113 protein-coding genes and 5 tRNA genes (2 of these 118 running past the window's edge) are annotated in these 111,226 nt (G+C 59.1%); 65 read left to right on the forward strand and 53 right to left on the reverse strand.

The annotated features are described in order from the left end of the window. Positions 1-3: the 5' portion of a DUF1203 domain-containing protein gene (locus HQN82_RS04130; protein WP_173614573.1), read on the reverse strand. It extends 465 nt beyond the left edge of the window; the window shows 3 of its 468 coding nt (coding positions 1-3); it begins with the start codon at positions 1-3; its stop codon lies beyond the left edge, outside the window. Positions 4-165: 162 nt separating this feature from the next. On the opposite strand from HQN82_RS04130, the gene HQN82_RS04135 reads away from it, so the two are divergent. Then, positions 166-1,053, forward strand: coding sequence for a DUF4344 domain-containing metallopeptidase (locus HQN82_RS04135; protein WP_112555038.1), 888 nt, complete (start codon positions 166-168; stop codon positions 1,051-1,053). 54 nt (positions 1,054-1,107) lie between these two features. Next, positions 1,108-1,752, forward strand: coding sequence for a dihydrofolate reductase family protein (locus HQN82_RS04140; RefSeq protein WP_045534286.1), 645 nt, complete (start codon positions 1,108-1,110; stop codon positions 1,750-1,752). Positions 1,753-1,822: 70 nt separating this feature from the next. Here the strand turns inward: HQN82_RS04140 and sseA are convergent, their stop codons facing one another. The 4 genes from sseA to HQN82_RS04160 form a co-directional block, all read right to left on the reverse strand. Further along, complete coding sequence (gene sseA / locus HQN82_RS04145) at positions 1,823-3,244, reverse strand: 3-mercaptopyruvate sulfurtransferase (protein ID WP_173614574.1); 1,422 nt, start codon at positions 3,242-3,244, stop codon at positions 1,823-1,825. A 16-nt stretch (positions 3,245-3,260) separates the two neighbouring features. Beyond that, positions 3,261-3,998: an alanyl-tRNA editing protein gene (locus tag HQN82_RS04150; protein ID WP_004441230.1), complete on the reverse strand. Its 738-nt coding sequence runs from the start codon at positions 3,996-3,998 to the stop codon at positions 3,261-3,263. Between the two features lie 12 nt (positions 3,999-4,010). Then, complete coding sequence (locus HQN82_RS04155; protein WP_006697960.1) at positions 4,011-5,048, reverse strand: cysteine synthase A; 1,038 nt, start codon at positions 5,046-5,048, stop codon at positions 4,011-4,013. A gap of 122 nt (positions 5,049-5,170) precedes the next feature. Continuing rightward, the gene (locus HQN82_RS04160) at positions 5,171-6,610 is read right to left on the reverse strand and encodes a cryptochrome/photolyase family protein (protein ID WP_112765726.1); all 1,440 of its coding nucleotides are present in this window, start codon (positions 6,608-6,610) and stop codon (positions 5,171-5,173) included. Positions 6,611-6,798: 188 nt separating this feature from the next. Here HQN82_RS04160 and HQN82_RS04165 point away from each other — a divergent pair, with 188 nt between their 5' ends. The 3 genes from HQN82_RS04165 to HQN82_RS04175 all read left to right on the forward strand — a co-directional run bounded on the left by HQN82_RS04165 (position 6,799) and on the right by HQN82_RS04175 (position 8,316). Continuing rightward, on the forward strand, positions 6,799-7,068 hold the full coding sequence (locus HQN82_RS04165; RefSeq protein WP_006697962.1) for a DUF982 domain-containing protein: 270 nt from the start codon (positions 6,799-6,801) through the stop codon (positions 7,066-7,068). Between the two features lie 133 nt (positions 7,069-7,201). Further along, complete coding sequence (locus HQN82_RS04170) at positions 7,202-7,759, forward strand: methylated-DNA--[protein]-cysteine S-methyltransferase (protein ID WP_004441238.1); 558 nt, start codon at positions 7,202-7,204, stop codon at positions 7,757-7,759. Positions 7,760-7,872: 113 nt separating this feature from the next. Next, positions 7,873-8,316 (forward strand): TIGR02594 family protein, encoded by a 444-nt coding sequence (locus HQN82_RS04175; protein WP_004441240.1) that lies wholly within the window; start codon positions 7,873-7,875, stop codon positions 8,314-8,316. Between the two features lie 49 nt (positions 8,317-8,365). Here the strand turns inward: HQN82_RS04175 and HQN82_RS04180 are convergent, their stop codons facing one another. Next, positions 8,366-8,605 carry a hypothetical protein gene (locus HQN82_RS04180; RefSeq protein WP_004441242.1) on the reverse strand — a complete coding sequence of 80 codons (240 nt, stop codon included), beginning with the start codon at positions 8,603-8,605 and terminating at the stop codon, positions 8,366-8,368. A 170-nt stretch (positions 8,606-8,775) separates the two neighbouring features. Between HQN82_RS04180 and HQN82_RS04185 the strand changes: the two genes are divergently transcribed. Continuing rightward, a complete protein-coding gene (locus tag HQN82_RS04185) occupies positions 8,776-9,180 on the forward strand; it encodes a DUF2934 domain-containing protein (RefSeq protein WP_112765727.1) in 405 nt (134 codons plus the stop codon). Between the two features lie 99 nt (positions 9,181-9,279). Here the strand turns inward: HQN82_RS04185 and HQN82_RS04190 are convergent. Then, positions 9,280-9,354, reverse strand: a tRNA-Asn gene (locus HQN82_RS04190). Between the two features lie 176 nt (positions 9,355-9,530). Here HQN82_RS04190 and HQN82_RS04195 point away from each other — a divergent pair. After that, positions 9,531-9,803 (forward strand): hypothetical protein, encoded by a 273-nt coding sequence (locus HQN82_RS04195; RefSeq protein WP_035207820.1) that lies wholly within the window; start codon positions 9,531-9,533, stop codon positions 9,801-9,803. A gap of 5 nt (positions 9,804-9,808) precedes the next feature. Here the strand turns inward: HQN82_RS04195 and HQN82_RS04200 are convergent, their stop codons facing one another. After that, a complete protein-coding gene (locus tag HQN82_RS04200) occupies positions 9,809-10,453 on the reverse strand; it encodes an exopolysaccharide biosynthesis protein (protein WP_112765730.1) in 645 nt (214 codons plus the stop codon). Positions 10,454-10,965: 512 nt separating this feature from the next. On the opposite strand from HQN82_RS04200, the gene HQN82_RS04205 reads away from it, so the two are divergent. Next, positions 10,966-11,553, forward strand: a complete 588-nt coding sequence (locus tag HQN82_RS04205) for a YqaA family protein (RefSeq protein ID WP_004441250.1) — start codon at positions 10,966-10,968, stop codon at positions 11,551-11,553. 138 nt (positions 11,554-11,691) lie between these two features. After that, positions 11,692-12,246, forward strand: coding sequence for a dual specificity protein phosphatase family protein (locus tag HQN82_RS04210; protein ID WP_006697968.1), 555 nt, complete (start codon positions 11,692-11,694; stop codon positions 12,244-12,246). 192 nt (positions 12,247-12,438) lie between these two features. Here the strand turns inward: HQN82_RS04210 and HQN82_RS04215 are convergent, their stop codons facing one another. The 3 genes from HQN82_RS04215 to HQN82_RS04225 form a co-directional block, all read right to left on the reverse strand. Continuing rightward, positions 12,439-12,642, reverse strand: a complete 204-nt coding sequence (locus HQN82_RS04215) for a hypothetical protein (RefSeq protein ID WP_006697969.1) — start codon at positions 12,640-12,642, stop codon at positions 12,439-12,441. Between the two features lie 210 nt (positions 12,643-12,852). Further along, positions 12,853-13,113 carry a hypothetical protein gene (locus HQN82_RS04220; RefSeq protein WP_004441257.1) on the reverse strand — a complete coding sequence of 87 codons (261 nt, stop codon included), beginning with the start codon at positions 13,111-13,113 and terminating at the stop codon, positions 12,853-12,855. A gap of 138 nt (positions 13,114-13,251) precedes the next feature. Next, a tRNA-Pro gene (locus HQN82_RS04225) sits at positions 13,252-13,328 on the reverse strand. 230 nt (positions 13,329-13,558) lie between these two features. On the opposite strand from HQN82_RS04225, the gene HQN82_RS04230 reads away from it, so the two are divergent. Then, the gene (locus HQN82_RS04230) at positions 13,559-14,095 is read left to right on the forward strand and encodes a DUF1269 domain-containing protein (protein ID WP_173614575.1); all 537 of its coding nucleotides are present in this window, start codon (positions 13,559-13,561) and stop codon (positions 14,093-14,095) included. A 63-nt stretch (positions 14,096-14,158) separates the two neighbouring features. On the opposite strand, the gene HQN82_RS04235 is transcribed toward HQN82_RS04230, so the two are convergent. The 6 genes from HQN82_RS04235 to uppC form a co-directional block, all read right to left on the reverse strand. After that, positions 14,159-14,803: a hypothetical protein gene (locus tag HQN82_RS04235; protein ID WP_112765732.1), complete on the reverse strand. Its 645-nt coding sequence runs from the start codon at positions 14,801-14,803 to the stop codon at positions 14,159-14,161. Positions 14,804-14,978: 175 nt separating this feature from the next. Further along, on the reverse strand, positions 14,979-15,128 hold the full coding sequence (locus HQN82_RS04240; RefSeq protein WP_003521552.1) for a hypothetical protein: 150 nt from the start codon (positions 15,126-15,128) through the stop codon (positions 14,979-14,981). Between the two features lie 77 nt (positions 15,129-15,205). After that, positions 15,206-16,447: a polysaccharide biosynthesis O-antigen ligase family protein UppF gene (gene uppF, locus HQN82_RS04245; RefSeq protein ID WP_173614576.1), complete on the reverse strand. Its 1,242-nt coding sequence runs from the start codon at positions 16,445-16,447 to the stop codon at positions 15,206-15,208. Continuing rightward, positions 16,444-17,997 (reverse strand): polysaccharide biosynthesis glycosyltransferase UppE, encoded by a 1,554-nt coding sequence (gene uppE / locus HQN82_RS04250; RefSeq protein WP_004441267.1) that lies wholly within the window; start codon positions 17,995-17,997, stop codon positions 16,444-16,446. The genes uppF and uppE overlap by 4 nt, the downstream gene beginning before the upstream one ends. A 220-nt stretch (positions 17,998-18,217) precedes the next feature. Then, positions 18,218-19,360, reverse strand: coding sequence for a polysaccharide biosynthesis type 4 glycosyltransferase UppD (gene uppD, locus HQN82_RS04255; protein ID WP_035207901.1), 1,143 nt, complete (start codon positions 19,358-19,360; stop codon positions 18,218-18,220). 16 nt (positions 19,361-19,376) lie between these two features. Next, positions 19,377-19,949, reverse strand: a complete 573-nt coding sequence (gene uppC / locus HQN82_RS04260; RefSeq protein WP_004441270.1) for a polysaccharide export protein UppC — start codon at positions 19,947-19,949, stop codon at positions 19,377-19,379. A 210-nt stretch (positions 19,950-20,159) separates the two neighbouring features. Between uppC and uppB the strand changes: the two genes are divergently transcribed. Beyond that, positions 20,160-22,427: a polysaccharide biosynthesis protein UppB gene (gene uppB / locus HQN82_RS04265; protein WP_173614577.1), complete on the forward strand. Its 2,268-nt coding sequence runs from the start codon at positions 20,160-20,162 to the stop codon at positions 22,425-22,427. 8 nt (positions 22,428-22,435) lie between these two features. Here uppB and uppA read toward each other — a convergent pair whose 3' ends face one another. Beyond that, the gene (uppA, locus tag HQN82_RS04270) at positions 22,436-23,668 is read right to left on the reverse strand and encodes a polysaccharide biosynthesis GNAT family N-acetyltransferase UppA (RefSeq protein ID WP_173614578.1); all 1,233 of its coding nucleotides are present in this window, start codon (positions 23,666-23,668) and stop codon (positions 22,436-22,438) included. A 97-nt stretch (positions 23,669-23,765) separates the two neighbouring features. After that, a complete protein-coding gene (locus tag HQN82_RS04275; protein ID WP_004441278.1) occupies positions 23,766-23,978 on the reverse strand; it encodes a DUF2842 domain-containing protein in 213 nt (70 codons plus the stop codon). A gap of 140 nt (positions 23,979-24,118) precedes the next feature. Here HQN82_RS04275 and HQN82_RS04280 point away from each other — a divergent pair, with 140 nt between their 5' ends. Next, positions 24,119-25,222: a COX15/CtaA family protein gene (locus HQN82_RS04280; RefSeq protein WP_168183784.1), complete on the forward strand. Its 1,104-nt coding sequence runs from the start codon at positions 24,119-24,121 to the stop codon at positions 25,220-25,222. Positions 25,223-25,228: 6 nt separating this feature from the next. On the opposite strand, the gene HQN82_RS04285 is transcribed toward HQN82_RS04280, so the two are convergent. The 6 genes from HQN82_RS04285 to HQN82_RS04310 all read right to left on the reverse strand — a co-directional run bounded on the left by HQN82_RS04285 (position 25,229) and on the right by HQN82_RS04310 (position 30,194). After that, positions 25,229-26,074, reverse strand: a complete 846-nt coding sequence (locus tag HQN82_RS04285; RefSeq protein WP_173614579.1) for an aminoglycoside phosphotransferase family protein — start codon at positions 26,072-26,074, stop codon at positions 25,229-25,231. A 10-nt stretch (positions 26,075-26,084) separates the two neighbouring features. Beyond that, on the reverse strand, positions 26,085-27,017 hold the full coding sequence (gene argC, locus HQN82_RS04290) for an N-acetyl-gamma-glutamyl-phosphate reductase (protein ID WP_004441284.1): 933 nt from the start codon (positions 27,015-27,017) through the stop codon (positions 26,085-26,087). Positions 27,018-27,087: 70 nt separating this feature from the next. Then, positions 27,088-28,041, reverse strand: coding sequence for an agmatinase (gene speB, locus HQN82_RS04295; protein ID WP_173614580.1), 954 nt, complete (start codon positions 28,039-28,041; stop codon positions 27,088-27,090). A gap of 130 nt (positions 28,042-28,171) precedes the next feature. After that, positions 28,172-28,639, reverse strand: coding sequence for a 30S ribosomal protein S9 (gene rpsI / locus HQN82_RS04300; protein WP_003521540.1), 468 nt, complete (start codon positions 28,637-28,639; stop codon positions 28,172-28,174). A 2-nt stretch (positions 28,640-28,641) separates the two neighbouring features. Next, positions 28,642-29,106, reverse strand: a complete 465-nt coding sequence (gene rplM, locus HQN82_RS04305; RefSeq protein ID WP_004441288.1) for a 50S ribosomal protein L13 — start codon at positions 29,104-29,106, stop codon at positions 28,642-28,644. Positions 29,107-29,357: 251 nt separating this feature from the next. Further along, positions 29,358-30,194: an EamA family transporter gene (locus HQN82_RS04310; RefSeq protein ID WP_004441289.1), complete on the reverse strand. Its 837-nt coding sequence runs from the start codon at positions 30,192-30,194 to the stop codon at positions 29,358-29,360. Positions 30,195-31,088: 894 nt separating this feature from the next. Here HQN82_RS04310 and HQN82_RS04315 point away from each other — a divergent pair. The 3 genes from HQN82_RS04315 to HQN82_RS04325 all read left to right on the forward strand — a co-directional run bounded on the left by HQN82_RS04315 (position 31,089) and on the right by HQN82_RS04325 (position 33,240). After that, positions 31,089-31,523, forward strand: coding sequence for a CoA-binding protein (locus HQN82_RS04315; RefSeq protein WP_022556028.1), 435 nt, complete (start codon positions 31,089-31,091; stop codon positions 31,521-31,523). A 73-nt stretch (positions 31,524-31,596) separates the two neighbouring features. Then, the gene (locus HQN82_RS04320; protein WP_112765739.1) at positions 31,597-32,880 is read left to right on the forward strand and encodes an O-acetylhomoserine aminocarboxypropyltransferase; all 1,284 of its coding nucleotides are present in this window, start codon (positions 31,597-31,599) and stop codon (positions 32,878-32,880) included. A 15-nt stretch (positions 32,881-32,895) separates the two neighbouring features. After that, entirely contained in the window at positions 32,896-33,240 is a 345-nt protein-coding gene (locus HQN82_RS04325; RefSeq protein ID WP_112765740.1) for a cupin domain-containing protein, read from the forward strand. 23 nt (positions 33,241-33,263) lie between these two features. On the opposite strand, the gene HQN82_RS04330 is transcribed toward HQN82_RS04325, so the two are convergent. Next, positions 33,264-33,578 carry an ArsR/SmtB family transcription factor gene (locus tag HQN82_RS04330; protein WP_006697985.1) on the reverse strand — a complete coding sequence of 105 codons (315 nt, stop codon included), beginning with the start codon at positions 33,576-33,578 and terminating at the stop codon, positions 33,264-33,266. An 89-nt stretch (positions 33,579-33,667) separates the two neighbouring features. Between HQN82_RS04330 and HQN82_RS04335 the strand changes: the two genes are divergently transcribed. Next, positions 33,668-34,438 (forward strand): SDR family NAD(P)-dependent oxidoreductase, encoded by a 771-nt coding sequence (locus tag HQN82_RS04335; protein ID WP_173614581.1) that lies wholly within the window; start codon positions 33,668-33,670, stop codon positions 34,436-34,438. A 12-nt stretch (positions 34,439-34,450) separates the two neighbouring features. Here the strand turns inward: HQN82_RS04335 and HQN82_RS04340 are convergent, their stop codons facing one another. Together HQN82_RS04340 and HQN82_RS04345 are read right to left on the reverse strand one after the other, a co-directional pair. Beyond that, positions 34,451-35,698, reverse strand: a complete 1,248-nt coding sequence (locus HQN82_RS04340; RefSeq protein WP_173614582.1) for a cytochrome P450 — start codon at positions 35,696-35,698, stop codon at positions 34,451-34,453. Positions 35,699-35,776: 78 nt separating this feature from the next. Continuing rightward, complete coding sequence (locus HQN82_RS04345) at positions 35,777-37,024, reverse strand: GGDEF domain-containing protein (RefSeq protein ID WP_004441298.1); 1,248 nt, start codon at positions 37,022-37,024, stop codon at positions 35,777-35,779. A gap of 447 nt (positions 37,025-37,471) precedes the next feature. On the opposite strand from HQN82_RS04345, the gene clpP reads away from it, so the two are divergent. The 5 genes from clpP (at position 37,472) to HQN82_RS04370 (ending at position 45,608) form a co-directional block, all read left to right on the forward strand. Next, positions 37,472-38,104, forward strand: coding sequence for an ATP-dependent Clp endopeptidase proteolytic subunit ClpP (gene clpP, locus HQN82_RS04350; RefSeq protein WP_004441299.1), 633 nt, complete (start codon positions 37,472-37,474; stop codon positions 38,102-38,104). A 292-nt stretch (positions 38,105-38,396) separates the two neighbouring features. Continuing rightward, a complete protein-coding gene (gene clpX / locus HQN82_RS04355) occupies positions 38,397-39,674 on the forward strand; it encodes an ATP-dependent Clp protease ATP-binding subunit ClpX (protein ID WP_003521528.1) in 1,278 nt (425 codons plus the stop codon). Positions 39,675-40,089: 415 nt separating this feature from the next. Continuing rightward, positions 40,090-42,507 (forward strand): endopeptidase La, encoded by a 2,418-nt coding sequence (gene lon, locus HQN82_RS04360; protein WP_004441301.1) that lies wholly within the window; start codon positions 40,090-40,092, stop codon positions 42,505-42,507. A gap of 285 nt (positions 42,508-42,792) precedes the next feature. Then, positions 42,793-43,068, forward strand: coding sequence for a DNA-binding protein HupB (gene hupB / locus HQN82_RS04365; RefSeq protein WP_003502360.1), 276 nt, complete (start codon positions 42,793-42,795; stop codon positions 43,066-43,068). A 341-nt stretch (positions 43,069-43,409) separates the two neighbouring features. Then, entirely contained in the window at positions 43,410-45,608 is a 2,199-nt protein-coding gene (locus HQN82_RS04370) for an esterase-like activity of phytase family protein (RefSeq protein ID WP_173614583.1), read from the forward strand. Positions 45,609-45,799: 191 nt separating this feature from the next. On the opposite strand, the gene HQN82_RS04375 is transcribed toward HQN82_RS04370, so the two are convergent. Both HQN82_RS04375 and HQN82_RS04380 read right to left on the reverse strand, forming a co-directional pair. Further along, positions 45,800-45,937 carry a hypothetical protein gene (locus HQN82_RS04375; protein ID WP_006697989.1) on the reverse strand — a complete coding sequence of 46 codons (138 nt, stop codon included), beginning with the start codon at positions 45,935-45,937 and terminating at the stop codon, positions 45,800-45,802. A 322-nt stretch (positions 45,938-46,259) separates the two neighbouring features. Next, positions 46,260-46,335 (reverse strand) — tRNA-Val (locus tag HQN82_RS04380). Between the two features lie 447 nt (positions 46,336-46,782). On the opposite strand from HQN82_RS04380, the gene HQN82_RS04385 reads away from it, so the two are divergent. From HQN82_RS04385 to dnaE, 25 genes are all read left to right on the forward strand, one after another. Then, positions 46,783-46,859: transfer RNA gene (locus HQN82_RS04385), tRNA-Asp, on the forward strand. A gap of 41 nt (positions 46,860-46,900) precedes the next feature. Then, positions 46,901-46,977: transfer RNA gene (locus tag HQN82_RS04390), tRNA-Asp, on the forward strand. A 435-nt stretch (positions 46,978-47,412) separates the two neighbouring features. Further along, complete coding sequence (locus HQN82_RS04395) at positions 47,413-47,778, forward strand: NADH-quinone oxidoreductase subunit A (RefSeq protein WP_003496469.1); 366 nt, start codon at positions 47,413-47,415, stop codon at positions 47,776-47,778. Beyond that, positions 47,769-48,353 (forward strand): NuoB/complex I 20 kDa subunit family protein, encoded by a 585-nt coding sequence (locus HQN82_RS04400; protein ID WP_003496467.1) that lies wholly within the window; start codon positions 47,769-47,771, stop codon positions 48,351-48,353. The genes HQN82_RS04395 and HQN82_RS04400 overlap by 10 nt, the downstream gene beginning before the upstream one ends. A gap of 20 nt (positions 48,354-48,373) precedes the next feature. Then, entirely contained in the window at positions 48,374-48,976 is a 603-nt protein-coding gene (locus HQN82_RS04405; RefSeq protein WP_004441311.1) for an NADH-quinone oxidoreductase subunit C, read from the forward strand. Further along, complete coding sequence (locus tag HQN82_RS04410) at positions 48,973-49,401, forward strand: GFA family protein (RefSeq protein WP_004441314.1); 429 nt, start codon at positions 48,973-48,975, stop codon at positions 49,399-49,401. The genes HQN82_RS04405 and HQN82_RS04410 overlap by 4 nt, the downstream gene beginning before the upstream one ends. 1 nt (position 49,402) lies before the next feature. Beyond that, positions 49,403-50,593 (forward strand): NADH-quinone oxidoreductase subunit D, encoded by a 1,191-nt coding sequence (locus HQN82_RS04415; RefSeq protein WP_004441317.1) that lies wholly within the window; start codon positions 49,403-49,405, stop codon positions 50,591-50,593. Then, the gene (locus HQN82_RS25695) at positions 50,532-50,855 is read left to right on the forward strand and encodes a hypothetical protein (RefSeq protein ID WP_427832743.1); all 324 of its coding nucleotides are present in this window, start codon (positions 50,532-50,534) and stop codon (positions 50,853-50,855) included. The genes HQN82_RS04415 and HQN82_RS25695 overlap by 62 nt, the downstream gene beginning before the upstream one ends. 16 nt (positions 50,856-50,871) lie before the next feature. Further along, a complete protein-coding gene (locus tag HQN82_RS04420) occupies positions 50,872-51,981 on the forward strand; it encodes an NADH-quinone oxidoreductase subunit E (protein WP_004441319.1) in 1,110 nt (369 codons plus the stop codon). Between the two features lie 10 nt (positions 51,982-51,991). Continuing rightward, positions 51,992-53,296, forward strand: a complete 1,305-nt coding sequence (gene nuoF / locus HQN82_RS04425) for an NADH-quinone oxidoreductase subunit NuoF (RefSeq protein ID WP_004441321.1) — start codon at positions 51,992-51,994, stop codon at positions 53,294-53,296. A 149-nt stretch (positions 53,297-53,445) separates the two neighbouring features. Continuing rightward, positions 53,446-55,527 (forward strand): NADH-quinone oxidoreductase subunit NuoG, encoded by a 2,082-nt coding sequence (gene nuoG, locus HQN82_RS04430; protein ID WP_173614584.1) that lies wholly within the window; start codon positions 53,446-53,448, stop codon positions 55,525-55,527. Between the two features lie 12 nt (positions 55,528-55,539). Further along, positions 55,540-56,586 carry an NADH-quinone oxidoreductase subunit NuoH gene (gene nuoH, locus HQN82_RS04435; RefSeq protein ID WP_004441324.1) on the forward strand — a complete coding sequence of 349 codons (1,047 nt, stop codon included), beginning with the start codon at positions 55,540-55,542 and terminating at the stop codon, positions 56,584-56,586. 36 nt (positions 56,587-56,622) lie between these two features. After that, positions 56,623-57,114: an NADH-quinone oxidoreductase subunit NuoI gene (nuoI, locus tag HQN82_RS04440; protein WP_004441327.1), complete on the forward strand. Its 492-nt coding sequence runs from the start codon at positions 56,623-56,625 to the stop codon at positions 57,112-57,114. 136 nt (positions 57,115-57,250) lie between these two features. Then, positions 57,251-57,865 (forward strand): NADH-quinone oxidoreductase subunit J, encoded by a 615-nt coding sequence (locus HQN82_RS04445; protein WP_004441329.1) that lies wholly within the window; start codon positions 57,251-57,253, stop codon positions 57,863-57,865. A gap of 28 nt (positions 57,866-57,893) precedes the next feature. Beyond that, positions 57,894-58,202, forward strand: a complete 309-nt coding sequence (gene nuoK, locus HQN82_RS04450) for an NADH-quinone oxidoreductase subunit NuoK (protein ID WP_003521516.1) — start codon at positions 57,894-57,896, stop codon at positions 58,200-58,202. A gap of 7 nt (positions 58,203-58,209) precedes the next feature. Then, a complete protein-coding gene (gene nuoL, locus HQN82_RS04455; RefSeq protein ID WP_004441331.1) occupies positions 58,210-60,207 on the forward strand; it encodes an NADH-quinone oxidoreductase subunit L in 1,998 nt (665 codons plus the stop codon). Further along, complete coding sequence (locus HQN82_RS04460) at positions 60,207-61,718, forward strand: NADH-quinone oxidoreductase subunit M (protein WP_004441333.1); 1,512 nt, start codon at positions 60,207-60,209, stop codon at positions 61,716-61,718. Before nuoL ends, HQN82_RS04460 begins: the two co-directional genes overlap by 1 nt. Before the next feature lie 18 nt (positions 61,719-61,736). Continuing rightward, entirely contained in the window at positions 61,737-63,179 is a 1,443-nt protein-coding gene (gene nuoN / locus HQN82_RS04465) for an NADH-quinone oxidoreductase subunit NuoN (protein WP_045534140.1), read from the forward strand. A 26-nt stretch (positions 63,180-63,205) separates the two neighbouring features. Further along, positions 63,206-63,946: a biotin--[acetyl-CoA-carboxylase] ligase gene (locus HQN82_RS04470; RefSeq protein ID WP_037089081.1), complete on the forward strand. Its 741-nt coding sequence runs from the start codon at positions 63,206-63,208 to the stop codon at positions 63,944-63,946. 202 nt (positions 63,947-64,148) lie between these two features. Further along, positions 64,149-65,816, forward strand: coding sequence for a ribonuclease J (locus HQN82_RS04475; protein ID WP_004441339.1), 1,668 nt, complete (start codon positions 64,149-64,151; stop codon positions 65,814-65,816). Between the two features lie 131 nt (positions 65,817-65,947). Then, positions 65,948-66,253 carry a DUF1467 family protein gene (locus tag HQN82_RS04480; RefSeq protein WP_045534073.1) on the forward strand — a complete coding sequence of 102 codons (306 nt, stop codon included), beginning with the start codon at positions 65,948-65,950 and terminating at the stop codon, positions 66,251-66,253. A 659-nt stretch (positions 66,254-66,912) separates the two neighbouring features. Then, positions 66,913-68,235: a proline--tRNA ligase gene (gene proS / locus HQN82_RS04485; protein ID WP_112765903.1), complete on the forward strand. Its 1,323-nt coding sequence runs from the start codon at positions 66,913-66,915 to the stop codon at positions 68,233-68,235. 124 nt (positions 68,236-68,359) lie between these two features. Then, positions 68,360-69,667, forward strand: coding sequence for a lipoprotein-releasing ABC transporter permease subunit (locus HQN82_RS04490; protein WP_112765744.1), 1,308 nt, complete (start codon positions 68,360-68,362; stop codon positions 69,665-69,667). A gap of 15 nt (positions 69,668-69,682) precedes the next feature. Then, the gene (locus HQN82_RS04495) at positions 69,683-70,366 is read left to right on the forward strand and encodes an ABC transporter ATP-binding protein (protein WP_004441345.1); all 684 of its coding nucleotides are present in this window, start codon (positions 69,683-69,685) and stop codon (positions 70,364-70,366) included. A gap of 492 nt (positions 70,367-70,858) precedes the next feature. After that, positions 70,859-74,359, forward strand: coding sequence for a DNA polymerase III subunit alpha (gene dnaE, locus HQN82_RS04500; RefSeq protein WP_004441347.1), 3,501 nt, complete (start codon positions 70,859-70,861; stop codon positions 74,357-74,359). Between the two features lie 23 nt (positions 74,360-74,382). On the opposite strand, the gene HQN82_RS04505 is transcribed toward dnaE, so the two are convergent. The 3 genes from HQN82_RS04505 to HQN82_RS04515 all read right to left on the reverse strand — a co-directional run bounded on the left by HQN82_RS04505 (position 74,383) and on the right by HQN82_RS04515 (position 77,449). Beyond that, the gene (locus tag HQN82_RS04505) at positions 74,383-75,621 is read right to left on the reverse strand and encodes a L,D-transpeptidase family protein (protein ID WP_173614585.1); all 1,239 of its coding nucleotides are present in this window, start codon (positions 75,619-75,621) and stop codon (positions 74,383-74,385) included. 166 nt (positions 75,622-75,787) lie between these two features. Then, positions 75,788-77,071 (reverse strand): DNA polymerase IV, encoded by a 1,284-nt coding sequence (locus HQN82_RS04510; protein ID WP_173614586.1) that lies wholly within the window; start codon positions 77,069-77,071, stop codon positions 75,788-75,790. A 69-nt stretch (positions 77,072-77,140) separates the two neighbouring features. Next, positions 77,141-77,449, reverse strand: coding sequence for a DUF3572 domain-containing protein (locus tag HQN82_RS04515; protein ID WP_173614587.1), 309 nt, complete (start codon positions 77,447-77,449; stop codon positions 77,141-77,143). Positions 77,450-77,580: 131 nt separating this feature from the next. Here HQN82_RS04515 and HQN82_RS04520 point away from each other — a divergent pair, with 131 nt between their 5' ends. Beyond that, positions 77,581-77,952, forward strand: coding sequence for a response regulator (locus HQN82_RS04520; protein WP_003521498.1), 372 nt, complete (start codon positions 77,581-77,583; stop codon positions 77,950-77,952). 18 nt (positions 77,953-77,970) lie between these two features. After that, positions 77,971-79,341 (forward strand): PleD family two-component system response regulator, encoded by a 1,371-nt coding sequence (locus HQN82_RS04525; RefSeq protein WP_004441356.1) that lies wholly within the window; start codon positions 77,971-77,973, stop codon positions 79,339-79,341. 888 nt (positions 79,342-80,229) lie between these two features. Here the strand turns inward: HQN82_RS04525 and rpmG are convergent. The 6 genes from rpmG to topA all read right to left on the reverse strand — a co-directional run bounded on the left by rpmG (position 80,230) and on the right by topA (position 87,879). Then, positions 80,230-80,397: a 50S ribosomal protein L33 gene (gene rpmG, locus HQN82_RS04530; RefSeq protein ID WP_003496403.1), complete on the reverse strand. Its 168-nt coding sequence runs from the start codon at positions 80,395-80,397 to the stop codon at positions 80,230-80,232. An 89-nt stretch (positions 80,398-80,486) separates the two neighbouring features. Further along, positions 80,487-81,653, reverse strand: coding sequence for an MFS transporter (locus HQN82_RS04535; protein WP_006698003.1), 1,167 nt, complete (start codon positions 81,651-81,653; stop codon positions 80,487-80,489). 17 nt (positions 81,654-81,670) lie between these two features. Beyond that, positions 81,671-82,339, reverse strand: coding sequence for an NUDIX hydrolase (locus HQN82_RS04540; protein ID WP_112765748.1), 669 nt, complete (start codon positions 82,337-82,339; stop codon positions 81,671-81,673). Positions 82,340-82,357: 18 nt separating this feature from the next. Continuing rightward, a complete protein-coding gene (locus HQN82_RS04545; protein WP_004441365.1) occupies positions 82,358-82,801 on the reverse strand; it encodes a DUF983 domain-containing protein in 444 nt (147 codons plus the stop codon). Positions 82,802-82,843: 42 nt separating this feature from the next. Next, complete coding sequence (gene rnr, locus HQN82_RS04550) at positions 82,844-85,198, reverse strand: ribonuclease R (RefSeq protein ID WP_034495749.1); 2,355 nt, start codon at positions 85,196-85,198, stop codon at positions 82,844-82,846. Continuing rightward, positions 85,195-87,879, reverse strand: a complete 2,685-nt coding sequence (topA, locus tag HQN82_RS04555; protein WP_034495748.1) for a type I DNA topoisomerase — start codon at positions 87,877-87,879, stop codon at positions 85,195-85,197. Before topA ends, rnr begins: the two co-directional genes overlap by 4 nt. 260 nt (positions 87,880-88,139) lie before the next feature. On the opposite strand from topA, the gene HQN82_RS04560 reads away from it, so the two are divergent. Continuing rightward, positions 88,140-88,373, forward strand: a complete 234-nt coding sequence (locus HQN82_RS04560) for a hypothetical protein (RefSeq protein ID WP_004441372.1) — start codon at positions 88,140-88,142, stop codon at positions 88,371-88,373. Here the strand turns inward: HQN82_RS04560 and dprA are convergent. Genes dprA through HQN82_RS04580 form a run of 4 tightly spaced genes read right to left on the reverse strand, consistent with a single transcriptional unit; the run spans position 88,326 to position 92,382 of the window. Then, on the reverse strand, positions 88,326-89,468 hold the full coding sequence (gene dprA / locus HQN82_RS04565) for a DNA-processing protein DprA (RefSeq protein WP_112765750.1): 1,143 nt from the start codon (positions 89,466-89,468) through the stop codon (positions 88,326-88,328). The two genes, HQN82_RS04560 and dprA, sit on opposite strands and share 48 nt — an antisense overlap. Positions 89,469-89,488: 20 nt before the next feature. Next, the gene (gene plsY, locus HQN82_RS04570; RefSeq protein ID WP_004441376.1) at positions 89,489-90,106 is read right to left on the reverse strand and encodes a glycerol-3-phosphate 1-O-acyltransferase PlsY; all 618 of its coding nucleotides are present in this window, start codon (positions 90,104-90,106) and stop codon (positions 89,489-89,491) included. Between the two features lie 45 nt (positions 90,107-90,151). Continuing rightward, complete coding sequence (locus HQN82_RS04575) at positions 90,152-91,444, reverse strand: dihydroorotase (RefSeq protein WP_107339739.1); 1,293 nt, start codon at positions 91,442-91,444, stop codon at positions 90,152-90,154. Then, the gene (locus HQN82_RS04580; protein ID WP_003502441.1) at positions 91,441-92,382 is read right to left on the reverse strand and encodes an aspartate carbamoyltransferase catalytic subunit; all 942 of its coding nucleotides are present in this window, start codon (positions 92,380-92,382) and stop codon (positions 91,441-91,443) included. The genes HQN82_RS04575 and HQN82_RS04580 overlap by 4 nt, the downstream gene beginning before the upstream one ends. A 129-nt stretch (positions 92,383-92,511) precedes the next feature. Here HQN82_RS04580 and HQN82_RS04585 point away from each other — a divergent pair, with 129 nt between their 5' ends. From HQN82_RS04585 to HQN82_RS04605, 5 genes are all read left to right on the forward strand, one after another. Beyond that, positions 92,512-94,164, forward strand: a complete 1,653-nt coding sequence (locus HQN82_RS04585) for an acyl-CoA dehydrogenase family protein (protein WP_004441382.1) — start codon at positions 92,512-92,514, stop codon at positions 94,162-94,164. A gap of 137 nt (positions 94,165-94,301) precedes the next feature. After that, entirely contained in the window at positions 94,302-94,913 is a 612-nt protein-coding gene (locus HQN82_RS04590) for a GNAT family N-acetyltransferase (protein WP_173614588.1), read from the forward strand. Positions 94,914-95,061: 148 nt separating this feature from the next. Then, the gene (locus tag HQN82_RS04595; RefSeq protein ID WP_004441386.1) at positions 95,062-95,706 is read left to right on the forward strand and encodes a TetR/AcrR family transcriptional regulator; all 645 of its coding nucleotides are present in this window, start codon (positions 95,062-95,064) and stop codon (positions 95,704-95,706) included. 250 nt (positions 95,707-95,956) lie between these two features. Further along, positions 95,957-96,118 carry a hypothetical protein gene (locus HQN82_RS04600; protein WP_004441388.1) on the forward strand — a complete coding sequence of 54 codons (162 nt, stop codon included), beginning with the start codon at positions 95,957-95,959 and terminating at the stop codon, positions 96,116-96,118. Continuing rightward, positions 96,115-96,432 (forward strand): DUF6105 family protein, encoded by a 318-nt coding sequence (locus HQN82_RS04605; RefSeq protein ID WP_173614589.1) that lies wholly within the window; start codon positions 96,115-96,117, stop codon positions 96,430-96,432. The genes HQN82_RS04600 and HQN82_RS04605 overlap by 4 nt, the downstream gene beginning before the upstream one ends. On the opposite strand, the gene ruvX is transcribed toward HQN82_RS04605, so the two are convergent. Then, positions 96,384-96,863, reverse strand: coding sequence for a Holliday junction resolvase RuvX (gene ruvX / locus HQN82_RS04610; RefSeq protein WP_006698011.1), 480 nt, complete (start codon positions 96,861-96,863; stop codon positions 96,384-96,386). The genes HQN82_RS04605 and ruvX overlap by 49 nt on opposite strands. Before the next feature lie 14 nt (positions 96,864-96,877). Then, the gene (locus tag HQN82_RS04615) at positions 96,878-97,180 is read right to left on the reverse strand and encodes a zinc ribbon domain-containing protein YjdM (protein ID WP_022556051.1); all 303 of its coding nucleotides are present in this window, start codon (positions 97,178-97,180) and stop codon (positions 96,878-96,880) included. An 84-nt stretch (positions 97,181-97,264) separates the two neighbouring features. Between HQN82_RS04615 and HQN82_RS04620 the strand changes: the two genes are divergently transcribed. The 4 genes from HQN82_RS04620 to HQN82_RS04635 all read left to right on the forward strand — a co-directional run bounded on the left by HQN82_RS04620 (position 97,265) and on the right by HQN82_RS04635 (position 100,411). Then, positions 97,265-97,969, forward strand: coding sequence for a metal-dependent hydrolase (locus HQN82_RS04620; protein ID WP_112765751.1), 705 nt, complete (start codon positions 97,265-97,267; stop codon positions 97,967-97,969). Positions 97,970-98,093: 124 nt separating this feature from the next. After that, positions 98,094-98,381 carry an Asp-tRNA(Asn)/Glu-tRNA(Gln) amidotransferase subunit GatC gene (gene gatC / locus HQN82_RS04625; protein WP_004441400.1) on the forward strand — a complete coding sequence of 96 codons (288 nt, stop codon included), beginning with the start codon at positions 98,094-98,096 and terminating at the stop codon, positions 98,379-98,381. Between the two features lie 54 nt (positions 98,382-98,435). Further along, positions 98,436-99,917 carry an Asp-tRNA(Asn)/Glu-tRNA(Gln) amidotransferase subunit GatA gene (gene gatA / locus HQN82_RS04630; RefSeq protein WP_112765752.1) on the forward strand — a complete coding sequence of 494 codons (1,482 nt, stop codon included), beginning with the start codon at positions 98,436-98,438 and terminating at the stop codon, positions 99,915-99,917. A 20-nt stretch (positions 99,918-99,937) separates the two neighbouring features. Further along, positions 99,938-100,411 carry a GNAT family N-acetyltransferase gene (locus tag HQN82_RS04635; protein ID WP_112765753.1) on the forward strand — a complete coding sequence of 158 codons (474 nt, stop codon included), beginning with the start codon at positions 99,938-99,940 and terminating at the stop codon, positions 100,409-100,411. Positions 100,412-100,467: 56 nt separating this feature from the next. Here HQN82_RS04635 and HQN82_RS04640 read toward each other — a convergent pair whose 3' ends face one another. Further along, positions 100,468-100,725 (reverse strand): YjhX family toxin, encoded by a 258-nt coding sequence (locus HQN82_RS04640; protein ID WP_006698014.1) that lies wholly within the window; start codon positions 100,723-100,725, stop codon positions 100,468-100,470. 273 nt (positions 100,726-100,998) lie between these two features. Between HQN82_RS04640 and HQN82_RS04645 the strand changes: the two genes are divergently transcribed. Next, positions 100,999-101,508 (forward strand): GNAT family N-acetyltransferase, encoded by a 510-nt coding sequence (locus tag HQN82_RS04645; RefSeq protein WP_112765754.1) that lies wholly within the window; start codon positions 100,999-101,001, stop codon positions 101,506-101,508. On the opposite strand, the gene HQN82_RS04650 is transcribed toward HQN82_RS04645, so the two are convergent. Further along, entirely contained in the window at positions 101,490-101,822 is a 333-nt protein-coding gene (locus HQN82_RS04650) for a DUF1294 domain-containing protein (RefSeq protein ID WP_034496217.1), read from the reverse strand. The two genes, HQN82_RS04645 and HQN82_RS04650, sit on opposite strands and share 19 nt — an antisense overlap. Before the next feature lie 151 nt (positions 101,823-101,973). Between HQN82_RS04650 and gatB the strand changes: the two genes are divergently transcribed. From gatB to HQN82_RS04675, 5 genes are all read left to right on the forward strand, one after another. Further along, on the forward strand, positions 101,974-103,479 hold the full coding sequence (gene gatB, locus HQN82_RS04655) for an Asp-tRNA(Asn)/Glu-tRNA(Gln) amidotransferase subunit GatB (RefSeq protein WP_006698017.1): 1,506 nt from the start codon (positions 101,974-101,976) through the stop codon (positions 103,477-103,479). Positions 103,480-103,791: 312 nt separating this feature from the next. Continuing rightward, on the forward strand, positions 103,792-104,286 hold the full coding sequence (locus HQN82_RS04660; protein ID WP_112765755.1) for a GNAT family N-acetyltransferase: 495 nt from the start codon (positions 103,792-103,794) through the stop codon (positions 104,284-104,286). Continuing rightward, positions 104,286-104,759: a GNAT family N-acetyltransferase gene (locus tag HQN82_RS04665; protein ID WP_044458778.1), complete on the forward strand. Its 474-nt coding sequence runs from the start codon at positions 104,286-104,288 to the stop codon at positions 104,757-104,759. Before HQN82_RS04660 ends, HQN82_RS04665 begins: the two co-directional genes overlap by 1 nt. A gap of 109 nt (positions 104,760-104,868) precedes the next feature. Then, on the forward strand, positions 104,869-105,267 hold the full coding sequence (locus HQN82_RS04670; RefSeq protein ID WP_004441414.1) for an NADH:ubiquinone oxidoreductase subunit NDUFA12: 399 nt from the start codon (positions 104,869-104,871) through the stop codon (positions 105,265-105,267). 130 nt (positions 105,268-105,397) lie between these two features. Then, positions 105,398-105,835: a DUF2155 domain-containing protein gene (locus HQN82_RS04675; RefSeq protein WP_004441417.1), complete on the forward strand. Its 438-nt coding sequence runs from the start codon at positions 105,398-105,400 to the stop codon at positions 105,833-105,835. A gap of 13 nt (positions 105,836-105,848) precedes the next feature. Here HQN82_RS04675 and aat read toward each other — a convergent pair whose 3' ends face one another. The 5 genes from aat to HQN82_RS04700 all read right to left on the reverse strand — a co-directional run bounded on the left by aat (position 105,849) and on the right by HQN82_RS04700 (position 109,673). After that, positions 105,849-106,463, reverse strand: a complete 615-nt coding sequence (gene aat / locus HQN82_RS04680; protein WP_142181456.1) for a leucyl/phenylalanyl-tRNA--protein transferase — start codon at positions 106,461-106,463, stop codon at positions 105,849-105,851. 6 nt (positions 106,464-106,469) lie between these two features. Then, positions 106,470-107,816, reverse strand: a complete 1,347-nt coding sequence (accC, locus tag HQN82_RS04685) for an acetyl-CoA carboxylase biotin carboxylase subunit (protein WP_004441425.1) — start codon at positions 107,814-107,816, stop codon at positions 106,470-106,472. A gap of 12 nt (positions 107,817-107,828) precedes the next feature. Next, positions 107,829-108,317, reverse strand: coding sequence for an acetyl-CoA carboxylase biotin carboxyl carrier protein (gene accB / locus HQN82_RS04690; protein WP_173614590.1), 489 nt, complete (start codon positions 108,315-108,317; stop codon positions 107,829-107,831). A gap of 25 nt (positions 108,318-108,342) precedes the next feature. Further along, positions 108,343-108,780, reverse strand: coding sequence for a type II 3-dehydroquinate dehydratase (aroQ, locus tag HQN82_RS04695; protein WP_004441429.1), 438 nt, complete (start codon positions 108,778-108,780; stop codon positions 108,343-108,345). Positions 108,781-108,905: 125 nt separating this feature from the next. Beyond that, complete coding sequence (locus HQN82_RS04700) at positions 108,906-109,673, reverse strand: DsbA family protein (RefSeq protein ID WP_173614591.1); 768 nt, start codon at positions 109,671-109,673, stop codon at positions 108,906-108,908. A 173-nt stretch (positions 109,674-109,846) separates the two neighbouring features. Between HQN82_RS04700 and HQN82_RS04705 the strand changes: the two genes are divergently transcribed. Beyond that, positions 109,847-111,004, forward strand: a complete 1,158-nt coding sequence (locus tag HQN82_RS04705; RefSeq protein WP_006698022.1) for a pyridoxal phosphate-dependent aminotransferase — start codon at positions 109,847-109,849, stop codon at positions 111,002-111,004. A 23-nt stretch (positions 111,005-111,027) separates the two neighbouring features. Here HQN82_RS04705 and HQN82_RS04710 read toward each other — a convergent pair whose 3' ends face one another. After that, positions 111,028-111,226: the 3' portion of an ArsR/SmtB family transcription factor gene (locus tag HQN82_RS04710; RefSeq protein WP_042935937.1), read on the reverse strand. Its footprint extends 485 nt past the window's final position; only the last 199 of its 684 coding nucleotides appear in the window; its start codon lies off the right edge, out of view; the stop codon is at positions 111,028-111,030.

Genomic DNA, 111,226 nt, shown 5'->3' on the forward strand with positions numbered 1-111,226 from the left:
CATGGCGGCCTCTTCTGGCTGGGATCGGCGTTGCTTCTTTGCAGCTATGGTCCCGAAACGCGCTGCTATCCACCCGATTCTTGACAGCTGATGCAACCAGCCCATTGCGTGACTCGTTAGGTTCGGGAATCAGTGACGCTCCTCGTTCCCGGAAGGTCTGATTTTATGTTCCGTCGTTTTCTGGCCGCCGTTCCGCTGGCTTTCGTATCGTTGACGGCTCCGATTGATGCCGAGGCGCAGGTCGCCTCCGGTCTCGACGGCCTGTCCGACGATCAGCTCCAGCAGGCGGTCAATTTCGTCATCGGCAACGCGATTTTTTCGCTCTACCATGAGGGCGCGCGCATGCTGATCTCGGATTTCGGCACGGCGGACACGGGAAGTGTGCAGGCCCCGGCCGACCAACTGGCAGGAACGCTGATCCTGCAGGCCAATGAAGAATGGCTTGACACCGCGCTCGTGAACGCCACCGACAGCTGGTATCTCGCACGTGAGGCGGAGACGCTTCCTGAGCACGAAGCCCCTGTCTTCTCCGCGCTGGTGCCCGACAGGAGCCGCGACCGCAACATGGCCTGCCTGATGGTGGGCCGCGACAAGGACGGTTATGGCGATCTCGCCGCCATGATGGGGCTTCCCAATGCCGAATTTGACAAATGCGCCGCGGCCTATCCGGCGGTCGCTTCGGCCTGGGAGAATTTTCTCGCGCCCCACCGTAGTCAGACGCCTTCCAGGTTCTCCGTCAGCTACGTGCCGCCGCGCGATCCGGAACTTGAACCCTATGCCATCATGATCAAGGAATCGAAGGTCCTCGATCTCATCAGCCGCAGCTTTGGCGGTTATGGCCTGAAAGGGGACGTGAAGCTGACGGCCAAGTCCTGCGGTCGCCCCGATGTCTACTGGTCGGCGGAAAAGCGCGAGATCACCTATTGTTATGAACTCGGCAAGTTCCAGGCGGAACTCATTGCCGATCATCTATTGAACACGGTCACCGAAGACAAGGGCGCAGCCGGCGGGCAGATCCCGACTGCCGCGGTTAATCTGGAACGGGAAATCTGAGGCTAGGGTTGCAGTCGCGGATAGCCTGGCCTCCTCATGATGGAGGAGAGTGCCGTGCCGAAGGTTGTCGTTCGCAATTTCGCCATCTCGCTTGACGGATATGGGGCAGGACCAGATCAAAGTCTGCAGAACCCGCTGGGTGTGAAGGGTGAAGAGTTGCACCAATGGGCCTTCAAGACCCGCACCTTTCACCGCATGTTCGGTAAAGACGGCGGCTCGACCGGCACCGACGAGGATTTTTCCGAAAAGAGCTTTGAAAATATCGGAGCATGGATTTTAGGCCGCAACATGTTCGGGCCGGTGCGCGGCGCGTGGCCGGATGAAAACTGGAAAGGCTGGTGGGGCGACGAGCCGCCTTATCATGTTCCAGTCTTCGTCCTGACGCATCACGCGCGACCGTCCTTCACGATGCAGGGCGGTACTGTCTTCCATTTCGTGACCGACGGCATCGAGGCGGCGCTCGACATGGCGCTGGCGGCGGCAAATGGCAGGGATGTCCGCATCGGCGGCGGGGTTTCCACTATCCGGCAATATATGACGGCGCGCCTGATAGATGAGCTGCATCTGGCGCTGGCGCCGGTTTTTCTCGGGCGCGGCGAACAATTATTCGAAGGCATGGATTTGCCCGCCCTCGGTTACCGCTGCACGGGAGCGGTGGCGGGCGAGGGCGCGACACATCTGATTATCGACAAAGCGTGAGCGCCGCGTCCCTTTTTACCATCCCTCCCGTGAACAACACGGGATGATAAGGCGCGTAAACCGCTACCCCTCAATTGCGTAGCGATATCTCCAGGAGCTCCGTATCGGCCAACGGCTCCACCCAGGCCTCATAGGTGCCCACGGGCGAAAAGCCCATCATCTGGTAGAGCTGCAAGGCGCGCGGATGGTCGAGCGTGTTGGTCGTCACCGTCACCCGCTGCGGATTGTCCTGCCAGGCGGCGTAAAGCGCCTGCAACAGGAACCACTTGCCGACACCAGCGCCGATCGCTTCTTCGAGCAGCCCGAAATAAGAAAGCTCTGTCACCTCGTCGCTTGTCTTGTTCAGCTCGAAGAAACCGGCGGGCGCACCGTTCATATAAAGAACCGTAACGCTGTTTTTCGGATCGCGCAGGATGGCGGAAAGTTCAGCATCGCTCATGCGCATGCGCTTTTGCCAATGCCATCGCTTTCCAACCCGCCAGTACAGATAGCGGTAAAAGTGCAGGGGAATATTGTTGACCCGCATCAGCGCCGTCTGGATGTTGACGGGGATCGGCAGGCTGACCTTCGGCGGTGCCGTCATTTCGAGCTGCGTCACGTGCGCCTTCAATGGGCCGTGCGACAGCGTGGCGATCGCATCCGCCGGACCGGTAACCACCGGCGTGTCCTGTAATCCGCCCCATTCCGACCATGAGCCGTCATAGAGAGAATTGTCCTGATGACCGAGCGATTCCAGGGCCAGGGTAATGACGGCTGCCGTCACACCCGAACCGCAGCTCGTTACGACGGGCTTCGTAAGATCGATGCCGGCATCGGTCACCATTTTGCGGATTGCCGTAAGGTCCTTGAAGTGGCCGTTTTCGGAAAAGGCTGTCGCCGGCAGGCTGCGTGCACCGGGCATATGGCCCGAACGCATGCCCGCACGCGGCTCGGCCTCCTCGCCGGTAAAGCGGCCGGCACCGCGGGCATCTGCAATCTGCTTTTCGCCGCTGTCGACAATACCGCGCATGGTGCCAAGCGAGGTCACACGTTTTTCGTTGAAATCGGGTGTGAAGGTTGTGGGCTCAATTTCCGGCGCGCCGGTTTCCAGCGGCCGGCCTTCGCGCTTCCAGCCGTCCAGGCCGCCATCCAGCACATAGGCCTTGCGCACGCCCATTACCCGCAGCATCCACCAGACGCGGGGTGCGGAAAAGAAGCCCGGACCATCATAGACCACGATCGTATCGGTCTCGCTGAGGCCGAGCGCGCCGGCCTGTTCCGCGAAAAATTCAGGCGAGGGCAGGGAGTGCGGCAGGCCGGTCGTGTGATCGGCGATTTTATCCTGATCGAAGAACACGGCGCCAGGAAGGTGACCTGCCGCATATTCTTCTGCGCCGTTGCGCTTATGCGCCGGCAGATACCAGGAGGCATCGACGATGCGAAACCCGGGCGTGCCGAGCTGTTTCTCAACCCAGTCCGCCGAAACGACGAAACGGCTCTTATCCGTGCTCACGATGTCTCTCCCGATCTCAGGCAACAGCTTCAGGCGCGCCGAAACGAATGCGGAACCGCCTGTTCTCCTTGCCCTTCTTTTCTATCTTGGCAATGTGAATATCGCCTACTTCCTGCGTTTCGGATACATGGGTGCCGCCGCAGGGCTGGCTGTCTATGCTGGAATTTTCGCCGATGCAGACGAGGCTGACCCGACCGAGCCCCATTGGCGGGCGCACGTTCTTGGATTTGACGATGCCGGGATTGGCCTGAAGCTCCTCGTCCGTGATCCATTGCAGGAAAACGGGATGATTGGCTCTCACCAGTTCCATCAGCCTGGCGGTTACGTCGTCTTTGTCAATGGTCTCCGACATGTCGAAATCGACACGCGACTCGTCCTCACCAACGGCTGCTCCCGTGATCGGCCATTGGCAGACGACGGAGAGCAGATGGCAGGCCGTGTGCATGCGCATCAACTTGTAACGACGCGGCCAGTCCACATGCAGCGTCAGCTTTTCCCCGACTTCAGGAGACGGCTGATCCTCAAGCGGGACATGGATGATGACGCTCTTGTCGGTGCCATGCTTTGTAATGCCGAGCGCGATGCGCGAACCATCAGCGCGCTCGAGAAAGCCGGTATCGCCAGGCTGGCCGCCCGAGGTGGCATAAAAACAGGTCTGATCGAACTCGATGCCGCCGTCCTCATGCACCGCCGTGACGATCGCTTCTGCGGTGGAAAGATAAAAATCGTCACGGAACAGGGCATTCACAGGCATTTCGGCATGTCCTCAAACGGTTTCGTACGGAACCGAAATATCGGTTTTCGTCGCCAGCCACTGCGGAACGGGAAGGCCCTTGGACCGCAGGAACTCTGGATTGAAGAGCTTCGACTGATAACGATTGCCGTAGTCGCAAAGTATCGTCACGATTGTATGCCCCGGACCAAGCTCACGGGCAAGCCGGATTGCGCCGGCGATATTGATGCCGGTGGAGCCGCCGAGGCACAGGCCTTCCTTCGTTACCAGATCGAAAAGGATGGGCAACGCTTCCGCATCCGGAATGCGATAGGAGAAATCCGGTGTGAAACCCTCGAGATTGGCGGTGATGCGCCCTTGCCCGATGCCTTCCGTGATGGAGGTGCCTTCCGATTTCAGGACGCCATTCTTATAGAATTCGTAGAGTGCCGCTCCCTCGGGATCGGCAAGGCCGATCTTGATGTCGGGATTGAAATCGCGAAGGCCGTCCGCCACACCCGCCAGCGTTCCGCCGGAGCCGACCGCGCAGATGAAACCGTCGACCTTGCCATCCGTCTGGTCCCATATTTCGGGAGCAGTGGTCTCGATATGAGCCTGTCTGTTGGCGATATTGTCGAACTGGTTAGCCCAGATCGCGCCGTTCTCATCCGTCGCCGCAAGCTGTCTCGCTAGCCGGCCGGATACTTTCACGTAATTGTTCGGGTTGGAGTATGGAGCTGCCGGGACTTCGACCAGCTTTGCGCCGAGAAGCTTCAGCGCGTCCTTCTTTTCCTGGCTCTGCGTTTCGGGAATGACGATGACCGTCCTGTAACCGAGCGCATTGGCGACCAGCGAAAGGCCGATGCCGGTATTGCCCGCTGTGCCTTCCACGATGGTGCCGCCCCGGCGCAATTGTCCGCGCCTTTCGGCGTCGCGGATGATGTAGAGCGCGGCGCGATCCTTTACGGACTGGCCAGGATTGAGGAATTCCGCCTTGCCGAGGATTTCGCAACCCGTCGCTTCAGAAGCAGCTTTCAGACGGATGAGCGGCGTATTGCCGATGGCACTGAGCGCAGAGGGGTGAATGGTCATGATTGAGCCTTCTTGTCTGAGCGGAAATTAGGTGCCGTTATGTCCCGTTACAACCGCTTCAAGGCAAGAAATTATCTTCCCGGCTTCGGCTCCGCCACGCAAAATTTTGCCGATACCCAGTTTTATGTCTTCTTCTTCACTCTGGCATAGGCAGCAAGTGCTCTCTCCCGCGCCCTGCCATGGTCGACAATGGGGTTCGGGTAGGTTTCCCCGAGCGTGATGCCCGCTTTGGTCAGCACCTCTTTCGGGGCCTCGAATGGTTTGTGAATATATTTGCGCTCTAGCCTTGCAAGCTCCGGTACGAAACGGCGGACATAATCGCCGTCCCCATCGAATTTTTCGCCTTGCAGGATAGGGTTGAAGATGCGGAAAAATGGCGAGGCATCCGCTCCCGAACCCGCCACCCACTGCCAGTTGGCGGCATTGGGGGCCGGATCGGCGTCCACGAGCGTATCGCGGAACCATTTCTCACCCTTGCGCCAATCGATCAGCAGATGCTTGATGAGGAAGGACGCCACGATCATGCGGACGCGGTTATGCATCGTGCCGTGGCGCCATAGTTGCCGCATCCCGGCATCCACGATCGGATAGCCGGTCATGCCGCGCGTCCAGGCCGTGAAGGACTTGTCATCGTCCCGCCAGCTGAAGGCGTCGAAACTGTCGTTCCAGTTCTTTTCGTCCAGCTCGGGAAAATGAAACAGGAGGTGATAGCAGAATTCCCGCCAGACGATTTCCTTGCGAAAACGGCTGATATCGTTTGAGGCGATGTGGCGGGAAAGTCCCTTCGTCGCATGCCAGACGGTGGCGGGTGAGATTTCTCCTAATGCGAGGTGCGGTGAAAGCCGGGAAGTCGCGTCCTTCGCCGGCAGGTCGCGGCCCTCTTCATAACCTTTCAGTGCGCCGTCAATGAAATCGGAGAGCTTCTCTCGCGCCCCGTCTTCGCCAGGCGTCCAGATATCGCTAAACTCCCTTGCCCAGTCAGGCCTTTTGGGCAGCAGCTGCCATTCGTCGAGCGTTTCCGATCTTGGCCAGTTCCTGGGCGCGTTGAGTCTGTCTGGCGCATCCGCAGGCGCGTGGGGCTCTTCGCCGCCCTCCAGAGCGCGCCAGAACGGTGTATAGACCCGGTAGGGACCACCGGATTTGGTCTGCAGCTTCGATGGCTCATGCAGCAGATGTCCGGAAAAGCTCCGTACCGTCAGGCCTTCATCCCGGAGCGCGCGTTTTAAGGTCTTGTCGGTCGAAATACCTTCAGGATCATAGCGGCGGTTCCAGAATACGGTGTCTGCGCCGGTTTCCGCGATCAGCCTGCGCAAAACCTCCTCGGCGTCGCCGCTGGCGAGCACGAGGCGGCTGCCTGTTTTCTTGAGCGCGGCATGAAGCGCAGTGAGCGAGTGGTGAAGCCACCATTCCTGCGCACGCCCCAGCGCGCCGCAACATTTTTCCCTGATATAGACGGGGATGACGGGACCTTTATGGTCGGCCGCCGCAAGCAAAGCGAGGTTGTCCGAAAGGCGCAGGTCCTTGCGGAACCACACGATGACGGGAGAGGCTTTTGTCTGCATGGGAGGGCCCGGTTCACTTCCGTTTGAACGAGTGTTGAAACGCTTTGTTCCGCAAATCGGCTAGAATGGAAAGATGGGGCACATGGTTTCTCGAGGGTTATTTTTTCGCTCTTGAAACCGCAGGTGAAGGGAACCAACTGGAGGAGCCGGCGTTTGTCGCGGGTTAATAGAGCATGGAAGTGCAATCAATGTTGCTGAATGACGTTAAGTGGGAAAAGCCCGTTACCATCTCCCTTGAAAACGGTGCCCCTCGAATTTTCACAGGCGTTTACGAAGCCTTCGATTTTCTCCAGCATGAGTGGCCCGAGCGGGGAGACAAGGCGCACGAACAGGCGCTTCGCCTGTGCCGCGCCTCGCTCATGGGCGATGTGGCGGGAGAGATAGCCCGCACGGCCTTCGTCGCCGCCAGCCGGCAGGCGCGTTGCCTCGTTGAGGAGCCGGAAAAAATCGCATCCTGAGCCGATTTTGGAACTGACGTGTGAAAGGCCACCCGCCCAAAACGGGTGGCTTTTTTGTTGTGCGGCAGGAAACGGGTTGTTTCGAATGCGGGATATGGCATCGTGCAGGCGAAAAGGCGAATGAGTGACGGTGATGGGCAGCCACTACGGCTATATTGTTTTTCCAACGGCGCTTGGCCATTGCGGCCTCGCATGGGCGGGGCGAGGTATCGTGCGTCTGCAATTGCCGGGAGCGGACGCCGGCGAAACGGAAAAGCTCCTTCAGAAGCGCCTGCCGTCCGCCTCCATCGCCGTTCCCGAGACGCGGACACGTGAGGTGATTGCGATGATCACCCGTTATTTCGGCGGTGAGGCAATCGATTTTAAGGCCGTGGACCTTGATCTCGCCGGGCAGGAACGATTTTTTCTCGACGTCTATGCCGTCGCGCGACAGGTCGGCTGGGGCAACACGACGACGTATGGCGGCATCGTGAAGACACTCGGTCTTGGCATGGAGAGAGCACGCGACGTCGGCCAGGCAATGGCGAAAAATCCGGTGCCGCTGATCATTCCGTGTCACCGGGTCCTTGCCGCAGGTGGCAGGCTTGGCGGCTTCTCCGCACCGGGCGGGACCACTACCAAATTGCGGATGCTGGACCTTGAAAATGCCGGCCGTAGCCGTGCGGATGATGCGCAGGGCAGCCTGTTCTGAAGCAATGACAGATCAGCCCGCATGAATAGGCGTCTGATTTCTGCCCATTTCTCGTCAAATTGTCGCTAAATTGTCACAATACACGAACGCCCGCTAACATAAGGGCGAGACGTTTGAGAGTATCCGCGTTAATTCTATCCGTTGCCTTGTCTTTTACAGTCGTGGCACCGGCCTCGGCTGGCATGCTGAACCAGGCTGAGAAATACACCGGGCTGCATGAGTCAAAGAACAACAAGAGCCTGAAGAACATTCTTGGGGCAAATCCGAGAAGTACGCCGTGGTGCGGCCTCTTCCTGCATGCCGTAGCCAGCAAGGCCGGCCGGCAATCACCCAAATCCTACGGATTTGCGAAATCCTGGAGTTCCTTCGGTTATGCCGTCCCGGTCGGCCAGGCAAAGCCCGGTGATGTCGTCGTCATCCGCAACGGCCGGGGATATCATGCTGGTATTCTAAAGAGCATGAGCGGCAAGACCGCACAAATTCTGGGCGGCAACCAATCGGGCAGGGTGCAGGTCTCGAATTTCAACCGCAAGGCCATTGTTTCGGTTCGGCGATAAATCCCCTGCATTCCCTTGATAAAGGCGGGCCTCGACCCGCCTTTTCCTTTTAAGGCTGTTCTCTCGTGCCTGGCGCCGCCTCGCGCTGGTCGTCGTCCTCCAGATCGGTGGCGACAATGAAAGCATCCTCGTGCTGCCTTGCAGCCTGCCGGCGTGCACGTAGGTTCATGCTCTCGTCCGGATAAATCTCGCCTTCCTTGTCTTTCAACTCGCTGTCTGTCTCGAAACGCGCAACGTCGTCGTCTTCAATATCAAGCGGTTCGGTTTTCGGCTTCTGCGGGGTGTTCATGAAGCGATCTCCTGCTGGTTTCTGAAGGCCAAACGCTCGGCAGCCGATGCCGGTTCCCTTTCTCGCCAAAATGCTCATTCGTCGCAGGTCGATGCGGAACTAACTCTGGCTTTTTTTGTTTTTTCAATGGCACAATTGAAGCTGGTGCAACGCAAAGAGGGAGGTCCGTTATGAGCCACGACCGCGAAGCCGCAATCCGTGAAAAAGCGCGCGCAATATGGGAGAGGGAAGGAAGACCCGACGGGCATCATGAAAGACACTGGATCGAGGCGGAACGGGAAATCTCCGCGGAGGCGGAACCCTCAAAACCCAAAAGCGGAAATGGCGTGAAGAAGTCCGCTTCCACCACCGCGTCAGCGGAGAAGGGGCCTGCAAAAAAGTCGCCCACGAAAAAAGCCAATTCGACAAAGGCGAAATCTCCTGCGGTAAAATCGCTGGAGAAAGAGCAGAAATCCACGGACAAGAACAAGGAAGACGATTTGACCGAAAGCCTTGAGGAGAGTTTTCCGGCCAGCGATCCACCGGCACTGACCAACGCCACGAAGGCAACAAAACGGGCGGTCAAGAAAAGCTGATGGCCTGACGGCCGCACAGCAGGAAGTCACAAAAACTTCCAGTTCACGTCGGGCGAATTGCAGCTGCACTTCGCTCGGCTGACACGCTTTTGAGAAAAATGGCTCCCCGGGCCGGATTCGAACCGGCGACCTGTCGATTAACAGTCGAATGCTCTACCGCTGAGCTACCAGGGAACGTGCGCTGCTTGGCGCGGTGTGAGCGGGGTAATACAAATGCTTTTCCGATTTGCCAAGCGCTTTTTTCAAAAAAAACGCATTCCTCTTGTTTTATCCCTCCGGAGTCCCGATTTTCCGGGCTTATCGACGCTGAAAAAATTATCCACAGGCCAGATGCTGAAGGGCGGATTGGAATGAAATTCGGAATCGACCACAGAACGGGTCGTCTCAATCTCGGAAAATGGAGCCTTGCCATGCCGCGTTCGCGCGTCGGCAGGATCGCAACGGGTTCGGCGCTGGTCGTGGGCGGTACGCTGGGCTTTTTGCCCATTCTGGGTTTCTGGATGGTTCCCGTCGGCCTTGTCGTGCTTTCCCACGACCTGCCGGCTGTTCGTCGCCAGCGGCGAAGGCTGGTGATCTGGTGGGCATCGCGACGGAACCGGCGGGAGCCCCGCGACCGACAGTAGTCCTCCTACGCCCCGATGGAGCTGCTGATGCCCTGGCCTGCCCAGAAGGCGGCATAGGCGAGTGCAGCGAAATAAATCGTCGTCAGCCCTAGAAAGAGGTAACCGCCCAGCACCGTGACGCCGTCCCGCTGGATCATGCCCGCTGAGAAAAGCAGGATCGCAATGCCCGGCAGGGTGTTGGAAAAGGGAATGAAGCCGAGCGGCATCATCAGAAGCACGCCCGCCGTCATCAGGGCGAGGCCGTTTATCCTGTTGGCGATGACGCCCTTCGTCAGCGCCGGAATGCGTGGACGGATAAAGCGGTCCAGTCTCGATACGATCGCCACACCCTTTTGCAGCGCCGGGACCAGCTTTGCCGTTTCCATCTGCCGGTCGAGAATTTTCGCCGGTAGCCATGGCAGGCGATTCATCGTGATCGCGAGACTGACGAGAATGATTGCGGCGCCGAAAACGGTGCTGACTCCGGGAATGGAAACCGGGATCAGAAAGGGCAGGGAGGCTATGGCGCAGATGAGCAGCAGGCCCTGTTCACCGATCGCTTCCATCAATTCGCGCAATGTGATCGTCTGGCCCTGTAGTTTTCCTATCAGCTTTTCAAGCGTGGTGCTGAGCTTTTCAGACGTATCAGTGAATGCGAATTCGTTCGACATGCCGCTTCCCGGTAGTTGTTCAACTCCAGGATTGATACCATTCCTCCGGCCCGATGCCTATCACAGATGGAAACGGGCCTCTTCACATTTGGTCATGCCGTCCGAAAGATCTAATGCGAAACCCAGTTGCTATAGGCACCTGCAAGAAGAACCACCAGCAGAATGACAAGTATGACCGGATTGATTGATGTAACGAAGTTGACATAGTCCATGATAACTTCCTCCTCTTCCCGCCACCTCTTATTCTACAGCAAAAAGGCGAGTTCATCTACCTAGAGATGAAATTTCGCATCGCAGCAACCAGTCTCCGGTATGGATTGGAATCGTGGGACTTTTTCATTTTCCGCGATGCAAAAATAAATCTTCCAACATTTGCCATTCTCTTGAGTTGTCTCTAATCCTGCTTCGTGACGGGTTTCCGACCCGCCGCCTGCCGTTGATTGACCGGGTGAAATTCCGCCTGTGTCTTGCCTCCGTCTGCCTCCTGACCATTCTTCCCCGGGGACATGAAAATGCTGAAAAACATCTATGCCTGGACGATGGCGCTCGCTGCGCGCAAAACCGCCGTGTGGTGGCTGGCAATCGTGGCTTTCGTGGAAAGCTCCGTTTTCGTTGTTCCTGCCGACGTGCTTTTTTTGCCCATGGTATTGGCGAAGCCGAAAAAAGCGATGTTTTACGCGCTCGTGGCCACGGTCGCCTCGGTTCTGGGCGGCATAGCGGGCTGGTTCCTCGGTCATTATGCATTTGAGAGCATTGCCCGGCCCATTCTTGAATTTTACGGCAAGCTCGACAGCTTCGAGCATCTGAAGAACTCGGTGGATTATGAAACCATCGTTCTTCTGCTGGTGACATCGGGCCTTGCGCACCTGCCGCCAATCAAGGTGGTTACCATTTTGTCGGGCGCGGCCAATATCAGCCTTGGCCTGTTCATTCTGTCGGCGGTCGTCACGCGCGGCGCGCGCTTTTTCATCCTTGCCGGTTTGCTGCAAAGATACGGTGAATCGGTCCGCCATTTCATCGAAAAACGCCTCGGCGCCATCACGGCCGCGGCGGCGGCGGCCCTTATTGCCATCTATGCGGTTTACGTTTTCGTGCGTTGATCGAAAGCAATTTTTCTACTCTTACAATACTGTCGCATAACTTTCAGCCTACTGTCAGAATCCACCTGTATCGGTTCCCCTGTCCAATCAGGGAACCGTTTTATTATGCGAAGATTTTGGAAGTGCTCCTTTGGGGGCATGGGCCTCGTCGTGCTTGCGGCAGGCGGATATCTCTATGCCATTCAACTCCTCGGCAACTTCCACGAGGTGATGGCCGGGCAGCTTTATCGCTCCAACCAGCCGAGCAGCGAGCAACTTGTTCGCTATACCAAAGATCACGGAATAAGGACTGTGATCAATCTGCGCGGGTCAAATGAATCCCAGGCGTGGTACCGGGATGAGGTCGAGACCTCGCGCAAACTCGGATTGAATCATATTGATTTTGGCATGTCCGCGAGCCAGGAGCTAAACATGAGCCAGGTAAACGAGCTGGTCGCGATCATGCGCGACGCGCCGAAACCGATTCTCATTCATTGTAAGGCGGGTGCGGACAGGACGGGCCTCGCGACCGCGCTTTATCTCAGTCGCGTCGCGCGTCTTGGAGAAAAGGAAGCAGAAAGTCAGCTCTCGGTTCGCTATGGCCACATCGGCATTCCCTATCTCTCGCAAACCTATGCCATGGACCGGACCTGGGAAAATGTGGAGGATATGCCGATCACTGACGACTTTGCCATCGCTTCCAATGAATATTGAGCAAGGCTTCGACCGGTCGGGAAGCAACTGATAACGCCCCGTTTCTGAAGCGCCATTGGCTGTAATGCTTCTGTGAATTGTCCACCCGCGCTTCGGCCCTCTGTCGGCAGGGGGAGCTTTTATCGGCGCGTGGAATCTGTTCGACTTGACCGCGTCATGGGTATCGGAGACTAGCTGTGGATAAGGCGATTTCTAATCGCGCTCCATGTCCGGCGTCCACCCGCGCGTATATCCTTTTCCCATGATGGCGACAGCGAGGGATAGCTGCTCCTGCAAATGCTCGATTTCGCCGAGTAGCGCCTCGACGGCCGCCCTTGCATTACCGTCATGACACTGGATGACGTATCCTGCTATGTCGTCAGGCCGTATGGGGGTGATCTTTTTAGCGTCGGACATGGTGGGTGACCTCTCTTTTGTTCACTAAATGTTCTAATTTTAGCAGAGAGTCAACACGGCAATGCACATCGTCGTTTGACGGAGGGCGACGGCATATCGCGCCCGCTTTTTTTGTAGAATTTGCCGGTGAGCACCTAAGCAAAATGGGCCGGTGAGCCTGGGGTCCTACAGGAGCTTTAACCCAACCCAAGCGCGGCGTCGCCCGATGGGTTAATGGACCGAAGGATCCTCGCTATCCAGAAAGCTGCGAATCCCGTCTTTTTCGCAAGTAGCCAGGAATTCTTCCCATGCGTCTTTATCGGTTGCGAAAGGTTCGTCCCAGGTGGTGACATCGTCGTGCTCGCTGATAACTTCCAGGGTCCAGTCTTGCTGGGTGCCCGCGGGCCGATAGATGTCAACAAGGACAGTGATACCCTCGTCTTCAAACTCGCCTGAAAATTCCGAGTGTTCTATTTTCGGTTTTTTTGCCATCTCAGCACACTTCGTTTTCGAGGCTTGAATAAATGCACACCCGAACGGGATGTTTGAAACTTGCGCATAACGCTCGCTACTGGAGCGCTAAAACAAATATAGCCAGCTCTGGGGGAACTGGCTATCTATCTGATTTAATGGTCGGAGCGGCGGGATTCGAACCCACGACCCCTTGACCCCCAGTCAAGTGCGCTACCGGGCTGCGCTACGCTCCGAACCTGAAAGCCGTTTATATAGAAGCCTGTTAGGGCGCAAGCGGAAAATGGCCTTTTCTAAAAAAAACGAACAAAGGATGTGGACTGCGGGAATGGGATCAATGGAGCACCGCGTTTTGCCGGCTGCGTGGCTGTCAAACACCTGACACATCATCTTTTCATCATGGCCGGAACCTGCCGCGATCTTTAACGTTCATTCGCAGCGGAATTGAAACTCAGGGAGACAAACAATGTCCGAACTTGTCGTTGTCGGTTTTGACGGAACGGAAGAGGCCGACCGGGTCCTTCTGAAGCTTGCGAGCCTGAAGAAGGAGTATCTGGTCGATCTGGAAGATGCCGTTGTCGTGGTTCGCGATGAAAATGGCAAGGTTCATCTGAAGCAGAGCGTCAACCTGACAGCGATCGGTGCAAGTTCCGGATTTCTGTCCGGTGGCCTGTGGGGCGGACTCGTCGGCCTGCTGTTCCTCAACCCGCTGGCGGGATTTGCGATCGGCGGTGCCATTGGCGCGGGAACGGGCGCGCTTGCGGGCTCACTGACGGATTACGGCATCGATGACGATTTCATCAAATCCCTGGGCGAGACCATTCCAAACGGGTCGTCGGCTCTTTTCGTATTGATCCGAAAGGTGCAGCCGGAAAAGGTTCTGGCGGAACTGGAAGGGCTGCGCGGCAGGGTTATCAAAACATCGCTCTCGCCGGAGCAGGAAGCCGAACTACAGAACGCACTTTCGGGCGGGCGCCATCAGCCTGCTACACCGGTTGCCTGAAACGGATAAAAGCAACGCTGCGGCATCATCGATGTCGCAGCGCTTCTGCGTCAGCCGTTGCTGTCAAACGGTGAGTGTGCCGTCTTTAGCCTGCGGCCAGGTGAGATAATAATAACGGCTGCCGACACTGCCAAAAAACGCGTTGTCGCCGGAAATGCCATCGATATAAGCCCCGTTGGCGCCCTTTGCATAGGCCGCTCCATCGCGTTTCAGATGATCCTTCAGGAAGTCGCTCCAGCCCGCCGTTGCGATCGCTGTGGCGGGTTTCGAGGCGGTCTTGGGGTCGTCTGTCACATCCCACGCTTTGATCTTTACGCCGTCCGCCGGGTTGGACACCGTCAGCGTGCCGGCAGCCAATGCTTCCAGCATCGCCTTGGCCTGCGCTGCCTTGGCGGGATCCCCGGACAGTTCTTCGAGCGTCGCTTTCAGATCCTTCATGAAATCCGCCTGGGTGATGTCCCCGGAAGCGGCCGTCTTGTCCGTATCACCGCTCTCCGCCTCATTGCCCGAGGTTTGCGCATATTGCGCCAGAAGCTGCGTCAGCCGAGTATTGCTGGACGAGGTGGAGGTGTCGATGCCATAGGAATTGAGGAGCGTCGTCCGTGATGATGTGGAAGTCGCGGCGGAGTTGTCTTCCTGTTCCCTGATGGCCTTGAGGGCCAGTTTGGTGGCGGTGAGACGTGTGGAAAGGTCGATGGAGGAGACCATTGCGCGGGATGTCCATGATCGGACCAGATACGCATCATCCGTACCGGGCCGGCGCGGCGTGAATCTGCGATTCCTGCCATTTGTCCTCTTTCATAAGAAGACCGGGTGCGTTCCGGCCTTTTTTTGGCTGGAGCGCACCCGGTTTAATGGTCGGACTTTGCGCGACGCTTGCGGCTCAGTTTTCCTGAACGGAAACACCATTCGGGCCGATATTCATCTCGATCCCCTTGGGCTTGCTTTCTTCATGCCAGACGTAAATGCCAAGGCCTGCGATGACGACAATCAGCGCACCGATGATGAGATAGAGATTATTGGTCTGCGTCATAAGATGTCTCCCCGTTTGACAATCAGAATCGGGGGCTAAACGCATGAAATCGTGGAAGGTTCCGTTAGGTTAGCTGTTTATGCGCCAACCGCGCGCCGGCGCAGGCCTTCGCGTTTTTCCAGTGCCATGCAACCCCACAATATGCCGAGCAGCAGGAAGAAGTGTCGCCAGTGGTCGGTATCGATGACAGCACCGATCATCACATGCCCGACGAAAGCCACCCACGAAATGATCAGGAAGGCCTGCCACGGGCGCGGGCGCAAGAGATGTCTGAAACCGGCGGCGATGGTCCAGCAGATCAGGACGAGATAGATGACGAAGCCGAACCAGCCATGTGTCGTCAGGCTTTTCAGCCAGATATTGTGCTCGGCTGCGGGAAAGATATTGTCGAACACCATCGGGCCGATACCGAGCGGATGTTCCATCGCCAGCAGGAAACCGAGATAATGGCGGGCGAACCGTCCCAGATGGCCGCCATCATAAGATTGCACGGCCGAGGCGCGGCTGGAGAACAAATCGGCCACCTGTTTGAACTGCAGCGCGATGAGGACAGCCGCTACCATCAGTCCGGCGGCGACGAGAAACAGCACGAGGATTTTCAGGCGAAACGCCGCCGTACGTTCCTTCAGCATCATGACGAAGACGAGCAGTACGGTGGCAAACAGAAACAGCCCCCAGGCCGCACGCGAAAACGACAGGAACACGCCAAGCGACAGGATCAGCAGGCCGAGGATTCGCCAGGGTGCGTGCATCGTCTTGCCGGTCAGCAGGCCGTAGATGAGATAAAGCGATGGTGTCACCAGAAAAGGACCGAAGACGTTCGGATCCTGAAAGGCGCCCTTGGCGCGATCGTAAAGGGTGAAGACTTCGAAGCCCGGAATGGCATGAAAATAGCCGATGATGCCGAGCAGGGAGGTGATCACCGCCGCCGCCAGCCACGCCCGGAAAATCAAAAGCAGCCGCTGGTATCGGTCCTCGATGATTGCCGCGTAAAACACCGAAGTCAGCGCCAGAAATGTCGAAACAGCGAGATAAAGCGGACCCTCATCCAGGTCGGCCATGGTGGTGAGCGAGAGATATCCGCCGATATTGAAGGCGAGCAACAGGCACAGCAGCAGGATGACGGTGCGTGAAAGTCGCAGGCCAAGCAGAAACCACAGGGCCACTTGCCCGACCATCATCAGCTCATAGGGCGCTGGCTCGGAGATAACGAAGCCGGAAAGAAACACGCCGAAGGCAATGAAGAACGAACCGATGAGCCGCATGGCAGCCAAAGGCGCATCGAAATCCGGGGCGTGCTGATAACCGGTGTGGGTCAATAGGCGTTTTCCGATTTGAGCAGCCGGATCGGCGTCAGGAACAGAATCTTGAGATCGAGAAACAGCGACCAGTTCTCGATGTAATAGAGATCATATTCGGTGCGGAACTTGATCTTGTCGCCATGGTCGATTTCTCCGCGCCAGCCATTGATCTGGGCCCAACCGGTTACGCCGGGCTTGACCTTGTGTCTTGCGAAATAATGCTCCACCACTTCGGTATATTTCAGGTCGCCGGTCTGGGCATGAACCGCGTGCGGGCGGGGCCCGACCAGCGACAGGTCGCCATGAAGAACGTTGAAAAGCTGCGGCAGCTCGTCCATCGAGGACTTGCGCAGAAAGCGGCCAACGGGCGTTACGCGCGGATCGTTCTTGGTGACGGCCTTTTTTGCGGTCGGATCGCTGAGTTCCGTATACATGGACCGGAACTTCCAGACGTTGATGGTTTCATTGTTGAAGCCATGGCGCTTCTGCTTGAAGAGGATAGGCCCCTTGGACGTCGTTTTGACGGCGATTGCCGCGCCCACCATGACCGGCCACAGAAGGGCGATACCGATGAGGCTGAAGGTGATGTCGAACAGCCGCTTCGCGACGGAATCCCAGTCCCGGATCGGTTTGTCGAAAACGTCAAGCATCGGCACCTTGCCGACGTGGGAATAGGCACGCGGGCGAAAGCGCAGCTTGTTGGCATGCGCCGCAATGCGGATATCGACCGGGAGCACCCAAAGCTTGCGCAAAAGCTGGAGAATGCGTGCCTCGGCGCTTAACGGCAGGGCAATGATCAGCATATCCAGTTTGGTCAGGCGGGCGAATTCCACCAGTTCGGCGAAAGTGCCGAGCTTGGGATAACCCGCGACGACGTCGGGAGAGCGCGCGCTTTGCCGGTCATCGAAAATGCCGCAGATGCGGATGTCGTTGTCGGATTGCTGCTCGAGCGAGCGAATGAGATCCTTGGCAGCATCACCACCGCCGACGATGACCGCCCGGCGTTCCATGACGCCATTGCGGCCCCAGTGGCGGATGGCGAAGCCAAGGATCAGTCTTCCGGTGAAAATGGCGATCGCGGCAATTGCATACCAGATGCCGAAGGCTTGCCAGGAATGCAGCGCATCGGGAAAAAAGAGCAGAAGGAAACAGGCTGTGCCAACGAAGGACAGGCAGACCGCGCCCTGAATGCGAGCGAACATCGACAGTGGCGTGCGTAGCGTCGGCAACTGATAACAGTCGCCGGCCTGAAGAAGAAAGACGCAGAGCGCGGCCCCCAGTACGCCGCCGCCAAAAACCGCCAAGAAGGTCTCAATACCCCGATCGGCGGCGACGCCGTTGATGATGGCGGCGATCACTACGAGCATGGTGAATTCCAGAAGCCGCAACTGGCCTATCACCATGTTCGGGGAGTGATTGCCGCCGCGAAGCTGGTTGGCAATCTGCCGTGCGAGGGGGTTGAGAACGACGGCTTCCGATGTCGAAGGCCCGTTGGCCTCTTGCTCGGAAATCTGTTTGCGCAACGACGCCAGATCGAATTGCAGTCTATCCTTGTCAGCCTTGGTCATTGCCTGGTCCGCACCCTCCAGCGCATCGGCGCGAAAATCGGCATCGATTTCCGACCGGACGATACGCAACTTCAAAGTGGTGGAGCGGGCCTGATGCATCCGGACGGACGCACGGCGCTCCACGATCTGGAAACTAGCCGAAACATGCTAAGAAACGTTTATGATGGGTTTCTTGAGGATGACGGAATATACAATCAAAAATCGTGTTTTTGAAATGATTTTAGAGCAACAGCAGGTCGCGATAGAGCTTCATCATGTCATCCGCCATGACCGGCGTCGAAAACTTCGCCCTGAAGCTGTCGGGGTGGGGCATAATCCGTTTCGCCCAACCGGCATCTTCGGCATCCCTGGCCATGGCCCTCGCCAGCGCCTCGACGTCGCCGGCCGGGACGAGCGCGTCGCTTTCTTCTCCCAGAACTTCGGGAATCCCGCCGACATGGGAGGCGATGACCGTTTTCCCCGCCGCAAGTGCCTCCAGCACGATATAGGGCATGGCCTCCGCGCGGGAGGGGACCACCACCGTCGTGGCCAGGGCGAAGGCCTGTCTGGCGGGCATGGCGGCATGCATGGAAATGCGCCGGGAAAGACCGGCCTTGTCGATCATCGCCGCGTATTTGTCCCTGTCCGGCCCGTCGCCGACGATGACACCGGACATCGGCCGGCCGATGCCGCGCTCCATTTCCGCGAAGGCCTTGATGAAGAGGTCAGGCCCCTTAAGGTCGCGGAGCATGCCGATATAGAGGAAATGCGCCGCGCCCTCTTGCGCGGGGACGGGCTCGAACTCGTTTTCCTGTACGCCGTTATAGATCATCGCGGTACGGGTGCGCGGTTTGCCAACCTTGGCTTCATAGGCCGCCTGCTCGAACTTGCAGACGAAACAGAGCGCATCGGTGAACCGTTCCTGAAACCGCTCCAGCCGCAGGAAGAGCTGTCCTTTCAGGGTGTTGCGGGCATAATGCAGGCTTCCGCCGTGCGGTGAATAGAGGCGGGCTACGCGATACCTGTTCGCCCGCAGCAATGAGCCGATCAGCCGGGCCAAAGCGCCACCCTTGGCGCTGTGCCCGTGCAGAATGTCCGGCCGCAAACTTTTGATGTGTTTGTAGGATTTCCAAAGCGCCAGCAGATCGCCCGGGGTAATGGAGCGCCGGATGGGCAGGCGCGTCAGGCCGAGCTCCAGCATCGGCGCAATCTGCGCGAAAAGCCTCTCCTCATGCGCACCGCCGGTGGAACTGTCGCAGACGATGCCAACCTTGTGGCCCTGCCTGACATGTTCTTCGATAAGATCACGCACATGGCGGAAAACGCCGCCCACCGGCGAGCGAAAACAGTGAATGATGCGCAGTGGAGGGCCGTCGTCCGACACGTTCGCCGCGCCCCTTTCAGAAGAATCGTTCACGCACATAGACGGTATCACCCGCAAGAATGGGTGCGGTGATACCGATCCGGCCCGTCATCACTTCCGCGTTTATCTTGCGGGTGACGTCGACATCTGCCTGATTGGCGCGCGGGCTGAAGCCGCCGGCAATGGCGATGGCGTTCTGCACCGTCATGCCCGGCACATAGGAATATTGGCCAGGACGGCCCACTTCGCCCATGATGAAGACGGGGCGATAACGATCTATCTCGATCGTGACATCGGGATCGCGCAGATATCCCTGCCGAAGCTTGGCCGCGATCGCGGCTTCCAGCTGCGGCAGCGTCTTGCCCCGCGCGGGCACCTGACCGACGAGAGGGAAGGCGACATAGCCCGCCTGATCGACCGTATAGGTATTTGTCAGCCCGGCCTGTTCGAACACGTTGATACGCAGTCTGTCGCCGCTGTCGACGTGATAGGGTTGCAGTGCGGCCTCATTGAATGACCGTGGCGCAGGCTGATAGGCCGAACAGCCGGAAAGGGCCGTCAGAACGGCAAACGTCAGTGCGGTGACATGTCGTGATCCGGCGAGCGGCATCTCATCTGGCTCCGAGTCGAACTTTGATCATTCTTATCGTTCTGTTAGGGTTAATGCACGGTAAACGCGCAGCGTCAGGCCCGGTAATATCGGCTTTATTTCGTCGGAGTCTCGGTGATTAACGGTTGTGTTACCCGCAAGACTTAAACTTCGCGAAGATTGACTATCTTTATTTGAGCGCCCGAGGTTTATCTCGGTTACGGAGCCCGTATGAACGGCGATCGCATTGACGACAGGGATGTGGATATTGATCTTGCGCAACTCGTCGCGGCCATATGGCGGCGTCGGGGAAGAATCGCGGCCATAACGCTGCTGGCCGGCGGCGCCGCCTTTGTCGTTTCCAGCATGATGTCGCCCGCCTATAAGGGCGAGGCGCGCGTGCTCATTGAATCCCGTGCTGCTTCCTTTGGCGCTTCCCAGCAGTCCAACGCGCCGGCCGAGCCAGTGCTGGACGAACTGACAGTATCCAGCCAGGTGCAGATTCTGCAGTCCGTCGACCTCATCAAGCAGGTCGCCAGGGACATGAAGCTCTATGAACTCGAGGAATTCGATCCGGAGGCGCATCCTTCGCTGGTTTCGAGCCTGCTGGTTGCCGTCGGCGTCAAGAAGGATCCACTCCAGGTTCTGCCTGAAGAGCGGGTGCTGAAGGCGTTCCGCGAGAAATTGCAGGTCTATCAGGTCGAGAGTTCTCGTGTCATCACGGTCGAGTTTTCTTCAGAGGACCCGAAGCTCGCTGCGGCCATCCCGAACGAGATGATGAAGGCCTATCTCGCGCTGCAAAGCGGCGCGAAGCTCGATACCAGCACGGAAGCAGCGCGCTGGCTTGAGCCGGAAATAGCCACGCTGCGTGAAAAGGTGCGGGAGGCGGACAAAAAGGTCGCGGATTATCGTGCCTCCTCCGATCTTTTGTCGGCCGGGCAGGGCGAGACGCTCGCCACACGTCAGCTGAGCGACATCTCCACGGAACTCGGGCGTATCCGCGGCGAGCGCGCCAATGCGGAGGCGCGCGCAGAAGGCGTGCGCAACGCGCTTGCCAGCGGTCGTCCTCTCGATACCTTTCCCGATGTCGTCGCTTCTCCCACCATCCAGAGGCTGAAGGAAAACGAAACCAACATCCGCAGCCAGATTTCCGATCTTTCGTCTTCGCTGCTGGAAGGTCACCCCCGCATAAGGGCGCTGCGCAACCAGCTCGATGGCATCGAAAGGCAAATTCAGGAAGAAACCCGCAAGGTGCTGGCAAGTCTCGAAAACGAGGCCAATGTCTCACGCCTTCGGGAGCGGCAACTGGTGCAGCAACTGAACGTGCTGAAATCGGAAAGCGTGCGTGCCGGTGAGCAGCAGGTGGGCCTTAACGACCTGGAGCGGGAAGCATCCGCGCAGAGGCAGCTTCTGGAAACCTATCTCGCCCGCTATCGCGAGGCGACGTCGAGGGCTGGCTCTGCGGATTCCACGCCGGCCGATGCGCGTGTGATTTCGACGGCAGTTGAGCCACGCGAACCCTATTTCCCGAAAACCGGTGCCATCACCATCGTTGTCACGCTCGCAGCATTTCTGCTGTCCTGCATTGTCGTCATGCTGGTGGAACTCTTTACGGGTAGGGCGCTGAAACCGGTCGGAAGAAGTCAGGTTCCACCACTTTCCGATCCGCCACCACCTGCACGCGGGCCGGTTGAAGCGGATGAGACGACGGATGCGCCTGAGCAGCCGGCGCCGGCACCTGCTGAAAATGTGGCGCCGGGCGTCCGCGCCATGCCGGTTGCGGCACAACAGCCCGTCGCCGTAGAAGAGAAACGGCGTGACCCGCCCGCAGCCACTGCCATGCCGCCGGTATTGGCGGCAGAAGATGTCGCGGCTGCGAAAGAGGCGGTGGTGGATGAGGATGCCGATGCCGCCAGTGACTTTTCGATCGACGCCGTGGCGGGCTTTCTGTCCACACGGCTCGCCAAACCCGTCGCCGCCATTGTATCTCCGGCCGGTGACAGCGGTTCGACCACGAGCGTCATGCTGGCGCGCGCATTGTCTGAAATGGGGCGTTCGGTCGTTCTCGTCGACATGACGGCATCCGCCTGCCCGACACGGCTGATGTCGCCCGAGGCCGGACTTCCCGGTGTCATGGACCTTCTGGCAGGAGCGGCCGCCTTCGGTGAAACCATTCACGGCGACCGTCTGTCAGATGCGCATATCGTTCCACGCGGCAATGCGCAGCCCCGCGAGGCGATGCGTGCTCTGGACCGCCTGACGATGATCCTCGGTGCGCTTTCCGACGCTTACGACACGGTGCTTGTGGAGTGTGGAGCGGTGCAGATTTCGAGCCTCGAAAAAATGCTGCGCAATCTGCCGGCAGAAATCATTGTCTCGGTTCCAGACAAGGACGGGGAGATGCTGGAGAAAACGCTCGGAGAACTGGTTGCTCATGGCTACGAGCAGGCTCTGCCGATGACCGGCATGCGAAAGCCGGACCACCTGAGCGCGGCCTGATCGGCTGTTCAGTCGAGACCCCTTGTCGAAGCTGCTGTCGGCCGGCCGGCGCGGAAACGCTGAATGAGCGCATAGAGAGCCGGATTGGATTTGATCAGGCTTTTCGTTCGGGCGATCGCGACATAGGCTGCTGCGGCGATGCGACCTTTCACCGTTATCGGCAGGAATATATCGTGCTGCACGGTGAAAAGCGGGCACCAGCTGCGCTTGTAGAGCTGGTCGCCGACCCCGAAATCGAAGATCGCAGCCCTTTGGTGGCACGCCCTTTCAATCATCAGCCAGAACAGCAATTCTCCGGGGCTGAGTTCCGAAACGGATTCATCGATCGAACCGAACTGGCAGATGATGTGGTCCTGCTTGCGCGAAAGACCGGCTATTGCGGCGATGACGCCCTCGTTCTCGCCGTGCAGGCGAATGGCATGCAGCTCCAGCAGACTGTCTGTGCCCGTCTCGGGAAAATTGGCCAGGTCGTAAAAGAAATCCTTTACCGATTGGTCGCGAAAGACATCCGGAATGCCCTGCGATGCAAAACGGGCGGCTTTCTGCCGGAAGAAGGCCTGCAATAATTCACATCTTTCCTGTGGCGAATACGCGATCACATGGCTGTAACCGCCCATTTCCTCGGCTCTCCGGCTCTGGATCCGGAATTTCTTCCGCCGTCTCTTGGCATTGACCTGCCGGAGCGTGGCCTCGAAACTTTCGAGCAACGGAAGCTGGAAGGCCGGATTCTGGTTTTCGACCGAAGCTAGATGCGACAGGGGGTTGGTCCTGCCGCGCCACGTCAGCGGTATGTTCTGCAAAGCCAGAATGTCGGCCCGGCCGTGCAGCAGCTTCCGCGCCTCGCGGGCAATCGCCGCCGCGATTTCCTCTCCGGCCTGTTCGGCAAAGGAGGGGTCGAAAAGCCCGGTATTGATATTGTTGAAACGGCCGCCGGGGAAACGCGCCTTGCGAATGCCGCCCTCTAGCACGATTTCAAGCGGAAGCAGGAAGATCGTCTTGCCGCCCTGCCGGCCGCGAAGCGTCAGGAGCGCGCTGTCCTGCGTTTGTGCCCAGATGGAGCACCACCCAAAACCCTGATGCAGGGAATTGAGCGGATCGTTTTCCAGCCGCTTCCAATCGACATGGATGGTGGAAGCGTCATCGACGAGATCGACCGACAGACGGTCAGCGCCCCGCCGCTCGTTTTGCACGGCGGTTGGCGCTTGCTCGTCGCTGGTAAAGACCGGCCCCTCAGCCGCCATCCACTCTCTCCGGTTGTTTCGGTCGGACTATATCTTTGAGCGGCAAACAATCGGTTTATAAAATTGCGACCTTAAGGTGTCACGCGGTGGTCCCGCATTAGCCCTGTCTTTTTGGCCCGGCCATCCATTTGATGATCAGCATCGCCGGCAAAATCCACAAAATTCCTGTCAGCACGAAATAAGCGAGATGCACCCACCAGGGCGATTGCGCCAGCGCCGCCGATGCAATGGCCGTCGCCACCACGGCGTAAACGACGACGAGGCAGATGATGACGATGGTGCCGATAAGCGATCTGAGGCGAGGGTGCATGAAATCTTCCGTGATTGAACAGGTGCATGACTATAGCGCCGCGACCGGATGCCGCAAACCCTGAGGCCTTGTTTTGTGGTGCCGGTTGGGGCTAATCAACATGGCTGTATGAAGGAGACTGAAAGATGAGTTCGAGCGGCATGACGATGGCCAATGGTTCCGCGGAAATGGTGGTGCAGGCTGCCCTGCAGAAGCAGGAAAAGGACCGCCGCCTGCTGCGCGTCTGGCTGCGCCTCGTGCTTTTCACACTCTTCTGTCTGGTGCTCGTTGGTGGCGCAACCCGCCTGACCGAATCCGGCCTGTCGATTACCGAATGGAAACCGATCCATGGCGCGATACCGCCGCTCTCCGTTGCGGAGTGGGAAGAGGAGTTCCAGCTCTACAAGCGCATTCCGCAATATCAGGAAATCAACAAGGGCATGTCGCTCGACGAGTTCAAGACGATCTTCTGGTGGGAATGGGCGCATCGCCTGCTTGCCCGCGCCATCGGCCTCATCTTCGCTTTGCCGCTCGCCTTCTTCTGGCTGACAGGCCGCGTCGAAAAGCGCCTCCGGCTACCACTGGTCGGTCTACTGGCGCTTGGCGGCTTCCAGGGCTTCATCGGCTGGTGGATGGTCTCTTCCGGCCTCGTCAACCGCACGGATGTCTCGCAATATCGTCTTGCCACACATCTGACCATCGCCTGCCTCATCTTTGCGGGCTGCATGTGGATTTTGCGCGGCCTGTCCCATCATTCCCCCGAGGCCACCGACGAAAAGACGGGCAGGGGCTTTGCCGCGCTGTTGACGGTGCTCTGTCTCTTCCAGATCTATCTCGGCGCGTTGGTGGCGGGGTTGAATGCCGGCCTGTCCTATAATACGTGGCCGCTGATGGATGGTTCGCTGGTGCCGGGCGATCTCTTCCTGCAGCAGCCCTGGTGGATCAACCTCTTCGAAAACCCCAAGACGGTGCAGTTCATTCACCGCCTGGGCGCCTATACGCTGTTTGCCGCCACGCTGTGGCATATGGCATCGATGGCGCGCGCCTTGCCCGGTACGCCGCACGCCCGCCGCTCGGTGCTGTTCTTCGTGCTCGTCTGCATTCAGGCGGCGCTGGGAGTAACCACGCTGCTCATGCATGTGGATATTCATGTCGCGCTCGCCCATCAGGGCATGGCGCTGGTCGTGCTCGGTTTTGCGGTTGCCCACTGGCGCGGATTCATTGGAGAATATCCGCCGCCAGTTGCGGTTGAAGTCAGGGACTGAACTCGCTCAGAACTGTTTCAGGACGGCCTTAATGGTTGCCGCGACAGCGAGTTCGTTGTCGCGTTCTTCCGCATTTTCGTCCTCTTCATGCCACGCGGCAGAAAGGCAGCCATAGGCAAAGGCATATTGCAGCAATAGCCGTTCGTCCCGTTGGAGAGCCTTCGCAAAAATCGCCGCCATGGAGGCGATGCGCGCTTCGCTGCGGGTGAGGTCAAAACGGTCGAGCGGATTGGAGAACATGTTGGCGACATCGAGCGCCGCATCGCCGATCAGGCCAGCCGGATCGATGATGATCCAGCCGCGATCGCTGCGCATGATATTCTCATGGTGCAGATCGCCATGCAGCGGCTTGATATCGCGCTGCTGGCCGATCAGTTCCTGCGCAAGCGTGGCGGCCTCGATATAGGCGCTGTCGATGCCGTCGGAACGATCCTGTTCGGCCTTGCGGAACAGACTTTCGAAATAGAGAGGCAGCGTCAGCAGACTTGAGGGCGGCGGCTGCTCGGACGGCTGGTGATATCGAAGCAGGACCTCCGCTGCGATTTCCGTGGTGGCATCGTCGTCACCGTCGCGGAACAGCACGTCGCGCAGGGTCTCCGTGCCGGCATGTTCCATCAGAAGAATATCATCGGAGCGGTCAAGCAACTCCACGCAGCCGATCCCGGCGCGCCATTCGATGAAATCCGCGCCGCGAAGGCTGTCCGTCAATACTTTCTTCTTCAGAACCTTGGCGACCGCATGGGAACCGTCATCGCGCACAAGCTCGTAGACCACCCCGGCAGGCGTATCCGCAATCTGCTTTACGGCCTCGATATTCCACGAGGCCGGAAAAGAGGGCGTGGTCATGGTCATGAGCAACGTCTCATGCAGAGAGCATCAGTTCCATGTTCTGCACGGCAGCACCGGAGGCACCCTTGCCGAGATTGTCGAGTAACGCGACGAGGTTGATATGCTCGCCGCCCTCGGTGCCGAAGACGAAGAGCTTCATCGTATCCTTGCCAGCCAATTCCTCGGCATCGATACGCGCCAACCCCTTGCTCTCGGCCAGAGGCACGACGCTGACTATATCCTGTCCAGCGTAATGGGCGGTGAGTGCCGCATGGATCGTTTCGATATCAGTGCCTTCCTTAAGGTCGGCGGCGAACAGCGGCACCTGGACGATCATGCCCTGCGGGAAGCGACCTACGGAGGGCGAAAACAGCGGCGCGCGGTCAAGCTGGCCGTGAATGGTCATTTCAGGCACGTGCTTGTGCTTGAGCGTCAGGCCGTAAAGGAAATTATTGGCGCTGATGGCGTCGTCGCGGCTCTGGTCTTCCATTTGCGCAATCATCTGCTTGCCGCCGCCAGTATAGCCGGAGACCGCATTGACGCTGACAGGATAACCGTCCGGCAGGAGGCCAGCGGCCCGCAGCGGGCGAATAAGGGCGATAGCACCGGTCGGATAGCAGCCGGGATTGGCGACGAGGCGGGCAGAGCGAACCTTCTCGCCCTGGTCCTTATCCATTTCGGCAAAACCGTAAGCCCAGTCCTGATGAACGCGATAAGCGGTGGAGGTATCGATGATGCGGACATTATTGTTGCCAGCCACCATGGAAACCGCTTCCCGGGACGCGTCGTCCGGCAGGCAGAGGATCGAAATGTCGGCGCTATTGAGCATATCCTCGCGCATCGCCGCATTGCGGCGCTCGGCTTCCGGAATGGACAGCAGCTCGATATCGCGGCGACCGGCAAGGCGCGTGCGGATCTGCAGACCCGTGGTGCCGTGTTCGCCATCGATGAAGATCTTCGCTGTCATGTCCTTGTCCTGACTTTTCAGAGGGTTGCGAGGGTAGTCGGAATCAGTTTGGCAAGTGCCGTCGTCTTTGTCAGCCAGCCTTGGCCAGCCGTTCGGCACGCAGGCCAAGCATATACATTGCAACGGTCGCTCCGGCAATGGCGGTAATATCCGCATGATCGTAGGCGGGTGCCACCTCCACGACGTCGGAGCCGCGAATATCGAGCTGGCCAAGCCCACGCAAAACGGAGAGAATTTTCGCGCTGGTCGGCCCGCCGGCGACGGGTGTGCCGGTTCCCGGCGCGAAGGCGGGATCGAGGCAATCAATATCGAAGGTTAGATAGGTGGGCATACCGCCCGTGTGCTTGACGATCAGCGACGCGATATCGCTGGCCCGCATGTCCTCCACCTCGTAACCGTGGAGAATCCGGATGCCGAAATCGTCAGGCGCGTGGGTGCGGATGCCGATCTGGATCGAGCGGTCGGCATCGATCAGCCCGTCGCGCACGGCGCGGGCCACGAAGGAGCCGTGGTCGATGCGCTTGCCATCGTCGAACCATGTATCCTGATGCGCGTCGAACTGCACCAGCGCGAGTGGGCCGTGCTTGGCCACATGCGCTTTCAGCAATGGCCAGGTGATGAAATGATCGCCGCCGAGCGTCAGCAGGTAATCCGTCTTGGAGATGATCCTGCGCGCTTCCTTTTCGATCGTGTCAGGCGTTTTCCAGTGGTTGCCGTAGTCAAGCAGGCAGTCGCCATAATCAATGGTCGGCATATGGACGAAGAGATCGCGCGCGAAAGGATATTGCGGATCATTATCGAAAATCGCCGAAGCGCGGCGGATCGCCTGGGGCCCGAAACGTGCGCCGGGACGGTTGGAGGTCGCCGCGTCGAAGGGAATACCCCACACGGTAGTCGAAACGCCTTTGAGGTTCTTGGTATATTTGCGCCGCATGAAGGAGAGGACACCGGCATGGGTCGGGTCCGTGGCGGCCGATGTCAGGGACATTGCGGTGAAGGCATGGTCGATGGTTTTGGCCGGCATTGATCACCCCATTGCGATTTGCGCCGAGGTTGCTGTCTTCCTGATGAAAAAACAAGGGAGGAGGCCATGAAAAAAGGCGGAGCCGAAGCCCCGCCTTTCAAAGTTCTGAACGAACCGTTCCTGGAAGCGATTAGCGCTTCGAGAACTGGAACGAACGGCGGGCCTTGGCCTTACCGTACTTCTTACGCTCGACAACGCGGCTGTCGCGGGTCAGGAAGCCACCCTTCTTCAGAACGGAGCGCAGGCCCGGTTCGAAGTAGGTGAGGGCCTTGGACAGGCCGTGACGAACTGCGCCGGCCTGACCGGACAGACCACCACCGGCAACGGTGGCGATGATGTCGAACTGACCCGTGCGGGCAGCGGCAACGATCGGCTGCTGGAGGATCATCTGCAGAACCGGACGTGCGAAATACGTGGTGAAATCGCGGCCGTTGATGATGATCTTGCCAGAACCGGCCTTGACCCATACGCGGGCTACGGCGTTCTTGCGCTTGCCGGTCGCGTAGGAACGGCCGAGGGTATCAACCTTGCGGACATGCACGGGAGCCGAAGCTTCCGAAGCCGGGGCGAGGTCTTTCAGAGAGGAAAGATCGGCCATTATCAGGCGCTCCTTACGTTCTTCTTGTTGAGCGCGGCAACGTCGAGAACGACCGGCTGCTGTGCTTCGTGCGGGTGGTTGGAACCGGCGTAAACGCGCAGGTTCTTCATCTGACGACGGCCGAGCGGACCGCGCGGGATCATGCGCTCGACGGCCTTTTCAACGACGCGCTCCGGGAAGCGGCCTTCGATGATCTGGCGAGCCGTACGCTCCTTGATGCCACCCGGGTGACCGGTGTGCCAGTAGTACTTCTTGTCGGAATACTTCTTGCCGGTGAGGGCAACCTTTTCCGCATTGATGACGATGACGTTGTCGCCATCATCAACGTGGGGGGTGTAGGTAGCCTTGTGCTTGCCGCGCAGGCGGGTTGCAACGATGGTGGCGAGGCGACCAACAACGAGGCCTTCGGCGTCGATGATGACCCACTTCTTCTCCACCTCAGCGGGCTTCTGAACGAAAGTAGACATGAATTTCACTTTCTAACGTGGACCCGTCATCCTCTTCATGAAGAGCATACGGGCGTTTCTTGTTGCTTGGTTTGGTTGCCGATAAGGGCTACCGCAAATGACCCTATTCCGGCTGGAATCCGATCTGGCGCGCTTATACGGTGCGCGAACAAAAGCGTCAATATGATCGATTTTGGAGGTCGCAAAAATAATCAAGTAAAAACAAACGGTTGATGATGGGGTATTATTTTACCCCATCATCTGACCTCGTTTTACCCCAGCCGCATCACCAGAACGCCCGCTGCAATGATGCCTCCGGCAAGGTAGCGCCAGATGCTGGCGCGTTCTTTCAGGATCACCACTGATATCACCAGCGCGAAAAGAATGGAGGTTTCCCGGAGTGCTGCGACGACGGCGACAGGCGCTTTGGTCATGGCGTAAAGCGCCAGCCCATAGGAGAGTATGGAGCCGCCGCCACCGATAAGGCCACGCCACCAGTTGCGCCTGACATGCTGGACGACGGGGCCGGCGCCCCGCTGGTAAAACGCGAAACCGAACAGCAGCACGGGTGGCAGCAGAGACATCCAGAGCGTGTATGAGATGGCGTTGCCGGAAAGCCTTGCGCCGACACCGTCGACGAAGGTGTAGGATGCAATCACGAAAGCGTTGAGCAGGGCGACCATGATCGCCTTTCCGCCCCCGCGCCTTGCCTCGAAAGCAAGCGTCAGGATCCCCGCGGAGATGACGCCGATGCCCGCAATCGCCAGCGGGCTCAAAATCTCGCTCAGGAACAGGCTGCTCGTCGCCGCCACGATCAAGGGTGCCACGCCGCGCATGACGGGATAGACAAGGCCGATGTCGCCGATCGTATAGGCGGCGGCGACAAGGCGGAAATAAGCGAATTGCAGGACGGCTGAGGCGATCAGGAAGGGAATGGCGACTGGCGAGGGAAACGGCAGGAAAGGCAGAAACGGCAGCGAACAGGCTGCAGCCCCCGCCGCAATCAACGAGGCGTCCAGCGATTTATCGGAACCGGATTTGACCAGCGCATTCCATCCGGCATGCAGCATTGCGCCCAGAAGCACCAGAATAAGAATGTCGAATGTCACAGTCAGAGACTCGCTCGCGGGCTTTTCGGGCAATCTACAGCATTGGCCTCAGAAACTGGAAGTCATTTTCCGGACGGGCAGGGTATGCTTTCAATTGCCTCGCCGAGGTCGTCCCAATCCGGTGCCTACGGGCTTTGTTTTTATGGATTATGACACGCGTCAAATTTTTGATTTCTATGCGTCATGAAAAAACGAGATCCAATATCGCGCATGAGACACGCTTTCCTGCTTCTGATTTAATCCGGAAAATAACGCCTGATGCACGGCTTGCGGATCAGCCTCGCGCTGCGGATTTCCTTGAAAAATGACCGAGCACATCATTTATTCCAGTTGTTGGTATTGCGCCTGGCGTTTCAAATGAGCGTGCGGGCGACTAAAATCGTATGATGACCAATGAAAATAAATTTCAGAATTCCCATCGAAACTCCACTATAACGTTGCAGACTTATAGAATGGTTGGTTTACGAAATAACTTTTTGAAAATTAGTCGCGGCTAAATAACCGGTGAACGGAATGAAAACAAACAGGAGACGAAGAGCGCATGGAATGCACGCTAATGTTGTTTCCGCCTGTTTCGATGGCCGTTCGGCGCAATTTTTGAAAAGTGGATGAAAATACTCAATACATCCGGTGTGTGCGCGATTTTGTGAAATCATTTTGCGTCGATGAAAACGGGGTTGCAGAGTGCCGATCCGGCGGAGATATTAATTTTTGCGCTTTCGGGGTTCCGGAGACGACCGGAGCGTCCTAGATGAGAATGGCATCGCATGAAACGGCGTGAAGGTTGCCGGCGCTGGAACCATGCGGGAGAGGAGAGGCTGGTGGGCATTAAAGCAACGCTCCAGACGCCTGCGCCTCTCTGGATCAGGTGGTATGCCAAAGGAATAAGTTGACATGCAGCATGATACTTACGAAGCGGATTACCTCAGGAAAATCCTGACGAATGTCAAAACCATCGCCCTGCTGGGAGCTTCGCCCAATCCGGATCGGCCGAGCCATGGCGTCATGCGCTTCCTGCTGTCCAAGGGCTATCGCGTGTTTCCGGTCAATCCGGGTCAGGCGGGCAAGGAGATACTGGGACAGGCGGTCTATGCCCGGCTGGCCGATATTCCCGAGGCTGTTGATATGATCGATGTGTTTCGTGCGCCGGAATATCTTTCCGCGATTGTCGACGAGGCGATCTTGCTGCCGCAACGCCCAAAGGTGATCTGGGGTCAGCTATCCGTGCGGGACGATAATGCCGCCGCCAAGGCCGAGGCTTATGGCATTGACGTGGTGATGAACCGTTGCCCGGCAATTGAGTATCCGCGTCTCAATATCGCACGATAGTTGGTACGGATTGGGCTTATCATTTGGCGCCAAGGCATTATGATCCCTCCAGAATTCCATTGGAGGAAACATCATGCCGAGCAGCAATCCCGGTTTTTCAACGCTGGCCATCCATGCGGGCGCACAGCCTGATCCTACGACCGGCGCACGGGCGACACCCATCTATCAGACGACGGCCTACGCTTTCCGTGATGCGGATCATGCCGCCGCCCTGTTTGGGCTGAAAGAGTTCGGCAATATCTACACCCGCATCATGAACCCCACTCAGGCGGTTCTGGAAGAGCGTGTGGCCGCGCTTGAGGGTGGTACCGCAGCGCTTGCCGTCGCCTCCGGCCACGCCGCACAATTGCTGGTTTTTCATACGCTGCTGCAGTTCGGCGACAATTTCATCGCCGCCCGTCAGCTTTACGGCGGATCGATCAACCAGTTCGGCCACGCCTTCAAAGGTTTCGACTGGCAGGTTCGCTGGGCCGACGCCACCGATCCCGCCAGTTTCGAACAGCAGATCGATGAGCGCACACGCGCCGTCTTCATAGAAAGCCTTGCAAATCCAGGCGGCACCTTTGTGGATATCGCCGCAATTGCCGAAGTTGCCCATCGGCACGGCCTGCCGCTGATCGTCGACAACACGATGGCAAGCCCATATCTGCTGCGACCGCTGGAACACGGTGCAGACATCGTACTGCATTCGCTGACGAAATTCCTCGGTGGCCACGGTAATTCCATGGGCGGCATCATCGTTGACGGCGGAACCTTCGACTGGTCGGCAACTGACCGGTTTCCGGCCCTGTCACAGCCCCGGCCCGAATATTCCGGCGTCGTGCTCCACCAGACTTTCGGTAATTTCGCCTTTGCCATCGCCTGCCGCGTGCTTGGCCTGCGCGATCTCGGCCCGGCGATTTCGCCCTTCAACGCCTTCCTCATTCTCACGGGAATTGAGACCCTGCCGCTGCGCGTTCAACGCCATTCAGACAATGCGCTTGCCGTCGCCAAATGGCTTAAGGCACATCCCAAGGTCGGCTGGGTGAATTATGCCGGCCTGGAGGAAAGCGACAATCACGCCCTCCAGCAGCGTTACTCGCCGAAGGGCGCGGGTTCGGTCTTTACATTTGGCGTCAAGGGCGGTTATGCGGCCGGCAAGGCACTGGTCGAAGGGCTGCAGCTATTCTCCCATCTCGCCAATATCGGTGACACGCGCTCGCTTGTCATCCACCCGGCTTCCACCACCCATGCCCAGCTGACGCCGGAGCAGCAGACGGCGGCCGGCGCCGGTCCGGATGTGGTGCGTCTGTCCGTCGGAATCGAGGATGTCAACGACATCATTGCCGATCTTGAACAGTCGCTTGCAAAAGTCTGAGAGGCCGGCGTCGCGATGAGCAACCTACTGACATTCGAAGATGCTTCCCTCGAAGCAGAGCATGGTGCGCCAGCGCCGGAGCGATTGATCTCCGGCGACCCCAAATTCACCACATGGAATCTGGAGGAAGCGCAGGGCGGAATTTATGCCGGCATCTGGCAATCCACACCTGGAAAATGGCGTGTCGTCTATGACGAATGGGAATATTTCAGCATCCTCGAGGGCCATTCCATCCTGACCGAGGATGGCGGGCCCCCGCGTGACCTCAGACCGGGCGACAGGCTTGTGCTGCGGCCCGGCTTTACTGGCACCTGGGAAGTCGTGGAGACAACACGAAAAGACTATGTCATCAGGCTGTGACGGCGGAAATCCACTCGGTCACGCTATTGCTGGTCGAACGAGATGATGGATTGAAGGAGCCCGGGAAAGCGGGCTTCCAAATCGTCGACACGGACGACGCTGATATTCTCGACACCCTGTTTGTGGGTTCGAATCAACCCTGCCTCCCGCAGGATCCGCATATGGCTGGACAGGGTTGAACGCGGCATGTCCTGGCAGGGTGCTGCGGCACCACAATTCTGTCCGGTCTCGGAGCCCCATAATTTTCGGATGATGCCCATGCGTGCCGGTTCGCCAAGAGCGGCGAGCACGGCCGTGAGCGAAATGTCTTCGCGTGCGGGATGAAAAAACTGAGCCATGGACCGCCTCTAGCACACGGATTGACAAGCTTCAATATTTCAATAAAACCGAAATACCGAATTATGGTTATTCGGAAATTACGACATTCATGGAGTTTGCAATGTCTGGATTATTCAGTGGGCAGGTCGTGGTCGTCACCGGTGGGTCGACTGGCATCGGCTTTTCCGTCGCGAGATTGGCTCTGGAAGGCGGAGCCTCCGCCGTTTACGTGACAGGCCGCAATACCGCCAATCTCGAGGCAGCGGTCGCCAGGCCCGGGCAGGGGGCGATCGGCTTCGCGTCCGATGTTGCCAAGCTCTCCGATCTGGAGCGGCTCAAGGCGCGCATTGAAGCAGATGGCCGGAAGGTGGACGTGCTCGTCGCCAATGCCGGCATCGCCGAGAACAATGACCTCGGTGATACCCACGAGGCGCTGTACGACCGGATTTTCGACATCAACGTCAAGGGCGTTTTCTACACCGTGCAGACATTGCTGCCGGTCTTGCGCGATGGCGGCTCGATCGTGCTCACCGGGTCGATCGTCGGCAACAAGGGCCTGGAGAGGTTGAGCGCCTATAATGCTTCCAAGGCGGCCGTTCGTTCATTCGCCCGCAGTTTTGCCAACGACCTCAAGGCGCGGGGCATCCGCGTCAATACGGTTAGCCCGGGCGTGACCCGCACGCCGATCATGGAAAACGGCCTGAAGCTTGATGAAGAAAAGATCGCCGGTTTCGAGGCTTATCTGAAGGATGCCGCGCCGATCGGCCGGATGGCCGACCCCGACGAGATCGCTGAGGCCGTTCTGTTTCTGGCCTCTTCAAAGGCCAGTTACATCACCGGCGTCGAGCTTTCGGTCGATGGCGGTCTGGCCCAGATTTAAGGCCTGCACACGCTACCAGCTGAGATCGAGCCGCTGCAGCCCATGGAAATGATAGACATCCTTGACCTTGGGCGGCTCGGCAATTTTCAGGCGCGGCAGGCGTTTGAAAAGCAGTGGCAGGGCAAGGTTCAGTTCCAGTCTTGCCAATGGGGCGCCGATACAGAAATGGATGCCGGCGCCGAAGGAGACATTGGCGCCTTCGTTGCGCTCCGGCCGGAAGGTCAGTGGATCAGGGAATTTTGACGGATCGAGGTTGGCCGCAGCCAGGATCAGGCTCACCTTGTCGCCGCGCTTGAACTGCACGCCGTCAATCTCGACCGGCTCCAGAACCCATCGCTGGAAGATGTGCACCGGCGCGCAGATCCGCAGGGTTTCCTCCACCGTGCGTTCCGTGGCGGCCTCGTCGCTGAACAAGGTCTGCGGCGATATCCCGCTCTCCAGAATGATACGCACGGAATTGCCGATCTGATGAACGGTCGCTTCATGGCCCGCGTTGAGCAGGACGATGGTGGTGGACACCAGCTCGTCGTCGGTCAGATATTGACCCTTGTGCTCGGTATGGATCATGTGGCTCAGCAGGTCGTCCTCAGGCTTGGCCCGCCGCTCGGCGATCACGCCGCGCACATAATCCGAAAATTCCTTCGCTGCCCTGTCGGCCAGAAGCTCGTCTTCCGGTGTGCGCTTGAACATGTACATGCCGACATAGGCATGCGACCACTTCAGCAGCTGCGGCCCCATTTCCTCGGGAATGCCGATCATCCGGGCGATCATCGTTACCGGGATGATATCGGCATAGGAGGAAAGCAGTTCCGTCTCGCCCTTCTCTTCGAAAGCGTCAATCAGCCGGTTGGCGAGTTCCTCTATTTCCGGCTTCATCTTGTCGACATGCCGTGACACGAAGGCGCGGTTGATCAGCGTGCGCAGCCGCGTATGCTCCGGCGGCTCCAGTTCCAGAAGCGAGTGCTGCTCGGCCAGGTCGAAATGCTTCACATGCTCAAGCGGCTCTGGCAGGCCGATCTCTTCACGACTTGCCACATGCAGGATCTGTCGTCCAAACCGGCGGTCGCGCAGCAGCGAGCTGACATGGTCATAAGAGGTGAAAAACCATTGCCGCTGCTCTTCCCAGTAGAAAGTGGGACATTGCGCGTGCAGGGCGGCGTAGACGGGGTTCGGATCGTTGTAAAAAGCCGGGTCGCGCGCATCGAGTGAAACGTGGCGGGTGGCGGAATCGATTTTGAGAAAGGGAAACGTCGCTGTCATGCTGATGGTTTATTCCGCGCTTGGCGCTTTGGGAAGGGCGGCAGGCGTTCCTTTATATGTCACCAAATGGTTACACCTTCACCGGCTGGCAATTGCGGATATCCGGTTCAGCGCCGCGACCTGCCGGTCGGCATTGTTATCCATAGGGTTTTCGTCACGGTCCGAGGCGGGCACGACGACATTGGCCGAATTTACGTGGATTACGGTCCGATTGCGCCCGGCTTTCTTTGCGGCATAAAGCGCTCGGTCGGCCTCGGTCATCATCACATTCAGCTCGGCGTCCTTGATCATCGCTTCGGATATGCCGACGCTGGTCGTCACCTTGATGGGTTCGCCGCGTGAGGTGATTTTCGAAAGAAGCAGATTGTTACGGATGGATTCGGCAAGCGTGACGGTGCTGGAGGGGCTTTCGACCTCCGCCACCAGCGCGAACTCCTCGCCGCCCATCCTCACGAAAAGGCCGCGGTCGCCGATCGCGCGTTGCGCGATTTGACAGAAATGCACGAGTACGGCGTCGCCGGACTGGTGGCCGTATCTGTCATTGATCTTCTTGAAATGGTCGATGTCGAAGAGAACAAGCGCCACATATCGGCTGGAGCCGTGTGAGCGCTTCTTGATGCGGTCGAACTCCTCCAGCAGACCACGCCGGTTAAGGACACCGGTCAGGTGATCGGTCATGGCGAGCCGGTGAAGACGAAGCTCCGTATCCTCCATGATGATCTTGGCGCTGATCATGATGATGGCCGTGAAGCCGAGCATGCCGGAAAAAGCGAGCGCCGATGTCAGAGGAATGGCGTTGGGCGCAGCCGCATTGGCCGGGATGACAATGGAGGCGACGACGGCGCCGGCAAAAGCCTGCAGGATCAGAATCGTCGCCAGAACTTTTCTGCTGCGCGACCTGCGCTCGCCATTTGCCAGAAGCACACCGGCGAGCATGAAATAGCCCGTGGCCGCACTGGCGTGATAAAGCAGGATTCGGGCCACCATGTTTTCTCGCACGGGTGGGACGAACATTCCGGCGATCCACAGGAGGGCCGGGATGGCAATCCAGCCAGCGAGCTTGCGCTTCTCCAGGGACAAGAGGCCCGCGAGCCAGAAGCCGAAGGCGGAAAGCGCCAGCGCGTTGCCGACCTGAATGGACAGGAAACTGGAAATATCTCCGCGAAACGCCACCATGACGGTGCCGAAGCCGGTGGCGAGAAAGCCGGCGGCGAAATAGAGATTGTGCCGGCGGGAAGGGCGGTGCAGCCACAGCGTTCCCAAAAGCACGGCAAGGGTGAACGTCTCCGCCGCCCATAGTAGCGTGCTCGTCTTTGCATCCAGCATTGCAAAATCCTATCTGCGCCATCATGCGGCAAAAGCGGAGAAGCTCGCACGACGTGCGTTATTCCCGCTGAATTGTTGAGCTGCCATTTCGCCCGGATAGGGCTGTTCGCCGATGGGAACCGAAATTCGTTTTTCAGTATCAGCAGCAAATACTAACGAGTTCTTGCTGGTTAGAAGTTATATCTGTGCATGAAGTACATTTTTTTGGTGCTCGCCAGTCTTGGTAAAAAATTGATGGCGGGGAGACAAATGGCTGCGGCCGGGACGAACGGGTGCAAAAGCCCGCCGCGGCCGGCCTCCGAAGCCCTGCAAACGCTGTTGAGCCGTTAAGGATATGCGGCTTCGTGTCTTGAAGTACGGGGCAGGGACACTCTATGTAGGGAGTATGAAGGTTAGAAGTGATTCCGGGGCGGTTTCCGCAACGGGCAGAGTTGACAAAGGACGGACATGAAAAATCCAGTTGATACCGCCATGGCTCTGGTGCCGATGGTCGTTGAGCAGACCAATCGCGGCGAACGCTCCTACGACATATTTTCCCGTCTTCTCAAGGAACGCATCATTTTCCTCACCGGCCCGGTGGAAGACCAGATGGCGTCGCTCGTCTGCGCGCAGCTGCTGTTCCTCGAGGCCGAGAACCCGAAGAAGGAAATTGCGCTCTACATCAATTCGCCAGGTGGCGTCGTGACCGCCGGCATGGCGATCTACGATACGATGCAGTTTATCCGCCCTGCGGTCTCCACGCTCTGCGTCGGCCAGGCTGCCTCCATGGGTTCGCTGCTTCTCGCTGCCGGTGAAAAGGGAATGCGTTTCGCCACCCCCAACGCACGCATCATGGTGCACCAGCCATCGGGCGGCTTCCAGGGTCAGGCTTCGGATATCGAACGCCACGCCCGCGACATCATCAAGATGAAGCGCCGCCTCAATGAAGTCTACGTGAAGCATACCGGCCGCACGCTCGAAGAGGTTGAAAAAACCCTTGATCGCGACCATTTCATGGATGCAGACGAGGCGAAGGACTGGGGCGTGATCGACAAGATCCTGACCTCGCGCCAGGAAATCGAAGGCGCCGTCGCGAATTGAGGCGCGACGCTTTTTGACGTTTGTTTGACCCCGCAAAAGTAATTTCGGGGCTTTCAACCGGAACAGAAAGCGATATTAGTATATATAAAGGCTATGTTGATTTTTTATGACGCGGCCTTTGGTTTAATGGGGAATTCGTTGCCGCCGGTTATCAGCTCCTGTATCTGATACGGTTAGTACCCCGGGAAACGAGGCGGATACGGCAATGCACCCCAAGGGCGGCCGTATCTGCGGGCGGTAAGTTGACCGCGATCCGTTTGACGGACCTGCGGCGTGCTGGAAGGAAAGAGATATGAGCAAAGTCAGCGGCAGCAACGGCGGCGACTCTAAGAATACACTCTATTGTTCATTCTGCGGCAAGAGCCAGCACGAAGTCCGGAAACTCATTGCCGGACCGACGGTATTCATCTGCGATGAATGCGTCGAATTGTGTATGGACATCATCCGCGAGGAGAACAAGACGTCTATGGTGAAGTCGCGCGAGGGTGTACCCACCCCGCAGGACATCATCAAGATCCTCGACGAATACGTCATCGGCCAGAAGCAGGCGAAGAAAATCCTGTCCGTGGCCGTTCACAACCACTACAAGCGCCTCGCGCACGCCTCCAAGAATGGCGATGTCGAGCTGGCGAAGTCGAACATCATGCTCGTCGGCCCGACGGGCTGCGGCAAGACCTATCTTGCCCAGACGCTCGCCCGCATCATCGACGTTCCCTTCACCATGGCGGACGCAACGACGCTGACCGAAGCCGGTTATGTCGGCGAGGACGTGGAAAACATCATCCTGAAGCTGTTGCAGGCGGCGGATTACAATGTCGAGCGCGCCCAGCGCGGCATCGTCTATATCGACGAAGTCGACAAGATTTCCCGCAAGTCGGATAACCCGTCCATCACGCGCGACGTATCGGGCGAGGGCGTTCAGCAGGCGCTTCTGAAGATCATGGAAGGCACGGTCGCTTCCGTTCCGCCGCAGGGCGGCCGCAAGCATCCGCAGCAGGAGTTCCTGCAGGTGGACACGACCAACATCCTGTTCATCTGCGGCGGCGCTTTTGCCGGCCTCGACAAGATCATCTCGGCCCGTGGCGAAAAGACCTCGATCGGCTTCGGTGCGACCGTCAAGGCGGAAGACGACCGTCGTGTGGGCGAAGTGCTGCGCGAGCTGGAGCCGGAAGATCTGGTGAAGTTCGGCCTCATTCCGGAATTCATCGGCCGTCTGCCCGTCCTGGCGACGCTGGAAGACCTAGATGAAGATGCGCTGATCCAGATCCTGTCCGAGCCGAAGAACGCTCTGGTCAAGCAGTACCAGCGCCTGTTCGAGATGGAAGACGTCGAGCTGACCTTCCACGAGGACGCGCTGCGCGAAATCGCCCGCAAGGCGATCACCCGCAAGACCGGTGCCCGTGGCCTGCGCTCGATCATGGAAAAGATCCTGCTGGATACCATGTTCGAACTGCCGACGCTGGAGGGCGTGCGCGAAGTGGTCATTTCCAACGACGTCGTCAGCGGTGTCGCGCGTCCGCTCTACATCTATGCGGACCGTCAGGAAGAAAAGACCAACGTCTCGGCGTAATCGGCTGCTGTGATGTTTGATGAAATCAGAGGCCCGCATCCGTGCGGGCCTTTTCTATTAGATGGGCCTTACGAAACTTGCGGCTAACTTGACGAAGCCCGATTTTGCGTTTGGAGCGGATTGCGCTTTGCTGATAAAGTCTTACAACTGATTTGCAGCGCGATATGACGGAAATGTGAATTTCGTCGGCGACCCGGTTCCTGAGCCCTCGAGGATAACCGGAAATGTCGGTAGTATTAGCCAGCGCTGAGTTTTTGTTGAATTTCACGGTCCTGCCGTCGCGTAAGGCCGTCTGCTCCGACGACTTGAAATCGGTGTTTCGAAACTCCACTTTCAGTCTCGAGAAATGAGTATGCCGGACGCCCCCAAGACGTTCGGCGAAGTGTCCCGAAAGGGACCATGGAAAGGAAATGATATGACGAACATCACGTCTGCGGCATCTGGCGGTACCTATCCGGTCCTTCCCCTGCGCGACATTGTCGTTTTCCCGCATATGATCGTTCCCCTGTTCGTCGGGCGGGAAAAATCCATCCGTGCGCTCGAGGAAGTCATGGGCTCCGACAAGCAGATCATGCTTGTTACCCAGATCAACGCCAGCGACGACGATCCGGCGCCTGAAGCCATCCACAAGGTCGGCACGGTCGCCAATGTCCTGCAGCTTCTGAAGCTTCCCGATGGCACCGTGAAGGTGCTGGTGGAAGGCAAGGGCCGCGCCCAGATCGACAGCTACACCGGTCGCGAGGATTTCTACGAAGCCTCGGCCACGCCTTTGCAGGAGCCTGCCGAAGATCCGGTCGAGATCGAGGCGCTCTCGCGTTCGGTCGTTTCGGAATTCGAGAGCTATGTGAAGCTCAACAAGAAGATTTCGCCCGAGGTTGTCGGCGCTGCCGGTCAGATCGATGATTACTCGAAGCTCGCCGACACGGTCGCTTCGCACCTGTCGATCAAGATCACCGAAAAACAGGAAATGCTGGAAACCGTCAGCGTGAAGCAGCGGCTTGAAAAGGCGCTTGGCTTCATGGAAGGCGAGATTTCCGTTCTTCAGGTCGAAAAGCGCATCCGCTCGCGCGTCAAGCGCCAGATGGAGAAGACCCAGCGCGAATATTACCTGAACGAGCAGATGAAGGCGATCCAGAAGGAACTCGGCGACGGCGAGGACGGCCGTGACGAGATGGCCGAGCTGGAAGAGCGCATCGCCAAGACAAAGCTTTCCAAGGAGGCCAAGGAAAAGGCCGAAGCGGAAATGAAGAAGCTGCGCCAGATGAGCCCGATGTCCGCGGAAGCCACCGTCGTGCGCAATTATCTGGACTGGCTGCTTGGTCTGCCCTGGGGCAAGAAGTCCAAGATCAAGGCGGACCTCAACAATGCCGAGAAGATTCTGGATCAGGACCATTTCGGTCTGGACAAGGTCAAGGAGCGTATCGTCGAGTATCTGGCCGTGCAGGCCCGTGCGACGAAGATCCGTGGCCCGATCCTGTGCCTCGTCGGCCCGCCCGGCGTCGGCAAGACCTCGCTCGCCAAGTCGATCGCCAAGGCGACCGGCCGCGAATATGTGCGCATGGCGCTGGGTGGCGTTCGTGACGAAGCGGAAATCCGCGGTCACCGCCGCACCTATATCGGCTCCATGCCGGGCAAGATCGTCCAGTCGATGAAGAAGGCCAAGAAGGCAAACCCGCTCTTCCTGCTCGACGAAATCGACAAGATGGGCATGGATTTCCGTGGCGATCCGTCGTCGGCGCTGCTCGAGGTTCTCGATCCGGAACAGAACTCCACCTTCATGGATCACTACCTGGAAGTGGAATACGACCTGTCCGACGTGATGTTCGTGACCACGGCCAACACGCTGAACATTCCCGGCCCGCTGATGGACCGTATGGAAGTGATCCGCATCGCCGGTTACACGGAAGACGAAAAGCGCGAAATCGCAAAGCGTCACCTGCTGCCCAAGGCGATCAAGGAACATGCCCTGCGTCCGGAAGAATTCTCGGTCACCGATGATGCCCTGATGGTTGTCATCCAGCAGTACACCCGCGAGGCGGGCGTGCGCAGCTTCGAACGCGAGCTGATGAAGCTGGCGCGCAAGGCTGTCACCGAGATCATCAAGGGCAAGGTCAAGTCTGTTGAGGTTACCGCAGCAAACGTTCCGGATTATCTGGGCGTTCCGCGGTTCCGCCACGGCGAGGCCGAGCGCGAGGATCAGGTCGGTGTCGTCACGGGTCTTGCCTGGACGGAAGTCGGCGGTGAGCTGCTCACCATCGAAGGCGTGATGATGCCGGGCAAGGGCCGCATGACGGTTACCGGCAACCTCAAGGAAGTGATGAAGGAATCCATTTCGGCGGCGGCATCCTATGTCCGTTCGCGCGCCGTGGACTTCGGCATCGAGCCGCCGCGCTTCGACAAGAGCGACATCCACGTGCACGTTCCGGAAGGGGCAACCCCGAAGGACGGTCCGTCCGCCGGTGTCGCCATGGCAACCGCGATCGTCTCCATCATGACCGGTATTCCGGTCTCGAAGGACGTGGCGATGACGGGCGAGATTACGCTTCGTGGTCGCGTTCTGCCGATCGGTGGCCTGAAGGAAAAGCTGCTTGCAGCGCTTCGCGGCGGCATCAAGAAGGTGCTGATCCCGGAAGAAAACGCCAAGGATCTGGCGGAGATTCCGGACAATGTGAAGAACGAGATGGAAATCATTCCGGTGTCGCGCATGGGCGAGGTTATCAAGCACGCCCTCATCCGTCAGCCGGAGCCCATCGAGTGGGATGGCAGCATCGAGACGCCGGTGATCGCAACGGTCGAAGGCGTTGATGACGGCAGCCAGACCATCGCGCATTGAGACGCGTCGTCGCGAGGGCTGGAATCGGTGCTCGCGACAGGTCCTGCGTAGATTCAATGCGTTAGGCTTCACGACGAAGGTACGGCTTCAGGTCGGCGCAAGTGATGCGAAATTGGCACGATTATGGGGAAGGCCGGCAGAAATGTCGGCCTTTTTTGTGAAAAAAACCGCAGACCCCTTGTTTTTCAGGCGATTCCAGCGCTTTTGAGTTGCTGCGCGCGGATACGAACGTATTTTGCGCCGGCTTAATTTGAGTCGTTTCAAACCATTGAAAGGGGTGGAAACATGAACAAGAACGAGCTCGTCTCTGCTGTTGCCGAAAAGGCTGGTCTCACGAAGGCAGATGCTGCTTCCGCTGTTGATGCCGTATTCGAAACCGTACAGAGCGAACTGAAGAACGGTGGCGATATCCGCCTCGCCGGCTTTGGCAGCTTCTCCGTCAGCCGTCGTGAAGCCTCCAAGGGCCGTAACCCTTCCACGGGTGCTGAAGTCGATATCCCGGCTCGCAACGTTCCGAAGTTCTCCGCAGGCAAGGGCCTGAAGGACGCCGTCAACTCGTAAGGTTTCCGGAAAGCCGTAACGCCCGCGGCGGGCGGCGGCTTTTCAGGTTCACGAGGAAGCATGTTTTGACGCGCTCACGCCATCAACCGGTCTAAGGAGCGTGCCTTTCGAAAGTTCTTTCGAGCGGCGCCGTTTATGCCGAATGGTATGGAATGAAAGTCGGGCGTGCCTGTGTAGCCTCCATCCGGACACACGGCGTTTCGATATACGGAATATGCGCATAAACACGAAAGCCCGGCCTTTGCGGCCGGGCTTTTTGATTCCGGGCCATGAAGTGTCATGCCACTGTCATGTCCGTGACGCAGAAGCCTTGGGATATTTCTGAACCCAAGGGGGATAAAATGGCGTTCCGATTTTCTCAGATGGCCTTGACCGCGGCTGTGCTTACATCTGCAGCCTTTCCGGCGGCCGCAGAGCCGGTTTTTAACCGCATTGCTTCTTTCCCGGTAGCGAAAAACCTGCCCGCGGACAAGGACGCCAAGTCCGTGACCTCGGCTGAAATCATCACCGCCAGCGAAGACGGCAAGACGCTGATCTATTCGGACAGCCCGCTCGGCGGCATCGGCTTCATCGACATCACCGATGCCAAGGCTCCCAAGGCCGGCGGCGCATTGCTGCTGGAAGGTGAGCCGACCTCCGTTGCCGTGGCCGGTCTCAAGGTTCTCGCCGGCGTCAATACCTCGGAAAACCGCGCCAAGCCCTCCGGCAAGCTCGTGACTGTCGATATCGCTGCCAAGAAGATCGAGGCGAGCTGTGATCTCGGCGGTCAACCGGATTCAGTCGCGGTGTCTCCGGATAAAACCTTTGCCGCCATCGCTATCGAAAACGAACGTGATGAAGAGGTGAACGAAGGCGCCCTGCCGCAGATGCCAGCCGGTTATCTCGTCACTGTCGGCCTGAAGGACGGCGTTGCCGACTGTGCGACGCTGAAGAAGATCGACGTCACCGGTCTCGCCGAGATTTCCCCTGAGGATCCGGAACCGGAATTCGTCTCGATCAATGCCAATGGCGAGATCGCGCTGACGCTGCAGGAAAACAACCATATCGTCATCATCGACGGCAAGACCGGCACGGTGAAGACGCATTTCTCTGCCGGCACCGTCAATCTCGAAGGCATCGACACCAAGACCGATGGCCAGCTGAAATTCACCGACAAGCAGGAAGGTCGCAAGCGCGAACCTGATGCCGTCAAGTGGCTGGACAATGACCGTATCGTCATCGCCAACGAGGGCGACTGGCAGGGCGGTGCACGCGGCTTCACCATTTTCGACAAGACCGGCAAGCTCCTTTATGAAGCCGGCGCTTCGCTCGAGCACGCGGTTGCCGCCATTGGCCATTATCCAGAAAAACGCTCTAAGGCCAAGGGCATCGAGCCGGAGGGTCTGGAAACGGCGACCTTCGATGGTCAGAAGTACTTCTTCGTGCTTGCCGAGCGCGCCTCGATTGCCGCTGTTTACAAGGATACCGGCGCAGAGCCGCAGCTCACGCAGCTCCTGCCTTCGGGCATTTCGCCGGAAGGCGCTGTCGCCATCCCCGCGCGCAACCTCTTCGTCACGGCCAATGAGGCTGATCTGGTGGAAGACGACGGCGCCCGCTCGCATGTCATGATCTATGAACGCGCCGAGGGCGAGCTGGCCTATCCGCAGCTGGTATCCGCCACCGTCGATGGTGCGCCTATCGGCTGGGGCGCTCTTTCGGGTCTGGTAGGCGATGCCGAGAAGCCAGGCATCCTCTATGCCGTGTCCGACTCGGTCTATGGTAACCAGCCGTCGATCTACACCATCGACGCGACCAAGAAGCCCGCCACCATCACCAGCGTGCTGCGTGTCAAGCGCGACGGCATTGCCGCGCAGAAGCTTGACATCGAAGGCATCACGCTGGATGGCAAGGGCTGGTTCTGGCTGGCCTCCGAAGGCGACAGCGCCAAGCTTGTTCCGCATGCGCTCTACAACGTCAATGCCAAGGGTGAAATCAAGGCCGAAATCGCCTTGCCAAAGGAACTGCTCGCCGGCGATACCCGCTTCGGTTTCGAAGGCGTTACCATGATCGGCAAGGGCGATGACGCGACGCTGTGGATGGCCGTGCAGCGCGAATGGGGCACGGACGAGAAGGGCTTCGTCAAGCTCGTCTCCTATAATCCGAAGTCCAAGGAATGGGGCGCCGTGCGCTACCCGCTCGATAAGACCGAAGCCGGTTGGGTCGGCCTGTCCGAAATCACCGCACAGGGCGACAATGTCTATATCGTCGAGCGCGACAACCAGATCGGTGACAAGGCCAAGATCAAGAAGCTCTACCGCGTGGCGATTGCTGACCTGAAGCCGGGCAAGATCGGTGGCGAATTGCCGCTGGTCACCAAGCAGGAGGCCCATGACTTCCTGCCAGACCTCAAGGCCCAGACCAACGGCTATGTCGTCGACAAGCTGGAAGGCTTCACCTTCGACAAGGCGGGAACGGCCTATGCCGTGACCGATAATGACGGCGTCGATGATTCTTCCGGCGAGACGCTGTTCTTCAAGGTCGAGATGAAGGCGATCAACTGATTGCACACGACAGCGCCGCAACGGAAAAAGCCGGGCATAGCCCGGCTTTTTTAATGCGGTATGGGTCTGAATGCCGGGCGTTTATACGATACGTCATATGCAAGCCCTCAAAAGGCATTGCCGCTTCGCATCGGTGATCGAAAGTCTCTCCGGAGGTCGTCCGGGATAATGGTGCGATCCCAGCGCCCGGATCACCGCCCCATGGAATTCTTGTTTTTGGAAATATCTGGTTTCTCCGAATCCTGCTGGACCCAGCGGAAAAAAATGTAAACAGGCAGCGCAATAAGCGCGAGTGTAACAAACGCGTCGAGTGACATGGTTTCATCCATCAGTTCCACCGCTCATCATGAAACGGCCTGAAAACAATGCCCGAAATCTCTTTAAAAATTCTAAATCTGCTTATTTTTCGGTATGTTGCGGGGTGAAACAGGGGTGGCTGCGGCTGTGCGAATCTGAAACGAAAGTCCCGGTTTGGCACGGCGCGGCAACTGGGAAATGTGATTCTACACCGCAGTAGCGCGCGACCATGGCCCCTTCCATGCCACCGAGGGCAGGGGCTGCGCATCGAAGCCAAGCATACATGGTGAAGCGCAACCGCGTACGGTTCAAACCGCAATCGGCAAGGGTTCTTTAAATCACTATGAGAAGGAATGGTGGGCGATGAGAGACTCGAACTCCCGACATCCTCGGTGTAAACGAGGCGCTCTACCAACTGAGCTAATCGCCCTTCGCGTCTTGCGGATCATGTCCGCCGCGTCGGTGGCCGTGATGTATTCGGATCGGAAAAAAACCGCAAGGGCTTTTGTGAAGTTTTTTTGTTTTTTTTCGGGGAGGTTTTTCCCTCCGCCGAAGGGGAGGGGTAAAAAGCCGGGAACTGCGGGCTTTTTGGTAAATTCAGAAACCAATGACGTCATGACGGCCCCGTAGAAATGACGTTGATAAAGCTGCTGGCTGTGGACAAGTTTTTTGTTTTCGTTGGGAAAAGCCCGCAAAACAGGGCATTTGCCGGAGCGTCGATAAAAGGCCCCAGGGTTTTTCCTGATCAAAATGAAAAAGCTTATTCTTTTGTCGTGAAACCTGCTTGACACCCCCGCACGAACGCCGTAGTTAGCCGCTCAACGAACAGCCGAGGCTGGTTCGTACGGCGGAACCAAGGTTCTGTCCGTCAGGATAAGCGGGTGTAGCTCAGTTGGTTAGAGTGCCGGCCTGTCACGCCGGAGGTCGCGGGTTCGAGCCCCGTCACTCGCGCCATCCTGTTCCTCGGAAAAAACGCAGATGAATGTCTGTGGAGCGCGGGTGTAGCTCAGTCGGTTAGAGTGCCGGCCTGTCACGCCGGAGGTCGCGGGTTCGAGCCCCGTCACTCGCGCCATTTCTCCTTCTTGAAATGTCTCCATCTGAACAATCGATGCGCGGTCTGCGCGGCTTTGTCTTCAGCGATTCAGGTCTCTGATTCCGGCCGTTTCCCGCGGGATTTTTCCTGCTTTTATCAGTCAAGTTTCGATTTCCCGATATCGTCACTTCGCCAACGTTTGGGCGTAAAAATCGTGTGACTTTTTTGCGGTTGCGTCCTTCAATCGATTATTATTGTATTTGAGGGGCTTAGGTCGGAAATGTGGCCCAAATTTGCGTCAATTCCGGCAATATTGTTGCCAATCAATGCGGCAGGTGTCTTGAAATGGTGCCTAAACTCTTGCAGAGAGGGCGCGGCTGCGCTAACCACTTTGGCGTTGCAACATATTTGTCCGCTCTTTGAGACTAAGGTCACAAAGGCAGGCCCGGCACCCGGCCGGGCAGGGAAGAGACCATGACTGAACTCCTCAGTTCCTACATTCCGATCGCAATATTCATCGGTATCGCTCTTGTCATCGGCCTGGCGCTTCTGATTGCGCCTTTCGCTGTCGCTTACAAGGCGCCGGACCCGGAAAAGCTCTCCGCTTTCGAGTGCGGTTTCAACGCCTTCGACGATGCCCGCATGAAGTTCGATATCCGCTTTTATCTGGTGTCGATTCTGTTCATCATCTTTGACTTGGAAGTCGCGTTCCTGTTCCCATGGGCGGTGTCTTTCGGTGAGATGGGCTGGTTCGGTTTCTGGTCGATGATGGTGTTCCTCCTCGTTCTCACCATCGGCTTTATCTATGAGTGGAAGAAGGGAGCGCTGGAATGGGCATGAGCCAGAACAACAGCACGCTCGTCGCGCCGCAGCCGAAGGGGATCATCGATCCCTCCACCGGCAAGCCGGTTGGCAGCAACGATGCCTACTTCACGGAAATCAACGACGAGCTGGCCGATAAGGGCTTCCTCGTCACCTCGACAGACGAACTCATCACCTGGGCCCGTACCGGCTCGCTGATGTGGATGCAGTTCGGTCTTGCCTGCTGCGCCGTCGAAGGCCTGATGCAGGCTTCCGGTCCGCGTTACGACATGGAGCGCTTCGGTGTCGCCCCGCGCGCCTCGCCGCGCCAGTCGGACGTGATGATCGTCGCCGGCACGCTGACCAACAAGATGGCTCCGGCTCTGCGTAAGGTCTATGACCAGATGCCGGAACCGCGTTACGTCATCTCCATGGGTTCCTGCGCCAATGGCGGCGGTTATTACCATTATTCCTACGCCGTCGTACGCGGCTGCGATCGCGTCGTGCCGGTGGATATCTACGTTCCGGGCTGTCCCCCCACGGCCGAAGCGCTGCTTTACGGCGTGCTTCTGCTGCAGAAAAAGATCCGGCGTACCGGTACGATCGAGCGCTAAGGGCAAAGGACGGATTTAGAATGAGCGAAGCTCTCAACGATCTTGCTGCTTACGTTAAGGAAGCGCGCGGTTCACTCGTGGTGTCGGCCGATATCGCCTATGGCGAGCTGACGCTGAACACGACGCCTGAAAGCGTAATCGCGCTTCTGACCTTCCTGCGCGACGATGTGCAGTGCGGATTCGTCAATATCATCGATATCTGCGGCGTTGACTGGCCGCAGCGCGAAAAGCGTTTCGATGTCGTTTATCACCTGCTGTCGCCGCGCCAGAATCTGCGCGTCCGCGTCAAGCTGCAGGTGGAGGAGGACGAGGGGGTTCCTTCTGCGACCTCCGTCTACATGGGTGCGGAGTGGTTCGAGCGTGAAGCCTGGGACATGTATGGTATTCCGTTTGAGGGCCATGCGGACCTTCGCCGCATCCTCACCGATTACGGTTTCGAAGGCCACCCGCTGCGCAAGGATTTCCCGGTTACCGGGTTTGTTGAAGTGCGTTACGATGACGTTCTGAAGCGCGTGCTTTATGAGCCGGTCGAGCTGAAGCAGGAATTCCGTAACTTCGACTTCCTTTCCCCTTGGGAAGGGACCGATTACGTTCTTCCTGGCGACGAAAAGGCCAAGCAATGAGCCAGGTCTCCGCGACAGAGCATGGGCAATGTCTTTGCGGCGCCGTCGGCCTTGAGGCCGTCATCGGCGCCCGCGAATTCGGCGTTTGCCATTGCTCCATGTGCCGCCGCTGGTCCGGCGGCGCGTTTCTGGCCGTCGAATGCGCTGATATCTCCGTCGAAAACGAAGAGAGCCTCGGCGTCTATTCCTCGTCGGAGTGGGGCGAGCGCTGCTTCTGCAAGAATTGCGGCAGCACGCTGATGTGGCGTTCCAAGGATGGCAAGCATTTTGCCGTGTCGCTGCAGGCTTTTGACAACCCTTCCAGTTTCAGGTTCGCGTCGCAGATTTTCACGGATGAAAAGCCTTCGAGCTATTCCTTCGCTGAGATCACGCAGAACATGACCGGCCCCGAATTCATCGCCATGATCACCTCGGCGGAGCACTAGAATGACTGAGCATAACGTCCGCAACTTCACGATCAACTTCGGTCCGGAACATCCCTCCGCGCACGGCGTGCTGCGTCTGGTTCTGGAACTGGACGGCGAAATCGTCGAGCGCGTTGATCCGCATATCGGTCTTCTGCATCGCGGAACCGAAAAGCTGATCGAGACGAAGACCTATCTGCAGGCCGTTCCTTACTTCGATCGTCTCGACTACGTCGCGCCGATGAACCAGGAGCACGCTTTCGCGCTTGCCGTCGAAAAGCTGCTCGGCCTCGAGATCCCGATGCGTGGCCAGCTGATCCGCGTTCTCTATTCGGAAATCGGCCGCATCCTCTCGCACATCATGAACGTGACCACGCAGGCCATGGACGTGGGCGCGATGACGCCGCCGGTCTGGGGCTTCGAAGAGCGCGAAAAGCTGATGGTGTTTTATGAGCGCGCCTGTGGCGCGCGCATGCACTCGGCCTATTTCCGCCCGGGCGGCGTTCACCAGGACCTGCCGCCGGAACTGGTTGACGATATCGGCAAGTGGTGCGATCCCTTCATCACCGTCCTCGACAATATCGAGGGCCTCCTGACGGATAACCGCATCTATAAGCAGCGTAACGTCGATATCGGCGTCGTCTCGCTGGAAGATGCCTTTGCCTGGGGCTTTACGGGCGTGATGGTGCGTGGTTCCGGCGCTGCCTGGGATTTGCGTCGTTCGCAGCCTTATGAGTGCTATTCCGATCTGGAATTCGACATCCCTGTTGGCAAAAACGGCGACTGCTATGATCGTTACCTGATCCGCATGCAGGAAATGCGCGAATCCGTGAAGATCATGAAGCAGTGCGTCGAGCTTTTGTCCGGCAAGCACCGCATCGGCCCGGTCTCCTCGCTGGATGGCAAGGTGGTTCCGCCCAAGCGCGGTGAGATGAAGCGTTCGATGGAAGCGCTGATCCACCACTTCAAGCTCTACACCGAAGGTTATCACGTTCCCGCTGGCGAAGTTTACGCCGCCGTCGAAGCGCCAAAGGGCGAGTTCGGCGTTTATGTGGTTGCCGATGGTTCCAACAAGCCTTACCGCTGCAAGATCCGCGCTCCGGGCTATGCCCATCTGCAGGCGATGGATTTTCTGTGCAAGGGCCATCAGCTTGCCGACGTTACAGCCGTGCTCGGCTCTCTCGACATCGTGTTCGGGGAGGTCGACCGCTGATGCGTCTGCCGCTGGCCATACCGGCTTTTCTCGCAGCGATGTCCACCCCCCCGTTTTCGCCCAGACGGCGACGGACGAGGGCGGTGTATCGTTGGCGAGCGGCGGCTCCTCGACCATCAAGCAGCTTCTGTCGTCGGGATACGAGATCAAGGCCTCGGTTCCCAATGGCAGCAAGTTCATTGTGTTCATGCAAAAAGACAAGGCGGCTTATGCCTGCGAATTCGTCACGGTGGCGAGATCGCGGTGTGAGACGTTAAACTGAAAAGGCGTGAGGAAGTATGTCCGTTCGTCGACTAGCCGAAGATCAGTTCCAGCCCGTGGCATTTGCCTTCAACGCGGAAAACACCGCATGGGCTGAAAAGACGATCAAAAAATATCCCGAGGGACGCCAGCAATCAGCGGTCATCCCGCTGCTCATGCGTGCCCAGGAGCAGGATGGCTGGGTTACCCGCGCCGCCATCGAAAAAGTCGCAGACATGCTGGACATGGCCTATATCCGTGTTCTTGAAGTCGCGACCTTCTATACGCAGTTCCAGCTGAAGCCGGTCGGCACGCGTGCCCACGTTCAGGTCTGCGGCACCACGCCCTGCATGCTGCGCGGCTCCGAAGCGCTGATGGATGTCTGCCGCAAGAAGATCCATCACGATCCGCTGCACACCAATGAGAGCGGCACGCTTTCCTGGGAAGAGGTGGAATGTCAGGGCGCCTGCGTCAACGCACCGATGGTCATCATCTTCAAGGATGCCTATGAAGACCTGACGCCCGAGCGTCTGGAAGAGATCATCGATGCTTTCGAGGCAGGCAAGGGCGACACCGTCAAGACAGGTCCCCAGATCGACCGTCACCAGTCCGTCCCCGTTGGCGGCCTGACGACCCTGACGGAAGAGATCAAGCCTGACCGTTCCAATCTCGACAAGCCGGCTGAAGTGCCAGCGGATGCCGCACAGGTTCCGCCGTCCAACGCCGCCAAGCCGAAGACGGATGCGCCGGAAACCGATCCGAAGCTGAAGACGCCGGCCAACGAGCCCAAGGCTGCTGCTGAAAACGCAAAGGCTGGCGAAAAGGAATCGGTCGGCAAGGAAGCAGCAGCATCAAAGCCGTCGCTGGATTCCGCGGATCGTCCGGCAGGCATCGAAAAGCCAGCTGCCCCTGATGACCTGAAGCTCATTTCCGGCGTCGGCCCCAAGATTGAGGGTACGCTGAACGAGCTAGGCATCTTCACCTATGCGCAGATCGCCGGCTGGAAGCAGGCCGAATGCGACTGGGTCGATGGATATCTGAATTTCAAGGGCCGTATCGGCCGTGATGACTGGGTCAAGCAGGCCGAGGCGCTCGCCAAGGGTGGCGAAGCCGAGTATATCAGGGTCTTCGGCAAGAAGCCGCGGTAAGAGGTGAAGCATGTTAAAAGATCAGGATCGCATCTTTACCAATCTCTACGGCCTCAAGGACAAGTCCCTGAAAGGCGTGCTGGCGCGCGGCCACTGGGACGGCACCAAGCAGATCATCGAAAAGGGCCGTGACTGGATCATCAACGAGATGAAGGCTTCGGGCCTTCGCGGTCGCGGCGGCGCTGGCTTCCCGACGGGTCTCAAATGGTCCTTCATGCCGAAGGAAAATGACGGCCGTCCGCATTATCTCGTCGTTAACGCCGATGAATCCGAGCCCGGCACCTGCAAGGACCGCGAAATCCTGCGCAACGATCCGCACACGCTGATCGAAGGCTGCGTGATCGCCGGTTTCGCCATGGGCGCGCACACCGCTTACATCTATGTTCGCGGCGAATATATGCGCGAACGTGAGGCTCTTCAGGCGGCCATCGACGAATGTTACGATGCCGGTCTGCTCGGCGGTAACAACAAGAATGGCTGGGATTTCGACATCTACGTGCATCACGGCGCGGGCGCCTATATCTGCGGCGAAGAGACGGCACTGCTCGAAAGCCTTGAAGGCAAAAAGGGCCAGCCGCGTCTGAAGCCGCCGTTCCCGGCCAATATGGGTCTTTACGGCTGCCCGACGACCGTCAACAACGTTGAATCGATCGCGGTTGCCCCGACCATTCTGCGCCGCGGCGCTGCCTGGTTCTCGTCCATCGGCCGTCCCAACAACGTCGGCACCAAGCTGTTCATGGTCTCCGGCCATGTTGAGCGTCCCTGCACATTCGAAGACGCGCTGGGCCTGTCCTTCCGCGAGCTGATCGAGCACCATTGCGGTGGCATTCGTGGCGGCTGGGACAATCTGCTCGGCGTCATCCCCGGCGGCGCTTCCTGCCCCATCGTTCGCGGTGAGGACATGAAGGACGCCATCATGGATTTCGACGGCATGCGCGAAGTGAAATCCTCCTTCGGCACCGGCGGCATGATCGTCATGGACAAGTCCACCGACGTCATCAAGGCGATCGCTCGCATCGCGGCCTTCTTCAAGCACGAAAGCTGCGGCCAGTGCACGCCGTGCCGTGAAGGCACGGGCTGGATGTGGCGCGTGCTGGAGCGCATGGTCAAGGGCAATGCGCAGAAGCGCGAAATCGACATGCTGTTCGAAGTGACGAAGCAGATCGAAGGCCACACCATCTGTGCGCTCGGCGACGCCGCAGCATGGCCGGTACAGGCGCTGATCCGCAATTTCCGTCCGGAAATCGAAAAGCGTATCGACCAATATACCTACAGGGCCATGGATGATGGCGCTGTTCTGGAAGCCGCTGAATAAGCGTTGAGGCTTCGAGCGGAGCCGGAATTTCCGGCCTCGCGACACCATGAAGCGCCTGGCAGATGATTAAGAGTGCCGGGCGTGATTAAGGATTTGTTGCGGACCGTGTGAGACATGGGACGAACAGGCAACAGGACGTAAGTAGAACCATGGCAAAGCTCAAGGTTGACGGTAAAGAGATCGAGGTTCCGGATCATTTCACGCTGTTGCAGGCGTGCGAGGAGGCTGGCGCCGAAGTTCCGCGCTTTTGTTTTCATGAGCGCTTGTCGGTCGCGGGTAACTGCCGCATGTGTCTCATCGAGGTAAAGGGCGGACCGCCGAAGCCGGCCGCTTCCTGCGCCATGGGCGTGCGCGACGTTCGCGGCGGCCCGAACGGCGAATTGCCTGAGGTTTTCACCAACACGCCGATGGTCAAGAAGGCCCGCGAAGGCGTGATGGAGTTCCTGCTCATCAACCATCCGCTGGATTGCCCGATCTGCGACCAGGGCGGCGAATGCGACCTGCAGGACCAGGCCATGGCCTTCGGTATCGCCGGTTCGCGTTACGCGGAAAACAAGCGCGCGGTTGAAGACAAATACATCGGACCGCTCGTCAAGACGGTCATGAACCGCTGCATCCACTGCACGCGCTGCGTCCGTTTCACCACGGAAGTGGCCGGCATTGCCGAACTCGGCCTCATTGGCCGTGGCGAAGATGCCGAAATCACCACCTATCTCGAGCAGGCGATGACCTCGGAGCTGCAGGGCAACGTCGTTGACCTTTGCCCCGTCGGCGCGCTCACCTCCAAGCCTTTCGCCTTCACGGCCCGTCCGTGGGAACTGAACAAGACCGAAACCATCGACGTGATGGATGCGCTCGGTTCGGCCATCCGCGTCGATACCCGCGGCCGCGAAGTCATGCGTGTCATGCCGCGTGTCAACGAGGCCATCAACGAAGAGTGGATTTCCGACAAGAGCCGCTTCATCTGGGATGGCCTGAAGACTCAGCGCCTCGACCGGCCTTACGTCCGCAAGGATGGCCGCCTGCAGCCCGCAACCTGGGGCGAAGCCTTCGGTGCGATCAAGCAGGCTGTGGCTGCGACCTCAGGCAACAAGATCGGCGCGATTGCCGGCGATCTGTCGTCTGTCGAAGAAATGTTCGCGCTGAAGTCGCTTCTCGCGTCGCTCGGCTCGGCCAATGTTGATTGCCGCCAGGATGGCGCAGCGCTTGACCCGTCTCTCGGCCGCGCCAGCTACCTGTTCAATTCCACCATCGAAGGTATCGAACAGGCGGACGCCCTGCTGATCGTCGGCTCCAACCCGCGTTACGAAGCAGCTGTCCTCAACGCCCGCATCCGCAAGCGCTGGCGTCGCGGCGGTTTCCCGATCGGTGTGATCGGTGAAGCCGGTGAGCTGCGTTACAATTACGAATATCTCGGCTCGGGCGCTGAAACACTGTCCGATCTCGCCAATGGTTCGCACAGCTTCGTTGACAAGCTGAAGTCCGCCAAGAATCCGCTGATCATCATCGGTCAGGGCGCATTGTCCCGTGCTGATGGCGCTGCCGTTCTTGCCGCCGCTGCCAAGCTCGCCACCTCCGTCGGCGCTGTCACCGAAGAGTGGAATGGCTTCTCGGTCCTGCACACTGCCGCTGCCCGCGTTGGTGGTCTCGATATCGGCTTCGTGCCGGGTGAGGGCGGTGTTGCTGCAGCCGACATGGTCGCCTCGATGGATGTTCTCTTCCTGCTCGGCGCCGATGAACTCGACCTGTCGAACCAGGGCGCGAAGTTCACCGTCTATATTGGCAGCCATGGCGATCAGGGTGCAATGAACGCCGACGTCATCCTTCCGGGTGCGGCCTATACGGAGAAGTCCGGTATCTGGGTCAACACCGAAGGCCGCGTCCAGCTTGGCAACCGTGCCGGTTTCGCACCGGGCGAGGCCCGCGAAGACTGGGCGATCCTGCGTGCGCTGTCCGACGTCCTCGGCAAGAAGCTGCCGTTCGATTCGCTGTCTGCCCTGCGCGGCCAGCTCTACGTCGCGCATCCGCATCTCGCTGAGACCGATGAGATCGTTGCCGGCAAGGCTTCGGATATCGAGGCTCTGGCTGCCAAAACCGGCCCGCTCGTGAAGTCGGCGTTTGCTTCGCCGGTAAAAGACTTTTATTTGACGAACCCGATTGCGCGCGCCTCTGCCGTCATGGCCGAGTGCTCCGCATTGGCCCGCAACAATTTCCAGGCTGCGGCAGAGTAAGGGTAGGGGATTATGGAATCGTTTTTCTGGAGCTACGTCTGGCCCGCGCTGATCATGGTCGGCCAGTCCCTGCTGCTTCTCGTTTGCCTTCTGGTGGCCATCGCCTTCCTGCTGCTTGCTGACCGCAAGGTCTGGGCGGCCGTACAGCTGCGCCGTGGTCCGAACGTCGTTGGTCCCTTCGGTCTTTTCCAGTCCTTCGCTGACCTCTTGAAATTCATCCTGAAGGAGCCCGTTATTCCGGCCGGCGCCAACAAGGCGGTCTTCCTGCTGGCGCCGCTGGTTGCCGTGACGCTGGCTCTCGCCACCTATGCCGTCATTCCCTTCAATGAAGGCTGGGTCGTCGCCAATATCAATGTCGGCATTCTCTACATCTTCGCGATCTCGTCGCTTGAAGTGTACGGCATCATCATGGGCGGCTGGGCTTCGAACTCGAAATATCCGTTCCTCGGCGCGCTGCGTTCGGCGGCACAGATGGTGTCCTACGAAGTCTCGATCGGTCTCGTCATCGTCACCGTTCTGCTTTGCGTTGGTTCGCTGAACCTCACGGATATCGTTCTGGCGCAGCGTACCGGCCTCGGCACCATGCTTGGCCTGCCGGCATCGTTCCTTGACTGGCACTGGCTGTCGCTGTTCCCGATGTTCATCGTGTTCTTCATTTCGGGTCTCGCCGAAACCAACCGTCCGCCCTTTGACCTTCCGGAAGCGGAATCGGAACTGGTTGCCGGTCACATGGTGGAATATGGCTCCACGCCGTACATGATGTTCATGCTCGGTGAATATGCTGCGATCGTTCTGATCTGCTGCCTGACGACCATCCTGTTCCTTGGCGGCTGGCTGCCGATCGTCGATGTATGGTTCCTGAACTGGGTGCCGGGCATCGTCTGGTTCGCCATCAAGGGCTGCATGGTCTTCTTCATGTTCGCTCTGGTGAAGGCCTTCGTTCCGCGTTACCGCTATGACCAGCTCATGCGCCTTGGCTGGAAGGTGTTCCTGCCGCTGTCGCTCGCCATGGTCGTTATTGTTGCATTCGTATTGAAGCTGACGGGGTGGGCCGGTTGATGTCTGAACTCCTCGCTCAAAGATCTGGAGACTGAGATGGCAAGCCTCTCCCAAGCCGTCAACTCGCTGTTCCTCAAGGAATTCGTCGGCGCGATCTTCCTGACCATGCGTCACTTCTTCAAGCAGAAGGCGACGATCAACTATCCTTTCGAGAAGGGTCCGGTGTCGCCGCGCTTCCGTGGTGAACATGCGCTGCGCCGTTATCCGAACGGTGAAGAACGCTGCATCGCCTGCAAGCTGTGTGAAGCGATCTGTCCTGCTCAGGCAATCACCATCGAAGCCGGCCCGCGTCGCAACGACGGCACCCGCCGCACGGTGCGTTACGATATCGACATGGTGAAGTGCATCTATTGCGGCTTCTGCCAGGAAGCCTGCCCGGTGGACGCCATCGTTGAAGGCCCGAACTTCGAATTCGCGACGGAAACCCGCGAAGAGCTTTATTTCGACAAGCAGAAGCTTCTCGACAATGGCGACCGCTGGGAGCGTGAAATCGCGCGCAACCTCGCACTGGATGCACCTTACCGTTAAGGTGCAACCGTCTTTCCGGGGAGCAACCCCGGAGAGCGATGAAAAGTAAAATGCCTGCGCGGTTTTCGCCGGCGGGGACGAAACGGGCGAGGGGGCTTCCGGCCATTTCTCCCGATGAGGACAAGAAGGCACCAAAATGGGTCTGCACGCTGTATTCTTTTATATATTCGCTTTCGTCGCCGTGGCGTCTGCGTTCATGGTCATCGCATCGAAGAACCCTGTTCATTCGGTGCTGTTTCTGATCCTGACCTTCTTCAACGCAGCTGCGCTGTTCCTGCTGACGGGAGCCGAATTCCTCGGCATGATCCTGCTGGTGGTTTATGTCGGCGCCGTGGCGGTGCTCTTCCTCTTCGTCGTCATGATGCTGGATGTGGATTTCGCCGAGCTTCGCTCCGGCGTGCTGCAATATGCGCCTGTTGGCGCGCTGATCGGCGTCATTCTTGCGGCTGAGCTGATCGTCGTCGTGGGCGGCAGCGTGCTCAACCCGCAGGCGGCCAAGTCCATCACCATGCCGATCCCGCCGGTTGCCGAACGCACCAATACGGCCGCGCTCGGCGACGTGCTTTATACCAATTACGTCTACTTCTTCCAGCTCGCCGGCCTCGTGCTGCTTGTGGCCATGATCGGCGCCATCGTGCTGACGCTGCGTCATCGCACCGACATCAAGCGGCAGGACATTGCCACGCAGGTCGGCCGTGACCCCAAGACCGCGGTTACCACGGTCAAGGTCAAGCCGGGCCAGGGCATCTGAGGCGCGAACGGATCCAAGGAAACAGAATATGGAAATCGGTCTTTCCCACTACCTGACGGTCAGCGCGATCCTCTTCACGATCGGCGTCTTCGGCATCTTCCTCAACCGGAAGAACGTCATCGTCATCCTGATGTCGATCGAACTCATTTTGCTCGCGGTCAACATCAACATGGTGGCCTTCTCGGCATTCCTGAACGATATCGTCGGCCAGGTCTTCGCCCTGTTCATTCTGACCGTTGCAGCCGCTGAAGCGGCGATCGGTCTTGCAATACTCGTTGTCTTCTACCGCAACCGCGGATCGATCGCCGTGGAAGACGTCAATATGATGAAGGGCTGATAAGGCTATGATCTACAAGGCTATCGTCTTTCTTCCACTGATCGGCTTCCTGATTGCGGGCCTCTTCGGCCGCTCCATCGGCGCCAAGGCATCGGAATATGTCACCACCGGTCTGATGATCGTGGTTGCAATCCTGTCGTGGATCGTGTTCTTCAACGTCGCACTCGCCCATGGCGAGCCGGGCGAGGTGATCAAGGTCACCGTGCTGCGCTGGATCCAGTCGGGCGGTATCGACGTCGAATGGGCGTTCCGCATCGACACGCTGACGGCCGTCATGTTCGTCGTGGTCAACACCGTCTCGACGCTGGTGCACCTCTATTCGATCGGATACATGCACCACGATCCGCATCGTCCGCGCTTCTTCGCCTATCTCTCGCTTTTCACCTTCGCAATGCTGATGCTGGTGACTTCCGACAACCTGCTGCAGATGTTCTTCGGCTGGGAAGGCGTGGGTCTGGCGTCCTATCTGCTGATCGGCTTCTGGTTCAAGAAGCCGTCCGCATCGGCTGCCGCGATGAAGGCCTTCATCGTCAACCGCGTCGGTGACTTCGGCTTCATCCTCGGCATCTCCGGCGTCTTCGTGCTGTTCGGCTCGATCAACTTCGAAACCATCTTTGCTGCCGCCGGCACTTATCTGCCGGCTGAGGGCGCTGCCTCGACCGAAACCGTCATCAACCTGTTTGGCATGCAGCTGGACAAGGCCAATGCGATGACGGGCGTCTGCCTGCTGCTCTTCATGGGCGCCATGGGTAAGTCGGCGCAGTTCCTGCTGCACACCTGGCTGCCGGACGCGATGGAAGGCCCAACCCCGGTTTCGGCGCTTATTCATGCCGCAACCATGGTCACCGCCGGCGTGTTCCTCGTCGCCCGCATGTCGCCGCTGTTTGAACTCTCGCATGATGCCTTGACCGTCGTGACGCTGATCGGCGCGATCACCGCCTTCTTCGCGGCGACCGTCGGTCTGGTGCAGAACGACATCAAGCGCGTTATCGCCTATTCGACCTGCTCGCAGCTCGGTTACATGTTCGTGGCGCTCGGCGTCGGCGCTTACGGCGCTGCCGTGTTCCACCTCTTCACGCACGCCTTCTTCAAGGCCCTGCTGTTCTTGTGCGCCGGCTCTGTTATCCATGCCGTCGATGGCGAGCAGGACATGCGTTACATGGGCGGTCTGCGCAAGCATATTCCCATCACCTTCTGGACCATGACCGTGGGCACGCTGGCGCTGACCGGCGTTGGTATCCCGGGAACGATGATCGGTTTTGCCGGCTTCTTCTCGAAGGACGTCATCATCGAATCCGCTTATGCCTCGCATTCGGTTCTGTCTGGTTTCGCCTTCACGCTGCTGGTTATCGCCGCGCTGTTCACCAGCTTCTATTCCTGGCGTCTGGCCTTCATGACCTTCTTCGGCAAGCCGCGTGCGTCTGCCGACGTCATGCACCATGTGCATGAATCGCCGATGGTCATGCTGATCCCGCTCTTCATCCTCACCGTTGGCGCGATCTTCGCCGGTGTTGCCTTCGAAGGTTACTTCTTCGGCCACGAATATGCCGAATTCTGGAAGGGCGCTCTCTTTACGCTCCCGGAAAACGAAATCCTTGAAGAGTTCCACCACGTTCCGCTGTGGGTGAAGTGGAGCCCGTTCTTTGCCATGGCCCTTGGTTTCGTGACCGCCTGGTACATGTACATCAAGTCGCCGGAGACGCCGAAGCGTCTGGCCGAGACCCATCGTGGCCTCTACCAGTTCCTTCTCAACAAGTGGTATTTCGACGAACTCTATGACTTCCTCTTCGTTCGTTCCGCGAAGGCGCTCGGCCGCTTCCTGTGGAAGAAGGGCGACGTCGCCGTCATCGACCACTATGGACCCAACGGCATTGCAGCGCGTGTGGTTGACGTGACCAACCGCATGGTCCGCCTGCAATCCGGTTACCTCTATCATTATGCCTTTGCGATGCTGATCGGCATCGCGGCGCTTGTCACCTGGATGATGCTCGGGAGTGCCCTCTGATGACCGATTGGCCCATTCTTTCAACGGTCACCTTTCTGCCGCTCGTCGGCGTGGTGCTCCTGCTTCTGACGAATGAGAACGGCCCCTATGGTCGCCGCAACATTCTCAATGTCTCGCTGCTGACGACCGTTTTCACTTTCATCGTGTCGCTGTTCATCTGGATCGGTTTCGACAATTCGAACCCCGGCTTCCAGATGGTCGAGAAGCATGAATGGTTCGGCAACATCGCCGCCTATCATCTCGGCGTCGATGGCATCTCCATGCTCTTCGTTATCCTCACCACTTTCCTCATGCCTTTCTGTGTGCTGGCGAGCTGGGATTCGGTCGAGAAGCGCATCAAGGAATACATGATCGCCTTCCTGCTGCTGGAAGTTGTCATGATCGGTGTCTTCGTGGCGCTGGATACCGTTCTCTTCTACGTCTTCTTCGAAGCGACGCTGATCCCGATGTTCATCATCATCGGTGTGTGGGGTGGCAAGGATCGCGTTTACGCCTCCTACAAGTTCTTCCTCTACACGCTGCTCGGCTCGGTTCTGACCATGCTCGCGATCATGGCCATGTACTGGCAGGCCGGCACGACCGATATGACGGAACTGCTGAAGTACGGCTTCCCGGCCGGCATGCAGACCTGGCTGTGGCTCGCCTGTTTTGCCGCCTTCTCGGTCAAGATGCCGATGTGGCCGGTGCACACCTGGCTGCCGGATGCCCACGTTCAGGCCCCGACCGCAGGTTCGGTCATTCTGGCTGGCGTCATGCTGAAGCTCGGCGGTTACGGTTTCATCCGCTTCTCGCTGTCGATGTTCCCGCTGGCGTCGGACTATTTCGCACCTTTCGTCTTTACGCTGTCGGTTCTCGCCATCATCTACACCTCGCTGGTGGCGATGATGCAGGACGACATCAAGAAGCTGATTGCCTACTCATCTGTTGCCCACATGGGTTACGTGACCATGGGTATCTTCGCCGCCAACGTTCAGGGCGTGCAGGGCGCGATCTTCCAGATGCTGTCGCACGGTATCGTCTCGGGCGCGCTCTTCCTCTGCGTCGGCGTTGTTTATGACCGTCTGCATACCCGCGAAATCGCGGCCTATGGCGGTCTCGTCAACAACATGCCGAAATATGCGGTCGCCTTCATGATCTTCACCATGGCCAATGTCGGTCTGCCCGGCACATCAGGCTTCATCGGTGAATTCCTGACGCTGGTCGGTGTCTTCCGCGCCAACACGCTGGTTGCGCTGTTTGCCGCCACCGGTGTCATTCTCTCGGCCGCTTATGCGCTATGGCTTTATCGCCGCGTGATCTTCGGTGCGCTGGAGAAGGAAAGCCTGAAGAGCCTGCTCGATCTCTCGACCCGCGAAAAGGTCATCCTTTATCCGCTGGTTGTGCTGACCATCTTCTTCGGCGTCTATCCGGCTCCGGTGTTCGATGCGACAGCCGCATCGGTCGATCTTCTGGTAAACAACTATACGGCTGCATTGCAGGCGGCGCAAAATGTTGCGCTCACTATGAATTGACGACAGGACCCGTTGGACATGACCGCTGAAATCCTTTTTGCCAGTCTGCACATTGCGACGCCCGAGCTGATCCTCGCGATCGGCGCGCTGGCGCTGCTCATGATTGGCGTCTTCTCGGGCGACAAGTCGACAACGACGGTCACCGGCCTTGCCGTTGCCCTCCTGCTCGTCGTCGGTCTCTGGATCATCTTTGCCCCCGCATCGGGTGTGGCTTTCGGCGGTGTCTACATCGCCGATGCCTTCGGTAATTTCATGAAGGTGCTGGCGCTGATCGGCTCCATCACCGCCATGATCCTGGCCGTTGGCCAGGGCCGCTTCGAACCGATCGGCCGTTTCGAATATCCGGTGCTGCTGGTTCTCGCGACGCTCGGCATCCTGCTGATGATCTCGGCCAATAACATGATCTCGCTCTACATGGCGCTGGAACTGCAGTCGCTGGCGCTTTATGTCGTCTGCGCCATCAACCGCGAGAGCCTGCGTTCCACGGAAGCGGGCCTGAAATACTTCGTTCTCGGTGCGCTCTCTTCCGGCATGCTGCTTTACGGCATGTCGCTGGTCTACGGCTTCACCGGCAATACCGGCTTCACGGAAATCGCCCAGGTTCTGGCCTCCGAAACCCGTTCGCTCGGTCTCGTTTTCGGTCTGGTCTTCGTGCTGGCCGGTCTGGCATTCAAGATTTCCGCCGTTCCGTTCCACATGTGGACGCCCGACGTTTATGAAGGCGCGCCGACCCCGGTTACGGCCTTCCTCTCGGCAGCACCGAAGATCGGCGCCATGGCGATACTCGTCCGCATCGTCATCGAGGCCTTCCAGCCGGTCTTTGCCGACTGGCAGCAGATCGTCGTCTTCATCTCCATCGCGTCCATGCTGCTCGGTTCCTTCGCCGCAATCGGCCAGAAGAACATCAAGCGCCTGATGGCCTATTCCTCCATCGGTCACATGGGTTATGCGCTGGTCGGTCTTGCTGCTGGCACGCAGGCTGGTGTTGCTGGCGTTATCCTTTACATGGCCGTCTACATGGTCATGACGCTTGGCACCTTCGCCTGCATCCTCGCGATGCGCCGCAAGGAAATCGGCAATGTCGAGAATGTCGAAGATCTCGCCGGTCTTTCGTCTTCCAATCCCTTCATGGCGGTTGTGCTGACGATCCTGATGTTCTCGCTTGCCGGCATTCCGCCGCTCGCCGGCTTCTTCGGCAAGTACTACGTGTTCCTGGCCGCCATCGAAGCGAAGCTTTATCCGCTCGCCATCATCGGTGTGATCGGTTCGGTTGTCGGCGCTTATTATTACATCCGCGTCGTCAAGGTCATGTGGTTTGATGAAGCCAAGGACAAGTTCGAGCGTCCGTCGGGCGAACTCAAAGTGGTTTATGCGCTTTCGGCCTTCTTCACCGTCGCCTTCATCGTCTTCGGCGGTGCACTTGGCAACGCGGTCACTGCTGCGGCGAAGACCTTCTTTTGAGCAGTACACGAAGGAATACGGGCCGGATGTCCATCGACGATATCAGGCACGAGGCGATGGCGGAAACGCCATCGACCAATCTGGAATGTTTCGCCCGGGCACGGGCGGGTGATGGCGGCAACCTGTGGGTTACCGCCGTCCGCCAGACCGGCGGCCGGGGCCGCCGTGGGCGGCCCTGGGTGTCGGAGCCCGGCAATCTCTACGCTTCCCTTCTTCTGATCGATCCTGCGCCGATGGAGCGCATCGGCTCCCTGCCGCTCGCTTTTGCGCTCGCGGTCTATCGCGCCATTCGCGCGGTGCTGCCGCCGGGCGGCGAAGCGCTTGAAATCAAATGGCCGAACGATGTGCTGATTGGCCGCCGCAAGACCTGCGGCATTCTGATGGAAGCCGAGCTTTTGCCTGACGGCCGGCGCGCCATCGTGATCGGCATTGGTATCAATATCGCCCATAAACCTGATAATCCGCTTTATCCCGTTACGATGCTGTCGGAACATGGTGCGTCTTGCTCGCCCGAGGAACTGTTTGCCCATCTCTTCCGTGAAACGGCCGAGGTTCTGCGCGAATGGGATGAGGGCAGGGGCGTATCCGCCATCATCGCCAGCTGGCGGGCAGCGGCCTGCGGCATTGGCGAACATATCACCGTCAATTTCCCGGATCGTTCGATCGGCGGGCGTTTTGTCGGAATTGATGATAATGGTTATCTGCTGCTGGATGAGGACGAGGGCGCAAGACGCTCCATTGCCGCTGGCGATGTGTTTTTCGGATGAGGTGCACGGTGCGGGTAAAAAACCCGCGCCGAACCGGATCCCATAGGTTGGAGCTTTCCTGCAGCTCATGAAATGCAGGGTGACAAACCGGCTCCGCATCGGCCCGGTCGATCAGATGGTTCAACAGGTCCGATGCTGATAGCAGCGGCATGGCGCGGCGTGATGCCGTCCTGCGCGCTTTTTTGAATGGATAAGAAAAACAATGGCTCAACAGGACGAACTGGTTTTTGTGCCGCTTGGCGGCGTGGGTGAAATTGGCATGAATCTGGCACTTTACGGCTACGGGCCGGCGAGCAAGCGCGAATGGATCATGGTGGATTGCGGCGTGACCTTTGCCGGTCTCGATCTGCCTGGTGTCGATCTCGTGCTGCCCGATATCAGCTATATCGAGGCGCAGAAAAAGAACCTCAAGGGCATCATCATCACCCACGCGCATGAGGACCACTATGGTGCGCTGAACGATCTCTGGCCCGGCCTCAACGTGCCGGTCTACGCCTCGGCGTTCACCGCTGGCATGCTGGAGGCAAAGCGCGCTTATGAGGGTAGCCGCGCGGAAATTCCGATCACGCCGTTCAAGGCGGGTGACCGCATCAATGTTGGCCCCTTCGAAATCGAAGCGGTTGGCGTCAATCACTCCATTCCCGAGCCGATGTCGCTGGTCATCCGCACACCGCTCGGTAATGTCATCCATACCGGTGACTGGAAAATCGATGAGGCGCCTTCACTTGGGCCGTTGACGGATGAAGCCCGCTTCCGCGCCATCGGTGAAGAGGGCGTGCTGGCGCTGATGTGCGACAGCACGAACTCCGTGCGTGATGGTGTATCGCCTTCCGAGCATGAGGTTTCGGAAGGTCTGCGCCAGATCATCGAAAATGCCGAAGGCCGCGTGGCCGTTACCACCTTCTCCTCCAATGTCGGGCGTATCCGCTCGATCGCGCAGGCGGCTGAGGCTGCCGGTCGTGAAGTGCTGCTGCTCGGCTCGTCGCTGAAGCGTGTCGTCAACGTGTCGCAGGACCTCGGCATTATGGAAGGCATCAAGCCGTTCCTCGCTGAAGATGAATTCGGTTATATTCCGCGTGATCGTGTGGTGCTGATCCTGACGGGTTCGCAGGGGGAACCGCGCGCAGCACTCGCCAAGCTTTCCCGTGATGAGATGCGTAATGTGGCGCTCGCCTCCGGCGATACGGTCGTCTTTTCGTCACGCGCCATCCCAGGCAACGAAAAGGCGATCATCGATATCAAGAACGGCCTGATCGAACAGGGCGTCCACATCGTCACCGACAATGAGGCGCTCGTTCACGTCTCCGGCCATCCGCGCCGTAACGAGCTTCTCAAGATGTATGAATGGACGAAGCCGCAGATCGTCGTGCCTGTGCACGGCGAGGCGGCGCATCTGGTGGCGCAGAAGGAACTGGCCGAACAGGCCGGTATCTCGCAGGTGCCGAAGGTGCGCAACGGCAACGTTCTGCGCCTCGCACCCGGCCCGGCGGAAGTGATCGATGACGTGCCGCATGGCCGCGTCTTCAAGGACGGCAATCTCGTCGGTGACATGGACGAGATGGGCATCAGCAATCGCCGCAAGCTCTCCTTCGCCGGCCACGTCGCCGTCAATGTTGTGCTGGACAGCCGTTACGACTTCCTCGGCGATCCCGATGTCGTGCCTTTCGGCCTGCCGGAATTCGATGATGAGGATGAGGCGATGGAGGACACGCTTTATGACGCCGTGCTCGGCGCCGTCGAGAGCATTCCGCGCGCCCGCCGCAAGGATCTGGAACTGCTGCGTGAAGCCGTGCGCCGCGCCGTACGCGCCGCCGCCAACCAGAGTTGGGGCAAGAAGCCGATCGTGACGGTTTTTGTAACCAAGGTCTGAGCCGGCCGTCCGGCCGATTGGCCGGCCCCCCTGTCTCTTCCTCGCTGATTTCTGACCCGCGCCGCAAAGCGCGGCTCTTCTCTTTTTCTTTTAGGATTTCTTGCGGAGAAGTGATTCCGATCTGCGGATGAATGCGTTACAAGAAGCCCATTGTGCAGGAGGATCACATGCCGCTTCTTTCGGCCTTCGCCGTTTATTTCATCGTCTGGTGGACGGTGCTTTTCATCGTGTTGCCGATTGGCCTGCGCACCCAGGATGAAGACGGAGATGTCGCACTGGGCACGGTCGCCAGCGCACCCTCCCGCTTCAAGGGCGGGCGGATCGTTTTGTGGACGACCCTGATCTCGGCTTTGATCTGTGGCCTATGGTATGGCGGAACCTGGTGGTTCGGTGTCAGCCTTGATGATCTGCCGAGAATTATTCCCGTTTTCGACTAAAGACAGCGGGGCGGTATCCGCCCCAGTCGCGTCTTGACGGGTCGGCCCGAGAACGAACCCCGGAACTGCCTAAGCATCGGGCAGTCCGCCATCAATCCGGCCAAACACTGTCATATGGATGTCATATCTATCGTGCAAACAGCAGGAGCTTGCTGATCTCAATTCATCGCGGAGCTCTGCGGAATGACGAAGCGAGCGGGGCAATTTGCCAGGGCAAAAAAAAACAAGGCCTTTCAGCCTTGTTTTCCAGTTTTCGCGTGATCTGTAACCGTTACCGGGGCTGCGAACGAGCGCGCCTAAGATCTGATCCTCCCAAGACTGACCGCGAAAATGACAAGAATTTAAACTTCCTGCCTCTTTTGTAAGCTAAAGCTAGCTCAAACCCCCAGCCTTGTCATCTCATTTTTTGCATATTTGTTACAGTCGGCAAAAAATTCCCTGTGGTGCATTTTGTCGCACCCGATCAAGAATAATATTTCGGCCAAAGCGTTTTGGCGCGAATTAGCTATCGCGAAAATACAACGAAATGCCCATTAAACGCTCTTTTCATGGCGGGTTTTCATCCGCCCCGGAAACCGCTATATCCGGCGCCAATATCCCTCTATTCGGGGCGATTCCCGCAGCTTCGCGCGCTATCGTCCGCATCAATGGAAGCCGTCATGCGTCTCAGCCGTTATTTCATGCCCATCCTGAAGGAAAACCCCAAGGAAGCGGAAATCGTTTCTCACCGTCTCATGCTGCGCGCCGGCATGATCCGGCAGCAGTCGGCTGGCATTTATTCCTGGCTGCCGCTGGGCAAGCGTGTGCTGGACAAGGTCAACAAGATTATCCGCGAGGAGCAGAACCGCGCAGGCGCCATCGAGCTTCTGATGCCGACCCTGCAATCCGCGGAACTCTGGCAGGAAAGCGGCCGTTACGACGACTACGGCAAGGAAATGCTGCGCATCAAGGACCGCCAGGATCGTCAGATGCTCTACGGCCCCACCAATGAGGAGATGATCACCGACATCTTCCGTTCCTATGTGAAGTCCTACAAGAACCTGCCGCTGAACCTCTATCATATTCAGTTGAAGTTCCGCGACGAGGTGCGTCCCCGCTTCGGCACGATGCGCTCGCGCGAATTCCTGATGAAGGACGCCTATTCCTTTGACCTGACCAAGGAAGACGCGATCCATTCCTATAACAAGATGTTTGTGGCTTACCTGCGCACGTTCGAACGTCTCGGCCTGCGCGCTATTCCCATGCGTGCCGATACAGGTCCGATCGGCGGCAACCACAGCCATGAATTCATCATTCTGGCTGATACGGGCGAATCCGAAGTCTTCTGCCACAAGAGCTTCCTGGACCGCGCCATTCCCGCCGAAAACACCGATTTCGATGACGTTGCAGCGTTGCAGGGCGTGTTTGACGAATGGACAGCCGATTACGCCGCCACCTCCGAAATGCATGACGAGGCCGCCTATGACGCCATTCCCGAGGGCGAGCGCCTTTCGGCACGCGGCATCGAAGTCGGCCACATCTTCTATTTCGGCACCAAATATTCCGAACCGATGGGCGCGAAAGTGCAGGGCAAGGATGGCAAGGAACATCCTGTCCACATGGGTTCCTATGGCATCGGCCCGACACGCCTTGTTCCCGCCATCATTGAAGCATCGCATGACGAGAACGGAATCATCTGGCCGGCTTCGGTCGCTCCTTTCGACGTCGTGATCATCAACATGAAGGCTGGAGATGCGGCCTGCGATGCTGCTTGCGAAAGGCTGTATTATTCGCTCTCCAACGCCGGCAAGGATGTTCTCTACGACGATACGGACGACCGTGCAGGCCAGAAATTCGCCACTGCCGATCTAATTGGCGTGCCGCTGCAGATCATCGTCGGCCCGCGCTCCGTCGCGAATGGCGAAGTCGAAGTCAAGGATCGCAAGACCGGCGAACGGGAAACCGTGACGATCGAGGCGGCGATGAACAGGGTGCTCGGCTAAGCGCGAGCGAAATGTGTGGCGGCTTCACCCGAAGTCCGCTCTCGTTTCGTGGCGTGGATGCCGCAGATATATGGGCCGGTTTTCGGAAAAGACCGGCCTCGCAGTTTGAGATCAGGGAGACGACATGGCACAAGCCGAAGCTGAAAAGGGTGCGGCTGTTTCCGCCGGGGCAAAGACCGCCCGGCCGTTTTCCGCTTTTGAACGTATGGTGGCCTGGCGTTACCTGCGCTCGCGGCGCAAGGAAGCCTTCATTTCCGTCATTGCCGGTTTTTCCTTTGTCGGCATTATGCTGGGCGTAGCGACGCTCATCATCGTCATGGCTGTCATGAACGGTTTCCGTACGGAGCTGATATCCCGCATTCTCGGCATCAACGGCCACATGATCGTGCTGCCGATCGACCAGCCCTTGAATAATTATGATGAGCTGGCAAAGAAATTCGCTGCCGTTCCCGGCGTTACCGTGGCCTTGCCGCTGGTGGAGGGGCAGACGCTCGCCTCCGGCCGCGGGGGCGCTGGGTCCGGCGCGCTGGTGCGCGGCGTGCGCCAGGAAGACATCGACAAGGTCAAGGAAGTCGCCACCAACATCAAGACGGGCGACCTCGTTGGCTTCATGGCCGGAGACGGCGTCCTCGTCGGCTCCAGGCTCGCTGCGCAATTGGGTGTTACTGCGGGTGACGATATTACCCTCATATCGCCGGAAGGTGATGTGACCCCGATGGGTGTCAATCCTCGCGTGAAATCCTACAAGATTTCCGGTGTCTTCGAAATCGGCATGTCCGAATATGACGCCTCGATGATCTACATGCCGCTCTCCGAGGCGCAGCTCTATTTCAATACGGAAGGGCGTGTCGGGTCCATCGAGCTTTATGTCAGCCGCCCGGATGACGTCGACGGCATCCGTCCGCTGGTGGAGCAGGCCGCTGAAAGGCAGATATCCATCGTCGACTGGCGGCAGCGGAACCAGACCTTCTTTTCCGCACTGCAGGTGGAGCGGAACGTGATGTTCATGATCTTGACCCTCATCGTTCTTGTGGCGGCGCTCAACATCATTTCCGGCCTGATCATGCTGGTAAAGGACAAGGGCAGCGATATCGCCATTCTGCGCACCATGGGCGCAAGCTCAGGTGCCGTCATGCGCATCTTTTTCATGACCGGCGCGGCGATCGGCACGGTCGGCACCTTCGCTGGCGTGGCGCTTGGCGTCATCGTCTGCCTCAATGTCGAATCCATCCGCCAGTTCTTCTCGTGGATTTCGGGCACGGTGCTGTTTGATCCGCAGCTCTATTTCCTCAGCCAGCTTCCGGCCGAAATGGATGTTGGTGAAACCATCACCGTCGTCATCATGGCCCTGACGCTCTCTTTCCTGGCAACGATCTTCCCGGCCTGGCGTGCTTCCAAGCTCGATCCGGTGCAGGCCCTGCGTTACGAATAAGGACCGCTTCGCAATATGGCAAAAAAAACAGTGCTGCGGCTTACCGGCGTCGAGAGAACCTATGGTCAGGGCGAGACGTCGCTTTCCATTCTGCGCAAGGCGGATTTCCAGCTGAAAAGCGGTGAGATGGTGGCGCTGGTCGCCCCCTCCGGTACCGGCAAATCCACCCTGTTGCATCTCGCCGGGCTTCTCGAACATCCAGACGCCGGCGAAGTCTATATCAACGATGCGCCCTGCAACGGCCTGCCGGATGAGACGCGCACGGCGATCCGCCGCAGCGACATAGGCTTCGTTTATCAGTTCCACCATCTGCTGCCCGAGTTTTCGGCAGTTGAGAACGTGATGATGCCGCAGCTCATCGCCGGCCTGTCACAGGCGGAGGCGCGTAAACGCGCGAGCGCGCTTCTGGATTACATGCGGGTGGGGCATCGTGGCGAGCACCGTCCGGCCGAGCTCTCCGGGGGTGAACAGCAGCGCGTTGCCATTGCCCGCGCCGTCGCCAATGCACCGCTCCTGCTGCTGGCGGATGAGCCGACCGGCAATCTCGATCCGGAGACCGCCTCTTATGTCTTCGACGCACTGGAGGCGTTGGTTCGCCAGTCTGGCCTCGCAGCGCTGATCGCGACGCATAACCACGAGCTCGCCGGCCGGATGGATCGCCGCGTAACGCTCGCCGAGGGCAAGATCGTCGATTTTTGACCTGACCGAGCCTGTCCCGCCTTCCACCGACGCCGAACAGCGGGTGAGGCGAGGGATCGGATGCGCCCTTGACGGAGGCTAGCCGCTTGGCTGCCGCGAGCAGGGATTTTCCAAGTTTCATTTTTTGAACCCGGAGGATTTTTCTTCCGGGTTTTTCGCTTTGGAGTCAGCGGCTTGCGGTCTTCGAAGCGGGAACCGAAAGCGATTCTGCCACGTTGGCAAGGAGAACATCAGCAGAACCCTGTTGACAATCGAACGAAATGAGAACAAAATTGGAACATAACGAGTAAGGAGAGACCAATGACTGATTTCATCCGTGACGTTGCCGCTTTTACCTCCATTGCTGTCTTCGTTGCCAGCTTTTCGGTAATCCTCACCGCGCTGTGAAGAAGATACCGGCGCAGAAGCCTGTATGGACATCGCAAAGCGGTGGACATCAAGCGCCGGAAATCGGAAAATCGCCCCCGTGATTCAGAATGACAGGATGATGATATGGGCGATACGGTTGTGCGGGCAGAAACCTCTGACGAAAACCTGAACACCCCGGGTTTCGTTCATCTTCGGGTTCATTCCGCTTACTCCCTGCTTGAAGGGGCTCTGCCCCTCAAGAAAATCATGTCCAAGGCCGTTTCAGACGGCCAGCCGGCCATTGCCATTACAGATACCAACAACCTTTTCGTTGCGCTGGAGTTTTCCGAAAAGGCGCGGGATGAGGGTTTGCAGCCCATCATCGGCTGCCAGCTGTCGATCGACATGCAGGATGCGGCGGAGGATCGCCGCAACCACAACAGCCACCTTCAGAAACTTCCCGCTATCGTTCTTCTCGCCGCCGATGCCGAAGGGTATGAGCGGCTGGTGGATCTTGTGAGCCGTGCCTATCTTGAGGGCGAGGGCAGTGGCCATTCCGTGCACATTACCCGCGCATGGCTGGAAGAGGACTCAAATGCGGGCTTGATCGCGCTGACCGGCGCTTCCGGCGGCCCGGTGGATATGGCCTTGAGGGAAGGTCATGCCGCCCAGGCGAAGGAACGGCTGCTGACACTGAAGTCACTCTTCGGTGACCGGCTTTATATCGAATTGCAGCGTCAGTCCGGGTATGACCGTTCGCATGAGCGGCGTATGATCGGCCTCGCTTATGACCATGATATTCCGCTGGTTGCCACAAACGAGGCGTTCTTCCCGTCAAAGGCCGACTACGAAGCGCATGACGCGCTGATGGCGGTGGCGCATAATGCCATTGTTTCGGACGACAGCCGCTTTCGCCTGACGCCCGACCATTACCTCAAAAGTCGAGAAGAAATGACGGCGTTGTTTGCAGACCTGCCGGAGGCGCTGGACAATACCGTCGAGATTGCGTTGCGCTGCTCTTATGTGCTGAAGAAGCGCGGGCCTATCCTGCCACGTTTCACCGGCGCCAGCGATGATCCTGAGGCGGCGGAACGCGCCGAAGCGGAAGAGCTTCGACGTCAGGCGGTGGAGGGGCTGGATCAGCGCCTTGCCGCGCTCGGTATGGCGCCAGGTTATACGGAACAGGATTATCGCGAGCGGCTCGATTTCGAGCTCGGCGTCATCTCGCGCATGAAGTTCCCCGGTTATTTCCTGATCGTTGCCGACTTCATCAAATGGGCCAAGCAGCACGATATCCCGGTCGGACCGGGCCGTGGTTCGGGCGCGGGTTCGCTCGTCGCTTACGCGCTGACGATTACCGATGTCGATCCGCTGCGTTTCTCACTGCTGTTCGAACGCTTCCTTAATCCTGAACGCGTGTCGATGCCCGACTTCGACATCGATTTCTGCCAGGATCGTCGTGAAGAAGTGATCCGCTACGTTCAGGCCAAATACGGCCGCGAGCAGGTTGCGCAGATCATCACCTTCGGTTCGCTCCAGGCGCGCGCGGCCCTGCGCGACGTCGGCCGCGTGCTGGAAATGCCCTACGGGCAGGTGGACAAGATCTGCAAGCTGGTGCCCAACAACCCGGCCAACCCGACGCCGCTTTCGAAGGCGATCGAGGAGGAGCCGCGCCTGCAGGAAGAAGCGGACAGGGAGCCTGTTGTCGCGCGCCTGCTGGATATCGCCCAGAAGATCGAGGGGCTTTATCGCCACGCCTCAACCCATGCTGCCGGTATCGTCATCGGCGACCGCCCGCTGTCGAAGCTGGTGCCGATGTATCGCGATCCGCGGTCCGATATGCCGGTCACCCAGTTCAACATGAAGTGGGTTGAAAGCGCCGGCCTCGTCAAATTCGACTTTCTTGGCCTGAAAACGCTGACGGTGCTGAAGGTGGCTGTCGATTTTGTCGCCAAGCGCGGCATCAAGGTCGATCTCGCCGCCATCCCGCTCGATGACGCCAAGACGTATGAGATGCTGTCGCGCGGTGAAACCATCGGCGTGTTCCAGGTGGAAAGTGCCGGCATGCGCAAGGCGCTCATCGGCATGCGGCCGGACTGCATTGAGGACATTATCGCTCTGGTGGCGCTATATCGTCCCGGCCCGATGGAGAACATCCCCGTTTATAACGCCCGCAAACATGGCGAAGAAGAGCTGGAATCGATCCACCCGACCATCGACCATCTGCTGAAGGAAACACAGGGCGTTATCGTTTATCAGGAACAGGTGATGCAGATCGCCCAGGTTCTGTCGGGTTATTCGCTTGGCGAAGCCGATCTTCTGCGTCGCGCCATGGGTAAGAAGATCAAGGAGGAAATGGACAAGCAGCGCGAGCGCTTCGTTGATGGCGCCATCAAGAATGGTGTCTCGAAACCGCAGGCCGACACCATCTTCGATCTCCTCGCAAAATTTGCCAATTACGGCTTCAACAAGAGCCACGCCGCGGCCTATGCCATCGTCTCCTACCAGACGGCCTATATGAAGGCGCATTATCCGGTGGAGTTCCTGGCGGCCTCCATGACGCTCGATATGGCCAATACGGAAAAGCTCAACGATTTCCGTCAGGACGCCGGTCGTCTCGGCATCGAAATCGTCGCACCGTCCGTCCAGACCTCGTTCCGCCAGTTCGAAACGGGCGAGAACCGCATTTATTATTCGTTGGCTGCCATCAAGGGTGTTGGCGAAGGAGCGGTCGAACATATCGTCGCGATCCGCGGCGACAAGCCGTTCACGAGCCTCGAGGATTTCTGCCTGCGCATCGACCCCAAGCAGATCAACCGTCGTGTGCTCGAGAGTCTTATCAATGCCGGTGCTTTCGATTGTTTCGGCCGCGACCGCGCAGAGCTGATCGGCGGGCTGGACCGTATCATCGGTTATGCCCAGATGGCGCAGAACAACCGCACCATCGGCCAGTCGGACATGTTCGGCTCGGGCGGCGGCAACGGCCCGGAAAAGCTGGTGCTTCCTGCCTTCCAGCCCTGGCTTGCCTCGGAAAAGCTGCTGCGCGAATATCAGGTTCTCGGTTTCTACCTCACGGCCCACCCGCTGGATACCTATCGCCCCGTACTGGAAAAATTGCGCGTGCAGAATTTCGCCGATTTTTCCGCTGCTGTGAAACAGGGGGCGACTGCCGGGCGTCTTGCCGGCACCGTTACCGGCAAACAGGAGCGAAAGACGCGCACCGGCAACAAGATGGGTATCGTCACCTTCTCGGATGCTTCAGGGCAATATGAGGCGGTGTTGTTTTCCGAAGGCCTCGGCCAGTACCGCGACCTGCTTGAGGTCGGCAAGTCGTTGGTGATCACGGTGCAGGCGGAAGAGCGCCCTGAAGGTATCGGTTTGCGCATCCAGACGGCGCAGTCGCTGGAAGAAAAATCCGTGCAGATGCAGAAGGCACTGCGTGTTTATGTGCGTGATTCCGGCCCGCTGAAAACGGTTGCCCGCCACCTCAACACCAGGGGTGACGGCTCGGTCTATTTCATCGTTATCAAGGATGAGGGTAGCCGCGAGATCGAGGTCGAACTGACGGAGAAATACCGTATCTCGCCTGAAATAGCCGCTGCTCTTCGGTCGGCCCCCGGTGTCGTTGATGTGGAACTGGTGTGAGGCGCAGCGCCTTCGCGCCTCGCTCAGACCGGCCCTTCCTTCGTCACGGTGATGAAGTCCGTTCCCGTTCCTGTCTCCATCTGGTGACTGAGGTCGGAAACGGTGATGGAGCTTCCGCTTGAGAGTTCCTGCTCAATCCGGGCGCGTATGTCCTGCGGAATGTCGAGACGGCTGAGCACGGCACTCAACTGGTCGAAACCGCCGGGCGCGTCGGTAACGGTGATGCCGAGCCGCTTGCGGGCAGCGGCTGGCAGATGATTGTCGAGCGTTACGCCGTTCCATTCGGCGGTTCCGGCAGCGCGTTCCACTGACACCGCCTCGAAAAAATGGGTTCCGAGCGCGACTTCCGGGTCCTTGATGTCGATGGCGGCCTCAAAAAGCGGCTTGAAGTCCTGCCGCACCATGATCTGCCCGGTTGGTGGGTGGTCCTCACCGGCGGAGGCATAAAGCGCCGCCACGAAAGCTTCGGTCAGAAGGGGCCCTGACGTTTTCAACCCCTTCCACCGCTTGAAACCGTTGATGGCGCTGATCGTCATCTCCCCGGCATAACCGTCGGCCGAACCGGCATCGAAGCCGAGACGGGTGAGCACGGTCTGAATATCCATTACCCTTTCCCGCTCGCCACGCCTTGTGATGAGAATGCGCAGCGGTGAAGGCTCTCTCGCCTTCGCCGTCGATTTGATCGCCTGGGTTTTTTCATTGACGGCGACTTCGACCGCGCCCAGAGCCGCATCGAAGCTCGCGGGCCGCAACTCTACATCCGACAGAAGCAGCTTGCCGTCATCTGCGTCTTCACGCGGCGAAAACAGCGCCGGATGTTGCACAAAGCGCAGCGAGACCGGGCGGTCGGTGATGATGACATGCACCCCTGTACGCGTATCACCGAAGAGTGACTTCGCGAATTTGGAAGGCAGGCGCACACAGCCGTGGGAAGCCGGATAGTTCGGCACCTTGCCTTCGTGCAGCGCGATGCCGGACCAGGTCAGTCGCTGCATGAACGGCATGGGGGCGGCCGAATAGATATTCGACTCGTGGTATTTCCGCTTCTCTAGAATGGAGAATATGCCGCTCGGTGTCTCATGCCCGGCCTTGCCGGTCGAGACTTTGGAGGTGGCGATGATTTCACCATTTTCATAAAGCGCGAGCGACTGGTCACTTTTCGATACAAGTATCTGCAGGGACCTGCTGTCAGCGGCGAGCGCCGGAAAGGCGAGAATGCTGGCCGACAGCATGCCGGCCATAAGACGGAGGCGAAGGGACATGACGCAATACACCACATGCACAAAACTTCCCTCACTCAACCACGCCAAGTTTAATGAAGTTTAAGGGCGGCGCTGCCTCGCTATCACTAATTTGTGTAAAATCTAAAATAAATAGTTCGGGAGATCGATGCGCCGATATGTCGGCCGAAGGGCTTAACGGGTTCGGTTATTTCCGCGAGCCAAACGTATAGCCGGTCTCGACGCTGCCCTTGCCGAACTTGTCGCGCAGCTTGTCCATTGCCGCTTCCGCCGCGGCCCGGCGCCCCGCCTGTCTGTCGACGAGATCGGGAGGATCGGCAAGGCCGGCATCGCGTAGATCGCTGACACCGATGCCGAGGAGGCGAAATCTCGTGCCGTCGGTTTCCTTTTCGAGCAATGAGAGGCCGGTGCGGAAAATTCGGTCGGCTAGCTGCGTGGGGTCGTCCAGCTTGCGATTGCGGGTGCGAATCCTGAAGTCGGCCGTCTTCATTTTCAAGACAACCGTATGGCCGGCAATGCCATTTTTCTTGAGCCTCCAAGCGACTTTTTCCGAGAGCGACCGCAGGATCGGCACAAGGTCCTCATGGCGGGAAATATCGTTGAAGAAGGTGGTTTCGGAGGAGACGCTTTTGGCAGGGTCGTTATTGTGCACATGCCGCTCGTCAATGCCGCGCGACAGCCGGAAGAGCCGTTCGCCCATCACGCCATAACGGCGCATCAGCTCGCTTTCCTGCATCTCCTGCAGCTGTGCGATCATGCGGATGCCGTCGGCCTCCAGCGTCGCCGCGAAGGCCTTGCCCACGCCCCAGATGGTCGTGACCGGCCGCGCCGCAAGAAACGACAGCGCTTCCGCTTCGCCAATCACGGAAAAGCCGCGGGGCTTTTGCAGGTCGGACGCGACCTTGGCGAGAAATTTACAGTAGGAAAGCCCGGCTGAAACCGTCACCCCCACTTCCTTTTCCACGCGCCGGACAAATTTCGCCAGCACGCGCGCCGGTGGATCGTGATGCAACTTCTCGGTGCCTGAAAGATCGAGAAACGCCTCGTCTATGGAAAGCGGCTGCACCAGCGGCGTCAACTCCTGCATCATCGCCCTGATTTCGCGCCCGACACGACTGTATTTCTCCATGTCAGGTTTGATGACCACGGCGTCGGGACAGGCTTCAAGCGCCTTGAACATGGGCATGGCGGAGCGCACGCCCTGAATACGGGCAATATAACAGGCCGTGGAAACCACCCCGCGCTTGCCGCCGCCAATGATGACAGGTTTATCGGCCAGTTCCGGATTATCCCGCTTTTCAACGGAGGCATAAAAGGCATCGCAATCGATATGGGCGATGCTCAGACCGTAGAGTTCGGCGTGATAGACAAGCCGCGGGCTCCCGCAGGCACGGCAACGTCTCAGCCCCTCTGGCTGGCCGACCAGACAGTCGCGGCAAAAACCGGGATCATAAGGATGCGACGTGGACATGGGCCGAAAACAAAACCAGAACGTCGCCGACCATACTCCGGTTGTAACAACGGCTCAAGGGCTCTTCCCTTAATACACACCCGAATCCAGCCCGGGTCCGGAAAAGTGGTGCCAGGCCGCAGCCACCGTTTCGGGCGACGTGTCAGTTGCGGCGCAGAACGCCATGAGATCGGGTTCGTGGCTCATCAGGAAATCGGTGAGTCCCGCCAGAAAACCTGGATCGTTGACGGCCTGGCGCAGCATATTGGCCTGTAATCCGCTCAACGCCAGAAAGCGTCCCAGCATTTCCGGCTCGTTTGCCAGCCAGCCAAGTATGGCGGCCGCCGTTTCTTGCGGATCCTGGCTGGGATTGCCTTTGTTTTTTGTATCGCGCAGCATTTCTCACCTGAAGTTACCTATTTTGAAACCAAATCCCTCTAGCCTTGCGCAACAAATGGACGATGGAATCGGTTCTCAGCCAACTTATATGTCTGGGTGAAGGTTTCAAAGCGAAACGGGGACTGCTCACCATGCCCAAGCAGGTCATGATAGTCGAAGACAACGAGCTGAACATGAAGCTCTTTCGCGACCTGATCGAGGCGTCTGGTTATACGACGATCCAGACACGCAACGGCATGGAAGCGCTCGATCTCGCCCGCAAGCACCGGCCGGATCTGATCCTCATGGATATCCAGCTGCCGGAGGTTTCGGGGCTGGAGGTGACGAAGTGGCTGAAGGAAGATGACGAGTTGCATGTCATTCCGGTCATCGCGGTCACCGCTTTCGCCATGAAGGGAGACGAGGAGCGCATTCGCCAGGGGGGATGCGAGGCCTATGTGTCGAAGCCGATTTCCGTCCCGAAGTTCATTGAAGTCATCAAGACTTATCTGGGCGATGCGTGAGGCGACTGGGGAACGGTTATGACGGCGAGAGTTCTGGTTGTTGACGATATTCCGGCCAATGTGAAGCTTCTCGAGGCCCGGCTGGTGGCGGAGTATTTCGATGTCGTTACCGCCGAGGATGGCTTCAAGGCGCTTGCCATCTGCGATAAAGAGCAGGTCGATATCATCCTCCTCGATATCATGATGCCGGGCATGGATGGTTTCGAAGTCTGCGAAAGGCTGAAAGCCAATCCGGATACGGCGCATATCCCCGTTGTGATGGTCACGGCGCTGGATCAGCCCTCGGATCGCGTGCGGGGTCTGAAGGCTGGAGCCGATGATTTCCTGACCAAGCCGGTCAATGACCTGCAGTTGATCGCCCGCGTCAAAAGCCTGGTGCGCCTGAAGGCCGTTAGCGACGAATTGCGCGTGCGCGCTGAAGCGGCCCGTCAGATTGGCATCGAAGAGATGCTGCGCAGCGATGGGCTGATGCAGACGCCGGGCCGGATTCTGGTTGCGGATGGCCGCGCCAGCTCGCAGGAGCGCATCGTTCGGGCGCTGAAGCCGGTGGCAGAGGTGGATGCCGTCACGGAGCCGCAGGCGGCCCTGCTCAAGGCGACAGGCAATCCCTTCGAGCTTGTCATCGTCAATTCGAATTTCGAAGATTACGATCCGCTGAGACTGTGCTCGCAGCTTCGCTCGCTGGAGCGGACCCGTTTCCTTCCGTTGCTCCTCGTGGCGGAGCAGGGGGCCGACGACATGGTGGCGCGCGCGCTGGATCTCGGCGTCAACGATTACATCCTTCGTCCGATCGATCCCAACGAACTCGTTGCGCGATCGCTGACGCAGATCAGGCGCAAACGCTACAATGAACATCTGCGGCTCAATCTCCAGCACACCATGGAGCTCGCCATTGTTGACGGCCTGACCGGCCTCAACAATCGTCGTTATCTCGACAATCATCTCAAGATACTCTTCGACCGCGCCGCTGTCCGCGGCCGCCCGATCTCCATCTGCATGACCGATATAGACCGCTTCAAGCTGGTCAATGATACCTATGGTCATGATGTGGGTGACGAAGTCCTGCGGGAATTTGCGGCACGCATCCGCAGCACGGTCCGCGGCGCCGATCTCGCCTGCCGCTACGGCGGCGAGGAATTTGTCGTCGTCATGCCGGACACGCCGATAGAGCTTGCTGCGAGCGTTGCCGAACGCCTGCGGACGATCGTGGAAGACAAGCCTTTCTACGTCCGTTCCATCGATCGTGAACTGAGCATCACGGCATCGCTCGGCATAGCATCCGGCAGCGGCGCCTTTGGAACGCCGGACGAACTGCTGAGGCAGGCTGACAGGGCGCTTTACGAGGCTAAACACGCCGGCCGAAACCGCGTCGTATCGGCGGCCGCCTGAACGGCTTTACGAAGTAGCGGTGCGGGAGAATTGCACCGCCGTCCAAAATAATTTCGGACGTCTCAAGAAAACGGCAGAGGAAAGTCCGGTCTTTAGAAGCCAAGTCCCTGACTTCGCCTGTATTTTAACTTCATGCAATGAAAAGGCGAAATCGCGCGAGGCAACTAGATTTCAAGTTGAAAAATATATTGAATTCAATCTCGTGAAAAACTATAGTGTGCCAGCGTTGTATATTTAACCATGTTTTTCAGGTGACTTGTCGCTGGCTTAAGAATTTGTTGATTTTTATTTTACTTCTGCGCACACTCCTTATTGAGAGTAACAGTTCTTCCGGCGGTTCTTCCGTCTTTTGATGATGGAATGAGAGCGGCGTGTGCCGCTGCGGTTTCGCTTGTCAGGGGCTGGTTTTGCGTAGTTTGAATGCCCCATGATGCTCAGGTCCGCCGCATCTCCTGAATCGTGGGGTCGGTCGGCTGACGATGTTCGATTCGGTTCCTCGTGCCGTAACGCATCGTTGGCCGGCCGCCTTATTCCCTGCTTGATGCGTTGGAGCATCGCTCGCTTTGAAAAGATCGGCGGCATTCCCAACGCCGTGAAGTCGACACGCCGTCGCTTTCTCTTACAATCACGTTCCGCATCGTCGGGGTAGCCGTCGCGTTTTCCGTTGCCCCGCCGGGCAATCGGACGGCCTGTGGCCGCTGACGGGGGGCAGGGGTATCAAACCTGCAACATATGTTGTCGCCGGCGCGGCGGAGAAAATCAGGTGGGGCAGCCGGCCAGGCGTGAAGCCGTGTCGACAGGGCGTTCTGCTGAGCGAATGGCCTGTATCCGCATAAACAAAAAACGCGCCCGTGGGGGCGCGCTTTTGCCGGAACACCGATCAAGAAATTACTTGATCTTGGTTTCCTTGAATTCGACGTGCTTGCGTACAACCGGGTCGTACTTCGTCTTCGTCATCTTGTCCGTGAACGTACGGCTGTTCTTGGTGGTGACGTAGAAGGTACCGGTGTCGGCTGTCGACAGCAGCTTGATCTTGATTGTTGTAGCTTTCGCCATGGTCGTCCTGCCTTTAAACAAAAGAGAAGCCGCAGGCGCTTCTCACCTCGGCTAAATCTGGCGCGAAACTACGTATCGCGCCTGAAAAGTCAAGCCTGTTTTGCCCGGAAAACAAAACGGACGGCATAAAGGACCACGTAGAGCCCGAAAAATACCGCCAGCGACCAGGCGAAGCCGTCGGTTCCGGCGACGTCCATGGAAATGCCCACGGCCTGCGGCCCCGCGATCGTACCAATGGCGTAACAGAAGATGAAGGCGGCATTTGCGGCCACCAGGTCGGCACCCTTCAGACGCGACCCGAGATGCGTGAGGCCGACCGTATACATGCCGGAAACGAGGCCGCCCCAGAACAGCAGTAGTGCCGCCACCAGGATCCAGCTTTCCACCAGGAACGGCAGGGCCAGCGTGCCGCAGACGCCGGCAAGGGCCATCAGGCCCAGCATCGTCCGCCGGTCCTTCATCCTGTCCGAAAGCAGACCGATCGGTATCTGGAACACCATGTTGCCAATGCCCATCACGGTAAGGAGAAGGGCCGCCTGCGATTCGTTGAAGCCTTCCCTGGTGGCATAGATCGGAAACAGCGAAAGGCCGCCTGCCTGTACCGAGCCGAAGACGAAAGCGGCGGCTGATGCCATCGGCACAAGCCAGACATAACGGACGAAATGGTGGTTGGGCCGCTCGTCCAGTTCCGGGCTCTCACCACGCGCCATGAAGATGGGAATTGCCGCGAGCAATATGATTGCCGCCCCGACGAGGAAAGGCAGGATGCCTTCGCTGCCAACCGCCGAAAACAGAAGCGGACCAACGGCAAAACCGACCGCGAGGCCGGTGGCGTAGATGCCGAGAACCATACCGCGCTTCTTCGGCGGCGCCGTCATGTTGATCCAGTATTCGGAGAGGATGAAGAGCGTGGTGGTTGCGCCATGGAAGACGATTCGCAGCGGAAACCACATCCAGAAAGCATCGGCGAAATAAAAGCCGAGCGCGCTCAGCGCGGAGATGAAAACCGCAAACAACATGGTGCGGGCCACGCCAAAATCATGGGCGATCTTGGTGGTCACCGGGGCCGCCATCATGGCCGCGACGCCGGCCATGGCCGAGTTCACCCCGATCATGGTGGAGGAGATGCCGCGTTTCTCAAGGATGATCGACAGGAGCGGCAGGCCAAGGCCGATGGCGACGCCGACCGCACTGATGGCGGAAATGGCGGCGATCAGTGAGGGCCAGTGAATGGCATCCGCTTCTTCGCATTTCATTTGTGACATGACGGCCTTTATACAAAGTCTCGAATGAACCGGCCGTGGCGCGTGACATAAAGCCGCGCGGGGCTTTCATAGGGCAGTGAGGGATCACCTATCATGAAATTTGTGACATCTTCGAGAACCGTACGCGTGATTTTCGGCATGTTCAGACCGGAAAGGTCTGTCATGTCAAGCCATTGCACGTTGTGAAGCTCTTCGGAATCCCGGGTTAGCCGGATATCCAGCCGCAATTCGTCGGCGTAACAGCAAAAGAATCGCGTGTCGTAACGCCTGACATTGCCGGGCGGTGTGATGGCGCGCGCCACATAGCGAAAACAGGAGAGGTCCGGACCTTCAGTGGCCGGCCCAAGCTCGACCCCGGTTTCCTCCACAAGTTCGCGCGCGGCGGCAAGCGCCAGCGCCCTTGCCCCGGCGACGCTCAGGCGCCGCGAAGCCGACGCCGTCAGGCTGTCAAGGACAGCGGGATGCAGATCGCCGGAAAAGGGCAGCGCATGGTCGCGCGGGTCGCGTTTGCCGCCTGGAAAGACATAAGTGCCGGGCATGAAGACGTGGGCGCTGCTGCGCTGACCCATCAGCACCCGTGTCGTCGGGCCGGATCGGTCGAACAGAATGAGGGAGGCGGCATCGCGCGGCCGCAATGGGGCGCTTGCCGCTTCCGCCTTGGTGGAATGCCGGGACATGTACAAGACCCGCGCGCGTCAGTGCGAGGAGCCGTCTATCTGTATCTGCGGTTTTTTCCCGTCGAAGCCATGCATGCGCAGCGCCCATTGCAGACCGATGACGCCGCCCTTGATGGGCTGCAGCGTCAGAAGCGCGGCCAGAATTGTGATTGGTACCCAGATGGCGAAATGAGCCCACATGGGAATGTTTAGAACCATGTCCGTCATCATGAAGCCGCCGACCGCGATGTGGCCGATGATGACGATGGAGATGTAGGGTGGCAGGTCGTCCGATCGATGATGGTGCATTTCCTCGCCGCAGGCCGCGCAGGCGTCCACCGGCTTCAGCCAGGCGCGGAAGAGGCGGCCGCTGCCACAGGCCGGGCAGCGATTGGCCATGCCGCGCATGATGGACCGGCCAAGCGGCCGCTCGGCGCTGTCGTCTCCGAAGGTAACTGTCTCCGAGCCCTGATGTGCACTCATCCTTAAGTCCTTCCCGTCCGTTCAACCGCTGAGGCGGCTTTGTTATCGTCGCCTTCTCGGCGGCCGTGTTCCGGGCTTGGCGGCAGCCCGTACTGTCCGCCGTCCGGCCTTGTGGAACGAGCGCACGCCCACCGGCATCTTCCGCCCGGGACTCAGCATATCGAATCTGAGCGCACCCGCCAGCGGCACCGCTTCCGCGAGCCTTACCTGCACCGTGTCGCCAAGCTGATAACCAAGACCGGTCTTTTCCCCCGTGAGAGCCTGATGGGCTTCGTCATACAGGAAATAATCCGTTCCGAGTGTAGATATAGGAACGAAACCATCAGCGCCAAACTGCGGAAGCGCGACAAATAGTCCCGCCTTGGTGACACCGCCGACCCGGCCCTCGAATTCCTCGCCGACCCGCTCGGAAAGATGATGGGCGATCAGGCGGTTGACGGTGTCGCGCTCGGCCGCCATGGCGCGGCGCTCGAAGGTCGAGATTTCAGCGGCGATGTCGTCGAGTGTCGCTTCTTCCTGTGGCGTGATGCCGCCTTCGCCTAGCCCCAGAGAACCCACCAGCGCGCGATGCACGATGAGGTCGGCATACCGGCGGATCGGCGAGGTGAAATGGGCATATTTCATGAGGTTCAGGCCGAAATGGCCGATATTTTCGGGGCTGTAAATAGCCTGGCTCTGGCTGCGCAGCACCATCTCGTTGACCATGATCTGGTGCGGCGTGTCGAGAGCGCGTGCCAGAATGCCGTTGAAGGAATTGGCGCGCATGGCCGCACCCTTGGCCATGGTAATGCCGATCGTGCCGAGAAATTCGCGCAGCACCTCCTGCTTGGAAAGCGTGGGCGCATCGTGGACACGGTAAACCAGCGGCTGTTTCTTTTTTTCCAGCGTCTCGGCGGCGGCGACATTTGCCTGGATCATCATTTCTTCGATCAGCTTATGCGCATCGAGACGTTCGGGAATGACCACCGAGTCGACCGTGCCGTCAGGGCGAAGCTTGATCTTCCGCTCGGGCATGTCGAGTTCCAGCGGCTGGCGCCGGTCGCGGCCTCGCTTCATCACCTCATAGGCGTGCCACAGGGGCTTGAGGATCGGCTCCAGCAGCGGTCCGGTCTTGTCGTCGGGCTTGCCGTCGATCGCAGCCTGTGCCTGCTGGTAGGAGAGCTTGGCGGCGCTCTTCATCATGATCCGATGGAAGGTATGGCCGGCCTTGCGGCCTTCCTTCGAGAAGGTCATCCGCACCGCAAGGGCAGGGCGGTCGACCCCTTCCTTCAGCGAGCAGAGATCGTTGGAAATACGCTCCGGCAGCATCGGTACGACGCGATCCGGGAAATAAACGGAGTTGCCGCGTTTCAGCGCCTCGCGGTCCAGCGGCGAACCCGACCGAACATACCAGGAGACATCGGCAATGGCGACGGTGACGATGACACCATCGGGATTGTCGGGCGATGTGTCCGGTTCGGCATAGACCGCATCGTCGTGATCCTTGGCGTCGGCCGGATCGATCGTGATGAGCGGCAGGTCGCGCCAGTCCTCGCGGTGGGACATCGTCGCTGCCTTGGCCGCATCCGCTTCGGCAAGAACATTCTGCGGGAATATATGCGGGATGCCGTGGGCGTGGATTGCGATCATGGAGATCGCCTTTTCCGAGGCGACGGAGCCGATGACCGAGAGAACCTTGGCACGCGTCAGGCCGTAACGACCGCTGTTGCGCGAGGTTTCGACCTCGATCAGATCGCCATCCTTGGCATCGCCGACGCCATCAGGATCGATGACCATTTCCTCGCCGCGGCGATCGATTGGCATCAGCCGTCCGCCGCCGCCGGGCGTCTCCTTGAACACGCCGAGCAGTGCATTCTGGCGGCGGTCGATCAGCTTGACGACGCGGGCAGTGTAGGCGGGACCGGTGCTTTCCTTCGAGGGGAAGATTTTCGCGAGAATACGGTCGCCGAGACCGGCGGCCGGGGCCTTCTTGCCACGGTCCTGCGAGGACTGGCGGATCAGCACGGCCGGCGCTGCGCCCAAATCCTCAGGCCATTCCGCCGGGCGGCCGATCAGCTCGCCGTCCTTGTCGCGGGTCGTGATGTCGAGAACCGTCACGGGCGGCAGGCCGCCCGGTCGCGTAAGCGACTTGCGGCTCTTGTGCACCATGCCGTCGACTTCAAGTTCCTTCAGCAGCGCCTTGAGGACAACGCGGTTCTCACCCTTCAGCCCGAAAGCCTTGGCAATTTCGCGTTTGGAAGCCTGTTGCGGATGATCTGCGATGAATTTCAGCAGCACTTCGCGCGAAGGCACCTCGCCGTGGATGATGCCTTCACCTTCGCTCACCCGCTTGCCGCGCCCGGTGCGTCCGAAACCGTCGCTGGCGGAACCCTGTCTCTGACGCGGCGCTTTGCTCACTCTGCTGCCTTCTTGGGTTTGGCCGCTGCCTTCGGCTTGGCGGCCGTCTTGCTCTTTGTCGCTGCCTTGGCCTTGGTCGCCTTCGGCTTTGCAGCGGCGTCACCATCGGCCTTCTTGGCGGTTGTTTTCTTGGCCTTGGCGGGCTTGCCGCCGGTGCCGGTCTTGGCAATGCGCTCGGCGATCAACACGAGCGCCTCGTCCAGCGTCACGGATGCCGGATCCTGCCCCTTGGGAATGGTGGCGTTGACCTTGCCCCAGTTCACATAGGCGCCGTAGCGCCCGTCACGAACGGTGATCGGGCCGCCATCAGGGTGGTCGCCCAACTCCTTGAGAGCAGCGGGCGTGCCGCTGCGGCCGCGTCCCGGACCCTTGCTCTGCTTTTCGGCAATCACGGTCACGGCGCGGTTGAGGCCGATCGAGAACACGTCCTCGATACTCTCCAGGTTCGCATAGGAACCATCATGCAGCAGGAAAGGTCCGTAACGGCCGAGACCAGCCGAGATCATCTTGCCGGTTTCCGGATGCTTGCCTATATCGCGCGGCAGGTTGATGAGCGCCAACGCCTTTTCGTGATCGATATCCTCAGGCTTCCAGCCCTTCGGCAGCGAGGAGCGCTTGGCTTCCTTGCCGTCACCGCGCTGGATATAGGGCCCGAAACGGCCGGAGCGAAGCGTCAGCTCCTCGCCGGTCATGGGATCAGCGCCCAGCGCCTTCGGCTCGTTGAGAGCAGCGGCTTCGGCTTCCGCGCCATCGGAGGTCAGCTGGCGGGTATAGTTGCACTCAGGGTAGTTCGAGCAACCCACAAAGGCACCGTATTTGCCGAGCTTCAGCGACAGATTGCCGGTGCCGCAAACCTGACAGATGCGCGGATCGGAACCATCCTCGCGCTTCGGGAACACCAGCGGCGCCAGAACCTCGTTCAGCGCATCCAGCACGTTGGTGACGCGCAGTTCCTTGGTATCTTCGATCTGCGCGAAGAAATCCTTCCAGAAATCGCGAAGAACCTGCTTCCAGTCCAGTTCGCCGGCGGAAATGCGGTCGAGCTTTTCTTCAAGGGCGGCGGTGAAATCATACTCGACGTATTTGGTGAAGAAGCTTTCGAGGAAAGCCGTCACCAGCCGGCCACGCGAATGCGGCACCAGCTTGCGCTTGTCGATGACGATATATTCGCGGTCGCTCAGCGTCTTCAGCGTCGCCGCATAGGTGGAAGGACGGCCGATGCCGAGTTCTTCCATCTTCTTGATCAGCGACGCTTCCGAATAACGCGGCGGCGGCTCGGTGAAGTGCTGGCTGGCATTGATCTTCTGCTTGGCGAGGTTCTCGCGCTCATTGATCGGCGGCAGACGGCCTTCGTCGTCACCATCGTCGCTCTGCTCGCCATCTTCCTTCTGGTCGGTATAAGCGGCGATAAAGCCGTCGAAGCGGATGACGGAGCCAACGGCGCGCAGGCCAGCCTTCTCGCCGCCGTTGCTGGCGAGAATTTCAACCGTTGTGCGTTCGATTTCGGCTGACGCCATCTGGCTCGCAATACCGCGTTTCCAGATCAGCTCGTAAAGGCGCAGCTGGTCGGCATCGAGGTAACGCTTCACCTGATCCGGTGTGCGGTTGAAATCGGTCGGGCGGATCGCCTCGTGCGCTTCCTGCGCATTTTTGGCCTTGGTAGAGTAGAAACGCGCTTTTTCCGGCACGTAACGGCCACCGAACTGCTCGCCAATAGCCTTACGCGCAGCATCGATCGCTTCCGGGGCCATCTGCACGCCGTCGGTACGCATATAGGTGATCAGACCGACGGTCTCGCCGCCGATATCGATGCCTTCGTAAAGCTTCTGCGCCACCTGCATGGTGCGCGAGGCGCCGAAGCCCATCCGCGAAGAGGCCGCCTGCTGCAGCGTCGAGGTCGTAAAGGGAGGGCTGGGATTGCGTTTGACGGGTTTCGCCTCAACGCTATCCACCACATAAGTCGCGCCTTCGAGCAGCGCTTTCAGCCGGTTCGCATCGTCGCCGGTCTTGATGGCGCGGTTCTGCAATCGCTTGCCATCGGCCGAAACCAGCCTGGCCTCGAACTCGTCACCGCGCGGTGTCTTCAAAAGTGCGCTGATGTTCCAGTATTCTTCGGAAACGAAACGCTCGATTTCGGATTCGCGATCGCAGACGAGACGCAGCGCCACGGACTGCACCCGGCCGGCCGAACGCGCACCCGGCAGCTTGCGCCACAGAACCGGAGAGAGGTTGAAGCCGACGAGATAGTCGAGCGCTCGGCGGGCGAGATAGGCGTCCACCAGCGGCACATCGATGTCGCGCGGGTTAGCCATCGCGTCCAGCACCGCTTTCTTGGTGATGGCGTTGAAGACGACGCGCTTCACCGGCTTGTCGCCGAGAACCCGCTTCTTCTTCAAAAGATCGAGAACGTGCCAGGAAATGGCTTCCCCTTCGCGATCCGGGTCGGTTGCCAGAAAGAGGCCGTCGGAGGATTTTACCGCATCGGCAATATCCTTCATGCGCTTGGCGGAGGCGCTGTCAACTTCCCAGGACATTTCGAAATCCTGGTCAGGCAACACCGATCCGTCCTTGGCAGGAAGGTCCCTGACGTGGCCAAAGGATGCAAGAACCTTATAGCCCGAGCCAAGATACTTGTTGATCGTCTTGGCTTTGGCAGGAGATTCTACGACGACGACATTCATATTGTTCTTCTCTGGAACTGGTCCGTTAACGTGGCCCCGGTTGCAGCCTATTGCCGCAATTGGCCTTCTTTATAATTCGACATGGACAGGTAATGCCCGCTGGTCAAGAGGCAAGCCCGATTTTCTCGCTTTGAGACGACTGCAACCTATGGATAATCTATCGTTGTATTGCAATCTTTGGTAAATTGGTTATGATGGGCAACATCATTTGAATCTACTTGACGCTCTTCGTTTCAGTCCGGCATTCCCAGGATAAATATATGGTCCCGAACGCAACAAACAATAATGCCGATAATGAGGGGACCCGGGAGAACTTGGCTTACATCCGCCAGATGCTGGCGGAGCTGCGGCAGGTGGCCCACCGGGAAGGTGCCGATATGCTGTGCTATCTCATCGAGATGGCCTATGTCGAAGTCGGCGATATCCAGAGCGGAAGGCGCAAACTCTCAATCCGCGATGAAGAGCGACACGCGCCCCCCGGCATGCCGGTTTAGACGCCCGGCAATATCGAGCTCCAGCAGCACCAGATGAACGGTGGCGGCGGAGAAACCCGTGTGTCTGATGATGTCGTCGATCTCCACAGGCGAGGGACCGAGAGCAGCGGCGATGATGCTGCGCTCGTCGTCTCCCGGTGGTGACATTTCCGCGTCCTGCTGCGGTTCCTCGATCTTCCGGTCATTGGGCAATTGCGGCTCCATCAATGGTCGCAGTGCATCAAGAATATCGGCCGCTCCCGTAGTCAGCATGGCACCTTCCTTGATCAGCCGGTTCGTGCCTTCGCAGCGCAAGTCGAGCGGCGAGCCGGGCACGGCGAACACCAGTCGTCCCGCTTCACCGGCAAGCCGCGCTGTGATCAGCGAGCCCGAACGCTCCGCCGCCTCGACGATGACGACGCCGAGTGACACGCCCGCGATCAACCGGTTGCGCCGCGGGAAATCCCGGGCGCGCGGCTCCCAGCCGAAAGGCATTTCGCTGATCGTCGCGCCGCCCTGATCGTATATCTCCTGCAAAAGTCCGAAATTTTCCTGCGGGTAGGGCCGGTCGAGACCGCCTGCCAGCATTGCCACGGTGCCCGTTGAAAGGCTCGCCCTGTGGGCCGCCGCATCGATGCCGCGCGCCAGCCCCGAGGCGATCGTATAACCGGCGCGGCCACAGTCGCGCGCAAGCATGGCGGCGAATTTTGCGCCGTTGATCGAAGCGTTGCGCGAACCGACGATGCCGACGCAGGCTCTCGTCGCCGCATCCGCCGATCCTTTCATGGCGATCAGCGGCGGCGCGCCATCCACATGCCGCAGAGCCGGCGGATAATCCGGTTCGCCGATGCCGACGAAACGCGCGCCGAAATTCTCGGCCGCCTCAAGCTCCCGTTCCGCCTCTGCCTGTGTGGTGATGCGCGGACTGCGCGACGAACCGCCACGGCGCGACAGTTCGGGCAGCGCATTCAGCGCTTTTTCAGCGCTGCCGAAATGATTGATAAGTTCGCGAAAGGTGACGGGACCGATATTATCGCTGCGGATCAACCGTAGCCACGCCACCCGCTGCCGCGCGGAAAGCTCTATGCCCTGCCGTGTCGTTTCCTCATGCGGCATGGCATATCCCCGAGACGGCCTCAGCCCTTTTGACCGATCCTGCTTTCGGTGCCCGCCAGCAGCCGGGCAATGTTCTCGCGATGTTTCCACCAGGAAATCACGCTGAGCAGCGTCACGAGCAGCGCTGTTTTTTCTGGTCCGAGGACCCAGAGGGCAACGGGGATGACCAGCATTGCCACGAGCGCAGAGAGCGACGAATAGCGGGTGATGAAGGCGGTCGCGAGCCAGATCAGCGCGAAGGCCAGCATCATCAGCGGAGCGGCGCCCAGCAGCACCCCGATGTAGGTTGCCACGCCCTTGCCGCCCTTGAAGCCCAGCCAGACTGGAAAGAGATGGCCTAGAAAGGCGAAGAAACCGGCTACGAGGGAGGCCTCATAACCCCAGAGCGCATTGGCGACCAGAACTGCCGCCGTGCCCTTGAGTGCGTCCAGCAACAGGGTCGCGGCGGCGAGCTTCTTGTTGCCGGTGCGCAGCACGTTGGTCGCGCCGATATTGCCGGAGCCGATCTTGCGCACGTCGCCCAGCCCGGCCATGCGGGTCAGGAGGAGGCCGAAGGGAATGGAGCCCAACAGATAGCCGATCAGCGCCGAAAGCGCGAGAAGGGCAGGCGCGGTCTGCCAGTCAGTCAAAGCACTCATTCAATGTCCCCTCTGTCCCGCCTGCCGCGTGATCTGTTGATGATCTTATGCCAAGGAATGAACGGCTTTGCCAGCCACATAAGTGGCGATGGCGCGACCGCTGAACCGGGCATCCTCGAACGGCGTGTTCTTGGATTTCGAGACCAGCTGTTCCTTGGCCACGAGCCACGGTTCGTCGAGGTCGATCAGGGTGATATCGGCCTTGGCACCCGCTTTCAGCGTTCCTGCATCGAGACCGAAAATCTTGGCCGGGCGGGTGGAGAGCGCATCTATAAGCCGCATCAGCGGAACTTCACCACTGTGGTGGAGGCGCAGCGCCGCCGCCAGCATGGTTTCGAGCCCGACCGCACCGCTCGCAGCATCCGAAAACGGCAGGCGCTTGGTATCGACATCCTGCGGGTCGTGCGAAGAGACGATGATATCGATCGTGCCGTCCTTCAGCGCTTCCACCATTGCCTTGCGGTCGTCTTCGGCGCGCAGCGGCGGGGAGAGCTTGAAGAAAGTGCGATATTCGCCGATATCGTTTTCATTGAGCGTCAGGTGATTGATCGAGATGCCGCAGGTGGCCTTCACGCCCCGCTGCCGCGCAGCCCGGATCGCCTCTGCCGATTCCGGCACGGAAATCTTGGCGGCGTGGTAGATCGCCTGCGTCAGGCCGGCAATGCGCAGGTCACGCTCCAGCGGAATGATCTCGGCTTCCTTGGGAACGCCTGACAGGCCGAGCCAGCTCGCGAAAAGCCCCTCGTTCATATCGCCGCCGCCGATATATTTGTCGCGGGTTTCGAGCGCGATGACAGCGCCGAGTTCACGGGCATAGGTCATGGCGCGGCGCAGCACCAGCGTATCGGACAGCGCCTTGCGGCCGTTGGTGAAGGCCACCGCACCGGCTTCCTTCAGCATGCCGAATTCGGTCATTTCCTCGCCCCGCAGGCCCTTGGTCAGGGCGGCTGCCGGATGCACATTGACGATTGCCTTGTCACGCGCCGTCTTTTTCACATATTCGACAAGGGCGATGTCATCGATCACGGGATCCGTATCAGGCATCATGATGATGCTGGTGACGCCGCCGGCCGCTGCCGCACGCGATGCGGATTCGATGGTTTCGCGGTGTTCGGCGCCGGGTTCACCAACGAAGACGCGGGCATCCACCAGACCCGGAACGGCCACGACACCCTTGCAGTCGCGCACCGTCGCACCGTCGGGCGCACCCTGATTGTGAGCGTCTTTTCCTGAAGCAAGAATGGTACCATCGGCGCCGATGACGATGCTGCCGTTCTCGTCGAGATTACGGGAGGGATCGACGATGCGGAGGTTCTTGAGAACGGTAACGGCACTCATACGCGCTCACCCTGATTTTGCGAGACAAGCAGGGTTTCCATGACGGCCATGCGCACGGCGACCCCCATTTCAACCTGGCTTTCGATGACGCTCTGCGGGCCATCGGCCACTTCGGAGGCGATTTCCACGCCGCGGTTCATCGGGCCGGGATGCATGACAAGCGCATCTTCCTTGGCCGCCTTCAGCTTTTCGGCATCCAGACCGTAATAATGGAAATATTCACGCACCGAAGGCACGAAGGAGCCGGACATGCGCTCACGCTGGAGGCGCAGCATCATCACCACATCTGCATTCTTCAACCCTTCCTTCATGTCGTGAAAGACTTCCACGCTCATGTCGCGAATGCCCGAAGGAAGAAGCGTGGCCGGTGCGACGACACGAACCCGCGCGCCCATCTGGTTGAGAAGGATGATATTGGAGCGGGCAACGCGCGAGTGCAGTACGTCGCCGCAGATCGCTACGGTGATACCTGAAAGCTCACCTTTGGCGCGGCGGATGGTCAGCGCATCGAGCAGCGCCTGCGTCGGGTGCTCGTGCTGGCCGTCGCCGGCATTGACCACGGAGCAGGCGACCTTTTGGGCGAGAAGCGCTGCGGCACCGGCCGAGGAGTGGCGCACGACAAGCACATCCGGGCGCATGGCATTCAGCGTCATCGCCGTGTCAATCAGCGTTTCGCCCTTCTTCACCGAGGAGTTGCCGACCGACATGTTCATCACATCTGCGCCAAGCCTCTTTCCGGCAAGTTCGAAGGAGGATTGCGTCCGCGTCGAAGCTTCGAAGAAGAGATTGATCTGTGTCAGGCCCCGAAGCGTCGAGGTCTTTTTCTCGCGCTGGCGGCTGATTTTCACCGCCTCATCAGCCTTGTCGAGAAGCAGGGTAATATCCTGATGGGAAAGCCCCTTGATGCCGAGGAGATGGCGATGGGGAAAAAAGACCATGGAAATTGTCCTCCGGGTCGCAATAGTCAACGGGTCTATAAAGACAGGTGGCGTTGCGGGCAAGCATGCGATAAGCCGGGTTTTGGCATATACACGCAATAAAGCACGAATCCCGATAGAAGGATGCGAATGACAGGCATGAACCGGACAGAAGAACAGCTCGCCGAACTGAACCAGCCCAGCCTCTGGTCCGGTATCAACGCCTATCGTTCCGATCCGCTGATCGTCGATCTGACCTCCGGCCTGTCACGCAATCTGAGGGACGAGTTCGATCAGATCGGCCGCTATGTCACCTCGCATGAGGCGCAGGAACTGGCGCGTATGGCGAACCAAGGCGTGCCGCAGCTGCACACACACGGCCCGCGGGGCGAGCGTCTGGACCAGGTGGAATTCCACCCGGCATGGCACGCGCTGATGCGCCGTTCCATGTCGTCGGGCCTGCATTCCAGCGTGTGGGAAAACTCGCCCGACACGCGCGGTAACGAGCACAAGGCCCGCGCGACGAAGTTCTACCTGACCTCGCAGCTGGAAGCCGGTCATCTCTGCCCGCTGACCATGACCAGCGCTTCCGTTGCCGCCATCATGGCGTCTCCGCGTGTGCAGAAGGAATGGGCGCCGAAGATCCTCTCGCGCAAATATGATTCCGCACAGAAGCCGGCCTTGCAGAAAACTGCCGTCACCATCGGCATGGGCATGACGGAAAAGCAGGGCGGCACTGATGTGCGCGCCAACCGCACCACGGCAGAGCGGGTGGGCGAGGGCATCTACCGTCTCTCAGGCCACAAGTGGTTCCTGTCTGCGCCGATGAGCGATGGTTTTGTCATGCTGGCCCAGATGGGTGACGGCATGGGCTGTTTCCTCGTGCCGCGTTATCTCGAGGACGGTTCGAAAAATGGTCTGCACTTCCAGCGTTTGAAGGACAAGCTGGGCAATCGATCCAATGCATCCGCCGAAGTCGAATTCACCGATGCCTTCGGTTATCTGCTTGGCGATCCCGGTAGCGGCATTCGCACGATTCTCGACATGGTGACGCTGACGCGGCTCGATTGCGCGCTGGCGTCGGCCGGCATGATGCGCGCCTCGCTCGCCGAAGCCGTGCACTACGCCCGCGGTCGCTCCGTTTTCGGCAAGATGCTGGTCACCCAGCCGATCATGACGCGCGTGCTCGCCGACATGGCGCTCGATGTAGCAGCCGCGACCGCGCTTTCCTTCCGGCTGGCGAGTGCTTTTGATGCCGCCCGCAACAATCCGGCCGAAGCCGCCTATGCGCGGGTGATGACGCCGATCGTCAAATACTGGTGCTGCAAGATTGCGCCGGCGCTTATCTACGAAGCCATGGAATGCCTTGGCGGCAATGGTTACGTGGAAGAGAGGCCGATTGCCCGCCACTATCGCGAAGCGCCCGTCAATGCCATCTGGGAAGGCTCCGGCAACGTCATGGCGCTGGATGTCCTGCGGGTTCTTCAGCGCGGCAAGGACCTGTTCGATCTTGTCTTCCAGACGCTGGAGCGTGATCTCGGACCTGCCGGGAAGAAGACAACGGACGTGCTGCGCGCCGCAATCGCACTTGCCGAACGTGATGAGGGGGCAGCTCGCCTTTTGGTGGAGCAGTTCGCGCTTGCGGCCGCTGCCGCCGAGCTTTGCCGCCTCGGCGCCGGCAAGATTGCCGATGCCTTCCTCGAAACCCGGCTTGCCGGTGGCTGGCGGCATACTTACGGCATGCTCGATTCCCGCTTCGATCCGACTTATATAATCGATCTTCTTTATCCGCCTGCAGCTTGAGCGATGGATGCGGATGAAGTTTTTACAGTTCCGGCGGGAGGGGTCTCGGATTTGAAGAACAGCAATGGCCTAGGACGTATTCTTGTCTGTCACGATAGCTTCGCACATCGAGGCGCGGCAATGGAGGATGGCGGCCGATGCTGACTTTTCGCTCCGCTCGTTCCGAGGATGAAGACGCGCTCTATGCCATAAGCCTCGCCACCGGCGATGCCGGCCAGGATGCCACGCCACTTTACAACGATGGCCGCATGGTGGGGCATATCTATTCCGTGCCCTATCTGCATCTGTGGCCGGATGCTGTATTCGTTGCCGAGGATGAGGAAGGCGTCTGCGGTTACATCGTCGGCGCGCTCGATACGGCCCTGCATGACGAGCGACTGGAGCGGGAATGGTGGCCGCATCTGCGCGCCATCTATGCCGATCCTGGGGGCGACCAGCAGACATGGGACGCCGACCAGCGCCGCGCCCATTTCATTCACCACCCACGCCGCACCCCGGCCTGGCTCACCGACCCGTTCCCCGCCCACATACACATGAACCTTTTGCCACGCACGCAGGGTAAGGGCGGCGGCACCCGGCTCCTGTCGCGCTGGCTGGATATGGCCCGACAGAACAACGTCTACGGCATCCACCTCGGCGCCAGCGAACGCAACCTGGCCGGAATGCGTTTCTGGGAAACCCGAGGTTTCAAGCGTCTGGACAGCCACGAAACCCCCGGCAGCGTGTGGTTTGGCATGGGGTTGGAGTGAGCGGCTCACGCTGGGAATGCGGGGCGATATTGTTGGCCCTGCCACGTCATCCACAGGAACCTTCCGTCCAATCTTCCCATCACATTGTCCTTGCCTTCATGCTTTGTTAACCCGTGTAGTCAGGCTTTCAGAAAACGGGTAGGGAATCATGCTGGCGACCGCAGAGGCGATTTCAGCCGACAGACCGGAAAAGCGCATCAAGGATCGCGCTCAGACCGAGAAGGCGATTTTTAATGCGGCGCGGTCGCTGCTTGCCGAAGAGGGATTTCAGGGCTTCGGGATCAATGCCGTTGCTCGCCGTGCCGGCTGCGACAAGCAGCTGATCTACCGTTATTTCGGCGGCCTCGATGGTCTGATTGAGGCGATCGGTGAGGATCTCGGGTCTTGGGTGAAGGATCGCATTCCGGAAGATACCGGCGGCATGTTCCTTTTGACCTATGGTGATCTGATGGAAAAGCTGGCGCTCTACTTCATGGATGCGCTGCGCAGCGACCCTCTTGTCTGCAAAATCATCGCCTGGGAAGTTTCCGACGGCTCGCCGCAGGTGCGCCAGCTGGCGGAAGCCCGTGCCAAGTCGCTTGGCAAATGGCTGGAGCGCATGCGCGGTTCGCTGGCGGCGCCGAAGGGTGTTGATACCGCCGCCGTCAATGCCGTGCTGTTCGCCGCCATCCAGCACCTTGTCATTTCCGCCGCCACCAGCGGGCAGTTTGCCGGTGTTGCGCTCAAATCGGATCGGGACTGGGACAAGATCGCCACTGCCGTCAAAAGGCTGGTGCGGGGCGTTTACGGCTGAACCGGTCTCAGACACGGGCCCAGGCAGCCGCGCTGGAAGCTGGGCATTAAAGAAAAATCAGCCATGTTCTTACCGGGCCGGCAACCGCTCGGCGCGTCCGTCCGTTCAGCCGGTCACGTTGTTTTCCACATGCCGGCCGCCCGCCGTTAACCATAATCACAGCTTTCATTTGCCTCTCCATCGCGGCCGGTCCAGTGTGGATTAACGAAATGTTAACCATGCGCAATGATTGCGCATAAGGGAGCCGCAAGTGAGCCGCTGGACAGCTTTGGGCGTCATGATGACGTTTTTTGCTATGCTGCCGTTGGATATCGACGTGCCGGCGCTGAACCTCTGCCTGATGGCCGTGGCGCGCTGGGCGGTGCTTGCTGGCATCCCCGATACACTGTTTGTGCGGGGGCAGGCGGCATGAAGTGGTTTCTGATCCTCTGGGCCGGTCCTGTCGCGGTGCTGGGCAGCTGGTACTGGCTTTCCTATTACGACATGAGCTTCGGCTTCTACATGCTCACACGTCAGACCCACGATCTCGTCTTCGAGATATACGGGAATATTCTCGGACTTCCGCCAGAAAGCCTGCCGCCGCTGGTGGCGCGTGCCATTGCGGTCGACAGCCTGATCGTTTTTGTGATTCTCGGTTTCCGCAAGCGCAGGCAGATTTACGCCTGGTGGCAGGGCCGTCAGTCGGCCGCGCGGGTGAGTGCGGAAAGCCTGTCCAGCGCACCCTGAAGAATGAAGCTCGCCGCCGCCGAATCGATGCGTTCGGCCCGCTTGGCGCGAGACACATCCATTTCGAGAAGAGCGCGCTCTGCCGCAACGGTCGAAAGCCGCTCATCCCAGTAAACGAAGGGCAGGGCGGTTTTTTCGCCCATGGTGCGCACGAAGGCGCGGGTTGCCTGCACGCGGGGCCCGGCGGAGCCGTCCATGTTCATCGGCAGGCCGATAATGAAGGCGGCGACCTTTTCCTTTTCAGCGAAGGCCAGCAGCACTTCCGCATCCAGCGTGAATTTCACGCGCTTGATAACGGGGCGCGGTGTCGCAAAACGCCGCGACAGATCCGACATGGCGAGCCCGATGGTTTTCGTACCAAGGTCGAGGCCGGCAATTGCCTGCGCGGGCTGAAGCGTTGCCGCCAGTTCCTCGATGGTGAGTGTTGCCATGTCGCGTGCTGTCCTTATCGCTTGCGGACGAATTCGGTGCGCAGCACCAGACCCTTCACCGCATCATGCCTGCAATCGATTTCTTCCGGATTATCGGTCAGCCGGATCGATTTGATGACCGTGCCCTGCTTGATGACGGTGCTGGTGCCCTTGACTTTCAGATCCTTGATCAAGGTCACGGAATCGCCATCCGCGAGCACATTGCCTGCTGCATCGCGCACTTCCTTCGCGCGTGCCGCTTCTGCGGCCAGTTCGGAAGCAGGGCGCCATTCGCCGGTCGCTTCGTCGTACACATAATCGTCATTGTCAGCGGCCATTGTCGCCCCTCTTAAATACAGGTAGTGCGGTTGTTCCGGCCGTCCTATGTCATATTATACCGGCAATACAAAGGAGAACTTCCCATGAAAATCACCTGGCTCGGCCATTCCGCCTTCCGTCTGGAAAACGGCAGCGCGAAGATTCTCATCGATCCGTTTTTCACCGGCAACCCCGGTTTTGCAGGGCAGGATGGCAAGTCTGCAGCCGAAGGCGTCACCCATATTCTGCTGACCCACGGCCATGGCGACCATGTCGGAGATACCGTGCAGCTTGCCCGCGAGACGGGTGCGACCGTGCTGGCGAATGCCGATCTAGCCGCGTGGCTTTCCGCCAAGGGTGTTGCGAAGGTCGATATGGGCAATACCGGCGGCACCGTTCATTTTGACGGTTTCTCGGTTACCTTCACCAATGCGCTGCATTCCTCCGCCCAGATCACCGAGGACGGCGTTTCCCATTCGCTCGGCAATGCCAACGGCCTAATGCTGCATTTCGAGGACGGTCCGGCCGTCTACCATATGGGCGATACGGATATCTTCTCCGACATGAAGCTCATCAATGAACTGCATCAGCCTGATATCGGTCTCGTGCCGATCGGTGACCGCTTTACCATGGGCGGAGCTGTGGCGGCGCTTGCCTGCCAGCGCTTCTTCAAGTTCCAGCACGTGCTTCCCTGCCATTACGGCTCCTTCCCGATAATCGACCAGACGCCGGAGAAATTCGTGGCCGGCATGGAAGGTGCCGAAGCGCGCGTCCACACATCCAGGGCGGGCGACGTCCTGTCCTTCTAAGCGTCAACGCCGCATGTCGTGAGCGCAAAACCGCCGCAGAGTTAGCCGCGACATGCTTTCTACCGTTGCGAAGGACGGACATGGTCATTATAGCGAATGGGAAATATCCCATCGGAGTAAAACCATGTCCGTCGATCTCGCCACCGTAAAGCGTGTTGCGCGCCTTGCCCGTATCGCTGTCACTGAAGACGAAGCACAGAACATGCTCGGCCAGCTGAATGGCATACTCGGTTTCGTGGAGCAGCTTTCGGAAGTGAATGTGGATGGCGTCGAGCCGATGACGTCGGTGACGCCGGTGGCGATGAAGAAGCGCGCCGACGAGGTGACCGATGGCGACAAGGCGGACGACATCGTCGCCAACGCGCCCGCGACCGATCGCAATTTCTTCATGGTGCCGAAAGTGGTCGAGTAATCGATCCATCTTGCCGCCCGATTTTTCCGAGATTTTCGAAAGCCGTTGCCGACCATGACCGACCTGACGAGCCTGACCATTGCCGAAGCCCGCGAGAAGCTGAAGGCGAAAGAATTTTCCGCCCTTGAGCTCACCGACGCCTATCTCTCCGCCATCGACACCGCCAACGGTGCGCTGAACGCCTATGTGGCGACGACGCCCGAAAAGGCGCGCGAGATGGCGAAAGCCTCCGACGGCCGTATTGCTGCCGGTTCCGCGGGTGAGCTGGAAGGTATTCCGCTCGGCGTGAAGGACCTTTTCGCAACGTGTGACATTCATACCCAGGCCTGCTCGCACATCCTCGATGGCTTCAAGCCGAAATACGAATCCACCGTCACCCAGAACCTCTGGGATCAGGGCGCCGTCATGCTCGGCAAGCTCAACATGGACGAATTTGCCATGGGCTCGTCCAATGAAAGCTCTTGGTACGGCCCGGCCATCAACCCGTGGCGCGCCAATGGTTCCGAGCAGAAGCTGGTGCCTGGCGGCTCCTCGGGCGGTTCGGCCGCTGCCGTTGCCGCGCATCTTTGCGCCGGCGCCACCGCAACCGATACCGGCGGTTCCATCCGCCAGCCGGCGGCCTTCACCGGCACCGTCGGCATCAAGCCGACTTACGGCCGCTGCTCGCGCTTCGGCATTGTCGCTTACGCCTCGTCGCTCGATCAGGCTGGCCCGATTGCCCGCGACGTGCGCGACGCGGCCATCCTGCTGAAGACCATGGCAAGCGTCGACGCCAAGGACACGACCTCGGTTGACCTTCCTGTGCCGGATTACGAAAAGGCTATCGGCCAGTCGCTGAAGGGGCTGAAGATCGGTATCCCCCGGGAATACCGCGTTGACGGCATGCCTGACGAAATCGAAAAGCTCTGGGCCAAGGGCGTCGAATGGCTGCGTGACGCCGGTGCAGAGGTGGTCGACATCTCACTGCCGCACACCAAATACGCGCTTCCCGCCTATTACATCGTCGCACCGGCAGAAGCCTCGTCCAACCTTGCCCGTTATGACGGCGTCCGCTACGGCCTGCGCGTCGACGGCAAGGACATTGCCGACATGTACGAAAAGAGCCGCGCCGCCGGTTTCGGTAAGGAAGTGCAGCGTCGCATCATGGTCGGCACCTATGTACTTTCGGCCGGTTATTACGACGCCTATTATCTCAAGGCGCAGAAGGTCCGCACGCTCATCAAGCGCGACTTCGAAAACGTCTTCCACGAGGGTGTGGACGCCATTCTGGCGCCGATCACGCCGTCTTCCGCCTTCGCTGTCGGTGATGAGGAACTCGCTTCCGATCCGGTCAAGATGTACCTGCAGGACGTCTTCACCATCACCGTCAACATGGCCGGTCTTCCCGGCCTCTCGGTGCCTGCTGGTCTTGATGGCAAGGGCCTGCCGCTTGGCCTGCAGCTCATCGGCAAGCCGTTCGAAGAAGAAACGCTGTTCAAGACGGCCCACGCCATCGAGCAGGCAGCGGGCAAGTTCACGCCTGCCAAGTGGTGGTAAGCAGTCTCAAGCTCAGACAGATGAACGAAGCCGATCGCGATGCGGTCGGCTTTGTCGGTTTTGCCGCATGGCGTGCCGGTGAAGCCTTCGACGCCGCCTATCTCGATTCCCATGTCATCGAGCGGGTGAGGGGCGAATTCGAAAGCTTCGCCAAGTCTCCGACTGGTGATGTCGTTGTGGCCGAAATCGACGGTGTTGTCGTCGGTTGGGGCGCTTGCGATGCCAAGCCTCATCATATTTCCGATCTGTGGGTGGACCCTACCTGGCAGGGCAAGGGGATTGGCAAAGCGCTGATCCTCCACTTTCTCGACAGGATGCGGGCTGCGGGCCTGCCGCTTGCCACCATCGACACCCATGCGAGAAATCGCGCCGCCATAGGTCTTTACCAGCGTTGCGGCTTTCAGATCGTCTGGCGCGGCATGGAATGGTCCGACATCATGAAAGTCGAACTTGAGAAGGTGAAGCTGGAGCAAATGCTCTCTTATAATTTGTGACCGTCGATGCCGCGTGGCGAACTGCCGGGCGACGGCATTGCCGCCGCCCGGTCAGTTTATCGGTTGTCCAGCTCACCCCTCACAAGTTCCAGCCCGCGCGTGGTAATGCGGTAGGGCTTGCCACCGGAGGAGGCGATGGCTCGCTTCCGTTTCAGCTTGCGGAAGGTGAGGAGATCGAGGCCGCTGAAAATCCATCCTTCGCGCGTGAAGAGCGAAAGTTTTTCAATTTTGCGGGCGTCGTCTCGAACGAGTTCAATTCTGCCGCCCTGGGCGAGCAGGTGAAGAATGCGCTGTTCGGCGCGGGAAATGTCCATTGTTGGAAGTCCGGTCGGCGTCTTCTAGACGCGTGAAAGCAAACCCGGGTGCCGTTAGGGCATCCGGCTCGGTTTCATTTGGCCCGGCGCGCAAGAAACTTGCGGGCAGGGCCTTTACCGGGACTCCGATTGAGCGAACATAAAAACTCCGTTCTTGCTCCTTTTGGGTAATGGGCCAAACCGGCGCGGTCAAGTCCCGCAAGGAGCGGGAAAACCACGCTGGTCGAATCGCACCCGCAATGGTTTACTTCAAACGGCCAAGGAGGGCGCGGCTTGATCGTCATTCGCAACGCGTATGAGCAGGAAGCGGAGGTTCTGGCGGCCATCGGCCTCAGGGCGTGGCGGCAGGCAACCGCGGCTCTCGGCATCACACCGACGCTTTACGACAATGCGGCGAGCGCCTTTTCCAATTTCACCCGCTCGTCCTGGCTTGCAATTCGCGTGGCGGAATTCAGCGGCGCGGTTGCGGGTTGGGCCGCACGGGAGCATTTTGACGAGGAGATTTCCGACTTCTGGATCGATCCGGAGTTTCAGCGGAGGGGCGTCGGCAGCCGCCTGCTGGGCGACATCGAACGACTGATAGAGGAAAAGGGCTTCGAGACCATACGGCTTGAAACCCATGCCCAGAATGAACCGGCCGTCGCCTTTTTCCGCTACCATGGCTATAGCATTCGCTGGCTCTCGGTTTCCTATGCGCCGAAGCTGGACCGCGAGGTGCAATCGGTGGGCCTGCAGAAGCAACTGGCTGAGGTCGAGAGTGGTCTTTACGGGCCGGCGTTCTGAAACAGGGTTTGTAGAGTGGCCATCAGCCGCATCGGCCAGTCCGGCGTGATGAGGAGCGATGCGACGAGGCCCGCCTGCAAGATGACGATCGATATCAGCTTGCTGCGAAACGGTTCCTTGCGGGTTTTGTGCCGCAGCAACCTTTGCGCCGAGATAGCGCCCGCACTGCCACCCACGAGCGCGAGCAAAAGCAGCGTGCTTTCCCGGATACGCCATCCGCCATTCCTCGCCGCTTCCTTGTCCCACCAATAGACAAGAAAGACGAAGAGATTGAAGGCGATATAGGCCAGGAAGCAGAGAGCGATCGTTTGCATGGCGTGAATTGAAACCTGTAAGGGTAAAAAACGCGTATCCGATGTCTTCGAAAATTCCGGCCGTCGCGCGACGGGGTGCAAGATGTCTTGCGCCAGCGCTTCATTTGTTCTACCCACCAAGGCCAAAGAACCCGTATATCGTGAGCTTCAGATGACCCTTGTAGACGTGCGCACCCCCGACCCGAAACGCTTCATTCCCGGCGCCACCGGCGATTGGGAAATCGTGATCGGCATGGAGGTGCATGCGCAGGTTCTCTCCAATTCCAAGCTGTTCTCCGGCGCCTCCACCACCTTCGGCAATGCGCCGAATTCCAACGTGTCGCTGGTGGATGCGGCCATGCCCGGCATGCTGCCTGTTATCAACGAGGAATGCGTGAAGCAGGCGGTGCGCACCGGTCTCGGCCTCAAGGCCAAGATCAACAATCGCTCGATCTTCGACCGCAAGAACTACTTCTATCCCGATTTGCCGCAGGGCTATCAGATTTCGCAGTTCAAGGATCCGATCGTAGGCGAAGGCACCATCACCATTTCGCTTGGTCCCGACCGTCAGGGCAATTTCGAGGATATCGAGATTGGCATCGAGCGCCTGCATCTGGAGCAGGACGCCGGCAAGTCGATGCACGACCAGCACCCGACCATGTCCTTCGTGGACCTGAACCGTTCGGGCGTGGCGCTGATGGAAATCGTCTCCAAGCCGGACATGCGTTCGTCGGATGAGGCGAAGGCCTATCTCACCAAGCTGCGCTCCATCGTGCGTTACCTTGGCACCTGCGACGGCAACATGGACGAAGGCTCCATGCGCGCCGACGTCAACGTCTCCGTGCGCCGTCCGGGCGAAGGCTTCGGCACGCGCTGCGAGATCAAGAACGTCAACTCCATCCGCTTCGTCGGTCAGGCGATTGAATATGAGGCGCGTCGCCAGATCGCCATTCTGGAAGATGGCGGCGTCATCGATCAGGAAACCCGCCTGTTCGATCCCGGCAAGGGCGAGACGCGCTCCATGCGCTCCAAGGAAGACGCGCATGACTATCGCTATTTCCCCGATCCGGACCTGCTGCCGCTCGAATTCGATGATGCTTTCGTCGAGGCACTGAAGGTCGATCTGCCGGAACTGCCTGATGACAAAAAGGCTCGTTTCGTGGCTGATCTCGGTCTCTCGGTCTACGACGCCTCGATTCTGGTCTCAGAAAAGGCGATTGCCGATTATTACGAAGCCGTCGCCGCCGGACGCGATCCAAAGGCTGCCGCCAACTGGGTCATCAACGACCTGCTCGGCGCGCTGAACAAGTCCGGCAAGGACATCGAGACGACGCCGGTGTCGCCCGAACAGCTCGGCGGCATCATCGATCTGATCAAGGCCGAGACCATCTCCGGCAAGATCGCCAAGGATCTGTTTGAAATCGTCTGGAACGAGGGCGGTAATCCGGCCGAGATCGTTGAAGCCCGCGGCATGAAGCAGGTGACCGACACCGGCGCCATCGAAAAGGCCGTTGACGAGATCATCGCCGCCAACCCGGATCAGGTCGAGAAGGTCAAGGCGAAGCCAACGCTCGCCGGCTGGTTCGTCGGTCAGGTCATGAAGGCGACGGGCGGCAAGGCCAACCCGCAGGCGGTGCAGGCGCTGGTGAAAGCGAAGCTCGGAATCGAGGAAGAGTAAGCGACGGCTGCCTCCCGCTCGAGTAACGGCAGAGGGTCTCCGTCATCCCGGCCTTGAGCCGGGATCCAGCCAGCCCAAGTCCTTGGGCTGAAAAGACTCTTTTCACCGCGCAGACGCGAGTCGGCTGGATGCCGGATCATCCTCGGGCTTGTTCCGGGGACCGGCATGACGGAAGTAATGGTTTTAGTCCGGATTATTCCCGATTAAGCCACACGGTGGGGCAAACCAGAGGATGACGTCCAAAAAGGGCGACTGACATCACTTCTGCCGGGATCCACGCCCGGCATTTCTGTTTCAAGACGGAGCCAGATCATGTTTTTCATCCGCACAGCCAGCCTGCGTGACATCGAGCCAGTCCGGGCGCTGCTCGCGACGACATGGCACGCGACCTATGACGCGATCTACGGCGCGGATAAGGTCAACCAGCTGATCGCAGCCTGGCATTCGCCGCAGGCCATGAAAGACCGCGTCGAAAAGAAAGGCGGCGAGTTCCTTGTCGCCGATGACGGCAAGCGGATCGGCGGCATGGCTTACGGCTCCATGTCGACCAAGATGGCGAAGACGGCGCTGTTGCACCAGCTTTACGTGGCGCCCGATTTACAGCGGCAGGGTGTCGGCCGCGATCTCTTCGCAGAGCTAGAAACCTGCTTTCCCGACGCGGAAATCATGCGGCTTGAGGTTGAGCCCAAAAATACTGTCGCAATCAACTTCTATGAAGGCGTCGGATTTGTCGAGGTGGACCGAATCGAGCGCATGGCGGGTATCGAGGGGCTGCCCGGCATCGTGATGGAAAAGAGCCTGACCTGATGAACGCGACCCTGGAAAATCTGATAATTCGAACGGCCCGTGAAGACGATCTGCCGGCGCTCGCCGCCATTTTTGCCGCTGACGAGATCGGCGGCCACGGCGATACGGCGGACGAATCGGCACAGCCCGATTATCTTGCCGCCTTCCGGGCGATCGAGGCGTCGCCGAGCGAAACGCTTTACGTCGCCGAACTGGATGGCGAGGTGGTCGGCACCTTTCAGACGGCGATCCTCACCAAGCTCGTCGGGCGAGGGGCCAAGTCTATGGTCATCGAAGCGGTGCAGACACGGGCCGACATGCGCGGTCGCGGCATCGGCGCGGTGATGATCAATTATTGTCTTGATGAAGCCCGCCGTCAGGGCCTGAAAGCCGCGCAGCTCACCTCCAACATGGCCCGGCTGGACGCGCACCGCTTCTACGAGCGGCTGGGTTTCGAGAAGCGGCATCTAGGCTTCAGGATGAAGCTGAAATAGCACGGATATATCTTGAAATGCTGGACAATTGGCGTGAGGGGCGGCATAAGCATGTCTTGTGCCGTGCACGGAAAATCGCTGCGGCGCATTCAAGCCCGAGGAACGTAGAATGAAGACTCTCCTGACGCAAATCTTCACCTGGTGGAACGGCCAGACGATCGGAACGCGGTTTCACACCTGGCGTTTCGGCAAGAAGGTGGGGCAGGACGAGTTGGGTAACACCTATTACGAAGGCGGCACCACCTCCTGGGGCATGCCGCGCCGCTGGGTGATCTATAACGGCTACGCTGAGGCCTCTGCCATTCCGCCCGGCTGGCATGGCTGGATGCACTATCGCACCGACGTTCCGCCGAGCCAGGAAAGCTACGTTGCGCGCGAGTGGCAGAAGCCGCACCAGCCAAACCTCACAGGCTCGTCCAAGGCCTATCGCCCTCAGGGCTCGCTGGCTGTGGCCGGGGAGCGCCCGCGTGTGACCGGCGACTACGACGCCTGGACACCCGGCAACTGAGCTATCGCGATGCGCGGTGTTGTGCAAAACGCCGCGCATGCATCCGGCCTCACCGGTTTTTGCCACATTCCGCCCTTAGGCGTTGATCCGGTCGGCGTCCCGACACAGGCAAATTTTGGAGACACATCGTATGAGGAAAATCACGCGGGACCGTTCTTTGCGTGCGCTGACGGTGACGCTGTTCGCGGCGGTTTCTGCTGCCTTCCTCATCTCGCCCGTCTCCGCCGCCCGGCTTGAAAACCGTGTTGCAGTCTTTTCCGGCATCGACAAGATCACGGGCCGCATCACGTCCTTCGATGTCTATATCGATGAGACGGTGCAGTTCGGCGCGCTTCAGGTCACGCCGAAGGTCTGTTATTCGCGCGACCAGACGGAAGCGCAGAAGATCGACGCATTTGTCGAAGTGGATGAAATCACCCTCGACCGTAAAATCCGTCGCATCTTCACCGGCTGGATGTTCGCCGACAGCCCCGGCCTCAACGCCGTGGAACACCCGATCTATGACGTATGGCTGACGGGTTGCAAACAGGACTCGGAAGTGCCTGCTCCCTCTACGGCAAGCAAATAACCCAAGGTAACGTCTAGAATTGCAGACTCGGCCGATTGACGGCGACGTCGAGCATTTTCGCATATTCAAGCTTCGGCACATCGATGGCGCCGAACGTTTTCAAATGCTCCGTCGTGAATTGAGTGTCGAGCAGCACGAAGCCACTTGCTTTTAATCTCTCCACCAGATGCACGAGGCAAATCTTCGATGCATTGGTGCGACGGGAGAACATGCTTTCGCCGAAGAATGCCGCTCCCAGCGAAACGCCGTAGAGTCCGCCGACGAGCTCCTTGCCTTCCCAGGCCTCGACGCTATGGGCATGGCCGATCTGATGCAGTTCGCTATAAAGCCTGCGAATGGTGGCGTTGATCCAGGTACTTGGCCTGTCCGGCGCCTCTGCGGCGCAGCCCGCCATGACAGCCTCGAAAGCGGTGTTGAAGCGTATGTCGAATGGCTTCTTGCGCATCACTTTGGCGAGGCTTTTGGAAATGTGGAAGGAATTGAGCGGGATGATACCGCGCACCTCCGGCTCGACCCAGAAAAGCTCGGGATCGTCAGCCGAATCGGCCATCGGAAACAGGCCGGCGGAATAGGCGCGCAGCAGGATATCGACCGTTATGTCGTTATTTCTGCTGCGCCGCCCAGCCATATCGTCTTAGTGAGACGCGTCACCGGCCAGATATTTTTCCAGCCAGTGGATATCATAATCGCCCTTCAGGATATCCTCGTTCTGAAGAAGATCCTGGAAAAGCGGCAGCGTGGTCTTGATGCCGTCGACGACGAATTCGTCGAGCGCCCGACGCAGGCGGCGAATGCATTCGTCACGGTCGCGGCCGTGAACGATGAGCTTGCCGATCATGCTGTCGTAATAGGGCGGGATCTTGTAGCCCTGATAGGCGCCCGAATCGACGCGCACACCAAGGCCGCCCGGCGTGTGGAAATAGGTCAGCGTGCCAGGCGAGGGAACGAAGGTGCGCGGGTCTTCGGCATTGATACGGCATTCGATGGCGTGGCCATGGAATTCGATATCGGCCTGCGTGACCGAGAGGCCCTGACCCGATGCGACGCGGATCTGTTCCTGCACGAGATCCATGCCGGTAATCGCTTCCGTGACCGGATGCTCCACCTGCAGACGTGTGTTCATTTCGATGAAATAGAACTCGCCGTTTTCATAAAGGAACTCGATGGTGCCGGCACCGCGATATTTCAGCTTGCGCATGGCGCTCGCGCAAATCTCGCCGATCTTCATGCGCTGTTCAACCGTCAGAGCCGGAGAGTTGGCTTCCTCCAGCACCTTCTGGTGGCGACGCTGCAACGAGCAATCGCGCTCTCCGAGATGAATGGCATTGCCTTCACCGTCGCCGAACACCTGCACTTCGATATGGCGTGGCTTGCCGAGGTACTTTTCCATGTAGACGGCGTCGTTGCCGAATGCTGCTGCCGCTTCGGAGCGGGCAGTCGCAACGGCCTCTTCCAGATCGGCCTCGGTCTTCGCCACCTTCATGCCGCGACCACCGCCGCCGGCGGTTGCCTTGATGAGGACCGGAAAGCCGATCGTGCGTGCGATTTCCAGCGCGTTCTCAGGCTTCACTTCGCCATCGGAGCCGGGAACCACGGGAATGCCAAGTTCCTGCGCCGTCTGCTTGGCGGTGATCTTGTCGCCCATGATGCGGATATGCTCGGCGGTCGGCCCGATGAAGGTGATACCGTGCGCGTCAAGGATATCGGCAAACTTGGCGTTTTCCGACAGGAAGCCGTAGCCGGGGTGAACGGCGTCCGCACCTGTTATTTCGCAGGCCGCAACGATCTGGTGGATGTTGAGGTAGCTGTCACGCGAAGGTGGTGGGCCGATGCATACGCTTTCGTCGGCGAGGCGCACATGCATGGCGTCCGCGTCCGCCGTGGAATGCACGGCGACGGTGGGAATGCCAAGCTCCTTGGCGGCGCGCAGGACGCGCAGCGCAATTTCGCCGCGGTTGGCTATGAGGATCTTCGAAACCATGCTGAACCGCCTCTATTCGATGACCACGAGGGCTTCGCCATACTCCACGGGCTGTGCGTCGTTGACGATGATTTCCACGATCTTGCCGGACTTCGGAGCCGGGATCTGGTTCATGGTCTTCATGGCCTCGACGATGAGAAGTGTCTGGCCTTCCTTGACGGTTGCGCCGACTTCGATGAAGGGGCGGGCGCCAGGGGCTGGCGAGAGATAGACTGTGCCAACCATGGGCGAAGACACGGTGTTTGCCGGGTTGCGTGCCGGTGCAGCGGCTGCTGCCGGAGCAGCAGGGGCCGCGATTGCCGGCGCGGCGGGCGCTGCTGCGGGAGCCGGTGCATAAGCGGGCGGTGCTGCGGCATAAACCGTGGCTGCGGGAGCGGCGCGCGAAACGCGGATGCGCAGGTCATCCTGCTCCACTTCGATTTCCGAAAGGTCGGTATCGTTGAGGATATTCGCGAGTTCGCGGATCAGTTCCTTGTCGATACCCTGTTTCTTTTCAGACATGACAAACCCTATTCTTTGTTTCTTTTTATGCCGTGATGTTTTTCAGCGCGTGAAGCGCCATGACGTATCCATATGGTCCGAAACCACAGACCATGCCCTTCGCTGCCGGTGAGACCATCGATTTGTGGCGGAACTCTTCCCGGGCGTGGATGTTGGAAATGTGCACTTCCACGACGGGCGTGGAAATCGCGCGAATGGCGTCGTGCAACGCGATAGAGGTGTGGCTGTAAGCGCCGGGATTGATGACGACACCCGCCGCCCTTTCTCCCGCCTCATGCAACCAGTCCACGAGCACGCCTTCGTGGTTGGACTGGCGGAATTCCACTGCGAAACCGAGATCGGCACCGGCTTGAAGACAATCATTCTCGATGTCCTTCAGCGTCTTGCCACCATAGATACCCGGTTCCCTTTTTCCCAGCATGTTGAGATTGGGGCCGTTGATGACGATGATGATGTTGCTCATTCACGTTTCCATACGAAAATCAGCGACACCTATAGACTGCGCAGCCGCCAAGGAAAAGCCCCTGCAAGCCGTAAACCGGCCGCGAGGCCGGCATCTCACAGGGAATGCACTTGCTTTTTTAGCAATCAGGAGCAGGTGGCTTTACCGCAGCTGCGCATATTGGCGATTTTCTCCTTCAGCGGGTCGGCGCCGACGGCGCCGAAAACCGCCTCTTCGCCGACGATATAAGACGGCGTTCCCGTGATGCCGAGGCTGTTTGCCAGCTTGTAGGTTTCCTGCACCTGCGCATCATTGGGGTTTTCCGCCATCGACTTGCGGATATCGGCTTCCTTGAGGCCGAGCGAGGTCGCGACTTCCATGGCGCTGTCCTCATTCGCCCGTCCGCGGCCGCCGAGGAGCGTGCGCTGGAACTCCGGATATTTGGCCGGCGCCAGCAGCTTCACGGCATTGGAGACCCGATGTGCGGCGACCGATTCCGGTCCGAGGATCGGGAATTCCTTGAGCACGACGCGTATTTTCTTGTCGCTCTTCAGGATGTTGTCCATGTCTCCCATGGCGCGTTTGCAATAACCGCAGTTGTAATCGAAGAACTCAACGAGTGTGACGTCGCCATCGGGATTGCCGAGTGCCAGATCGAATTTCGATTCGAAGATCGCCTTTTTGTTGTCGGCGACCGCCTCTGCCGCCTTGGCGTTGCGCGCCGCATATTGCTTGCGCTCAAGCGCATCCTGAACCTCAAGCATGATCTCCGGGTTCTCGATCAGATACTGCTTGATGAACTCGCCCATTTCCTTCTTCTGCTGCTCATCGAGCGCATGCGCGGGCAGGGAGGCGAATACCGCTGAAAGGGCCGTCACGCTGGCAAGAAGGGTGGAACGGAGAAAATGCGCCATATCGGTCCTCATTCTGTGCGGCCGGAGCCTCTTGAAATCTTATGAAGGCAATTACCTTACTTTAAGCCAAATGCCATACGGCAAAAATACTTGTCCGCATTATGGTCGCATGATTGTGAAGATTGTGATTCTGCGGCAAGTCTCTGAAATACGGTTCAGGAAAGAGCATGCCCTTGATTACGATGTCGAAGCGGAGCGCAGTCGAACCCTTTCACGCCATGGATATTCTGGCGGAGGCGAACAGGCGCAGGCAGGCGGGCCGCCCCGTCATTTCCATGGCGGTCGGCCAGCCCTCCCATCCCGCACCGAAGGCGTCGCTGGCAGCGGCTCAAGAGGCGCTGAAACATGGGCGGATCGGTTATACCGATGCGCTCGGCCTGCGCGAACTGCGGGAGGCGATTGCCGGCCATTACCGGTTGCGTCACCAGGTCGCGATTGATCCGGCTCGCATCGCCGTGACAACGGGCTCGTCAGCGGCCTTCAATCTTGCCTTTCTCAGCCTTTTCGACGCGGGCGATCATGTCGCGATCGCGAGGCCCGGTTATCCGGCCTATCGCAATATCCTGAAGGCTCTCGGCCTCAACGTCGTGGAAGTGCCGGTCACGGCTGAAACCGGCTACACGCTGACGCCGGCAAGTCTGGAGCGTGCGGAAACGAAAGCGGGCTGCAAGCTGAAGGGCGTTCTGCTGGCAAGCCCGGCCAATCCGACCGGCACCGTCACAGGCCGCGAGGCGCTGAAGCGGCTTGCGACCTATTGCGAAAGCCGCGACATGGCCTTCATTTCCGATGAGATTTACCACGGCCTTACCTTCGTCGGCGAAGAGACGAGCGCACTCGAAATCACCGACAATGCGGTGGTCATCAATTCCTTCTCCAAATATTATTGCATGACGGGCTGGCGCATCGGTTGGATGGTCTTGCCGGAAAACCTCGTCCGTCCGGTCGAGTGTCTGGCCCAGAGCCTTTATATTTCCCCGCCTGAACTGTCGCAGCTTGCGGCGACCGCAGCCTTTTCGGCGGCCGAGGAACTGGATGTCTATCGGGAGAGCTATCGCACCAATCGCGATTTCCTGATGGCGCGACTGCCGGAAATAGGCCTGCCGCTGGCATCCCCAATGGATGGCGCGTTTTATGCCTATGTCGATACCAGCCGTTTTTCCAATGACAGCATGGATTTCGCAAAGCGTATGCTGGCAGAAATCGACGTGGCAGCGACACCAGGCATGGATTTCGACCCGGAGGAAGGCCACAGGGCGCTGCGGATTTCTTATGCGGGTTCCGTGTCTGACATTGCCGAGGCCGTTGGGCGTATAGCCGGCTGGCTGAAATAACCGGGTATCATACGCTGGGGAGATCAGGCGGGCGTGCAGCCAAAGGTGCTGTTGAACGCCTTTTCACCCTTGGCAGTAAAGGTCAGCACACGGCCGTTTCCGCGCCGCAACCAGTCGCGCTGCTGCATCGCTTCAAGAAGCGATGCGCCAAGCCCGCCGCCGAGGTGATGCCGGCGTTCGCTCCAGTCCAGGCAATGCAGGCAGACCGGGCGGCGGGCCTTT

It is taken from the genome of Agrobacterium pusense, assembly GCF_013285525.1.
Lineage (GTDB): Bacteria > Pseudomonadota > Alphaproteobacteria > Rhizobiales > Rhizobiaceae > Agrobacterium > Agrobacterium pusense.

What these genes read in the sequence shown, in the direction of transcription:
- HQN82_RS04135 (WP_112555038.1), top strand. Translation starts at nt 166, where the DNA reads ATGTTCCGTCGTTTTCTGGCCGCCGTTCCGCTGGCTTTCGTATCGTTG.
- HQN82_RS04150 (WP_004441230.1), bottom strand. Translation starts at nt 3,998, where the DNA reads ATGCCTGTGAATGCCCTGTTCCGTGACGATTTTTATCTTTCCACCGCA.
- HQN82_RS04155 (WP_006697960.1), bottom strand. Translation starts at nt 5,048, where the DNA reads ATGACCATTCACCCCTCTGCGCTCAGTGCCATCGGCAATACGCCGCTC.
- HQN82_RS04160 (WP_112765726.1), bottom strand. Translation starts at nt 6,610, where the DNA reads ATGCAGACAAAAGCCTCTCCCGTCATCGTGTGGTTCCGCAAGGACCTG.
- HQN82_RS04165 (WP_006697962.1), top strand. Translation starts at nt 6,799, where the DNA reads ATGTTGCTGAATGACGTTAAGTGGGAAAAGCCCGTTACCATCTCCCTT.
- HQN82_RS04170 (WP_004441238.1), top strand. Translation starts at nt 7,202, where the DNA reads ATGGGCAGCCACTACGGCTATATTGTTTTTCCAACGGCGCTTGGCCAT.
- HQN82_RS04180 (WP_004441242.1), bottom strand. Translation starts at nt 8,605, where the DNA reads ATGAACACCCCGCAGAAGCCGAAAACCGAACCGCTTGATATTGAAGAC.
- HQN82_RS04185 (WP_112765727.1), top strand. Translation starts at nt 8,776, where the DNA reads ATGAGCCACGACCGCGAAGCCGCAATCCGTGAAAAAGCGCGCGCAATA.
- HQN82_RS04195 (WP_035207820.1), top strand. Translation starts at nt 9,531, where the DNA reads ATGAAATTCGGAATCGACCACAGAACGGGTCGTCTCAATCTCGGAAAA.
- HQN82_RS04200 (WP_112765730.1), bottom strand. Translation starts at nt 10,453, where the DNA reads ATGTCGAACGAATTCGCATTCACTGATACGTCTGAAAAGCTCAGCACC.
- HQN82_RS04205 (WP_004441250.1), top strand. Translation starts at nt 10,966, where the DNA reads ATGCTGAAAAACATCTATGCCTGGACGATGGCGCTCGCTGCGCGCAAA.
- HQN82_RS04210 (WP_006697968.1), top strand. Translation starts at nt 11,692, where the DNA reads ATGGGCCTCGTCGTGCTTGCGGCAGGCGGATATCTCTATGCCATTCAA.
- HQN82_RS04215 (WP_006697969.1), bottom strand. Translation starts at nt 12,642, where the DNA reads ATGTCCGACGCTAAAAAGATCACCCCCATACGGCCTGACGACATAGCA.
- HQN82_RS04220 (WP_004441257.1), bottom strand. Translation starts at nt 13,113, where the DNA reads ATGGCAAAAAAACCGAAAATAGAACACTCGGAATTTTCAGGCGAGTTT.
- HQN82_RS04230 (WP_173614575.1), top strand. Translation starts at nt 13,559, where the DNA reads ATGTCCGAACTTGTCGTTGTCGGTTTTGACGGAACGGAAGAGGCCGAC.
- HQN82_RS04235 (WP_112765732.1), bottom strand. Translation starts at nt 14,803, where the DNA reads ATGGTCTCCTCCATCGACCTTTCCACACGTCTCACCGCCACCAAACTG.
- HQN82_RS04240 (WP_003521552.1), bottom strand. Translation starts at nt 15,128, where the DNA reads ATGACGCAGACCAATAATCTCTATCTCATCATCGGTGCGCTGATTGTC.
- uppE (WP_004441267.1), bottom strand. Translation starts at nt 17,997, where the DNA reads ATGACCAAGGCTGACAAGGATAGACTGCAATTCGATCTGGCGTCGTTG.
- uppC (WP_004441270.1), bottom strand. Translation starts at nt 19,949, where the DNA reads ATGCCGCTCGCCGGATCACGACATGTCACCGCACTGACGTTTGCCGTT.
- uppB (WP_173614577.1), top strand. Translation starts at nt 20,160, where the DNA reads ATGAACGGCGATCGCATTGACGACAGGGATGTGGATATTGATCTTGCG.
- uppA (WP_173614578.1), bottom strand. Translation starts at nt 23,668, where the DNA reads ATGGCGGCTGAGGGGCCGGTCTTTACCAGCGACGAGCAAGCGCCAACC.
- HQN82_RS04275 (WP_004441278.1), bottom strand. Translation starts at nt 23,978, where the DNA reads ATGCACCCTCGCCTCAGATCGCTTATCGGCACCATCGTCATCATCTGC.
- HQN82_RS04280 (WP_168183784.1), top strand. Translation starts at nt 24,119, where the DNA reads ATGACGATGGCCAATGGTTCCGCGGAAATGGTGGTGCAGGCTGCCCTG.
- HQN82_RS04285 (WP_173614579.1), bottom strand. Translation starts at nt 26,074, where the DNA reads ATGACCATGACCACGCCCTCTTTTCCGGCCTCGTGGAATATCGAGGCC.
- argC (WP_004441284.1), bottom strand. Translation starts at nt 27,017, where the DNA reads ATGACAGCGAAGATCTTCATCGATGGCGAACACGGCACCACGGGTCTG.
- speB (WP_173614580.1), bottom strand. Translation starts at nt 28,041, where the DNA reads ATGCCGGCCAAAACCATCGACCATGCCTTCACCGCAATGTCCCTGACA.
- rpsI (WP_003521540.1), bottom strand. Translation starts at nt 28,639, where the DNA reads ATGGCCGATCTTTCCTCTCTGAAAGACCTCGCCCCGGCTTCGGAAGCT.
- rplM (WP_004441288.1), bottom strand. Translation starts at nt 29,106, where the DNA reads ATGTCTACTTTCGTTCAGAAGCCCGCTGAGGTGGAGAAGAAGTGGGTC.
- HQN82_RS04315 (WP_022556028.1), top strand. Translation starts at nt 31,089, where the DNA reads ATGCAGCATGATACTTACGAAGCGGATTACCTCAGGAAAATCCTGACG.
- HQN82_RS04320 (WP_112765739.1), top strand. Translation starts at nt 31,597, where the DNA reads ATGCCGAGCAGCAATCCCGGTTTTTCAACGCTGGCCATCCATGCGGGC.
- HQN82_RS04325 (WP_112765740.1), top strand. Translation starts at nt 32,896, where the DNA reads ATGAGCAACCTACTGACATTCGAAGATGCTTCCCTCGAAGCAGAGCAT.
- HQN82_RS04330 (WP_006697985.1), bottom strand. Translation starts at nt 33,578, where the DNA reads ATGGCTCAGTTTTTTCATCCCGCACGCGAAGACATTTCGCTCACGGCC.
- HQN82_RS04335 (WP_173614581.1), top strand. Translation starts at nt 33,668, where the DNA reads ATGGAGTTTGCAATGTCTGGATTATTCAGTGGGCAGGTCGTGGTCGTC.
- HQN82_RS04340 (WP_173614582.1), bottom strand. Translation starts at nt 35,698, where the DNA reads ATGACAGCGACGTTTCCCTTTCTCAAAATCGATTCCGCCACCCGCCAC.
- HQN82_RS04345 (WP_004441298.1), bottom strand. Translation starts at nt 37,024, where the DNA reads ATGCTGGATGCAAAGACGAGCACGCTACTATGGGCGGCGGAGACGTTC.
- clpP (WP_004441299.1), top strand. Translation starts at nt 37,472, where the DNA reads ATGAAAAATCCAGTTGATACCGCCATGGCTCTGGTGCCGATGGTCGTT.
- clpX (WP_003521528.1), top strand. Translation starts at nt 38,397, where the DNA reads ATGAGCAAAGTCAGCGGCAGCAACGGCGGCGACTCTAAGAATACACTC.
- lon (WP_004441301.1), top strand. Translation starts at nt 40,090, where the DNA reads ATGACGAACATCACGTCTGCGGCATCTGGCGGTACCTATCCGGTCCTT.
- hupB (WP_003502360.1), top strand. Translation starts at nt 42,793, where the DNA reads ATGAACAAGAACGAGCTCGTCTCTGCTGTTGCCGAAAAGGCTGGTCTC.
- HQN82_RS04370 (WP_173614583.1), top strand. Translation starts at nt 43,410, where the DNA reads ATGGCGTTCCGATTTTCTCAGATGGCCTTGACCGCGGCTGTGCTTACA.
- HQN82_RS04375 (WP_006697989.1), bottom strand. Translation starts at nt 45,937, where the DNA reads ATGGATGAAACCATGTCACTCGACGCGTTTGTTACACTCGCGCTTATT.
- HQN82_RS04395 (WP_003496469.1), top strand. Translation starts at nt 47,413, where the DNA reads ATGACTGAACTCCTCAGTTCCTACATTCCGATCGCAATATTCATCGGT.
- HQN82_RS04400 (WP_003496467.1), top strand. Translation starts at nt 47,769, where the DNA reads ATGGGCATGAGCCAGAACAACAGCACGCTCGTCGCGCCGCAGCCGAAG.
- HQN82_RS04405 (WP_004441311.1), top strand. Translation starts at nt 48,374, where the DNA reads ATGAGCGAAGCTCTCAACGATCTTGCTGCTTACGTTAAGGAAGCGCGC.
- HQN82_RS04410 (WP_004441314.1), top strand. Translation starts at nt 48,973, where the DNA reads ATGAGCCAGGTCTCCGCGACAGAGCATGGGCAATGTCTTTGCGGCGCC.
- HQN82_RS04415 (WP_004441317.1), top strand. Translation starts at nt 49,403, where the DNA reads ATGACTGAGCATAACGTCCGCAACTTCACGATCAACTTCGGTCCGGAA.
- HQN82_RS04420 (WP_004441319.1), top strand. Translation starts at nt 50,872, where the DNA reads ATGTCCGTTCGTCGACTAGCCGAAGATCAGTTCCAGCCCGTGGCATTT.
- nuoF (WP_004441321.1), top strand. Translation starts at nt 51,992, where the DNA reads ATGTTAAAAGATCAGGATCGCATCTTTACCAATCTCTACGGCCTCAAG.
- nuoG (WP_173614584.1), top strand. Translation starts at nt 53,446, where the DNA reads ATGGCAAAGCTCAAGGTTGACGGTAAAGAGATCGAGGTTCCGGATCAT.
- nuoH (WP_004441324.1), top strand. Translation starts at nt 55,540, where the DNA reads ATGGAATCGTTTTTCTGGAGCTACGTCTGGCCCGCGCTGATCATGGTC.
- nuoI (WP_004441327.1), top strand. Translation starts at nt 56,623, where the DNA reads ATGGCAAGCCTCTCCCAAGCCGTCAACTCGCTGTTCCTCAAGGAATTC.
- HQN82_RS04445 (WP_004441329.1), top strand. Translation starts at nt 57,251, where the DNA reads ATGGGTCTGCACGCTGTATTCTTTTATATATTCGCTTTCGTCGCCGTG.
- nuoK (WP_003521516.1), top strand. Translation starts at nt 57,894, where the DNA reads ATGGAAATCGGTCTTTCCCACTACCTGACGGTCAGCGCGATCCTCTTC.
- nuoL (WP_004441331.1), top strand. Translation starts at nt 58,210, where the DNA reads ATGATCTACAAGGCTATCGTCTTTCTTCCACTGATCGGCTTCCTGATT.
- HQN82_RS04460 (WP_004441333.1), top strand. Translation starts at nt 60,207, where the DNA reads ATGACCGATTGGCCCATTCTTTCAACGGTCACCTTTCTGCCGCTCGTC.
- nuoN (WP_045534140.1), top strand. Translation starts at nt 61,737, where the DNA reads ATGACCGCTGAAATCCTTTTTGCCAGTCTGCACATTGCGACGCCCGAG.
- HQN82_RS04470 (WP_037089081.1), top strand. Translation starts at nt 63,206, where the DNA reads ATGTCCATCGACGATATCAGGCACGAGGCGATGGCGGAAACGCCATCG.
- HQN82_RS04475 (WP_004441339.1), top strand. Translation starts at nt 64,149, where the DNA reads ATGGCTCAACAGGACGAACTGGTTTTTGTGCCGCTTGGCGGCGTGGGT.
- HQN82_RS04480 (WP_045534073.1), top strand. Translation starts at nt 65,948, where the DNA reads ATGCGTTACAAGAAGCCCATTGTGCAGGAGGATCACATGCCGCTTCTT.
- proS (WP_112765903.1), top strand. Translation starts at nt 66,913, where the DNA reads ATGCGTCTCAGCCGTTATTTCATGCCCATCCTGAAGGAAAACCCCAAG.
- HQN82_RS04490 (WP_112765744.1), top strand. Translation starts at nt 68,360, where the DNA reads ATGGCACAAGCCGAAGCTGAAAAGGGTGCGGCTGTTTCCGCCGGGGCA.
- HQN82_RS04495 (WP_004441345.1), top strand. Translation starts at nt 69,683, where the DNA reads ATGGCAAAAAAAACAGTGCTGCGGCTTACCGGCGTCGAGAGAACCTAT.
- dnaE (WP_004441347.1), top strand. Translation starts at nt 70,859, where the DNA reads ATGGGCGATACGGTTGTGCGGGCAGAAACCTCTGACGAAAACCTGAAC.
- HQN82_RS04505 (WP_173614585.1), bottom strand. Translation starts at nt 75,621, where the DNA reads ATGTCCCTTCGCCTCCGTCTTATGGCCGGCATGCTGTCGGCCAGCATT.
- HQN82_RS04510 (WP_173614586.1), bottom strand. Translation starts at nt 77,071, where the DNA reads ATGTCCACGTCGCATCCTTATGATCCCGGTTTTTGCCGCGACTGTCTG.
- HQN82_RS04515 (WP_173614587.1), bottom strand. Translation starts at nt 77,449, where the DNA reads ATGCTGCGCGATACAAAAAACAAAGGCAATCCCAGCCAGGATCCGCAA.
- HQN82_RS04520 (WP_003521498.1), top strand. Translation starts at nt 77,581, where the DNA reads ATGCCCAAGCAGGTCATGATAGTCGAAGACAACGAGCTGAACATGAAG.
- HQN82_RS04525 (WP_004441356.1), top strand. Translation starts at nt 77,971, where the DNA reads ATGACGGCGAGAGTTCTGGTTGTTGACGATATTCCGGCCAATGTGAAG.
- rpmG (WP_003496403.1), bottom strand. Translation starts at nt 80,397, where the DNA reads ATGGCGAAAGCTACAACAATCAAGATCAAGCTGCTGTCGACAGCCGAC.
- HQN82_RS04535 (WP_006698003.1), bottom strand. Translation starts at nt 81,653, where the DNA reads ATGAAATGCGAAGAAGCGGATGCCATTCACTGGCCCTCACTGATCGCC.
- HQN82_RS04540 (WP_112765748.1), bottom strand. Translation starts at nt 82,339, where the DNA reads ATGTCCCGGCATTCCACCAAGGCGGAAGCGGCAAGCGCCCCATTGCGG.
- HQN82_RS04545 (WP_004441365.1), bottom strand. Translation starts at nt 82,801, where the DNA reads ATGAGTGCACATCAGGGCTCGGAGACAGTTACCTTCGGAGACGACAGC.
- topA (WP_034495748.1), bottom strand. Translation starts at nt 87,879, where the DNA reads ATGAATGTCGTCGTCGTAGAATCTCCTGCCAAAGCCAAGACGATCAAC.
- HQN82_RS04560 (WP_004441372.1), top strand. Translation starts at nt 88,140, where the DNA reads ATGGTCCCGAACGCAACAAACAATAATGCCGATAATGAGGGGACCCGG.
- dprA (WP_112765750.1), bottom strand. Translation starts at nt 89,468, where the DNA reads ATGCCGCATGAGGAAACGACACGGCAGGGCATAGAGCTTTCCGCGCGG.
- plsY (WP_004441376.1), bottom strand. Translation starts at nt 90,106, where the DNA reads ATGAGTGCTTTGACTGACTGGCAGACCGCGCCTGCCCTTCTCGCGCTT.
- HQN82_RS04575 (WP_107339739.1), bottom strand. Translation starts at nt 91,444, where the DNA reads ATGAGTGCCGTTACCGTTCTCAAGAACCTCCGCATCGTCGATCCCTCC.
- HQN82_RS04580 (WP_003502441.1), bottom strand. Translation starts at nt 92,382, where the DNA reads ATGGTCTTTTTTCCCCATCGCCATCTCCTCGGCATCAAGGGGCTTTCC.
- HQN82_RS04585 (WP_004441382.1), top strand. Translation starts at nt 92,512, where the DNA reads ATGACAGGCATGAACCGGACAGAAGAACAGCTCGCCGAACTGAACCAG.
- HQN82_RS04590 (WP_173614588.1), top strand. Translation starts at nt 94,302, where the DNA reads ATGCTGACTTTTCGCTCCGCTCGTTCCGAGGATGAAGACGCGCTCTAT.
- HQN82_RS04595 (WP_004441386.1), top strand. Translation starts at nt 95,062, where the DNA reads ATGCTGGCGACCGCAGAGGCGATTTCAGCCGACAGACCGGAAAAGCGC.
- HQN82_RS04605 (WP_173614589.1), top strand. Translation starts at nt 96,115, where the DNA reads ATGAAGTGGTTTCTGATCCTCTGGGCCGGTCCTGTCGCGGTGCTGGGC.
- ruvX (WP_006698011.1), bottom strand. Translation starts at nt 96,863, where the DNA reads ATGGCAACACTCACCATCGAGGAACTGGCGGCAACGCTTCAGCCCGCG.
- HQN82_RS04615 (WP_022556051.1), bottom strand. Translation starts at nt 97,180, where the DNA reads ATGGCCGCTGACAATGACGATTATGTGTACGACGAAGCGACCGGCGAA.
- HQN82_RS04620 (WP_112765751.1), top strand. Translation starts at nt 97,265, where the DNA reads ATGAAAATCACCTGGCTCGGCCATTCCGCCTTCCGTCTGGAAAACGGC.
- gatC (WP_004441400.1), top strand. Translation starts at nt 98,094, where the DNA reads ATGTCCGTCGATCTCGCCACCGTAAAGCGTGTTGCGCGCCTTGCCCGT.
- gatA (WP_112765752.1), top strand. Translation starts at nt 98,436, where the DNA reads ATGACCGACCTGACGAGCCTGACCATTGCCGAAGCCCGCGAGAAGCTG.
- HQN82_RS04635 (WP_112765753.1), top strand. Translation starts at nt 99,938, where the DNA reads ATGAACGAAGCCGATCGCGATGCGGTCGGCTTTGTCGGTTTTGCCGCA.
- HQN82_RS04640 (WP_006698014.1), bottom strand. Translation starts at nt 100,725, where the DNA reads ATGGACATTTCCCGCGCCGAACAGCGCATTCTTCACCTGCTCGCCCAG.
- HQN82_RS04650 (WP_034496217.1), bottom strand. Translation starts at nt 101,822, where the DNA reads ATGCAAACGATCGCTCTCTGCTTCCTGGCCTATATCGCCTTCAATCTC.
- gatB (WP_006698017.1), top strand. Translation starts at nt 101,974, where the DNA reads ATGACCCTTGTAGACGTGCGCACCCCCGACCCGAAACGCTTCATTCCC.
- HQN82_RS04660 (WP_112765755.1), top strand. Translation starts at nt 103,792, where the DNA reads ATGTTTTTCATCCGCACAGCCAGCCTGCGTGACATCGAGCCAGTCCGG.
- HQN82_RS04665 (WP_044458778.1), top strand. Translation starts at nt 104,286, where the DNA reads ATGAACGCGACCCTGGAAAATCTGATAATTCGAACGGCCCGTGAAGAC.
- HQN82_RS04670 (WP_004441414.1), top strand. Translation starts at nt 104,869, where the DNA reads ATGAAGACTCTCCTGACGCAAATCTTCACCTGGTGGAACGGCCAGACG.
- HQN82_RS04675 (WP_004441417.1), top strand. Translation starts at nt 105,398, where the DNA reads ATGAGGAAAATCACGCGGGACCGTTCTTTGCGTGCGCTGACGGTGACG.
- aat (WP_142181456.1), bottom strand. Translation starts at nt 106,463, where the DNA reads ATGGCTGGGCGGCGCAGCAGAAATAACGACATAACGGTCGATATCCTG.
- accC (WP_004441425.1), bottom strand. Translation starts at nt 107,816, where the DNA reads ATGGTTTCGAAGATCCTCATAGCCAACCGCGGCGAAATTGCGCTGCGC.
- accB (WP_173614590.1), bottom strand. Translation starts at nt 108,317, where the DNA reads ATGTCTGAAAAGAAACAGGGTATCGACAAGGAACTGATCCGCGAACTC.
- aroQ (WP_004441429.1), bottom strand. Translation starts at nt 108,780, where the DNA reads ATGAGCAACATCATCATCGTCATCAACGGCCCCAATCTCAACATGCTG.
- HQN82_RS04700 (WP_173614591.1), bottom strand. Translation starts at nt 109,673, where the DNA reads ATGGCGCATTTTCTCCGTTCCACCCTTCTTGCCAGCGTGACGGCCCTT.